This window comes from Brucella thiophenivorans (assembly GCF_002252445.1).
In the GTDB taxonomy this organism is placed as follows: domain Bacteria; phylum Pseudomonadota; class Alphaproteobacteria; order Rhizobiales; family Rhizobiaceae; genus Brucella; species Brucella thiophenivorans.
Window position 1 is genome coordinate 457,286 of record NZ_NNRJ01000019.1, and the last position, 115,343, is coordinate 572,628.

Sequence of the window (115,343 nt, forward strand, 5' to 3'; positions counted from 1 at the left end):
GAGATCCTCGAAGCGGCCTTTGGGTGCAGGACCATTTTCTTTGAGCATTCTGATCATCGCATCGCGCACGGCTCGGAGTTCTGTGGACGTACAACCCACGATATTGCGCGCCATAACCGACGACGACGCCTGCCCCAAAGCACAAGCCTTTACCTCATGCGCAAAGTCTGCAACCACACCATCTGTCATCTTAAGATAAACAGTGACTGTCGAACCGCACAATTTTGAGTGAACAGTCGCAACGGCGTCCGGATCTGCAATTCGCCCCAGGCGGTCAATATTCCCTGCAAATTCAAGGATTCGTTTGTTATAGACGTCATCGATCATAGCCAAACCTTCCGCCTTGCCGGATAAATACGTAAAATTGTCGTCCGTTAACGGTTTGAAGTTGCATTTTCCTGTCTATATAATAGGCAAGTCGCGACTACGCCATGGACAGATTATCACATGGTTTTGAGTAGCCGACGAATAACCGTCCGGCAGCTTGGTGTTGCCGGATCAATACATCGCACGTTCGCAAGACGCATCGTTGTGTTGTCCGTTTAACTCGTCTCCTCCTTGAAGGGGACTACGGGAGAATACTGATGGACGCTCGCATCCTCAAAATCGATGACGAATCCACCTCTTCTGCATATTTGCCAAAGCCAACACAGGCAGAAGCAGAAGCCGCTGTGCGCACACTTCTTCGCTGGGCAGGTGATAATCCTGACCGTGAAGGGCTTCTCGATACACCCATGCGTGTTACAAAATCATATAGTGAACTGTTTGGCGGCTATGCTGAAAGCCCGGAAGATGTGCTCGGCACAACTTTTGAGGAAGTCTCTGGCTATGACGATATGGTGCTGGTGAAGGATATTTCCTTCTTCTCGCATTGCGAACACCATATGGTGCCAATTATCGGCAAGGCGCATGTTGCTTATCTGCCTGATGGCAAGGTCCTTGGCCTGTCGAAAATTGCGCGTGTTGTTGATATTTTTGCACGTCGCCTGCAAACGCAGGAAAGCATCACCGCACAGATTGCCGGCAGCATCCAGCGTATTCTTAAGCCACGCGGCGTTGCTGTGATGATCGATGCTGAACATATGTGCATGGCCATGCGCGGTATCCGCAAGCAAGGTGCGAGCACTATCACCACGACCTTTACCGGTGAGTATAAGAGCGAAGTGCACGAACAGGTTCGCTTTATGAGCCTTATCCGCCAGTAAAAATTGAGAATCAGGCGCAACAATGAGCATTTTTCCTGCCCAGTCTTCCGACAAGAAGGCGATTGAAGAAGGCGCGGTTTTCATGCCGCGCTTTGACGCTTCCGGCCTCATCACGGCTGTCGTTACCGATGCGCATGATGGCGAATTGCTGATGGTTGCGCATATGAACGAGGAAGCGTTGCGCCTGACGCTTGAAACTGGCATTGCTCATTACTGGTCGCGATCCCGCAAAACCCTTTGGAAAAAGGGCGAAACCTCAGGCAATCTTCAAAGCGTTATTGAGTTGCGCACGGATTGCGATCAGGATGCGCTCTGGCTCAAGGTTCGCGTCGCGGGTGATGGCCCAACCTGCCACACGGGTCGTCGTTCCTGCTTCTATCGTCAGGTGCAATCAGAGAATGGTAATGTGAGCCTTTCGCTTGAAGGCACTTGCGGCCATAACCACTGACTTTTCATTCGCGCCTTCAAATTGCAACATTTATTGTTTCGATACGGTGTTTTGATAGTATCATCGAAACAAGAGGTGTTTAGTCGAAATGCTCGCATGGGGTCAAAGGCGCAAGGCTGGCAATTCGCAACCCTTGACGCCCGAAGAAGAAATCATCGATTTGCCACAAGTTCGGCATGAACCGCGCCGAATTGCCCTTGCGCTTGGCGGCGGTGCTGCGCGCGGCTGGGCGCATATTGGTGTGCTCCGTGCGCTTGATGAAGCTGGCATCGAAATTGAAATGATCGCGGGCACGTCTATCGGTGCGCTTGTCGGTGGATGCTATCTCGCAGGCAAGCTTGACCAGCTTGAAGAATTTGCCCGAAGTCTGACACGGCGGCGCATGTTCAATCTTCTCGACATTACATTTCGCGGCAGTGGGCTGTTCGGTGGCATGAAGCTTGACGGACGTATGCGAGAACATCTCGATGGCTTGCGCCTTGAAGAGCTGGATCGTCCCTTTGTCGCAGTGTGCACGGAACTGCGCACGGGCCACGAAATCTGGCTTTCCTCCGGCCCGCTGGTCGAGGCCATGCGCGCATCCTATGCCCTGCCCGGCGTATTCGAGCCGGTGCGCTGGCAGGAGCGCGTGTTGGTCGATGGTGCGCTTGTCAATCCTGTACCCGTTTCCGTCTGCCGCGCCTATGAACAGCGCTTGGTGCTGGCTGTGAACCTTCACTATGATCAGTTCGGGCGCGCGGCCGTCATCAAACATGCGCAATCGCAGCATGAAAATCTGGCCGAAGTGATCGGCACTGGAAAAGAAAGCCGCTTAGGAATCACCGGCGTAATGATGGAAGCCTTCAACATCATTCAGGATCGTATTTCACGGGCGCGCATGGCTGGCGATCCGCCGGATGTATCACTGATGCCAACTGTCGGACAAATCGGCCTTGCAGAGTTCCATCGCGCTTCTGAAGCCATCGACATCGGCTATGCCGAAACGGTTAAACGACTTGAAGACATCAAGCGTCTTCAGGGGATCAGCGGCTGATAAATCATTATTTTTCAAAAAGATTGAGCAAAGCTCAAGAATAGGCTTGTGCCTGTCGGATCGATTTGCTAGATGCCTCCTCGCTGACAAGTTCAGCTTCTACCACGTGCGGTCGTGGCGGAATTGGTAGACGCGCAGCGTTGAGGTCGCTGTGGGGCAACCCGTGGAAGTTCGAGTCTTCTCGACCGCACCATTCTTTCCCAACAATTATGTTGTCTTGCAAAGCATCTCTGCAATCTGGTTACGACTAGATGAAGTGGAGTTTTTTGCGTTTTAAAATCAAACATTTAAAGGTTTTATAAAATAATTTCATACAATTGTGATGAACTTAAAGAATAGCCTTGTGTAGTCGATTTTGATTTGCTAAATGCCCTCTCGCTGACATTGTTCAGCTTCTACCACGTGCGGTCGTGGCGGAATTGGTAGACGCGCAGCGTTGAGGTCGCTGTGGGGCAACCCGTGGAAGTTCGAGTCTTCTCGACCGCACCATTCTCTTCCAAAGAAAATTTTTTGCGCCTTTTTGGCTGCACCTAGTTATCTTGAAAGCCTAAAGAAAACCCCGCTCAACGCGGGGTTTTTGTTAAATATCACTGCTATGCTCACCAAGATTAGGCGAGCGCTTATTCAGTTTCAACTCTGAATCCGAGAATCGGATTGGAGTCCGCAGTCCCGGCACTCCATCGGGATCAATTCTCATCTGGCGCGCGATAAATTGCGGGTCAGAGAAAACATCTTCAACCGTATTGATCGGCCCAGCGGGTACACCAGATTTAGCAAGTACTGCCAGAAGATCGTCGCGCATCCATTGTTTCGTGCGCTCTTCCAGCAGGGCTGTGAGCGCATCGCGGTTGGAGACGCGCGCGGAGTTCGTAAGGAAGCGAGAATCGCTCGCAAGCTCACCAATTCCCAGCAAAGCCGTCAGTTTTGCAAACTGCCCGTCATTGCCACAGGCGATGATGAAATAACCATCTGATACAGGCAGCGTCTGATAAGGCGCGATATTGGGATGCGCATTGCCCATACGCTTTGGCGATACGCCTGACGCCAGATAATTCATCGCCTGATTGGCAAGAACCGCCGACATACAATCAAACAGCGCCATATCAATGTGCTGACCTTTGCCTGTGCGCTCACGCATGATGAGAGCCGACTGAATAGCAATGACGCTGTAAAGCCCGGTAAAGATGTCTGCGAAAGCCACACCTATCTTCTGAGGCTCACGATCTGGTTCGCCAGTCAGATCCATGATGCCGCCCATGCCCTGGATCATGAAATCATAACCCGCACGTTCCGCATAAGGCCCGGTGTGGCCGAAACCCGTGATTGAGCAATAGATGAGGCGTGGATTGATCGCTTTCAGGCTTTCATAGTCGAGGCCGTATTTATCAAGACCGCCGAGCTTGAAATTCTCAATCACCACGTCCGCATCGGCAACCAGCTTGCGTACAAGCTCCCTGCCCTCATCAGAGCGAAAATCAGCTATGATCGATTGCTTGCCACGATTACAAGCGTGGAAATAGGCTGCCGACTTTTCGCCTTCAACCTCGATAAATGGCGGTCCCCATGTGCGGGTGTCGTCACCTTCAGGGCTTTCGACCTTGATGACGTCGGCACCAAGGTCGGACAGCGTCTGTCCGACCCATGGACCAGCCAGAATGCGGGCCAGCTCAATGACTTTAAGACCCGCAAGCGGTGTATTCTGCATTTCTCAAAACCTTTCCGACGATCAGAAGAACGCCTGAATGCCGGTCTGCGCACGTCCGAGAATCAGCGCATGAACATCGTGCGTACCCTCATAGGTGTTGACGGTTTCAAGATTCTGCGCGTGGCGCATAACGTGATATTCGATTTGAATGCCGTTGCCACCATGCATGTCACGCGCCTGACGCGCAATATCGAGCGCCTTTCCGCAATTGTTGCGCTTGACGATGGAAATCATTTCGGGCGCCATTTTACCTTCGTCAAACAGACGACCAACGCGTAAGCTTGCCTGCAAGCCCAGAGCTATTTCAGTCTGCATGTCGGCGAGCTTCTTCTGATAAAGCTGCGTGCCAGCCAGCGGCTTGTCGAACTGCTTGCGATCGAGACCATACTGACGCGCACGGAACCAGCAATCCTCTGCCGCACCCAGCACACCCCATGAAATGCCGTAACGGGCGCGGTTCAAGCAGCCGAACGGACCCTTGAGGCCTGAAACATTCGGCAGGAGCGCATCTTCGGAAACTTCGACGCCGTCCATGACGATTTCGCCGGTAATCGAAGCACGCAGCGAAAGTTTACCACCAATCTTTGGTGCAGAAAGACCTTTCATGCCCTTTTCGAGTACGAAACCACGGATCGCACCATCATGGGCCGTCGATTTTGCCCAGACGACGAACACATCGGCAATCGGTGAATTGGAAATCCACATTTTGGAACCGCTGATGCGATAGCCGCCATCGATCTTGTCGGCGCGGGTTTTCATGCCAGCAGGATCGGAACCTGCATCAGGTTCGGTCAGGCCGAAACAGCCAATCAACTCGCCGGAAACCAGACCCGGCAGATATTTCTTGCGCTGCTCCTCCGAGCCATAAGCATAGATCGGATACATGACGAGCGACGACTGAACACTCATCATTGAGCGATAGCCCGAATCGATACGCTCGACTTCGCGTGCCACCAGACCATAGGAGACATAGCCTGCATTGGCCGCGCCATATTCTTCAGGCAGCGTCACACCGAGCAAACCAGCCTGCCCCATCAGACGAAACAGATCAGGATCGGTCGTTTCATCCAGATAGGCTTTTTCAATGCGCGGCAGCAAAACGTCGCTTGAGAAGGCCTGTGCCGAATCACGGATCATCCGCTCGTCTTCGGTCAGCTGTTCATCAAGCAGAAATGGATCTTCCCAGTTAAATGCGGCACGCGACATGAATAATCTCCTCAAATTCAGTTGGTGAGACTATGGCGCAGCATAATTCGACATGCAATTTACGTTTACTCATCGATCTATTCCATTTAGTAATAGATAATGATTTCACTATCGAGACGCCTGCTTCCTTCGACAAGTGCACTTGCTGCCTTTGATGCAGTCGCGCGTTATCAGAGCTTTTCGAGCGCAGCCGAAGAGCTTTCTTTGACGCAAGGTGCTGTCAGCCGTCAGATTGCTTTGCTGGAGGAACAGCTTGGTGCCGTTTTGTTTGATCGCACCAGCCGCCATGTCATACTGACAGACGCCGGAAGCGCCTATCTTCATGCAATAAGCCCTGCCCTTGCTTCCATTCGTGCGGCATCATTGCAGGTCATGTCACAAATGCGTGGGACGACGCTTAATCTGGCATTTCTGCCGACCTTCGGTACCCGTTGGCTAATCCCGAGAATCCCGCGTTTTGTGGCGCAATATCCTGATATTATTCTGAATTTTGCCACCCGCATTGGCCAGTTCGACTTTGAACGCGAAGGTCTTGATGCGGCAATCCATATTGGTCAGCCAGACTGGCCCAATGCCGATTGCACATTTCTGATGGAGGAAACGGTTGCGCCTGTTTGCAGCTCGGCTTTTCTAAAACAGCATCCGATCAACGGCCCTACAGACCTTTTGCGGCTGCCGCTTTTCAACATGGCATCACGCCCCGGCGCATGGAGCCACTGGTTCAAAAGCCTCGACATTGCGGCACCTGTTGCGGGCGGGATGCGGTTTGAACAGTTTTCCAACGTCTCGCAGGCCTGTATCGCAGGTCTTGGGATTGCACTGATGCCGCTGTTTCTGATCAGTGCCGAAATTGAGAGCGGCCAGCTTGTCGTGGCGTATGAGCACACGGTCAAAAGCCCAAGCAACTATTACTTTGTTACACCGCGGGCGCGTGCGAACACCCCTGCGGTCAAAGCATTCCGCGACTGGCTTCTTATTGAAGTCAGTCGCGAGTTTGATCCTCACGCCATCGAATTGCTGACGATCTCGTAAGAGCGTAAACGCTTCTGATGATCATGGATCATGCCCGTCACCATCAATTCATCAGCGCCTGTCCGCTCGGCAAACTCACGAATGCCTTTATCGACGGTCTCGGGACCACCCACAACTCGACATGACAGCATCTGGCGCACCAGTGCCTGTGCGGATGGATCAAGCTGCTCCTGATAACCGGCAACAGGCGCAGGCAACTTGCCCGGACGACCACTGCGCAAGTTCACAAATGCCTGTAATTGCGATGTGAAAAGATGATGTGCTTCTTCATCTGTATCTGCCGCAATCACATTGAGGCCCAGCATCACATAGGGCTTTTGCAAATATTCTGACGGCTCAAAACGCTCACGATAAAGGTCTACGGCGCGTTCCATGTCAGCCGGTGCAAAATGCGAAGCGAATCCATAAGGCAGACCAAGCATAGCAGCCAGTTGCGCACCAAACAGGCTGGAGCCGAGAATCCACACCGGAACATTCAGTCCCGCCCCCGGCACGGCTTGCACGCGTTGTGCTGGATCAGCAGGCTTGAAATAATTGAGCAGCTCCACGACATCGCGAGGAAAATCATTGGCACTGCTTTCCAGATTACGACGAAGCGCATGCGCGGTGATCTGATCGGTTCCCGGCGCTCGACCGAGACCCAGATCGATACGGCCCGGAAACAGCGAAGCCAGCGTGCCGAACTGCTCGGCGATGACCAGTGGCGCATGGTTCGGCAACATGATGCCGCCGGCACCAACACGGATAGTCGATGTGCCAGCCGCTACATGACCAATGACCACGGAAGTCGCGGCACTGGCAATGCCCGGCATGTTGTGATGCTCTGCGAGCCAATAGCGCGTGAAACCAAGCCTTTCGGCTTGCTGAGCCAGCTCCAGCGTATTGCGCAAAGATTGTCCGGCATCGCTGCCTTCGGCAACGGGTGAAAGGTCGAGAACGGATAAAGGTATCATGCTTGCTCATATGGTGTGGAACAGTTGAAATACAATTTCGTGCCAATAAAAAAGGGCGGCCCGTATGAGGCCGCCCTTAATCTGATTATTCAATACAAGTTTCAGTGATGAGAGGCCGGAGCAGGCTGACTGCCATCCTCCTTCTCTGGAACATACTCACCTTCCACGTCCTTCTCGGCAATGAACGTATAGAACATCGGCACGACGAACAGCGTGAAGATCGTACCGATGGTGATGCCGGTGAAGATAACCAGACCCATCGAATACCGTGCCGCAGCACCCGCGCCGCTCGCAAGAATCAGCGGTACAACACCAAGCGCCATAGCAGCCGTTGTCATCAGGATCGGGCGAAGGCGAGTTTCGGCAGCAAGGATAATCGCTTCACGACGCGAATGCCCATGCAGGCGACGCTGCTGATTGGCGAACTCGACCATCAGAATGCCGTGCTTCGTTATAAGCCCCACAAGCGTGATCATACCCACCTGTGTATAGATATTGAGCGTACCCAGACCCAGATTAAGCGGAACAATAGCGCCGAAGATCGAAAGCGGAACCGACATCATGATAATAAAAGGATCACGGAAGCTTTCAAACTGTGCAGCCAGCACAAGATAGATCACTATAACGGCAAGGCCGAAGGCGATCAGGATCGTGTTGCCCTGCTCCACTTCAAGACGCGACTGTCCCGAATAATCGAGGAAGAAGCCTTCCGGCATCTTGGATTTCGTCAGATCAACAAGCGTTTGCAGGCCCTGTCCGGTTGTAACACCTGGCAATGGAAGCGCCGAGATCGTAGCTGAATTAAGCTGGTTAAACTGCTCAATCGCCGCAGGAGCACCACTCTGATTGATGGTTATGAGAGCCGAAAGTGGGACCATTTCTCCAGAAAGACTGCGAACATAGAACTCACCAAGCTTTTCCGGGTTCGAACGATAGACATCCGGCACCTGCGTGATGATGTCGTAGCTGTTTGAATCGCGGTCAAATTTTGCAACCGATGCACCACCGGTGAGCAGACCCAGGGTAGAACCAATGTCGCTGACCTGAACACCAAGCGTCGCAGCCCGATCACGATCAATAGAGATCGTCGTTTGCGGCGAATTGAACGACAGAGAGTTCTGAACGATGATGTACTGGCCAGTTGCCTGCGCTTCGTTCTTGATTTCTTCAGCAAGCGCAAAAACCTGATCCGCAGGGCCAGTTGATTGCAGAGCAATGGAAATTGGCAATCCACCGCCGGTACCCGGAAGCGAAGGCGGAGCAAAGATGAACGACTGGACGCCTGCCACTTTCGACATTCGTTCAGTTAGATCCTGTTGGACTTGTTTCTGCGAGCGATTGCGATCACTCCAGTCATTCAGTACCCAGAGCGCAATCCCGGAATTGGTGCCACCATCCATACCGACGATTTGAAAGCGTGTTTTAATATCCGGCGTATCTTTGGTCAGTTCATCAATTTCACGCGCATAAAGATCGGTGTAAGCCGAAGTTGCATATTGCGGCGCATTGATAAGCGCAAACAGCGCGCCTGAATCTTCTTCGGGTGCCAGTTCACTTGAGGTTTTCGTAAAGAGGAAGCCAGTAAGAGCAACCAGGCAAATAACGATCAGTAAGGTTACGGGCCGATAATTCAGCGATCCTGAAACCATACGGTGATAGAATTTTTCAAGCTTTCCAAATGTCTTATCGATGAACTTCTGGAATCGCGTTGCTTCACCATGCTTGAGCAAGCGTGCGCACATCATTGGCGAGACTGTCAAAGCAGCAATACCGGAAATGATAACCGCACCTGCGAGCGTGAAGGCAAATTCGCGGAACAGCGAACCGGTCAAACCGCCGGTAAATCCGAGAGGTGCAAACACCGCAGCCAGCGTAATCGTCATCGCGATAATAGAGCCGGTAATTTCCTTCATGCCCTTGAAGGCCGCATCCATAGGACGCAATCCCTCCTCGATATGACGGTGAATATTTTCAAGCACCACGATGGCGTCATCGACCACCAGACCAATCGCCAAAACCATCGCAAGAAGCGACAAAAGATTGATCGAGAAACCAAGAATATACAGGAAGAAACACACGCCAATCAGCGAGATCGGAATGGTCACGATCGGAATGAGAACCGAACGGAACGATCCGAGGAAGACGATAATCACCAGAATAACGATGGCGACCGCTTCGGCAATTGTTGTGAACACTTCATCGATGGACGAACTGATCTGCTCCGTCGCATCGTAAACCAGAACAATCGTCATGCCTTCAGGCAATGAATTCTGAATTGATGGCAGCTCCTTGCGCACAGCATTGGCCATGTCGATAGGATTAGCAGCAGGTGTTGGAAATACACCCAGAAACGTACCGGCAGAACCATTGAACGCAACGATCGTATCGGTGCTCGCAGCCGCAAGCTCGACCTTCGCAACATCGCGCAATCTTACAATATCATCGCCGGAAGACTTGATTGGCATAGCACCAAAAGCTTCAGGGGTCTGCAATGTGGATTCAAGCGTAATGGAGGAAGAAACATATTCGTTCTTCGTTTTGCCTGGCGCCGAAAGAAAGTTCGAAGCCTTGATCGCAGCCAGAACTTCCGGCGCGGTTATCTGTCTTGCGGCAAGCTGGATAGGGTCCAGCCAAATACGCATCGAATAGACCTGACCACCAAGAATTTCCGCGTTTGCCACACCCTGAATGGTGGACATACGTGGCTGGATAACGCGTTCAAGATATTCGGTTATCTGCTCGCCCGTCATATTCGGGTTTTGCGCTGCGAGATACATCGTCGCAAAGTTCTGACCCGTCCCTTTCGAAATCACTGGATCATCAGATTCATCGGGCAGTTTTCCACGAACCTGATTGACCTTGGCGATGACTTCTGTGAGTGCGGCATCCGGATTTGCACCAAGCTTCATCTGCACAGTCACCGTGCTCGATGATTGGCGGCTGGATGAGGTCACATAATCGATGTTTTCAGTGGTAGCGACGGCTTCAGCAATCGGAGCGGTGATGAAGCCCTGAATAAGCTCGGCACTTGCACCCGCATAAGTGGTTGAAACGGTGATAACTGTTTCATCCACCTTTGGATATTCACGGACGGATAGCTGCGCAATCCCCTGAAAACCGAGGAGAATGATCATGAGTGCGACGACAGTCGCAAGGACAGGTCGCCGGATGAAAATATCGGAAAAGCTCATCTCTGGCGCCTATTTCTTATCCGCTTGAGGAATCGGGTTCACAGCATTGTCGATCTTCACCGAAATACCGGCAGTAAGCTTGTTCTGGCCAGCCGTGATAACGACATCGCCTTCCTTGATACCACTGGTGATTTCAGCAACTTCGCCAAAACGGCGTCCAATTTTCACGAAGACCTGCTGTGCAACAAGGTTTTCACCTTCTTTGCTCTCTTCGCCTTCCTTCTGTTCGGCAGGTCGAACGGCAAAGACGTAATCGCCATAAAGGCTTGATACGATTGTCGTCTGTGGCAGAGTGATAATGTTGTCTTCCTTCGGAAGTTCAACACGAACCTGCACGAATTGACCCGGCGTCAACTTGTGATCGGGATTTTCAACCTCGGCACGAACAGAAACAAGGCGCGTCGATGGATCGATCTTCGGATCGATACCGGTAATTACACCTGTAAAATCGAGCGCATCCATTCCTTGACCAAGCTTTATCGTTTGACCAAGCTTGATCATCGGCAACGACAGTTCTGGAATTGTGAAGTCGACGCGCATAGTATCGACCTGCTGCAAGGTCGCAATTACTGTTCCTGGTGTGAGATACTGACCAAGATCGACCTTCGAGATACCGATGATGCCGTTAAAAGGTGCGACAACAATTTTCTGGTCCAGAACGGCCTGAGATTTCACAACAGCGGCTTTCTTTGCACTGGCCGTAGCTTCGGTTGTATCGGCATCAGAAACAGTACCAAACCCGCTGGTCCGCAAACTTTGAGCACGCTTCAGGTTCTGGTCGGCAAGAACCGATTCAGCTTTTGCCGCAGCCACGTCAGCTTTCTCGATGCTGCTTTCCATTTCAAGAAGCACATCGCCCTGCTTAACGTCCTGATTGGCTTTGAAATTTATTGTCTGGACGATGCCATTGAGCTGAACTGTCAGATCAACACCATTTTTTGCGTTCGCAGTACCAATGGCCTCAATACCCGGAGTCCATGAAGAGGGCGCTACCGTGATCGTTGAAACGGTCTGAGCAGGCTGTTTCATATTGGCAAAAAAGTCTTTAATGGCCTTTTCCCTGAACAGGTTGAAGCCAACGAGCCCTCCCACGACGATCACGAGAAAGATTATTGCCAGAATAAGGCGTTTGATCATTGCCGATGCACTCCAGGGCGTCGTTAATGTGCGTGCCTTTTGTTCCTCACAATTTGGTCGCACGTATTTTACTTGAATATCTATCGAAAATAACTGTACCGTCTGGACGGTATTGTCAACTATTGAACTGTCAGGAGACCTTGAGGAATTGTCGACAAAGAATAAGATCTCTTCGCGAGAGCGCATTTTACGCGCGGCAGTCGAACTCGCGCAAGAAGTCGGGCCGGCACATATCTCGCTTGATGCTGTGGCCGCACGTGCTGGCCTCTCCAAGGGCGGTTTGCTTTATTCGTTTCCAACCAAAGCAAAGTTGCTTGAGGCTGTTGTCGAAGAATACATGAAAGAACACGAACGCGCCATGGAGGTGCAGGAAAGTCTGCAACACGGCGACAAAAACCTTATCGCTCGCGCGTTTTTCGATGTGTTCCGTATTCAAGCTGATGACGAACCGCCAGCCAGTGGAATCTTGGCGGCTATGGTCGAAAATCCAGATTTTATGATTCCAGTACGCCATTATCATCGATCGGTGCTTGATCGGATGCTCAATGATGCGACCGACCGCGATCTTGTGCTGGTGACCTATCTTGCGATTGCAGGGCTGGAATGCAGTCGGCTGCTCGATTGTGACATCGTAAGCGATGACGAGCGGCACTCAGTGATCTGCCGGCTTGGGAAACTACTCGAAGCCGGCTGAAATCGTTAGGTTCTAACTATTTACCTTATCGCATTGTTCTATGCAAAATTGCTAGGCACTCTTGCTGGAAAATGCTCTGGCGACCACCGGAACATAGTTCTCAAGCTCTGGTGCGGGAAAATGCACTGTTTTTTCTGTTTCAGCCGAAAGGTAGAGCCCCATCATCATTTCTACCACGGCAAGACCATCTGCAAATGTTTCAATAGGTATTATGCCTTTTCTAAAACACTCGGTCATATGGCGATTTTCATCGGTGTATCCATAAACACCCGGTTCATCTTCCAACACCGGCATCAACCCCTGTTCGGCATTTTGCTTTTCAACAAGATCTTCACCCTCACCGCCCTTGACCTCGCGCGACATAAAAATGCGCAGACCCGTATTCAGCGAATTGTATTCAAGCGCATATTCAGGCCCTAAAAGTTCAAGCTGGATACGCAATCCGGCACCCACATAAGCCCATGAGGTTGTAGCTTCGATCATCAGCTCGTTGCCGTCCTCATCCTCAAGCGCCACGACACCGCGCGCAAAATCTTCGGATGGCCTGTTGCGATAATCGACGCCCGAACCATAACGCGCACGCAGCTGATCGGCATAATGCGGACGCGTCCATTTGAGATTGGCAACCGTTCCATTGACTGACTTAACCCGCAGCGTGTTGCGCTTTGCATCAGGTGGCGTCAGAAGATGCCGCGCAACTTCAAGGCTATGGCACATCATATCCGATAAAACACCGCCGCCCTGTTTGTCGCCCTGCCAGAACCATGCCTCATGCGGACCAGAATGCTCTTCGGCCGCTCGCGCCAGATATGGCCTGCCGGTTGTTGCAGCCGCTCTGCGCCAGATAATTTCCTTGCCTCGCGCCACCGGCGTACAGAAAACCTGATTTTCGAGATAGCCGTGGTTAAGGTCAGCATCTTCGGCGAGATGCAGCATCTCGCGCGCCTCGCCAACCGTTCGCGCAAGAGGCTTTTCACAGGCAACCGCAAAAACTTTCGACCGCCCTGCTTTCACTTCTGCATGAATAACGCGCATAATATCGAGACGCGTATGGTTGGGTGATGTCACCCAGATTGCATCGACATTTTCATCGGCAAGCATGCTCTCAAGCGTTGCATGCGAGCGGCAATCACCCAGTTCAAGCTCGGAAACAAGTCTGGCAAAGCGCGACCGCTTTTGTTCATCGCGACTATAGACTGCGACAACATCAATATTGCGCACACCGATCATCGAGCGGAGATGAAACTGTGCGATGAAGCCGGAACCGATAAAGCCGATCCGCAGTCGCTCTTTAGGCAATGTCGTCATGTATTCCTCCCGAATATGATCAGTCTGCTGGGGCTGGGCCTGTGGTGCCGCGAATGCTCAGCGTGGTTTCAAGCTGGCGCGACGGCAGCGTATTGGCTTCCCCGGATATGAGTTTCAAAAGCATCCGCATGGCCTCACGCCCAATCTCGTCACGCGGCTGGCTGACCGTTGTAAGCGGCGGATAAAATGTTTCGCTTAGAAAAATGTCGTCAAAGCCAATGATCGAAACATCCGATGGCACCGAAAATCCCAGCCTGCGCAATTCATTGATTGCGCCAATTGCCATTTCATCATTGGCCAGAAAAATCGCAGTCGGTCGATCTTTACGCGAAAACAATTCGCGACAAGCGGATTGCCCCCGTTCCAAGGTATAATCGCCGGGCAGATCATAGCCATCGGCAACCAAAAGTCCGGCATCGGCCATTGCTGCCTGATAGCCTTCGCGGCGCATAATGCTCATATATTCAGGCATCGGCCCCTGCACATGCGCAATGCGTCTGTGACCAAGACCAATCAAATGCTGCACAGCCTCGTAGGCCGCTTTGCGATTATCGATATGGACATTCGGCACGTCGAGATCTTCGATCAGTTCAAGCGCGACCACGAGCGGCTTGCGAACGGGTCCCTTTAGACTGCGCACGGCTTCGTCACCAAGTGCGCCCGTCATCAGGATCATGCCATCTGCATGACCATCTTGAAGCATCTCAAAATATTCAGCAGCACGCAGCGGATCATTATTGGCGTTTCCCATCAAGACCGAAAAACCCGCAGCACGCGCTTCTGCTTCCACACCCTTAAATATTTCAAGGTAAAACGGATTTGACACGTCGCGTACGACCAGCAAAATTGCCATGGAACGCTGCATACGCAAATTGCGCGCAGCAATATTCGGGCGATAATCAAGCTCTAATGCTGCGGCGCGAATACGCTTTTCAGTCGCCTCTGCCACAAGGCCGGAACCGCTCAACGCACGCGAAACTGTCGCCGTCGACACACCGGCCCGGTCTGCAATGTCCTTGATCCTCGACCGTTCATACATAGTCATATACCTACAATCAGCCTCTCATCGACCGGCTTCGGCCGTAAAACAGCATCAGAACCAACAGCGTTGCGCCGAAAATCATCTGCCGCCCGGATTCGTCGATATTCACTGTCACAAGAATGCTTTGAAGAACAGTGAGTAGAACCGCTCCCGCCATGGTGCCGGTATACCCGCCCTTTCCGCCCGAAAGCGGTGTGCCGCCGAATACGACCGCTATGATGGACGGAAGCATATATTGCTCACCCACATTGGAAAATGAGGAGCCGGAATAGCCGAGGAGACACACACCCGCAAGAGCTGCAAACATTCCCGATAAGGTAAACAGGCTGATGCGAATAAGCCGTACCGGGACACCTGCCATATAGGCTGCATGTTCATTGGAACCGATGGCAAAAATCCGCGTGCCGAAAACCGTGCGATAAAGCATGAAAGCCATGAAAAGGCCGATCACGATCCACAGCCACAAAATACCAGGCAGACCAAGCAGAAACGGCTGCGTAACGAAGGACGTGAGTCCCGGTGCGGCGCGCCCCGATGGAACACCGTTGCGGATAACCACAAGCAGACCCTGCAAAACCCCGAGCATACCAAGCGTCATGACCAGAGGTGGAATGCGCAGAATGGTAACACCGATGCCGTTGACCGTACCAAACAATCCGCCCACAAGAAGTGCTAAAAACAAGGCTGGGATGATGCCGCCATTAGCGCCATCCATCATGTTACCCGCAACAATGGCAGCAAGCGAAACCACGCCTCCGACCGAAAGGTCAATGCCTTCGCGCCCACCCAAAATCACCAGATTCTGACCCGCAGCCACAATGCCAAGCAAAGCCGCAACAATGAGCAAGCGCAAAATTTGTTGCTCGCTCGCAAAACCCGGAGAAAGCATCTCGCCCAAGGTCAGCAGTGCCACAATCAGAAGTATTGCGATCAGAAGCGGCTGGCGAAGCAGTGACATGATCGAAAGGCTGGCAGTATCTTTCTGCGTTGTCATGCATTTGCCTTTCTGGAAACGATAATCCCGACCATCAGCGCAACAAGGATCGCTAAGCCCTGAACAAGGTTTTGCCATTCCGATGGGGTACCGACGAAAAACACCAGAGAACTGATCAGTCCGATAATAAAGGCACCAATTACCGAGCCGACGACACTGCCGACACCGCCTGCAAGCGCTGTTCCGCCCAGCACCACGGCAGCAACGCTGAATAGCGTCATCTTTCCGCCGACAAGCGGATCACCGCTGGCCGTATCACCAGAAATGCAAAGTGCGGCCAATGCCGAAAAGAAACCGCAGATCACATAGCCTTTAATGCGAATGAGCGTGACCGGAAGACCCGACTGGAACGCAGCATTGGCATTATCGCCGACTGAAAGCATCTGCGTGACAAGGGCAGTGCGCGCCAGAAAACCAACAGCAAGAAGAGCCACAACCAACACGTAAAGCACAAAGGGAATACCGAAATATTCTGACGTATAGATGGTCCAATAGATTTCCGGCACCGGCGTGCCCGCAACCGGCAATATCCAGAGCGCAATTCCGGTAAAGAAAATACTGGTCGCAAAAGTTGCAACGATGGCCTGAAGCCGCAATGCAGCAATGGCGATACCGTTGAAGATGCCACAAAGAACACCGGCCCCAATCCCCACCAGACAGGCAAGAATAACCTGAAATCCCCCACCGCCCCAGCGTTCCATAAGGACCACAATCACGACATTAACCAGAGAAACAATGCTGCCAGCCGACAGATCAATATCGCCGGAAAACACCACATAAGTCTGCGCAACCGCGAGCAGCACCAAGGCCATATAGGTGCTTATAAGACCGGTCAGTGAACCAAAGCTAAGACTGTTTGGTTCAAAGAATCCATTCAGGGCCAGTAGTGCTACAAGAATAATCAAGGACGGGAAAAATGGAAAATGCGTCATCAGACGTTTAAGCGCACCGGATTGCGTGGAACTTGTCATATCAATTGACATCATGCAGCCTCATATGCAGCGCGGTAGAGGTTGAAACGCGTGCGCTCGCCTCCAGTCAGTTCGCGCGTGACAGCCCCACCATTAAACACCAGAATACGGTCCGCATTATCCAGCAATTCACTATCCTCTGATGAATAGAGAATAATACTCATGCCATCGGATGCAAGCTTGCGGATCAGCGCAAACAGATCGGCTTTCGCGGACAGATCGATGCCTTTTGTGGGGTCATCCAGCAGAAGCACCTGTTGTCGGTCGATAAGCCAGCGGCCAATGACGATCTTTTGCTGATTGCCGCCGGAAAGTGAACTGATCGGATGCGACAGGCTGGCAAAGCGGGTTTGCATTGCCTGCAATGCAGGCAAAATTTTTTCTTTGAGATTAGCAGGTCTCACCAAATGCATACGCTCGCGCAGAAAATGCACCGGCGACAGGTTTTCGATAATCGGGCGTCCAGTTATCACACCGTCGCGCACGCGGTCGCCCGACACATAGGCAAAGCCTTGGCGAATGGCCTGTCGCGGAGAACTCACCGTGATGGTCCTGCCGTTCAACGTCACCGTGCCAGCATTGATTTGCGAAGCGCCAAAAAGCGCGCGCAGAACCGCTGATTGTCCCTGACCGTGCAAGCCGCCCAGACCAAGAATTTCACCTGCCGAAACCTCGAAAGAAATATTATGAAAATGCTTGCCAGATATTTGCGACGCAGTAAGCGTCGTTTTCCCGCGGATGGCTGCTAACGCATCAACCGGCGCTTTCCCCGCCTGCATTCCTGGCGCTTCGCCCACCATCTGGCTAACGATACCAGCCTGATCGATGCTAGAGATATGCGTCGTGGCAATCGTCTCACCATCACGAATGACGGTCACACGATCCCCAATCGCAAAAATTTCATCCATGCGATGTGATATGAAAACGATAGCGCGCCCTTGCGCTTTCAGTTCACGCAGCACTTCGAAAAAACGTTCCGCCTGCGAACGATCAAGCGACGATGTCGGCTCATCAAAAATCAGGATCGCCGCTTCGCTCGCCAATGTTTTCATGATTTCGACAAGCTGCCGCTGGTCTTCACGCAAACTATTAACCGGCGCATCAGCGGAAAAATCATCGCCTGTCACGCCTTTAAATAAGGAAATATATTTTTCCGCACGTTCTTCGACAGAACGCCGATCAACCAGAATCCCGGCTTTGCGTGGCAAGTCGGCCAAAGAAATATTCTCCGCAACACTTCGATGCGCTGACAGACTAAGTTCCTGATAGAAAATGCCAATACCCAACGCGCGCGCGGCACGCGGGCCTGAAACTGTTACCGGCTGGCCATTGAGCACAACCTCACCCTCATCCGGCCGCACACTTCCTGCAACGATTTTACAGAGCGTACTTTTGCCAGAGCCATTTGAACCGATCAGCACATGGACTTCGCCCGACTTCAAATCGAGATCGCCACGCTTGAGCGCAAGTGTGGCTCCATAGGCTTTACGGACACCACGAATGATGAGTTCAGTCATATCTTTTTTCCGGTATGGCGAAGCAGGGCGCGAACAATCGAACGCCTCCAGCGTTTTTATCGCTGAGCACCCCACAATGCAGTCGCTTAAGCGATGAGGCCGGACGCAAAATGCACCCGGGCCTCACGGAATCCTATTTGAAGAGCTTTTCCGCGTCTTCGATCGACAATGTCGAGGTGTAGGAATAGTAGCCCGGCTTGCCGTCCATCGCCTTGTAGACCTCCTCGAAGTTCGTGGAATCGATGAACGGAATTTCAAGATAATGCGCGTTCTTGTACTGGCCGTCAGACGGCTCTTCCTTGAACTCTTTGCCCTGAAGCTTCAGCACGGCGACATTCAGCGCACTTGCCATCACGCCGGGAGGATTAACGGCTGCACCAGAGTTCAGCTTGTCATTCTTCCACAGATCAAGGAAGTCTTTGCGGATTTCACCGGTCGCCGCAATAGAATCCGTCTTCTTGGCATCAATGATCGACCGCCACGCGCCGGCTGCCATACCATCCTGAACATAAACGCCGTTGATGTCCGGATAGGTTGCAAGCAGGTTCTGCATGGCCTGCTGGCCCTGTGCCTGATCCCAATTGGCATTCACTTCATTGATGATCTTAATATCGGGATAGTTTTTGAACGCATCCTTATAGCCATCGACGCGCATCTGGTTTGCCGGATGCCCTGCAACGCCATTGATTGCAACAACATTGCCCTTGCCATCAAGCGTCTTGGCAAGCCATTCGCCACCCTTGCGCCCATAATCTGTCTGATCGATACCGATATAAATCGCATCTTTTGAAGACACTTCAGCATCGGTCGCAATGACCAGAATGTCTTTCTGCGCTGCCTGCTTGAAAATCGGATCAAAAGCAGTCGGGCTATTCGGGTTGATGATGATTGCATCAACGCCCTGACTGATGAAGTTACGAACCTGAGCAATCTGCCCCGGCACATCGACATTGGCGCTCTGAACCACAACCTCGACATCAACGCCGCGTTCTTTCCACTTGGCAGCGGCTTCCTTGGCTTCGTCGATCATCTGGGTGCGCCATTCGCTGCCAACCCAGCCGTTGCTCAAACCGATCTTATAAGATTCAGCGTGAGCGGAAAATGCGGTCAGTCCCAAAACAGCGACAGCCGACAGAAGTCCTTTTGTCAGTTTAACCATGCTCTCCTCCCATAGAACTTGATGAAATCGATTGTAGTCACAAATGTAATCGATTGCATAGCGTTATTTTGTAGAAATTATATTTCGTGCAGACAATAAACCGCGCCCTGATTCGAGCATGATCCGACCAGAGTGAAATGAGGATCGATAAGATTATGCTTAAGATAAAAAGCCTTAGAGCGCCGATCTGATGAAATCAGATCGGCGCTCTAAGGCGCGTTTTTTTAAACTTAAATATTATTGAAAAATCAAAGGGCTGCTATGTCGCCCCTCTCCCATCCGGCTGTCGTTTCAGCCGCGAAATCCTCAAAACGGCCTTCCGCAATGGCTGCACGAATGCCCTGCATAAGATATTGGTAATAAGCCAGATTATTCCAAGTCAGCAGCATTCCGCCGAGTGCCTCACCTGATTTGACCAGATGATGCAGATAGGCGCGGCTATAATCACGCGTCGCCGGGCAGTTTGATTCTGGATCGAGCGGACGATGATCATCGGCATGACGCGCATTGCGCAGATTTACCTTGCCAAAGCGCGTGAACGCCAGACCATGACGACCAGCACGCGTTGGCATCACGCAATCGAACATGTCGATACCGCGGGCCACCGATTTCAGCATGTCATCCGGTGTGCCGACGCCCATCAGATAGCGTGGCTTTTCTGTAGGCAGAATGGGACAAACCACTTCGAGCATCTCGAGCATGACGTTCTGGGGTTCACCAACCGCCAAGCCACCAACGGAGTAGCCTTTGAGGTCCATCGCCTTCAATGCTTCAGCCGAACGCTCACGCAGGCGCGCATTGTCACCACCCTGCACGATACCAAACATCGCCTTTCCAGCCTGTGTGCCAAACGCCACCTTGCAGCGTTCTGCCCAGCGCAGCGACATTTCCATCGCGCGTTCGGTGTTTTTTTCAGGTGATGGCAGGGCCACACATTCATCAAGCTGCATCTGAATATCGCTATCGAGCAGGCCTTGAATTTCGATAGAGCGCTCCGGCGTCATTTCATAGGCTTTGCCGTCAATATGCGAACGAAAAGTCACGCCCGTTTCATCAATCTTGCGCAACTGCGCGAGCGACATCACCTGAAAGCCACCAGAATCCGTAAGGATCGGACCTTTCCAACCGCCAAATTCATGCAGACCACCAAGGCGAGCCACGCGTTCCGCACCCGGACGCAGCATCAGATGATAGGTATTGCCAAGGATAATATCGGCACCAAGATCTTTTACCTGATCCATATACATGGCTTTGACGGTTCCGGCTGTACCAACCGGCATGAAGGCAGGCGTACGCACCACGCCGCGCGGCATGGAGATTTCGCCCTGACGCGCCGCGCCATCACGCGCAAGCACTTTGAATTCAAAATTTTCGCTGGTCATGCCGTGTCTCTAATGAATTATGGCTGAAAAGGAAACAGGTTCATGCACGTTCTAAAAGAGAAGAGTCTCCATAAGAATAGAAGCGATAACCTGTTTCGATTGCACGCTGATAAGCTTCATGCATCACGTCGAAACCGCTGAAAGCTGAAACCAGCATGAAAAGCGTCGAACGCGGTAGATGGAAGTTGGTCATCAGCAGATCAACGGCACGGAACTTATAGCCCGGCGTGATGAAGATATCGGTCGGGCCCGCCCATGTGCGGATGATACCATCTTCACCGGCAGCACTCTCAATCAGCCGCAGCGAAGTCGTGCCAACGCAAATCACGCGCCCACCGCGTGCATGAACGGCATTCAGCGCATCAGCCGTTTCTTTTGAAACATAACCAATCTCGGAATGCATTTTGTGATCGGTTGTGTCGTCGGCTTTGACCGGCAAAAAGGTGCCAGCGCCTACATGCAGGGTTACAAAATGCTCTTCGATGCCCCGTGCGCGAATTTTTTCGAGCAATTCAGGCGTAAAATGCAGACCGGCAGTCGGTGCAGCAACCGCGCCCTCTTCCCGCGCATAAACTGTCTGATAATCGCTGCGGTCGCGCTCATCCTCGGGACGTTTCGATGCGATATAAGGCGGCAAAGGAATATGGCCGACTGCGGCAATCGCCTCATCCAGCATTGCGCCCGAAAGGTCGAATACCAGCAGCACTTCACCAGCATCGCCTTTTTCAGCGACGGTTGCGTCAAGCGTGCCAAGAAAGCAGCTTGAACCGGAATGGCCAAAGCGGATGCGGTCGCCTTCCTTCACGCGCTTGGCAGGACGTAAGAATGCCTTCCAGCGATCAGGACCAGTGCGCATATGCAGCGTTGCACTGACCTGCGAAATATTGCCATCACGCTCGCGCATGCCCTCAAGCTGAGCCGGAATAACCTTGGTGTCGTTGAAGACAAGCGCATCGCCCGACTGCAAAAGATCAGGCAATTCAAATACCTGTCGATCCTCGAATGGCTGACCGGGACGAACGCGCAACAGCTTGGCGTGATCGCGCGGCTCTACGGGGCGCAGTGCAATACGCTCATCCGGTAAATCGAAATCGAAAAGATCAACGCGCATCACAAACCTCGTCAAAGCAATAGCGGCCCCGGCAATACCGGAGCCGCAATATTTTAATTTAAGCTATAGATTAGATGTCCGAAGCGATACGCGCTGTTACGATCGTGTCAGGATCGGTAACTGGTTCGCCACGCTTGATCTGGTCGACATTTTCCATGCCTTCGATAACCTGACCCCAAACGGAGTACTGGCGGTCAAGGAACGACGCATCGCCGAAGCAGATGAAAAACTGGGAGTTAGCCGAATTTGGGTTCTGCGAACGCGCCATCGAAGCCGTTCCGCGCTTATGCGATACGTTCGAGAACTCAGCCTTCAAATCAGGCTTGCTCGAACCGCCCATGCCAGCGCGCGAACCGTTGAAATCTGCACTGCCGGTTTTACCAAACTTCACGTCGCCGGTCTGCGCCATGAAGCCATCAATAACGCGGTGGAACACAACGCCGTCATAAGCGCCTTCGCGTGCAAGTTCCTTGATGCGTTCAACGTGGCCAGGTGCCAGATCGTGAAAGAGTTCGATAACAACATTGCCCTTGGTGGTTTCAAGAACGAGCGTATTTTCCGGGTCTTTATAAGCCATCGGGCCTCTCCTATTAAGCGTATCCCAAAAGTTTGAATTATTTTCGGACAAAGATACGCGTTGAATTTAAAACTTATTTCTTTTCGATCGTGGCTTTGATGATCTTGTCTGGGCTTTCAACAGAACCATTGTCGGATTCGCTACCCTTTTTGATCTTATCAACCACGTCCATACCACTGACAACCTTGCCAACAACTGTATATTGACCGTTCAGGAATGCGCCATCATTAAACATGATAAAGAACTGCGAGTTCGCTGAATCAGGCGACTGGCTGCGCGCCATACCGACCGTACCGCGCACGAAAGGTTCTTTCGAAAATTCGGCCGGGATATTTGGTAATTCAGAACCACCTGTTCCAACGCGCGAACCATTATAGCCCTTGTCCACATTCCCGAACTTCACATCACCAGTCTGCGCCATAAAACCGGGAATTACACGATGGAACGCAACGCCGTCATAAGCGCCTTCCTTCACCAGCTTTTCGATCTGCGCGACGTGCTTCGGCGCAATAGTTGGGTTCAGCTCAATTGCAACATTGCCATCTTTAAGCTGCAAATTGAGGGTGTCAGCAGCAAAGGCAGCGCCTTGAGAAAGCGCAACGATAGTAGCGGCAGCAAATGCCGAGCGAATGAATGACATGATAGAGAAACTCCCTGAATCAGGATTTGAATTTTGCTTCTAATGCTACAGCAACAGCAATTGGCACGAAGGGCTTTATATCGCCACCCATTGAGGCAATCTGACGAACCAATGTGGCGGTAATTGTGCGCACAGCCGGATCGGCAGGAAGAAAAACGCTCTGAATCTCAGGTGCCATCGTCCCATTCATGCCTGCCATCTGCATCTCATAATCAAGGTCAGTACCGTCACGCAAACCTCGAACCATCAGTTTCGCATCATGCTTTCGCGCTGCATCAATAACGAGCGCATCAAAAGAAATAACTGAAACGCGTTTTGCATCAGAACCAAGCAAAGCGACAGCACTCGCATCAATCAGCGCGACGCGCTCTTCAAAACTGAAAAGCGGCTTTTTGCCCGGATGAACGCCGATAGCAACAATAACTCTATCTGCAAGGCGCAAGGCACCTTTCAGCACATCTATATGGCCATTGGTTATCGGGTCGAAAGAACCCGCGTAAATCGCGATCGTCATTTCTTCCAGCTAGCCTTTTCTCAACATATTTTCAACAACAACCACAATTGGAAAGAAATCAGAAACCAAGAAAACAAATATGAACCACCATTTCACGACAAGTTCACAACCGATTTACCAACACAGGCGCAAGTTTGGTGCAACCTTTTTGCTTCTCAAGCGTATTTATAATGAAAGGATACCGCGATGATGATATTTCTCCTGGCATTATCCATGATGATAGCGATGGCTATATCAGCAATTATATTGCTTCTTGAAGAAAATGAAGCAAAGCGCCAACGCGTTCGTCCCGCCGCTTTCAGTTTGAGTGCCATGCGTAACTTGAGTTCGCATTAGTTAGTTTTTGAGTTCCGAGATCGCCAGTTCCCTCCAGTCCTGGCATCTGAAAAAGGCCGATGGTAAACCATCGGCCTTTTTGTTTAGCATATATAATCGCCCGATACTCCGTGCATCAGGCGAATTCTTACTCTTCGCCATTGGCTTCTGGTGCATCACCTTCAACAGCTGGCGCATCAGCCTCAACAACGCCATTCTCTTCATCGCTTTCCGTTTCGGAAATGCGTTCGACCGAAACGACCTTTTCGCCATCAGCCGTATTGAAGATTGTGACGCCCTTGGTTGAGCGCCCGGCAATACGAATACCACCGACCGGCACGCGAATGAGCTGGCCTTTGTCGGAAACCAACAAAATCTGATCGCTTGCTTCGACCGGGAACAGAGCAACCAGCTTGCCGATTTCGTCAGTCTTCGACGTATCCGTCGCGCGGATACCCTTGCCGCCACGACCCGAAACGCGGAACTCATAGGACGAAGAGCGCTTGCCATAACCATATTCGCTGACGGTCAGAACAGTCTGCTCGCGATCCTTCAGCTCCTGATAAAGCTCTTCATTCAGTTCAGCTTCGACTGCAATCTCTTCACCAACGACAACAATATCATCGGCATCATCCGCACCCTGCGCACGACGCTCGGCAATCGAGCGCTTGAGATAGGCTGCACGCAGAGAAGCATCGGCATCAACGTGATGCAGGATAGCCATCGAGATGACCTTGTCGCCATCTGCTAGATTGATACCGCGAACACCAATTGAGTTACGACCTGCAAAAACGCGAACATCCGTCACTGGGAAGCGAATGCACTGGCCACCGGCACACGTCAGAAGAACGTCATCGAATTCGGTACAGGTATCGACCGAAAGGATTTCATCGCCCTCTTCTTCCAGCTTCATTGCGATCTTACCATTGCGGTTGACCTGAACGAAGTCAGAAAGCTTATTACGGCGAACCGTGCCGCGCGTGGTCGAGAACATGACGTCGAGGTTTGCCCAGGATTCTTCATCCTCCGGCAAAGGCATAATCGTCGTAATCCGCTCACCCTGCTGCAACGGCAGCATATTGATGAGTGCCTTGCCGCGCGATTGCGGATTACCGACCGGCAGACGCCAGACCTTTTCCTTATAGACAATGCCGCGTGACGAGAAGAACAGCACCGGCGTATGCGTATTGGCGACAAACAGACGCGTTACAAAATCCTCGTCCTTCGTGGCCATGCCGGAGCGGCCCTTGCCGCCACGACGCTGCGCACGATAAGTCGCCAGCGGCACACGCTTGATGTATCCAGCATGGCTGACGGTAACGACCATATCTTCGCGGGCGATAAGGTCTTCATCGTCCATCTCAGCGCCACCGAGACCAAACTCGGTGCGGCGTGGAGTAGCAAACTCATCGCGAACGGCAATCATCTCGTCTTTGACGATGGTCATAACGCGAATGCGTGAACCTAGAATATCCAGATAATCGCGGATTTCTTCGCCAATTTTATTAAGTTCGTCCGCAACTTCATCGCGCCCGAGGGCTGTCAGTCGCTGCAAGCGCAGATCGAGAATGGCACGTGCCTGCTCTTCGGACAGATTATAAGTGCTGTCTTCATTGATCCTGTGACGCGGATCATCGATCAGGCGAATCAGTGGCGCCACGTCAGCAGCAGGCCAGCGACGTTCCATCAACTGCTCGCGGGCCGTTGCCGGATCCGGTGCACGACGAATGAGAGCAATGATCTCATCAATATTGGCAACCGCAATCGCCAGACCAACCAAGACATGCGCACGATCACGCGCCTTATTGAGCAGGAATTTTGTACGACGTGTAACCACTTCCTCACGGAAGGCAACGAATGCACGCAGCATATCGAGCAGAACCATCTGCTCTGGTTTGCCACCATTCAACGCCACCATGTTACAGCCAAAAGAAGTCTGCAACGGCGTATAACGGTAAAGCTGGTTCAGCACGACGTCTGCAACAGCATCGCGCTTCAGTTCGATCACAACACGATAACCATCGCGATCCGATTCATCACGCAGATCGGAAATGCCCTCAATACGCTTGTCACGTACCAGTTCGGCCATTTTCTCGATCATCGAGGCTTTGTTCACCTGATAGGGAATCTCAGTGATGATAATCGCTTCACGGTCGCCGCGCATTGGCTCAATTGCCACAACACCACGCATGATGACGGAACCACGGCCCGTACTATAGGCCGAGTTAATGCCAGCGCGTCCAAGGATGATGCCGCCGGTAGGGAAATCCGGACCAGGGATAATCTCCATGATTTCTTCCAGCTCAATGGCCGGGTTATCGATAAGCGCTATGCAACCATCAATGATTTCGCCAAGATTATGCGGCGGAATATTGGTGGCCATACCGACCGCGATACCGCCCGAACCATTGACGAGAAGATTTGGAAAGCGCGCAGGCAGAACCATTGGTTCGCGCTCGCGGCCATCATAGTTGTCCTGAAAATCAACGGTGTCCTTGTCGATGTCCGACAGGAGGGATTCGGTGACCTTTTCCAGACGGCATTCAGTATAACGCATCGCTGCTGGCGGATCGCCATCGATGGAACCGAAATTGCCCTGTCCGTCGACCAGTGGATCACGCAGGGAGAAGTCCTGCGCCATACGCACCAAGGCGTCATAAATCGAGGCGTCGCCATGTGGATGGTACTTACCCATCACTTCACCGATCACACCTGCCGACTTTCGGTAGGGGCGATTGTAAGCGAGGTTCATCTCGTTCATGGCATGGAGAATACGCCGATGCACGGGCTTAAGGCCGTCGCGCACGTCAGGCAGAGCTCTACTCACGATAACGCTCATTGCGTAATCGAGATAGGAGCGCTGCATCTCCTCAATAATGGAAATCGGTTCGATACCTGTAGGGCCGCTCGGGCCGCCATTCATATCTTCGGAACCGGGTGGAGGCGTTAGATCTGACACTATTCAGATATCTTTCTCAACAGAATCGATAAAGTCACTTTATAGAGCAAATTGTCGCAAAACGCCAATTTCAAGCCCAATATGAGCGGCTAATTTCATACGTCTTATCAAACACTTGAAAGATATTCACATAAACATCGCGCAATGATGTTGCCTGAACGCACGCTTTGCGTCGACCACACGCCTTTCATCGGCTACACTTAATTTTACAAATCAGGCAAAGAATAACGGCAAAAGGGATGAATTTAGCATGGGGTTCTACGATACGGTTTTCAGCGCCTTCGTCACCCTGCTCGTTACAATCGACCCACCCGGCCTTGCGCCGCTGTTCCTAGCACTCACCCCCGGCATGGATCGCCACCACCGCGGTCAGGTTGCGCTGCGCGCTTCAATCATTGGCTTTGTTGTGATGGCACTATTTGCTATCGCTGGTGCCCAAATTCTTGGAATGTTTGGCATTACAATCGGCGCATTTCGTGTCGCGGGTGGCTTGCTACTGTTCTGGATCGCTTTCGAAATGATTTTCGAAAAACGCACCGAAAGAAAAGAGAAAAGTGCCGAAGTTGCGATAACCAAGGATCATATCCGCAACATTGCAGCTTTCCCGTTAGCGATACCATTGATTGCAGGTCCGGGTGCAATTTCAGCTATCGTACTGACGTCCGACTCTTTTCAGGGACCAACCGAACATGCGCTTCTGCTGTTGGTTATATTTGCTTGTTTGCTGATCACCTATATCGTTCTGCTGCTAGCAGATCGCGTAGACCGGTTTTTGGGTGAGACAGGCCGCTCAATTTTGACGCGCTTGCTGGGCGTTATACTCGCAGCACTGGCTGTTCAATTCGTTGCAGATGGCATCAAAACTCTCATCAACGGATAGGCGCAAACACTCTCATAAATTTATATTTTACTTGAAGAAAATAAATTAGAGCGCATCCCGAAAAGTGTGAAACGGTTTTGGGTAAAGATGCGCGTTAAAACAAATAATTAGAGCGCCGATCTGATCCAATCAGATCGAAATGCGCTCTAAATTTCTGGTTTAGAAGAGACTATCATCAAGTGCTGGATGAAGGTTTCAACGGATTTCGCGACAACTCCGGAATTATCGATCATTACAACGTCATCAGCATGATTATCGAAGCGAACCTCTCGTGCCAGTCGCTTTTCGATCTCTTCGCGTGTCTCCCGCCCGCGCGAGGCCAGCCGCTCAGCCAGCACTGATGGTTGTGCTGTTATCAGAATGATCGAACGCGATTGATACTGCCTGCGAATACCTGTCAGTACCCGACGCGACACATTGGCAATAACAACGCTCCCTTCTGCGAGCCTTGCATCCATCGAACGCGGCAAACCATAGCTCAAACCATGCGCCTGCCAATGAAGCGCATAAGCGCCCTCGTCTACAGCTTTGTTGAAAGCCTCCTCATTGAGACTATCGTGATCTTCAGTGCCCGGCATCTGCGGTCGGGTAATGACACGACGAACAAAATGAAAACGCGTATCGCCTCTAAGTATCTCACGCGCCGCGTCCATAATCGTATCCTTGCCAGCCCCGCTGGGACCAACAACAGCGACAAAACATCCTTTTGAATCATGATTTGCCTGCATCACTGCACACGCTTGCGGCAAAATATCAAAGTGAAAACAGCAATGCGTGAACAGTCACGAACCAGATCGGCAAATCTGCCAAAAGCTATTTCACTTCGTTCATCCATTCTCATTGCATCGGTCATGTGCTTACTGAGCAGTCTAAATCAAAAATCAGCCAAATTACATTAAATATAATAAGTTAAAACAGAAACTTATTATATTTTCCTCATCAATCAATCCAACTAAAAAAGCGGGCGCTTATGGCGCCCGCTTTTTCATCAGAATGGAATTTCATCATCAAGATCGCGCGAGAAACCGCCGCCACTGCCACCGCCCTGATTGGATGGGCCGGACGAACCAAAGTCACCGCCACCGCCACCGCCGGAATAATCCGAAACCTGATTGCGATTACCACCACCGCCGCCGCCAAAGGAACGCCCCTCACCGCCGCCTTCGCCGCGGCTATCGAGCATCTGAAGTTCACCACGGAACTTCTGCAAGACAACTTCAGTGCTGTAGCGATCGTTGCCGTTCTGATCCTGCCACTTGCGTGTCTGCAATGCGCCTTCGATGTAAACCTTGGAACCCTTCTTAAGGTACTGCTCGGCAACCTTGGCAAGGTTTTCATTAAAAATCACAACGCTGTGCCATTCCGTGCGATCCTTGCGCTCACCGCTCTGACGGTCACGCCAGCTTTCCGAGGTCGCAATACGCAGATTGGCGATCTGATCGCCCGAGTTAAGGCGACGGATTTCTGGATCAGCACCAAGATTGCCGACCAGAATGACTTTGTTGACGCTACCAGCCATTGAAAACTTACTCCGGATCTCTCGCAAACACACAAGGAGCGAATTTTTATCCAGCTCAATGGTACCTGCTTTTAAAGAAGGGTCAAAGCCATACGCTTTGACCTGAAATTCAATTGTTACCTTACAGCAGCCACCTCGGTAGCGCTCATGCTGGGAGGGTTAATTCACGCAATGTCCACAGAACTTTGAAGGGAATTGCGCAGAAATTATGTTCTTGTTTTGTTCAAAAAACAAGTACCATTTGTAATTCTATTCAAATTCCATCCGAAAAACTAAGGAAATCGCAGAGAAAAGCCCTGCCGCTCACTGGTTCTTAGGCGCGCAGGGCTTGGGGTTGAGCTAAGCTCTTATATCGACAATGCTTCGCCGATAACTCTAATCGGAAATCTGATTTTTGCGACCAGATCGCCGCGCATTTTCTAAATTTTCTGCAATTACTCACATAAATCAAAAAAGCATCATTCCTTGCAAATGAAGCAGCTTTGACTGCAAGCAATTGTGCTTTCACCACGATGAAAGCTATGCAACGTGGTCAGGTGGACTCATGCTCCTATCTCCCTGTTACGTTTAACTCTGCCGGTCAGACCTCTTTTCGACCTCGTTTTATCCCTTACGATGCCACTCTTTCCGGTGAGCATGAATAGTCTGCACCTGTCAGCAGTAACAGTCAACGCTCTTGCGTTCACATTTCGTATCGCCTATCAGAAGGCTAGTTGTTCGATCTTTGTTCCGGTGCTAAAACGCACAAAACAATTGAACACCCCTTTCCTTCAAAAGGGTTCATCCCCATATTGTGGAACGGCGCAACGTGAATTATTCGGCGCGACACACTCCACGACATGACGAAACAGGCAGGACGCGGAATGAGCGATCAGAAATTCATTTCCATACGCGGGGCGCGTGAACACAATCTAAAAAATGTCGATCTTGATCTGCCGCGCGACAAGCTGATCGTGATGACGGGCCTTTCCGGCTCCGGAAAATCTTCTCTGGCCTTCGATACAATCTATGCGGAAGGTCAACGGCGCTATGTCGAAAGTCTTTCCGCCTATGCACGCCAGTTTCTGGAAATGATGCAAAAGCCGGATGTCGACCAGATCGACGGCCTGTCTCCTGCCATTTCAATTGAGCAGAAGACCACGAGCCGTAATCCGCGCTCGACGGTCGGCACCGTCACCGAAATCTATGACTATATGCGTCTGCTGTTTGCGCGTGTGGGCATTCCCTATTCGCCCGCAACAGGCTTACCTATCGAAAGCCAGACCGTCAGCCAGATGGTTGATCGAATTTTGATGCTTGAGGAAGGCACACGTCTCTATATTCTGGCCCCCATCGTGCGTGGGCGTAAGGGAGAATATAAAAAGGAACTGGCGGAACTTCAAAAGAAGGGTTTTCAGCGCGTCAAAGTCGATGGCACCTTCTACGAAATCGCTGATGTTCCGGCGCTAGACAAAAAATATAAGCACGACATTGATGTCGTTGTGGATCGAGTTGTCGTGCGTGCCGATCTTTCAAGCCGCCTCGCAGATAGTCTTGAAACATGCCTGAAACTCGCCGAAGGCTTGGCGATTGCGGAATTTGCCGACAAGCCATTGCTGGCCGAAGATACGTCCGCTGGCGGCGGTGCCAACAAATCCGCAAATGAAACGCATGAACGCGTTATGTTTTCGGAAAAATTTGCCTGTCCGGTTTCAGGTTTCACCATTCCCGAAATCGAGCCGCGTCTTTTCTCATTCAACAATCCTTTTGGTGCCTGCCCGACCTGTGATGGGCTTGGCACGCAACAGGCGATTGACCCGAACCTGATCATTCCCGATCATTCCGCCTCTCTGAAAGACGGCGCGGTTGCACCTTGGGCGCGTTCGTCGTCGCCTTATTACAACCAGACGCTTGAAGCACTTGGCAAAGCCTATGGTTTTAAAGTCAGCGCTAAATGGTCTGATCTGCCAGCAGAAGCACAGCAAGCCATCCTCCATGGCACCAAGGGCCGCGAAATCACCTTCAATTATGATGATGGCTTGCGCTCATATCAGACCACTAAGGCATTTGAAGGCGTCATTCCCAATCTGGAACGTCGTTGGAAGGAAACTGATTCGGCATGGTCGCGCGAGGAAATCGAACGCTTCATGTCCTCAACGCCCTGCCCGGCTTGTAATGGCTATCGTCTCAAGCCAGAAGCTTTGGCTGTGAAAATCGGCATGAAACATATTGGTGAGATCACCAGCATGTCGATCCGTAATGCCGATGCTTGGTTTCGCGATGTCGACAGCACTTTCAACGATAAACAGCGGGAAATCGCTGCCCGTATCTTTAAGGAAATACGTGAACGACTGGAATTCCTGAACGATGTCGGCCTTGATTATCTCACACTGGCGCGTAATTCCGGCACGCTCTCGGGTGGCGAAAGCCAGCGTATCCGCTTAGCCTCGCAGATCGGTTCAGGTCTCACGGGCGTGCTTTACGTACTTGATGAACCGTCAATCGGATTGCATCAGCGCGACAATGCTCGTCTTCTTGATACGTTGCGCCACCTGCGCGATCTCGGCAATACGGTCATCGTGGTTGAGCACGACGAAGATGCGATCCTAACAGCTGACTATGTGGTCGATATTGGACCTGCAGCGGGTATCCACGGCGGCAAGATCATCGCACAAGGCTCGCCAGACGACATCATGTCCAACGCAGAATCGCTTACTGGCCAATATCTGTCAGGCGCGTTGGAAGTTGCTGTGCCCGCAAAACGCCGCGAAATATCTAAAGCCAAGCGCATCAAGGTCGTCGGTGCACGCGGAAACAATCTGAAAAATGTCTCGGCAGATATTCCGCTGGGAACATTTACGGCAGTCACCGGTGTTTCAGGCGGTGGCAAATCAACCTTCCTGATCGAAACCCTTTTCAAGGCCGCGTCGCGACGCATTATGGGCTCGCGTGAGCATCCGGCAGAGCATGACCGCATCGAAGGGCTGGAGTTCCTCGACAAGGTGATCGACATCGATCAGTCGCCAATTGGCCGCACGCCGCGTTCCAATCCTGCCACCTATACCGGCGCTTTCACACCTATCCGCGACTGGTTTGCTGGTTTACCGGAAGCCAAGGCACGCGGCTACCAGCCGGGACGTTTCTCGTTCAATGTCAAAGGCGGACGTTGTGAAGCCTGTCAGGGTGATGGCGTCATCAAAATCGAAATGCACTTCCTGCCCGATGTTTATGTGACGTGTGATGTCTGTCACGGCAAACGCTATAATCGCGAAACGCTTGAGGTGCACTTCAAGGGCAAATCGATTGCGGACGTGCTTGATATGACGGTCGAAGAAGGTGCCGAATTCTTCACAGCTGTTCCCGCTGTGCGTGATAAACTCGAAACACTTGTCAAAGTAGGTCTGGGCTATGTGAAGGTCGGCCAGCAAGCCACAACGCTTTCTGGCGGTGAAGCGCAGCGTGTGAAGCTTGCGAAAGAACTTTCACGCAAAGCTACAGGCCGTACGCTTTATATTCTTGATGAGCCGACCACTGGCCTACATTTCCACGATGTGGCAAAACTTCTGGAAGTGCTGCACGAGCTGGTCGAACAAGGCAACACGGTCGTTGTGATCGAGCACAATCTTGAAGTTATCAAGACTGCTGACTGGGTTATTGACCTTGGCCCCGAAGGTGGTGACGGTGGTGGTGAGATTGTTGCAGTCGGTCGCCCGGAAGACATCACGAAGGAAAAGCGCTCCTATACCGGGCAATTCCTGAAAGACTTGCTTGAACGTCGTCCCCGGCGCAAAGCAGAAGCCGCTGAGTAGATATAAATCCGGGCATTTGAGCGCATCCGGAAAAGTGTGAAACGGTTTTCGGCAAAGATGCGCGTTGAGGAGAATATTAAAAGCCTTGATCTGATTAAATCAGATCAAGGCTTTTAAGTCCGGCTTTTTTCATGAGCGTCTATTCGACTAATCCCACAATCGGGCCAAAGCCGCCGTGCCAGGAAATGTCGTTGCGTTTCAAAGCCGCGTTGTAGATACCGACACCGTTTCCACCATCGAGAAACAATGCGTTGGGACATTTCAGCGTGTCGCGAAACAGCGTTGCAAAATCATAGAAGTTTACGGCATCTTCGCTGATCGCAAAACGCACAGAATTATCTGCACAAACGCCTACCCCACTTCTGCGGGTGCGGTCGGTTGATCCTTTTATCAAAATAGAATTGAGCTTGTTATGAATGACCAGGGTGGGTCCAGATTGCGTTGCAAAACGCATAGCAGGACGGTTTCTCAAAAACTGTTCTGTTGAAACAATACCGGCGCCGTTTTCATTGAAATAGAAAACGCCATTTGGCCTTTTGTAAAAATTCGGAACGGGGCCAGGAGAACGCACGAGCTTTTTGGTATCCACAGGAACCAATTCATGACCATTTTCCACATATAGACCTATGGGTGCGAAGTCGGTCTGATACATCCCGGCATTCATGGCAAATGTGAGCGTCTTGCCACCACGCTCCACGGCTTGTGCGACATTGGCAAAGTTGCGGTAAGGCTCACCATCCGCATTCTTCCAGAATAAGCGTAAATTTTCTGTCTTCTTCACGGTACAGATAACGTAGTTGGCATCCTGAAAGACCTGGGGTTCGCATGTCTGTGCCTCGGCCTTATCGAGGCTAAACACACCTGCTACCATGGTACTCACTGCCAGCAGCTGGTAGATTATCCGAAAGCGCACACACCACCTCCCAAAGCTACAATAAAAAAAGCCCGGTCAAACCGGGCCTTCTCGCAAAACATTCGCGATGACATCGCGTCAGTTTATAGGATTAACCGTTGACGGCATCCTTGAGGCCCTTACCAGCCGAGAACTTCGGCACGTTACGGGCAGGAATGGCAACTTCCTTGCCAGTCGATGGATTACGGCCAGTCGACGCTGCGCGGTGCGAAACAGAGAAAACGCCGAAGCCTGGAAGGCGTACTTCTTCACCAGCCTTAAGTGCACCGGTGACTGCTGCGAGTACCGCGTCAACTGCAGTTCCTGCGTCGACCTTAGTCAAACCGCCCTTTTCCGCTACTGCGGCGACCAATTCGTTCTTGTTCATAGGCATTTCCTTTCTTTATCTGCCGGCGCGAATAACGCGACCGGATTGCGTGCAGTTTATTCAAATCGGTTGACAAACCAAGCCTGTCAATACGAAAAAACCCCGGTTTTCCGGGGTTAAACACAGAAATGCCGGGCTTTTGGCCCGGCATTGTTAGTATATTAGTAACACTCTGTGATCAATGAGCCGTCGAGACACCTGCATCGTCATCAGTCGAAGCCGGTGCAACTGGCGTTTTAGGCTCTGTCCATTCGATCGGCTGCGGCTCGCGAACCAGTGCATGTTTGAGCACTTCACCGACGCGAGACACCGGAACGATCTCAAGATTGTTCTTCACATTGTCAGGAATATCCGCCAGATCCTTGGCATTTTCTTCCGGGATCAGAACCTTCTTGATGCCGCCACGCAATGCAGCAAGCAGCTTTTCCTTCAACCCACCGATTGGCAGAACACGACCACGAAGTGTCACTTCACCCGTCATCGCAATGTCCTTGCGGACCGGAATTCCGGTCAGAACAGAGACGATTGCCGTAACCATAGCGATACCTGCGGACGGACCGTCCTTGGGTGTCGCACCTTCCGGCACGTGAACGTGAATGTCGCGCTTGTCAAACAATGGTGGCTCGATGCCAAAATCAACCGCGCGGGAACGGACATAGGATGCCGCCGCCGAAATCGATTCTTTCATCACGTCACGAAGATTACCCGTAACAGTCATGCGGCCTTTACCGGGCATCATGACGCCTTCAATGGTCAACAATTCGCCACCAACTTCAGTCCATGCGAGACCTGTGACAACACCAACCTGATCTTCACCATCGATTTGACCAAAGCGAAAACGCTCTACACCGAGATAATCAGAGAGATTCTTGTCCGTGATCTTCACCGACTTCTTCTTCGACTTCAAAATCTCGGTCACGGCCTTACGTGCCAAAGTCATCATTTCACGTTCAAGACTACGCACGCCGGCTTCACGTGTGTAAAGGCGGATAACATTACGCAGCGCATCGTCTGTGACCGAAAACTCTTTCGGCTGCAAAGCATGATCCTTGATCGCCTTCGGCAGCAGGTGCCGCTTGGCAATCTCGAGCTTCTCATCTTCAGTGTAACCGGCAATACGGATGACTTCCATGCGGTCCAGAAGCGGACCAGGAATATTAAGCGTATTGGCAGTCGTCACGAACATGACGTTCGACAGGTCGTATTCAACCTCAAGGTAATGATCCATGAAGGTCGAATTCTGTTCAGGATCAAGGACTTCAAGCATTGCAGATGACGGATCGCCACGGAAATCCTGCCCCATCTTGTCGATTTCATCGAGCAGGAAGAGCGGATTGGACTTCTTCGCCTTCTTCATCGACTGGATGACCTTGCCGGGCATCGAGCCAATATAAGTACGGCGGTGACCACGAATTTCGGCCTCGTCACGCACGCCGCCGAGCGACATACGAACATATTCACGACCAGTAGCCTTGGCGATTGAACGCGCAAGCGAGGTTTTACCAACGCCGGGAGGTCCAACGAGGCAGAGGATCGGGCCTTTTATCTTGGTCGAGCGAGCCTGCACTGCGAGATATTCGACAATGCGCTCCTTGACCTTTTCAAGGCCAAAATGGTCATCGCCAAGCACGCCTTCGGCAAAGTTAAGATCCTGCTTGATCTTCGACTTCTTGCCCCATGGAATGGACAGCAGCCAGTCGAGATAATTGCGGACAACAGTTGCTTCAGCCGACATCGGGCTCATGCTACGAAGCTTTTTCAGCTCAGCCTGTGCCTTTTCGCGCGCTTCCTTGGAAAGCTTGGTCTTGTTGATGCGTTCTTCTAGCTCAGCCGCTTCATCGCGACCGTCCTCACCGTCACCAAGCTCCTTTTGGATAGCCTTCATTTGCTCGTTGAGATAATATTCGCGCTGTGTCTTTTCCATCTGGCGCTTGACGCGGCCACGGATGCGCTTTTCTACCTGCAGAACGGAAATCTCGGATTCCATGAAGGCAAGTGCCTTCTCAAGACGCTCACGCACCGAGAGAATCGACAACATTTCCTGCTTTTCAGGAATCTTGATCGCTAGATGCGATGCAACCGTATCAGCAAGCTTTGAATAGTCTTCAATCTGCGTGGCTGCACCAACCACTTCAGGCGAAATCTTCTTATTCAGCTTGACGTAGTTTTCAAAGTCAGAAACCACCGAACGCGATAGCGCTTCAACCTCAACAGCATCTTCTTCGGGTTCCGGAAGAACGGCAGCAAATGCTTCGTGATAATCTTCGCGATCAGTAAATTTGGAAACCTTGACGCGCGCAGTGCCTTCGACGAGAACCTTTACGGTGCCATCTGGTAGCTTGAGAAGCTGCAACACATTTGCAATCGTGCCGATTTCATAAATAGCATCAGGTGCCGGATCATCGTCGGCTGCGTTCTTCTGCGTTGCGAGAAGAATCTGCTTATCCACGCCCATGACTTCTTCAAGCGCACGGATCGACTTTTCGCGTCCAACAAAAAGCGGAACGATCATATGGGGGAAGACTACGATGTCGCGCAACGGCAGAACGGCATACAGCCCGTCTTCGCCATTCGCTGGGGTCTTCTGTTCAATACCCGTCATTGTTCAGTCCTTTCTCAGGTCATTCGACCCGATTGCCAAAGGTTGCGTCCCCTTTCATGATGAGGCAGCCCGCAACCAGTGCTTCGGTCCATAATTGGAGTGTCGAACTCCTAAATTCAAGCTGCATTCAAAGAATCGTCATCAATTCTGCGTATCCTGCGCCGTCCTAAGAGTTTGTACAATAACAAGCTCCAGATGTATCCAGGTTGGGCCAATAGATAGACAAGAAAAAGGCCGCTTGCGCGGCCTTTTATCAAAAGTAGGGCAAATTGTCAGGCCGACGCATTGCCTTTTTCATCCTGACGCTCTGCGTAAATATAGAGCGGGCGTGCACTACCATCCACAACATCACCGGAAATGACCACTTCCTGAACGCCTTCGAGCGTTGGAAGCTCGAACATCGTGTCGAGCAAGATCTTTTCCATGATTGAACGAAGGCCGCGCGCACCTGTCTTGCGTTCAACAGCCTTGTTGGCAATCGCACGCAACGCATCTTCATGGAAGCTCAGTTCAACACTTTCCATGTCAAACAGGCGTTGATACTGCTTAACAAGTGCATTCTTTGGCTCGGTCAGGATCTGAACGAGTGCATCCGAATCAAGATCTTCAAGTGTCGCGATAACTGGCAGACGACCAACGAATTCCGGAATGAGACCGAATTTCAGGAGATCTTCTGGCTCCAGTTCCTTAAACACTTCACCGATGCGGCGATCTTCAGCAGACTTCACATTGGCACCAAAGCCGATCGATGTCTTTTCACCACGCGCCGAGATGATCTTATCGAGACCCGCAAAAGCACCGCCACAGATGAACAGAATGTTCGTTGTGTCGACCTGCAGGAATTCCTGCTGAGGATGCTTGCGCCCACCCTGAGGCGGCACGGAAGCAACCGTACCTTCCATAATCTTCAGAAGCGCCTGCTGAACGCCTTCGCCCGATACATCGCGGGTGATCGAAGGATTATCCGACTTGCGGCTGATTTTATCGACTTCGTCGATATAGACGATGCCGCGCTGTGCGCGTTCGACATTGTAATCAGCAGACTGGAGCAGCTTCAGAATGATGTTTTCAACGTCTTCACCGACGTAGCCTGCTTCTGTGAGCGTCGTTGCATCTGCCATGGTGAACGGCACATCAATGATGCGTGCGAGTGTCTGGGCAAGATAAGTTTTGCCGCAACCCGTTGGTCCAACCAGCAGAATGTTGGATTTCGCCAGTTCGATGTCGTTGCTCTTGCTCTGATGCGCGAGACGCTTGTAGTGGTTGTGCACGGCAACAGAGAGCACGCGCTTGGCGTCCTTCTGGCCGATGACGTAATCGTCAAGAACGTCCTTGATTTCCTGCGGCGTAGGCACACCTTCGCGCGACTTCACCATTGAGGTTTTATTTTCCTCACGGATGATGTCCATGCAAAGTTCGACGCACTCGTCGCAGATAAACACGGTCGGGCCTGCAATCAGCTTACGCACTTCATGCTGGCTTTTGCCACAGAACGAGCAATAAAGCGTATTCTTTGAATCGCCGCCGCTGTTGCTGACTTTGCTCATTGCAGTTTCCTTTCAATAAACCGAAATGAACAACACCCTCATCGCGCGTTCATTTCGATCGTTTTTTCCGGTTCGGATCCATGAGGGTTAGCAAAACACCGCTCCCTTCAGGCTCCATCAGCAGCTTTTACGCACTGCTAAAGTCTTCTGGATTCCAGAGCGCCATGCATCCAATTGGACGCATAAAGGACGCTCTGCAAACCATTGAATCTACGCTTCGTACTTTCCAAAAATCAGAATCGATTTTTGGGTCGATGCGTCGTCACCGCAGGCTTTCCGACCGAATAAGCCTTAAAGGCGACTTTTGCAGAACCTCACTCGGGGAACAATTGAAAAATCATGTTCCCCATCGAGATTCGGTAGAATCTGAACGATTTTAGCGCTCCGAACCCCAACAGATGCTTAACGCGATGCGTTAACCTTTACGTACGGCCAAGAAATAAGCCGCTTTTGTGGCAAAGAGCGCTAAAATATGGAGAGGCAGAGACTGCCTCATCCAAAATCACTTGGCTTCTTCAGCGCCTACTTCACGCGATTCGATCACCTTATCGATCAAACCGAACTCCAGAGCTTCCTGCGCGGTCATGAAGTGATCGCGATCAAGCGTACGCTCAATCGTCTCATAATCGCGACCGGTGTGCTTGACGTAAATCTCGTTCAGGCGGCGCTTCATCTTGATGATGTCCTGCGCATGACGCTCAATGTCAGACGCCTGCCCCTGGAAACCGCCGGATGGCTGGTGAACCATGATACGGGCATTTGGCAACGCATAACGCTGTCCGCTAGCACCGGCTGTTAGCAAAAGCGACCCCATGGATGCAGCCTGCCCCATACAAAGCGTGGATACCGGCGGCTTGATGAACTGCATGGTGTCATAAATCGCCATGCCGGACGTAACAACGCCGCCAGGCGAATTGATATACATGTTGATTTCTTTTTTCGGGTTTTCCGATTCAAGAAAGAGCAACTGCGCGCAAATCAGCATCGACATGCCGTCTTCAACAGGACCGTTGACGAAGATGATGCGTTCTTTGAGCAAGCGCGAGAAAATATCGTAGGCCCGTTCGCCACGGTTGGTCTGCTCAACCACCATCGGCACGAGGTTCATGACGGTTTCAATAGGATCTCTCATTATGGGCCTCTGAGTATGTATGGCGTGTATGATGAATCGTATGGTTTCCCCATACATAGGGCTTACCTGCCCTGTTCCGCAAGATGCCGATCAATCCCAGTCGGAATCCTGATGAACAGGCTTAATACCGCGTTTCTCGTCGAGCATTTTGCGAGCAGTCTCCGTCAGCCGCGCACGAAGCCGAACCGAACCATCTTCAAGGTCCTCGCGTTTCACATCACTACCGTGCTGGTAAATCCAATCGAGAATACGAAGTTCTGACGGTGGCAAGACGATGTCAATCGACCCGAGCGCCCCTGCAATGCGGGTCTCGATCAGTGAAAGCAACCTGTCAACACCCTCACCCGTCCAGGCGGAAAGTGGGATAGGTCGACCTTCATCGCTACCGGCTGCCGCCAGACGAAACGCTGCTTCGCGACCGGATTCGTCAAGATTATCGATCTTGTTCCATATCTGGATCACGCGCTTGTGGTCCCGTGGCTCAACGTCAAGACCAGCCAGAATCGTTTCAACATCTTCTGCCTGTGCAGCATTGTCAGGATCCGAAATATCACGCACGTGCAGGATTAGATCGGCCTCGACGACTTCTTCAAGCGTTGCACGGAACGCGGCAACAAGATGGTGTGGAAGGTTGGAGATGAAACCCACAGTATCCGAGAGAATTACCGTTTCGCCATGCGGAAGCCGGATGCGGCGCAAGGTGGGATCGAGCGTCGCAAACAGCATATCTTCCGCCAGAACGTCGGCGCCCGTCATGCGATTGAATAAGGTCGATTTGCCAGCATTGGTATAGCCTACGAGCGCCACTACCGGATGCGGCACCTTACGGCGTTTTTGACGATGCAAGTTGCGTGTGCGAACGACCGTCTCAAGCTCGCGCTTGATCTTCAAAATCTTGTCCTGAAGCATACGTCTGTCGGCTTCGATCTGCGTTTCACCCGGACCACCAAGGAAGCCACCACCACCGCGCTGACGCTCCAGGTGGGTCCAGCTTCGAACCAGACGGCCCTTCTGATAATTGAGATGCGCAAGCTCGACCTGCAACGCGCCTTCCTTGGTGCGCGCTCTTTCACCAAAAATTTCCAGAATAAGGCCGGTACGATCAATGACCTTGACGTTCCATTCTTTTTCAAGATTGCGCTGCTGCACAGGCGTCAAAGCATGATCGACAATAACAAGACCAATAGACTTATCTTCAAGAATCTCGGCAATAGCTTCAACCTTGCCAGAACCGAGCAACGTCGCGGGGCGAGGCTGATTTACAATGATGCTTTCGGCATGGGCAATTTCGAGATTGATGGCACGCGCCAGACCAACGGCTTCTTCCAGTCGGGCTTCATTAGAGCGCTGGAACTGGCTTTTTTCGCCATCTTCGCTGGCTGTGCTCGCACTGTAGCGTTCAGGTAATACAGGAACGATAACCGCTGCACGAGTGGGTTCTGGCTCAGACAAGCCAAATCCATTGTTTTCATCGGCAGGTGATACGTTCTTATCCTTAGATTTCGACAAATATACTTACTCCGGGGTACAGAAACATCTATCCTTTCAGATAGGTGTCCGTACTAGCGGTTTCAAACAGAAGACGCCCCGGCAAAATTGGTCAGTTATAAAACTGACCAACATTAAACTGATAAGCGTCAGACTTCTTCGCCTTCGAACATCTGCACAGGCTGGCTTGGCATGATGGTCGAAATTGCATGCTTATAGACAAGCTGCGAGTGACCATCGCGACGCAACAATACGCAGAAATTGTCAAACGACGTCACGATACCCGTGAGTTTCACGCCATTGATAAGGAAAATGGTCAGTGAAATTTTCTGCTTGCGTACAGAATTCAGAAAAAGGTCTTGAAGATTTTGCGATCGTTCAGCCATTGTTTTTATTCCTTTAATCGATCAGCAGTCAGTTCGCTAAATGCCAGACGAACATGTGCGCACACATAAATCAAGCTCCCGGATCGCGCTAAACCAGGCGCTGGCCGCAATTGCTGTGGAAAGACAACTGCTTCGCTCTTAAGCTTCGGTTAACAGGCTGGGAATCTTTGCGCAACCGACAATTTCAAAAGCAGCCGCTCATTTTTTTAAATCTCTCAAAGCGATCTCTATTCGGCATAGGCTGAAAGCTGTTCATCAAGGAGCGGATTCACGCGATCTATCGCCCACATATAAAAACTCCCTTGCTGTAGAGAAACGACTTCCTTGTGCTTTTTATGAATATGAAATCCAATAAAATCAGCATGTTCTACAGGCTCCAGCCCATAGGCAGGATCATAAATGCGGATCGCTTCCTTGCCGACCCAGTAGTAAAAATTCTCCTGCGGCGCCGCATTTCTGAAAATGTCGTACTTGCGCGCAAGACGAGATATACCGTCATTTCCAAAGATCGTAATGCCAACGGCCGCAGGCGTCACTTCCTTGCCGATCAGACGATAGTATAATGGGCGTAATCGGCCGCGCCGCAATCCAAGCCATCGCGGCAATGGGTATTTGGCTGCCACATAGGCTTCAAATTCACCAATGATCGGATGGTCGTGTGGCAGATAAAGCGCCGACACACCGACGCGGAAACGATTCTCGCGAGCGAGATAGGGTTTTGATGGATCTGGATGGAATTGCTTGAGCAGGTAAACATCAGTATCGAGCCACACACCCTGCTTGTGCTTCATCAACATGATGCGAAAAATATCGCTAAACTGGACGATGGTCGTTCGATTACGAAAATCGGGATAGTGCGGATCGAGCCGCTTGAAAACCAGCTCCGGCAGAATCGTGCTTGCATCATGCAACTCGACACCGTTAGGCACATTCTCAATTGGTGCGTAAGAGAAGAGTTTAACGCGTTGCCCCGTCAAGACCATGGAGGCCAGACAGATGCGATCTACATCACGCAATCGTGGTCCGTACCAGAAAGTGCAGATATCCATTGATAACACCGGGGAGATGAAACTTCGGTGCCGTATACTACGAATATCTGAAATTTGCACAATAAATTGACAGCCTAGAAAAACTCAAGGCTGACGCGGAACATCTGTTCCACATGTTTGATGGCATCAGCAGTCGCAAAAATCACAACGCGATCTTTGGGCTTGATGCGGACATCACCATTCGGCTGAATAACCTGCCCGGCGCGATAAATCGCACCTATCCGTAAGCCTTCCGGAAAATCAAGATCACGCAAGGGGCTACCTACCAGCGACGACGTTTCAAGGGCTTCTGCTTCAATGATTTCGGCCATATCGCGATAAACGCTGTAGACGGCACGAATACGCCCGCGGCGCACATGCTGCAATATTTTGGAAACGGTGACAGCCTTGGGATCGATATAAGCATCAATCCCCACCATGTTGGTAAAATCTTGATAGGCAACCGTATTGATCAGCGCCATATTCGCCTTGCAGCCGAGACGCTTCGCCATGATGCTGGAGAGAATATTCACCTGATCCTGATTGGTCAGCGCCACAAACAGATCAGCATCCTCAATGTCAGCTTCCTGCAAAAGAGACTGGTCCAATGCACTGCCATGCAAAACCATTGTGCGAGTTAACTGATCGGCAATCGCAAAAGCACGCTCATGCTCGCTTTCGATCATTTTGATGCGCGTCTGCCATTTGCGCTCTTCAATGGCTTTGGCTACGTAAAGACCTATATTGCCGCCGCCTGCAATGACAATGCGATGCGCTTCCGGCTTCTCATGGCCGAACAAAGACAATGTGCGGCGCACCTGTTCACGCGCTGTCACCACATAGGCAAGATCACCGGCATGAAGCTGATCGGTTGAACGCGGAATGAACAGACTGCCATTGCGTACCACCCCCACCACTGTAGCAGCAAGATCGGGAAACAGGTCCGATAATTGTTTGAGTGGTGTATTGATAACTGGACATTCTTCCAGACACTCGATGGCCAGACCGATAATCTTATCATCGGCAAATCGCAGCACATCGGTCGCGCCCTGCAAGGCGATGCGCCGCAGAACAACTTCACCGACTTCGAGTTCCGGCGAGATAATCACATCGATGGGTAAATTTTCACGCAGAAACAGGTCCTGATATTCCGCTTTGAGATAAGACTGGGCGCGAATACGGGCGATCTTCGTTGGAACATTAAAAACCGAATGCGCCACCTGACAGGCCACCATATTGACCTCATCAGACAGCGTCACCGCGATAATCATATCGGCTTCATTGGCACCGGCTGCTGCCAGCACATCAGGCTGCGAGCCATGACCGACAAAACCGCGCACATCCAGCGTATCGCGCACAATCTCAATGTGACGTGCAGAAGTATCGATAACCGAGACGTCATTTTGTTCGGCTGCAAGCCGCTCAGCGATGCCATAGCCGACTTGCCCTGCTCCGCATACGATTACCCGCATTATCGTCCCGCCTGCCCTAAACCTGCATAACCGTTATACGCCGAGCGATTTCAATTTACGATGCAAGGCCGAACGTTCCATGCCGACGAACTCGGCAGTACGCGAGATATTGCCGCCAAAACGATTGATTTGTGCGATTAGATATTCCTTTTCGAAACGCTCACGCGCTTCACGCAACGGCAGAGCCATGATGTGCTGATCAGATTCGGTCGGCGCACGCGGAAGCGTATCGCCAATTTCTGCTGGCAGCAAATCGGCTGTTACCGGTGCTTCCGGGTCATCGCCCCGTGCTAGAATCATTACGCGCTCAACATTGTTTCGCAACTGACGGATATTGCCCGGCCAGCTATGCGATTGCAAAACAGCCATAGCATCAGAACCGATCTTGCGCGGCTTGATACCTGCCTGTTCAGCAATCTGCGTCATGAAATACTCGACCAGCGAGGGAATATCCTCACGTCGTGCTGCCAAGGGCGGCACATAGACAGGCACAACCGAAAGACGGTGGAAAAGGTCCTCGCGGAATGTGCCTTCGGCGATCATACCTTCAAGGTTTTGCGCGGTTGAAGAAATGATGCGAACATCAACCTTCACACGCTTGGTTCCGCCCACGCGCTCAAATTGCTGATCCACCAGCACACGCAAAATCTTGTTTTGAGTCTCACGCGGCATATCGGCAACTTCATCGAGATAAAGAATACCGCCATGCGCTTCTTCGAGTGCTCCGACCTTACGCTCGCCGCCATCCATTTCGGTTCCGAAAAGCTCAATCTCCATGCGCTCCGGCGTAATGGTTGCAGCATTGACCGTCACAAACGGACCATTGGCGCGACTTGAGTGCGCGTGAATTGCGCGCGCTGCAAGTTCCTTGCCCGCACCGGAAGGCCCGGTAATCATGATGCGGCTATTGGTTGGCGCAACGCGCTCAATCGTCTGCCGCAATTGATTGATCGCAAGAGATGCACCAATCAGCTCCATCGTTTCGCCGCTGCGCTTGCGCAGGTTGGACACCTCACGCTTGAGCTTAGAGGTTTCGAGCGCACGCTCTGCAACCAGAATAAGACGGTCTGCCTTGAACGGCTTTTCAATGAAATCGTAAGCGCCTCGACGAATTGCTGAAACCGCGGTTTCAACATTGCCGTGACCCGAAATCATGACGACTGGCAATTCAGGATGCTGCTTCTTGATTTCATCAAGCAGCGCCAGCCCATCAAGCCTGCTGCCCTGCAACCATATGTCGAGGAACACCAGACGCGGCACCCGGTCATCAATCGCTGCAAGCGCGCTATCGGCATCAAAAGCGGTCCGGGCTTCATAGCCTTCGTCGCTGAGAATACCTGCGACGAGTTCCCGAATATCCGTTTCGTCATCAACTACTAGAATATCGGCTGCCATATTAATTCACCTGTCCAATTATAGTGTTTCCGTGATTTTCCTCGTCCTTAGCGGCGGTGCCGGCAGACACTTCAGGAAAGATCATACGTATCATTGCGCCACGTCCTGTATAAAAATCCGCTGGCGCATCATGCAATTCCAGATGTCCGCCATGATCCTCTACGATCTTGCGGACAATAGCGAGACCAAGGCCGGTCCCCTTTTCCCGGGTCGTCATATAAGGCTCAAGAAGCTTCTGACGATCATCGCCCGGAAGTCCTTTGCCATTATCAATTACATCAACCACAAGATGCCCATCACTTTTGCGCGAACGAACAAGGATATGCCCCTCGCCGCGTTCTTCTTTCGGCACCGCATCAATCGCCTCACTGGCATTCTTGATGACATTGCCAAAAGCCTGCCCAAGCAGACGGCTATCGAAAGAACCAATCAGCTTTTCGGAACCATAGTCATTGGTAAACTGAATATCCTGACGGCTCACTTCAATAAGGAATGAGGCTTCACGCAATGCCTCGCGCAAGTCCATCGCCCGCATTTCAGGCTTTGGCATACGCGCAAAGGCGGAGAACTCATCGACCATACGACCAATATCGCCGACCTGTCGGATAATCGTTTCGGTGCATTGATCAAAAACTTCGCGATCTTCCGTAATCACTTTTCCATAACGACGGCGAATACGTTCTGCCGAAAGCTGGATCGGGGTCAGCGGATTCTTGATCTCATGCGCAATACGGCGCGCGACATCTGCCCATGCGGACGAACGCTGCGCTTGAACAAGATCGGTAATATCATCGACGGTCACGACATAGGAATGGTCGTCTGATTCTGCATCTTCAACCGTCACCTGAACATTGAAATTCCGCGCAACACCGCCGCGAGTCATGCTGACCTGTTCGCGATGCATCATACGATCCGTTGTACGGGCAACTTCAAAGGCCTGCCCGATCTCCGGCGCAATACTGCTCAGGCTTTTGCCAATCGCATCCTGCGAACTCACCCCAAACATATACTCGGCGGAACGATTGAGAATCGAGATCGAGCCATCTGTCTCGATACCGATAACGCCAGCCGTAACACCTGAAAGCACGGCTTCCGAGAATCGTCTGCGTTCATCGATTTGATCTTTTGCCGACAGAAGCTCATTGCGCTGGCTATTTAGCTCAGCAACCATGTTGTTAAACGTACCCGACAGTGCGCCCACGTCTCCATCCGATGAACGAACCGGCACAGAAATATCGAGATTGCCAGCAGCCACATCATCAGCCGCACCGATCAAAAGTCTGATCGGGCGTACCAGACGATCCGCAACCGCAATACCTGTCCAGATCGCGGACAAAAGAACAATCAACGTCAAACCAAAATAAAGCAGCGCGAAAGCAATCTGCGTTGGAATGCGGTTGGCATCCATTTCCTGATAACGCTGCGTATTGGCTTCCATCAGGCGCATCGATTCGAGAATCTGCTGATCGACGGAACGCACCGTATAAAGATAAAGATCCGGTATCTCACGCATCTTGATAACCGCGCCGACAAAATTACTATTGCCCGGCGGAATGATAACCGGCTTACCATCCACCGCAGTTTTTAAGGCATCTTCCGTTGGTGCCGGAAGGCGTGTTTCGACACCTGTCTCGCTTTTAACGACAATATCACCATCTTCACGCACCAGAAATGCGCCGAGCAGTCCGCGACCACCGGCCTGAAGCGTCATATAACGAACGAAGCCGCCCCTATCGAGACTGTAAAGTGTGCGTTGTGCGTCCAGCTCTTGTAACATTGAGAAAGACGTACTTTGCAGATTAAGCGCTGTTTCGCGAATATAAGCCGTGGTCAAGCTTTGAGAAGAACTGACAATGTCACGCGTATTGGTATCGAACCAGCGATCTAGCCCCAGATTAAGTGTAACCGATGCAACGATCGCCACCACGATTGCCGGGACCGCAGCAATCAACGAGAACAGCGCAACGATACGCACATGCAGTCGGGAAGCTGCCTTGCCTGACCGCCGCGCCGACATGATGCGATAAATCTCGCGGCAGATCAGCAAAATCAGAAAGATGATCAGCGCGACATTAATAATGACAAGCGCAAGTGTAACTGCACGATCAGGCGTGATCGGCGTGATACCAATGAGGATACAAAAAGACAGCGACGCGGTAATCAGCGCCAGAACAACGGTGATAATGCCCGGCAACGCAAGAAGCCTGCGCCCCTCACCGCCTCGCGATGGTCGCTCTGCCTTATCCATATCAGTCGTCAGATTCGCTGTATTCATGTTAACCATGTTACCCAATAGCGTTGCATCTATGCAACGCATTGTGGCGAAAATGCAACGATTGTTTACAGCTTATTCAGTTCGCCTTAGCGCCCCGATAAATGTTGACTCCAAGCTCTCTGATTTTCTTACGCAAAGTATTCCGGTTAAGACCGAGAATCTCTGCCGCCTTGATCTGGTTGCCGCGTGTTGCCGTGAGGCAAGCAAGGATGAGCGGATATTCGAGTTCCGCAAGCACACGATGATAAAGCCCCGGCGGAGGCAAATCAGAGCCAAAGGACCCGAAATAGCGCTGCATATTCTGCTCCACCACTTGCGAAATGGTGATATTTTCAAGATCACTGGAAACAATGGCCGGACTATCGGGCTTTGAAAGCTCCGATTTCAGCTCTGCCTCTATGATTTCAGGTGAAATCTCTTCCTGCGGATAAAGAGCAGACAGCCTGCGGACCACATTTTCCAGCTCGCGCACATTGCCCGGCCACGGATAGCGACGCATCATATCGAAGCCCATGGTGGTAATGCGCTTTTCAGGCAAGCCTTCTTCTGCGGCCTTCTTGAAGAAATGACGCACCAGATCAGGCACGTCTTCGCTGCGCTCGCGCAAGGGTGGCAGACGCAGCGGCACGACATTCAGGCGATAATAGAGATCTTCGCGGAAAAGCCCCTGCGCGATCAGCTGGCGCAAATCCTTATTGGTCGCAGCAACAATGCGCACATCGGTCTTGATCGGTGTACGACCACCAACCGTCATATATTCGCCCTGCTGCAACACGCGCAGTAAACGCGTCTGCGCCTCCATCGGCATATCACCAATTTCATCAAGGAAAAGCGTGCCGCCATTGGCCTGCTCGAAACGACCACTTGAGCGGTTCTGCGCGCCAGTAAAGGCACCTTTTTCATGGCCAAACAGTTCGGATTCGATCAGATCACGCGGAATAGCCGCCATATTGATTGCAACGAACGGTCCTTTGCGACGGCGACCATATTCATGCAGTGCACGCGCAACAAGTTCCTTGCCTGTACCAGACTCACCTGTAACCATCATGGTCAGATCAGTCTGCATCATGCGGGCCAAAACGCGATAGATTTCCTGCATCGCAGGCGAACGACCAACCAGAGGCATATTTTCCGCCTGCTCGTCGGGAGCAACCAGAACAGGCTTATGCTTTGGTTCAGACAGCGCACGACCAATAATATTAATAAGCTCAGTCAGATCGAAAGGCTTTGGCAGGTATTCATAAGCTCCCGCTTCCGAAGCCCGAATGGCCGTCATGAATGTATTTTGCGCGCTCATCACTACAATCGGCAGATCAGGCCGCATTTTCTTGATGCGCGGCAGCAGATCAAACGCATTTTCATCTGGCATATTAACATCAGTCACCACCAGATCACCATCACCGGCAGCTATCCAGCGCCAAAGTGATGCCCCGTTCGACGTAACGCGCACATCGTAACCGGCGCGCGACAGCGCCTGGTTAAGCACGGTTCGGATTGCCGCGTCATCATCGGCCACGAGTATCGTTCCTGTCGGACGACTAGCATTCATGCTTTATCTCCTGTCTTTGCAGACATGTTATCGGCAGAACTTTTCCATTGCGGCATAAGAATACGAAATGTGGTGCGCGACGGATGGCTATCGCACTCAATCACCCCACCATGATCGCCAATAATCTTGGCAACCAATGCCAGCCCCAGACCGGAACCATTGGTTTTTGTGGTCACAAACGGATCAAACAGATGCGGCAGCATATCTTCGGGCACACCCGGCCCGTTATCATGCACGCAGAATTCAAGCGGCAGGGCAACACGATCGCTCGCACCCGGCACCTGCAAGCGAATGCCCGGGCGATAGGCCGTCGAGAGCGTGATCTCCGCGCCTTCGCGATCTCCCAGCGATTCGGCTGCATTCTTCACCAGATTGAGAAACACCTGCACAAGCTGATCGCGATTGGCGAATACGGGCGGAAGCGACGGATCATAATCTTCGACAAAACGGATGTGCCGGGCAAAGCCATTGCGCGCCAGCGTCTTCACATGATCGAGCACAGAATAAATATTGACCGCTGTGCGTTCTATTGGGCGCTCATCGGAAAACACTTCCATGCGATCAACGAGCTTTACGATGCGGTCGGTTTCATCGGTAATCAGCCGTGCCAATGCGCGATCTTCATCGCCAACCACCTGTTCCAGCAATTGCGCGGCCCCGCGAATACCGGACAGCGGGTTCTTGATCTCATGTGCAAGCATTGAAGCAAGGCCTGTTACCGAACGCGCAGCGCCGCGATGCGTCATCTGACGGTCGATTTTCTCGGCCATGGTCTTTTCTTTGAACAGGATAACCACAGCACCCGGCGTTTCGATCACCGGCGCCACATATAGATCGACAATGCGTTCGGCACCGAGCTTTGGCGATGAAATATCGACGCGATACTCGTTCACCGGAACCTGAGCCGTGCGAACCTGATCGACCAGAGCCAGCAATGGGCTTCCAAAAGGCAAGAATGATTCAAGCCGGTTACGCGCAAGAATGGACGAGCCAGAGCGGAAAAACTGCTCTGCATCCATATTGGCATAGATGATGTGATTATCGGCACTCACCATAACAACCGGCTGGTTGATTGCATCCAGTATGATTGCTGGAATGCCGTTCGTTTCACCTCTAGCGCACATCATGCGACCTTTCTGTCCGTCTCATCACGCAGAAAAACACGAGCCAGCGCCGCGATAACCGCTTCGGGATCGATGAGCGTCATGATTTCAGCCTTATCTGCCTTCGAGAAGGCTTCACCCGCATGGCGATCCAGATACCAGCCAAGATGCTTTCGCGAATGGCGGACACCTGTCTTGCTGCCATAGTGGTCCAGCATATCTTCGTAATGTCTTATAATATAAGAAAGAATGCCGTCAGCGGATCGCGGTGCAAAATCGCTACCCGCAATCAGTCCTGCAAGCCAAGGTTGACCATAAGACGCGCGCCCAACCATCACGGCATCAGCGCCTGAGCGACGCAGCAATTCTTCCGCATCTTCGCGTGACGACACATCGCCATTGGCAACCAACGGAATTTTCACCACATCACGCACCGCATGAATAGCATTCCAGTCGGCTTTGCCTTCATAGAACTGACAGCGCGTGCGGCCATGTACCGTCACCATCGCAATTCCTGCATCTTCGGCACGCTTTGCAAGTTCCGGTGCGTTGATGCTGTTTTCGTCCCAGCCAAGACGCATTTTGAGCGTAACCGGCACCTTGACCGCATTCACAGTTGCCTCAATCAACGTCATGGCGTGATCAAGATCGCGCATGAGAGCTGAACCAGAATAGCCGCCCGTCACCTTCTTGGCAGGGCAGCCCATATTGATGTCGATAATATCAGCACCCTCGCCTTCGGCGATAATAGCCGCTTCGCCCATCCAATGCGCTTCACGTCCTGCAAGCTGCACGACATGCGTACCCAGCCCTTCACCAGAAAGCCGCAACATGCTTTCTTTATGCCGATTGCAAAGTTCGGCACTTGCAACCATCTCCGAAACCACCATGCCAGCGCCAGCCGCTGCCGCGCGTTTGCGAAACGGAAGATCGGAAACACCCGACATAGGCGCAAGAAATACGCGGTTTGGGAGTACCACGTCACATATGTTGAGAGGTTGATTGAGGAGAGCTATCAAGAAATGCCTATTTGATATGCACGATGCAATTAGCACAGAGTTTAATCACACAATGCGTTGAACGCAAGGAAAAGCACATGCTTGCTGTTATAAATCGATTGCCGTCTGGCAATTATTTGCGCAAGGCATTATTCCGCATGAGACAAAACGAATTATTTGGCAAGGGCGACTGACATTTCAAGAACAGCAGCAGTGATCGTTGCCGCGGGGCGTGGCGAACGAGCCGGACAAAGCACGGAAGGGCCGAAACAATATCGGCGGATCGGCGGCGAAGCAGTGCTTTCGCGCACGCTGAGGGTTTTTGCGCGGTGCTCCGCCATTGAAAAGATCATCGTGGTCATTCACGCGGATGATAGCTCTCTTTACGAAAATGCCATCCGCGAGCACTCTTCAAATGTGCGTGTTGTCATTGGCGGTCCAACCCGACAGGAATCGACGCGACTTGGATTGCTGGCACTAAAAGACGATGCTCCGCATTACGTGCTTATTCATGATGGCGTTCGTCCCTTCATCGGGCAGGATTTGCTTACACGCATATTCGACAATCTGACGCCAACAGAAGGCGTATTGCCAGCGCTTGCCGTATCCGACACGCTGAAACAAGCGGCCAGTGATGGAACGGTAAAGACAACGGTTCCACGCGCCGGTCTTTATTCCGCGCAGACCCCGCAGGCCTTTCCATACACGCCGATCTTGAATGCCCATGAACAAGCATTTCTGAGCGGTCGCTCGGACTTTACCGACGATGCATCCATTGCAGAAGCTTACGGACTTGTCGTACGCATCATTGAAGGCTCCGCCGACAATACAAAACTGACATGGGCCAAAGATATTGAATTGGCCGACAAACGCTTGAGGCAAGGCATGACTTCATTTCCAGATATCCGCACCGGCAATGGCTATGATGTTCACAGCTTTGAACCCGGCGATCACGTCACGCTTTGCGGCGTTGCCATTCCGCACAACAAAAAGCTCAACGGCCACTCCGATGCTGATGTGGCGCTTCACGCCCTCACCGACGCTTTGCTTGCCACACGTGGCGCAGGCGACATCGGTACGCATTTCCCGCCTTCTGATCCACAATGGAAAGGTGCGGCATCGCATATCTTCGTGGAGCATGCGGTTAAGATCGTGCGGGAAGCCGGTGGGCGCATCGCCAATGCGGATGTGACGATCATCGCAGAAGAGCCAAAGATCGGCCCGCATCGTCCTGCAATGACACAAGCCATGGCCACAATGCTTGGCATCTCGCATGATCGTGTTTCCGTCAAAGCCACCACCAACGAGAAAATGGGCTTTGTCGGCCGTGGTGAAGGCATCGCTGCCATCGTTACGGCAACGGTGATCTATCCCGGCGAGGTTCCTGAATGACACTGATTGCGGAAGCTTTATCCATCGACGTTCTCAATGCCTGTCGCAAACACGGCATCATGATCGTAACGGCTGAATCCTGCACCGGCGGACTTATTGCGGGGGCGCTTACGGACATTGCCGGCTCGTCTGACGTGGTGGATCGAGGTTTCGTCACCTATTCCAATGAAGCCAAGCACGAAATGATCGGCGTTCCGCTTACGCTGATCAAAACCTTTGGTGCTGCTTCAAAGGAAGTGGCGATTGCCATGGCCGAAGGTGCGCTCACACATTCGCGAGCAGGCATCAGCATTGCGGTTACAGGCATTGCCGGCCCAGGCGGTGGCTCAAGCGAAAAGCCGGTTGGACTGGTGCATATCGCAAGTGCGCACAAAGGCCATACAACGCTGCATAAAGAATGTCGTTTTGGTGAAAAATCACGCGAAGATATTCGTCATGAAACTGTGCTAACCGCACTTGCATTGGTGCTGGTGTCTTTGGAAAATCAGACCAAACCGTAAATCTTGTCGGCGCGCTTTTCAAAAGCTTCCGAAAACTTGCGGAACGCCAGATCAAACATCGATCCCATCACCATGCCGAGCATTTTGCTCTTAAACTCATAATCGATGAAGAACTCGACATCACATTCCGAACCATCATCGACGGGTTTGAAAGTCCAGCGATTATCGAGATAGCGGAACGGACCATCGACATATTTGACATCAATGACATTCTCTTCCGGTTTCAATAGCACCTGACTGGTAAATGTCTCGCGGATCAGCTTGTAACCCACGCTCATATCGGCGATCAGAAGCGTCTTACCGTCCTTCTCTTTGCGAGAACGGACGGACAAAGCCTCACACATCGGCAGGAATTGGGGATATTTTTCAACATCCGCAACCAGAGCAAACATATGCTCTGCACGATGGTGAACCCGTCTGACACTGGTAAACTGCGGCATGCGAACTTAAGCCTGTGCTGCGACCTGCGCTTCGCGCGCAGCCTTGAGCTTCGCAAAATCGTCACCGGCATGGTGCGACGAGCGCGTCAATGGGCTGGACGCAACAAGCGCGAATCCCTTGGTACGACCAATCGTCTCAAACGACTTGAATTCATCCGGCGTCACAAAACGGATGACCGGATGATGCTTGCGGGTTGGCTGAAGATATTGACCGATGGTCATGAAATCCACCTCAGCCGAACGAAGATCGTCCATAAGCTGCAGGATTTCGTTCCGCTCTTCACCAAAACCGACCATGATGCCAGATTTGGTGAAAATCGTCGGATCGAGTTCCTTCACGCGCTGCAACAAGCGAATCGAATGGAAATAACGCGCGCCTGGGCGAACCTTAAGGTACTTCGACGGCACCGTTTCCAGATTGTGATTGAACACATCAGGGCGTGCCTTGACCACGATTTCAAGCGCTCCGGGCTTGCGCAGGAAGTCAGGTGTCAGAATTTCAATCGTCGTCTTTGGAGCGGCTTCACGGATTGCACGGATGACGTCAGCGAAATGCTGCGCGCCGCCATCGGTAAGATCATCGCGATCGACAGAGGTGATAACCACATGGGTCAGGCCCATCTGCTTGACAGCCCTGGCGACATTTTCCGGCTCGTTGGAATCGAGCGCCTTCGGAATACCGGTGGAAATATTACAGAAAGCGCAGGCACGGGTGCAGATTTCACCCATAATCATGAAGGTCGCGTGCTTCTTTTCCCAGCACTCGCCGATATTCGGGCAACCAGCTTCTTCACAGACGGTAACAAGCTTGTTGGAACGAACAATGTCACGCGTTTCATTATAGCCACGCGAAACCGGCGCCTTGACGCGAATCCAGTCAGGCTTTTTCAGGACTTCATTGTCTGGCCGGTGGGCCTTCTCCGGATGACGAAGACGTTTCTGGTTCACCGTATCGAGAACTGTAACCATGCTGTTTCCTGCCTATCTGGAACAAAATGCATGCAAACATCATGATCCAATAATGGGTAGACCCTAGAATTTAGCTTGCCCTAACAATTTGAAGCATTGCTGCGCAATGCCTATTACTGCGGCTTACCGTCTCGCTGCAAATTCGATTGCTCTAAAAACCAGCGCCCATACGAGGCCAAATAAAAATCCGCTTGTTCCGAGTGCCAGCGTCAATGTCCAAACACCATACCAGCCGGCAATCGCTATTCCATTGAACGATATGGTGTTTCCGCCAAGCAAGCTCAAGATGCCGGCCATAAAACCAAGACATAAGCCTCCAGTGGTACACCATTTGATCATGGGCCAGGCGGCGCTCCGCCACGGCCCTCCATTTTCGATCAGCGGAATAAGCTTACTCCTAGCTTTAGTTTTCACGCATGTCTTTAATCCCATCGTAGCGGGATAAGAAATCAGTCCAGTGAACTGATTTCCCCGCGAAGGCGGTTCCCCACTTTTGGGAGACGTGCTTTAAGCGTTCAGTACGCGTCCATAGGCATCCAGAACGCTTTCCTTCATCATTTCAGAAAGGGTCGGATGCGGGAAGACTGAGTGCATCAGTTCTTCTTCCGTGGTTTCAAGGTTCATCGCGACAACAAAGCCCTGAATAAGCTCAGTCACTTCCGCACCAACCATATGAGCGCCAAGCAGCTGTCCGGTCTTCTTGTCAAAGATCGTCTTGACCAGACCCTGATCTTCACCAAGCGCAATGGCCTTGCCGTTTGCCGAGAAGGAATAGCGACCAACACGAATGTCAAAACCCTGTTCCTTGGCCTTGGCTTCGGTCAGACCAACAGATGCGACCTGTGGATTGCAATAGGTGCAGCCCGGGATCATCAGCTTATCGAGCGAATGAACATTCGGCAAACCAGCGATCTTTTCAACGCAGATCGTGCCTTCATGCTCGGCCTTATGAGCAAGCATCGGAGGACCGGCAACATCGCCAATGGCATAAATGCCTTCGACATTGGTCTTGCCATAGCCGTCAATAACAACGCAGCCACGATCGGTCTTCACGCCAAGTGCTTCAAGACCGAGGTTTTCGATATTGCCCTGAACGCCAACAGCCGAGATCAGACGATCAACGGTCAGCTTCTCAACCTTGCCGTCCTTAGTTTCAATGTGAGCGGTGACAGAGTCCGTGCCCTTCTCAACCTTGGTAACCTTGGCTTCGGTAATAATCTTGAGGCCGAGCTTTTCCAGACGCTTGCGTGCGAAGGTGGAAATTTCCACATCTTCAACCGGCATAATGTTCGGCATCAGTTCAACAACCGTCACATCAACGCCCATGGCATTGTAGAAGGATGCAAATTCAATACCGATAGCACCAGAGCCCATGACTACCATCGACTTTGGCAGCGCTGATGGAACCATGGCTTCGAAATAGGTCCAGATCAGCTTGCCATCTGGCTCAATACCCGGCAGCGAACGCGGACGTGCGCCAGTCGCTACGATTACATGCTTGGCCTTGTAGCTGCCCTCGCCCAGAACGCCCTTCGGCACTGGGTTCTGCGGGAGCATTGGTTGCTTCGATGATTTACCGACCGAAATCTCGGCTGGCGTGTTGCCGGAAGCACCCTTAACGAGCTTGGCTTCGCCCCAGATCACGTCGATCTTGTTCTTCTTCATGAGGTAGGCAACGCCGCCATTCAGCCGCGCCGACACACCACGCGAACGAGCAACAACGGCCTCAACATCAGCCGAGATCGAACCTTCAAGTTTGAGACCATAATCCTTGGCATGTTCACCAAGATGCAGCACTTCCGCAGAACGCAGCAGCGCCTTCGTCGGAATACAACCCCAGTTGAGACAGATACCACCCAGATGCTCACGCTCGACAATCGCAGTCTTGAGACCAAGCTGGGCTGCGCGGATAGCGGTGACATAACCACCCGGTCCCGATCCAATGATAATAACGTCGTAGATGTCGGCCATTTTATCCTGCCTTTTATCTATCAGAAAACGGGAAACGGCATCATACGCTTAATTTTATGCGGTGCGCATTCCCGGATCGCCGACTTCCTGTCGGCTTACAAAATACGAAACGCCGCGTGTCAACGACACGCGGCGCTCAACCATATCAGACGAGCATACCCATCGGGTTTTCGATGTGACGCTTGAAGGCCTGTGCAAGCTCAGCAGCCAAAGCGCCATCAACGGCACGGTGATCGGTGGAAAGGGTTACGGACATAACTGTCGCGACCTTGATTTCACCGTTCTTGACCACTGGACGCTGTTCACCTGCACCGATTGCGAAAATCGTCGCATGCGGTGGGTTGATGATGGCTGCAAAGTCCTTCACGCCGAACATGCCAAGGTTGGACACAGAGGTCGAACCACCCTGATATTCATCAGGCTTAAGCTTGCGATCACGCGCACGCTTGGCAAGGTCCTTCATCTCATTGGAGATAGCGGACAGTGTTTTGGATTCCGACTGACGCACGATTGGCGTGATCAGACCGCCCGGAATGGAGACAGCAACGCCCACATCCGCACGCTTGTGCTTGATCATGCCGCCTTCAGTCCACGAGACATTGGCTTCAGGAATGTCACGCAGTGCAAGAGCAACAGCCTTGATCACCAGATCGTTGACAGAAAGCTTGTAGGCCGGAACCTCGCCCTTCTCCGTCTTGGTGAGCGGTGCAGCAGAATTGATCTGCGAACGCAGAGCCAGAAGCGCATCGAGTTCGCAATCAATCGTCAGATAGAAATGCGGAACAGTCTGCTTCGATTCAACCAGACGGCGGGCAATGGTCTTGCGCATACCGTCGTGAGGAACGATCTCGTATGTGCCTTCTTCAAAGAGCTTGAGGATGACATCATCTGACTGAGGCTTCGGAGCCGATGCCGCTGCCTGTGGTGCTGCAGATGCAGCTTTCGTGCCGCCGGACTTGATTGCAGCTTCAACGTCACGTTGAACGACACGGCCATGAGGACCAGTGCCTTTGACAGCGGCGACATCAACGCCAGCATCCTTGGCGATGCGACGAGCAAGCGGCGATGCGAAAACGCGGTCGCCGGTTTTGGCAGCCGGAGCAGGCGCTGGGGCTTCAGCCTTTGCAGGAGCCGGAGTTGCTGCGGGTGCAGCTTCCTTCTTCTGCTCTTCCTTCGGTGCTTCTGCCTTAGGTGCCAGAGCGGCATCGCCGCCTTTTGCTGCTTCCGCAACATCCTCGCCGTCTTCGGCGAGGATTGCGATCAGCGCATTGACCTTAACGCCTTCGGTTCCCGCAGGAACGACAAGCTTGGCAACAACACCTTCATCAACAGCTTCGACTTCCATCGTCGCTTTGTCAGTTTCGATCTCGGCGATCACGTCGCCGGACGTTACCTTGTCGCCTTCTTTAACCAGCCACTTTGAGAGATTACCCTCTTCCATGGTTGGCGAAAGCGCTGGCATGGTGATTTTAATCGGCATGTCCAGTACCTCCTCAGGCGGTGTAGGTTACGGCTTTCACCGCTTCCACCACTTCAGCAACGGTTGGCAGAGCCAGCTTTTCCAGATTTGCCGCATATGGCATCGGCACGTCCTTGCCAGCAATCGTCAGGATCGGCGCATCGAGATAATCGAAAGCCTGCTGCATGACGCGGGTGGCAATTTCAGTGCCAACCGACGACTGCGGATAACCTTCTTCCACGGTGACGAGGCGACCGGTCTTCTTAACCGATTCAACAACCGTTGGAATATCCATCGGGCGGATGGTGCGCAGATCGATGATTTCGACATCGATGCCCTGTGCAGCCAGCTCTTCAGCTGCCTTGACCGCATAAGTCATGCCGATACCGAACGAAACGATGGTCGCGTCCTTGCCCTGCTTGTGAATGCGGGCCTTACCGATTGGGAGAACGAAATCATCAAGCTTCGGCACATCGAAATGCTGACCGTAAAGGATTTCGTTTTCAAGGAAGATGACCGGGTTCGGATCACGGATTGCAGCCTTGAGAAGACCCTTCGCATCAGCAGCCGTGTAAGGCATAACGACTTTGAGGCCTGGAATCTGGCTGTACCATGCCGCATAGCACTGGGAGTGCTGGGCGGCAACGCGGGCAGCTGCACCCGAAGGACCACGGAACACCATTGGCGCACCCATCTGACCACCGGACATATAAAGCGTCTTCGCAGCCGAATTGATGATCTGGTCAATCGCCTGCATGGCGAAGTTAAACGTCATGAATTCGACAATTGGCTTCAAGCCAGCCATAGCGGCACCAACGCCGACACCTGCAAAACCATGCTCAGTGATCGGGGTATCGACAACGCGGCGTGCGCCAAATTCGTCGAGAAGACCCTGCGTGATCTTGTAAGCACCCTGATACTCAGCAACTTCTTCACCCATGATGAAGACATTGTCGTCGCGGCGCATTTCTTCGGCCATGGCATCGCGCAGTGCTTCACGCACAGTCGTCGAAACCATTTCTGTACCGGCTGGAATGTCCGGGTCAGAAGCAACTTCAACCTTAGGAGCAGCTGGAACGCTATCGGCCTTCTTTTCTTCAGCCTTTGGCGCTTCTTTTGCTTCTTCTTTCGGTGCTTCTGCTTTTGCAGCAGGCGCAGAACCGATATCGGATGCGCTTTCGCCATCGCCGAGCAGAACAGCAATCGGCGTATTGACCTTCACGCCTTCAGTGCCTTCTTCGATTAGAATCTTACCGACGGTACCTTCGTCAACAGCTTCAACTTCCATCGTTGCTTTGTCGGTTTCGATTTCAGCGATCACGTCACCAGATGTGACCTTATCGCCTTCTTTTTTCAGCCACTTGGACAGTTTGCCTTCTTCCATCGTTGGGGAAAGGGCAGGCATGAGAATTTCTACGGGCATGACAATACCTTTCCTGAATTAGAGCAGAATATCCGTGTAAAGCTCGGAAACATCCGGCTCTGGATCGTTTTGAGCGAAATCAGCCGAATCAGCGACGATGTCGCGGACCTGCTTGTCGATTTCCTTCAGCTCTTCTTCAGTGGCCCAGTTATTTTCAATCAGGCGCTGTTTGACCTGTTCAATCGGATCGTGCTCGGAACGCATCTTCTGCACTTCATCCTTCGAGCGATACTTCGCAGGATCAGACATCGAGTGGCCACGATAACGATAGGTTTCCATTTCAAGAATCAATGGACCTTTGCCAGCACGCGCCCATTCGGCAGCGGCTTCAGCAGCAGCAGCAACGGCGCGAACATCCATACCGTCAACCTTGATGCCGGGAACGTTGAACGAAACACCGCGCTTGGAGAAATCTGTTTCAGCGGATGAACGCGAAACCGACGTACCCATTGCATAACGATTATTTTCGATCACGTAGATCACCGGCAGCTTCCACAGCGAGGCCATGTTGAAGCTTTCATAGACCTGGCCCTGATTGGCAGCGCCGTCGCCGAAATAGGTAACAGAGATATTGTCATTGCCGCGATACTTGTTCGCAAAGGCAAGACCAGTGCCGAGAGGAACCTGAGCGCCGACGATGCCGTGACCGCCGTAAAAGCCCTTTTCCTTCGAGAACATGTGCATGGAGCCGCCCTTGCCCTTGGAGTAACCTCCACGGCGGCCGGTCAGTTCAGCCATAACGCCACGTGCATCCATACCAGTTGCCAGCATGTGGCCGTGGTCGCGATAGGAAGTGATGATCTGATCACCTTCCTTAAGCGCGCTCTGCATGCCGACGACAACAGCTTCCTGCCCGATATAGAGGTGACAGAAGCCACCGATGAAGCCCATACCATAAAGCTGACCGGCCTTTTCTTCAAAACGGCGGATCAACAGCATTTCACGGTAGGCGTTCAGTTCCTGCTCTTTAGTGAAATCAGCTGGCGCTGGAGTCTTGGGAACATTCCCAAAAGACGCCTGCGATTTTCCAGCCGACGCCTTATTAGCCTTCGGTGCCATATTTCGCTCCCTACCGCATGCACCCAAAATCGGCATCGATTTTGAAAGCGACATGCGTCGATTCAAATTATCAGAGCACCATTCACGCACACGAAGGACGCGCGGCGATCTGCGTTTGTCGTTCCATTGTGACGTTATACGGGCAATTTACAAGATACAATATGCACGCAGCGCATAGCTGCTATGCCGCCAAGCCCTTAAAAACATATCACAAAAAGACAATTAACTGGATTTGAGTTAATTTGACTGATCTTCTTTTGAAATGATTATCGTCATTTCGTCCGCATGGGAAAGATTAAGCGCTCTGCGCGCCTGCTCGTCAAGCATATCCTTTTCGATCGATCCATCACGCAAAAGCGTGACGCGCTTTTCAAGCGCTGCCCGGTCGGCAGTCACCCTCTCAAGCTGCTCTGTCAGCAAGGTTTTTTGCTGCTCCAGCTGGAGACGGGAATAGAGACCAAATTCGCCGTGATAAGCGTGAAAGCCAAAATAACTCAGAAACGCAGCCGTCAAAATCGGCAGCACAAAGCGGCCGCGAATAGATTTACGTTTCTGTTTGGTCCACATTTCGGCTTCCTTCCCGGACGCTCGCGACGGCTTTGATTCTACGTTAAAGCCGTCAATCCGATTTCCACCATAAAACATTATTCTGCTTAACAGAGCTTTACCGCTGAACGATGACAGAACACTCTGATGCATTTTTTGCATGAACATTATCTGCGTAAAACTAGCGGATGTCTCCCAAAAGTGAGAACCGGTTTTGGGAGACATGCTTAAACACAAATGGCTGGAGCGAGCGTGTGGATACGATTAAGCGCGACACGCTCTAGAAATGGCGACCGAAGCCGCCATCTGATCAACATATCGGGTAAAAGTCACATATCAACGATTGTTGAAAAGCCACCCATGATCATCCGTTTGCCGTCAAAAGGCATCGTATCGCCCATTTCCTTCATGCGCGGGTCACTCATCATTTTTTCATTGGCAGCATCACGTGTGGCTTTATCTGGATATTCGAACCACGAGAAAACTACCTCCTCGTCATCCTTTGCCTGCACGGCGCGGCGGAAGTCAGTAACTTTGCCATCGGGCACATCATCGCCCCAGGCTTCAACCATACGCGTGACGCCAAATTCCTTAAACAATGCGGCAGCCTTCGCCGCATGTTGTTGATAAGTTTCCTTATTGGCCTTAGGAACAGCCACAACAAATCCTTCGATATATGCCATTTTTCTCTCCCTTTGCTTGCCCCCACCACATAAAAACCTGCTGAACTCCCACAGTCAGCAGAGAAGATACATAAAAAAACGTCCATCGTTTATTCAACGCAAATCTTGCAGTACTTTTAAGCGATATTCAGAATAACAGCTTACGCCTCGATTTTCCGAACACTTTTAATAACAAAGTGCTGGCGAGACCTGAAAATGCAAGAAGCACAGCGAACCAAGATATATAGGGAGTAATCGTAAGAACCCGATAAATTACCATTTTTATCTAAATCAAAAATGTAGAAATATTTCTAAATATAGAATATCAAAGACCGGCAATCACAATAATAATGAAATTATATTAGTATAATATGATATAGGGATATAATATAGTGTGTGAAAAATTAATCAAACGCCTCGCTTGTATAGTTATGGCATTATTTCCCGCATTATGGGGTTTGTTCAGCTTTCTAAATAATACAGCGGACTTTTCGGGAACAGCACAGAATGCAGTGGCACCACTTTTGTCTATGGCAGATACTTATGGTAATCCCGCACTGACATGGCGCGCCATAACATTTAGTTGGGCGCCCTATGTCGGGCTTGGTGCAATCACCACGATGGAAACGCTCGCGGGTATCCTTGCAACAATCGGTGTTCTAAAAATGGTTACGAGCATTGGCAAAGATTACTCAACATTCGCTCGTGGAAAATCCTGGGCAATGCTGGGTGCTTTATGTGCAATCGCCGTTTGGGGTATCGGCTTTATGGTTGTTGCGGGCGACTGGTTTATGGCATGGCAAGCAAAAGAAAATCCGCTCAATACTCAGTTGGGTGCCTTGCTTTATAGTCTACCAAGCATGATGGCAGTCGTTATCTTGATGGTGCACAAGGAAGAAGCCAAATAAGAATAAAGCAAAAGCGGCGGCATTTAAGCCGCCGTTTTCTATGTTTAAACCGAATGAATTTTAGAGGAACTTCAGCGCGCTGCGGCCAGCATAACGGGCCTGCTTGCCAAGTTCTTCTTCAATACGGATAAGCTGATTGTACTTTGCAGTACGATCCGAACGCGCGAGTGAACCCGTCTTGATCTGTCCGCAATTGGTAGCAACTGCGAGATCAGCAATAGTCGAATCCTCTGTTTCGCCCGAACGGTGAGACATGACAGAGGTATAGCCAGCCTTGTGCGCGGTTTCGACAGCATCCAGCGTTTCGCTAAGCGAACCGATCTGGTTGACCTTGACGAGGATCGAGTTGGCAACACCCATCTTGATACCATCGCGCAGACGTGCCGAGTTGGTGACGAACAAATCGTCTCCCACGAGCTGGCACTTATCGCCAATCAGGTCAGTCAGGTATTTCCAACCTTCCCAATCGTCTTCGGCCATACCGTCTTCGATCGACACGATTGGGTAATCAGCAGCGAGCTTTGCGAGATACTCAGCCTGCGCCTTTGGATCTCGGGTCTTGTTTTCGCCTTCATAGACGTAGTTGCCGCCCTTGAAGAATTCGGTTGCTGCGCAATCAAGGCCAATTGCAATGTCTACGCCCGGCTTGAAGCCGGCTTTTTCAATTGATTCGACAACGAAATCGAGCGCTGCTTCTGCACTCAGTAGATTTGGTGCGAAGCCACCTTCATCACCAACATTGGTGTTGTGGCCAGCATCTTTCAAACGCTTCTTGAGCGTGTGGAAAACTTCCGCACCATAACGCACAGCTTCACGGAACGACGAAGCGCCTACCGGAATAATCATGAATTCTTGAAAATCGATAGGATTATCCGCATGTGCACCGCCATTGATGATGTTCATCATTGGAACTGGCAAAACATGAGCATTAGCACCGCCAACATAGCGATAGAGCGGCAGGCCGGAAGCCTGCGCCGCAGCCTTGGCAACGGCAAGCGAAACGCCAAGAATCGCGTTTGCACCGAGATTGCCCTTGTTTGGCGTGCCATCAAGTTCGATCAGCGTCTGATCGATAAGCAGCTGGTTTTCCGCATCCAGACCGGCGACTGCATCAAAAATCTTGCCATTGACGGCTTCAACAGCCTTTTCAACGCCCTTACCAAGATAACGGCTACCGCCGTCACGAAGCTCAACGGCTTCATGCGCGCCAGTCGATGCGCCTGACGGCACAGCAGCGCGGCCAAAAGAGCCGTCTTCGAGGTAAACGTCGACTTCGACGGTTGGGTTACCGCGGCTGTCGAGAATTTCGCGACCAACGATGTCGATGATTGCAGTCATAGGGGCAAGTCCTTCCCTGTAGGTAGCCCCGCTTTGTTGCAAGGCACATTGAAGAAATTCAATTTCAGGTCTTCATTACAGACATTCAAGGCGAAGGAAAATCCCCCGCCTGTGAATTCCTGATGAAATTTTAAATCGATTTAGCAATCCTGTCGAAAGCGATCAGCTTTTCAAGCAGTACTTGCATTTTATCGATAGGCACCATGTTCGGGCCATCAGACGGTGCATTGTCTGGATCTTCATGGGTTTCGATGAAAATACCAGCGACACCAACAGCCACCGCAGCACTTGCAAGCGTCTCAACAAATTCTCGCTGACCGCCGGAAGAACCACCCTGCCCGCCGGGCTGCTGCACAGAATGGGTGGCATCGAAAATAACCGGCGAACCAAACCCTGCCATGATTGGCAACGAACGCATGTCAGAAACGAGTGTATTGTAACCGAACGATGCACCGCGTTCTGTCGCCATCACATTCGGATTGCCATTTTCGGTAATCTTGGCAAGCACGTTTTTCATGTCCCATGGTGCCAGAAACTGGCCTTTTTTGACGTTGATCACACGGCCTGTCTTTGCAGCCGCAACAAGCAAATCAGTCTGGCGGCACAGAAATGCAGGAATTTGCAGGACATCAACGACTTCGGCCACTTCTGCGCACTGATGCTCATTGTGAATGTCGGTGAGCACGGGAAAACCGAACTCTTTCTTGAGATCGGCGAAGACTTCCAGAGCCTTTTCCAGACCAATGCCGCGCTGCGCGCTGAGCGACGTCCGATTGGCCTTGTCGAAGCTCGACTTATAGACAAGACCAATACCAAGCTTATTCGTAATCTCTACCAGACGACCAGCCATCTCAAACGCATGATCACGGGTTTCCATCTGGCACGGACCGGCGATCAGAGACAGCGGCGCACTGTTGGAAAAGGTAACATTGCCGATTTTTACAACAGGATTGGCGGTCGTCATGATTGGGAACCTTCAAATATTACAAGTACCTCAGAGGCACTTTATCTGGCGTGCGAATTGATCGAAAACAAGGCGCGGATAATTGGCGCACAAATGAAACGCGCCCCAGCAGGGGCGCGTAAGAGGCTTAAACCAGTCTGCCCTGCTCCATCGCAGCTGCGATGAAAGAAGAAAACAGAGGGTGCGGTTCAAATGGCCGCGATTTCAGTTCCGGGTGGTACTGAACGCCGATGAACCAAGGATGATCGGCATATTCGACTGTTTCCGGCAGAACGCCATCCGGCGACATGCCAGAGAAAACCAGACCACTTGCTTCCAGACGATCCTTATAGTCAACATTCACCTCGTAGCGGTGACGATGACGTTCAGAAATATCGGTCGAACCATAAATCTCAGCAATACGTGTTCCAGCCTTAAGCGTAGATTCGTAAGCTCCAAGACGCATCGTTCCACCAAGATCGCCCGACTTCGTGCGCTTTTCGAGCATATTGCCCTTGAGCCACTCAGTCATCAAACCAACAACCGGTTCCTTGGTCGGACCAAACTCTGTCGAAGATGCATTTTCGATACCAGCGAGATTACGCGCGGCTTCGAGACATGCCATCTGCATACCAAAGCAAATGCCGAAATAAGGCACCTTGTGTTCGCGAGCGAACTTGGCCGCAAGAATCTTGCCTTCTGCACCGCGTTCACCAAAGCCACCCGGCACCAGAATGCCATGGACTTTTTCGAGATAAGGCGATGGGTCTTCGCTTTCAAAGACTTCCGCTTCGATCCAGTCGAGATTGACCTTGACCTTGTTGGCAATACCGCCGTGCTGCAACGCTTCAATCAACGACTTATAAGCGTCTTTGAGCTCGGTATATTTGCCGACAACCGCAATGGTCACTTCGCCTTCAGGATTGTGGAGAAGGTTGGAAATACCTTCCCAGCGCTCCATTCTGGGCTTAGGAGCCGGTTCGATACCAAATGCTGCAAGCACTTCGTTGTCGAGACCTTCCTTATGATAGGCGATTGGCACATCATAAATGGTCGAGACGTCGAGCGCCTGAATAACTGCGCTTTCACGCACGTTACAGAACAGCGACAGCTTGCGGCGTTCAGAAGCAGGAATTTCACGATCCGCACGCACCAGAAGAATATCCGGAGCAATACCGATTGAGCGCAGTTCCTTGACCGAATGCTGCGTCGGCTTGGTCTTAAGTTCACCTGCCGCAGGAATATACGGCATCAATGTCAGATGGATATAAACCGCGCTATTGCGTGGCAATTCATTGCCGAGCTGACGAATCGCTTCAAGGAACGGCATGGCTTCGATATCGCCAACTGTGCCCCCGATTTCGCACAAGACGAAATCATATTCGTCATTGCCTTCAAGGATGAAGTTTTTAATTTCATCCGTGACGTGCGGAATGACCTGAACCGTCGCACCGAGATAATCGCCGCGGCGTTCTTTTTCGATGATGTTGCGGTAAATGCGACCCGTCGTAATATTATCCCGCTGATTGGCAGGACGACCGGTGAACCGTTCATAATGACCCAGATCAAGGTCTGTTTCGGCACCATCGTCAGTGACGAACACCTCACCGTGCTGGTAAGGCGACATCGTGCCGGGGTCGACATTCAGATAAGGGTCGAGTTTACGGATACGCACGCGGTAACCACGTGCCTGAAGGAGTGCAGCCAATGCTGCTGCGGCAATGCCTTTTCCAAGGGAAGAAACCACGCCGCCTGTGATGAATACATATCGCGCCATGGGCTTATGTCGTTAGACCCTTCTTGCTGATTCCGCCACTAAAAAAATGGGAATCAATGTTTTTTCCATCAAAATCGCGCCCGTACTGCATTCCTTGTGGGAATATCGGACGCTTCCACCAAACTAGTTCTGTTCGTAGCATGTAACTCGGATTGTGACATACGCACGAAAAAGATCGGGCGCACGAAAAAAGGCCGGGAAATTCCCGGCCTTTCGGGTATTTTAAGTCCGCATCAGAGAACGACGACTTTTGCGCCCATGTTTACACGATCATAAAGATCCATGACATCTTCGTTAGTCATGCGGAAACAACCGTTTGAAGCGGGGCTACCAATTGTCCATGGCTGAGTCGTTCCATGAATGCGGATATACGTGTCCTTGTTACCCTGAAACAGATACATGGCGCGCGACCCCAGCGGGTTGCCCGGACCGCCATCCATACCATTCTTATAACGACCGTACTGCGAAGGATTACGTTCGATCATTTCCTTCGTCGGAATCCAGCGTGGCCATTCGCGCTTGGCGTTGATGTTCGCAGTTCCCTTAAACTCAAGGCCGACTTTTCCGACGGCAATACCATAGCGGCGTGCAGAGCCCGAGCTTTCAACAAGATAGAGGAAATATTTCGCAGGATCGATTACGATTGTTCCTGGTTCATAACCAGAGAATGCAACCGTCTGCGCCTGATAACGCGGATCAATATTGTGACGGTTCAGAACAACCTTCTTAGCACTTCCCGAATTTGAAGCACTTTTCTTTTTGGTCTTGGCAGGCTTTGCCTTGGCGTCACTGGCCATTGCGACCTGCTGAACGCTGTTTGCTGCGGCATCAAGCTCGGCTTCAGCGCCGGCCGCACCAGCGGCAAAACTCGGAGCTGAGAATCCAATGCAAAGGCTCGCAATACCAGCCATTAAAATGAAACGTGAAGACATGATCTGTTCCCGAAAACCCAAGCAGTGCGGAAAACACCTGTCGCAGTATCGCGTTCAGGCTTTAGCTCTCCATACTGTAAAGTCTCTCACTACTCAATTAACAGCATTGTGTGTTTGTAACGATTCAAACCAACCTATTGCCTGCTTGCAACACTCTAGAAAACCGCATTCTACAATAAGCCCACTTTTTTTGCAAAAACCGCCACAAATTTTTAGTAAGCGTTTGCCAATAAAAAACCGACCCTATAGGGCCGGCTTTTAAACTTCTGTGCGCTCAATCCAAACTTACTGCGAGCTAGGAACCTGCGGAGCCTGAGGCTGTGCGGGGGCGCTTTCTGGAGCAGGTGTTTGCGTATCGTTGTTCTGCGAAGATTCGCCACCCAACTGATTAAGAATGCCGCCACCCGTACCAGTTCCACCCGCAGGCTGAGTCTGTGTGCCGGAAGCTGCTGGAATACGATTAAGAATGTCTGTTGGCTGCTCGCCGTAACGCGCCATAATGCCAAGCGCGAGCGATGTGACGAAGAAGCCAATCGCAAGAATAGCTGTTGTACGGGTCAGTGCGTTAGCCGCGCCGCGCGCCGTCATAAAGCCCGAACCACCGCCGATACCAAGGCCACCGCCTTCGGAACGCTGGATGAGCACAACGCCAACAAGCGCCAGAACGATCAACAAATGAATGACAATGACTATGGTCTGCATAGGTTACGGTCTTTATATCTCTGGACTAAATGCGGAAGGGGAGAAACCATAAGATTTTAGCCCCAAACAGCGATGATACAAATAGATAGAGCGGCTCTTTACACGCTATTGCGTGATAATCCAAGCCCTGCGTCCCAGATAGATTAAGGGACGCAAACTATCTCACAGATTACGATAAGTTTCGCATATGGCGAGGAAGTCGGTTGCTTTCAAGCTGGCACCGCCAACCAATGCACCATCCACATCCGGCACACTCAACAACTCAATGGCATTGGACGGTTTCACCGAGCCACCATAAAGAAGTCGAAGATGCGCACCATGTGTACCAAAAAGCTCGGTCAGCGTTTCACGCATGAAAGCGTGCGCGGCACGAACATCCTGAACCGTCGGCGTCAGACCGCTACCAATAGCCCATACGGGCTCATAGGCTATGATCGTATTTTCAGCATTCACGCCATCGGGAAGCGATGCTGCAAGCTGATCACCAATTACATCAAGTGTGCGATCTGCTTTACGCTCATCAGCCGTTTCACCAACGCAGACAATAGCAACAAGACCTGCGGTCCACGCGGCTTCAGTTTTGCTGCGAACCAAATCATTGGATTCGCGGTGATCCGTGCGGCGCTCGGAATGACCAAGAATGACATGGCTTGCGCCCGCTTCTTTAAGCATTTGCGCGGAGACATCGCCTGTATGCGCGCCCGAAACTTTCGGATGGCAATCCTGACCGCCCAGCGCAACCGTTTCGCCTTCAAGTGTCTCGGCAGCGCGTGACAGCAATGTGGAAGGAACACAGATGATAGCATCGAGCTTGCGTCCGAGATCAGAACTCAGGCCCGCAGCAATAGCTCGCAATTCGGTGAGGGATTCTCCCGTACCATTCATTTTCCAATTGCCAGCAACCAGCGGACGGATTCCCGGAGTCATGTTGTTCTCCTCGCCTAGAACGACTGCAAGCCGCCTAATAAGCACTAATTTTTGCCACTGACTAAGCGTATTCGTCGCGCAATGCAATGTTCTTGGTGGTAGATCATCAATGAGAACTTGCATCGGGGGCCAGCTTAAGGTTATCCCCTGACACGGCATATCTTTATTGATGGCCGGGCTTTGTTTTGTTCTTTAAAGGGTTTCCAATGCTGGACAGTATGCGTGATGCCGCTAGATCTTGGGTTGCTAAGCTTCTTCTCGGCTTGCTTGTTCTGAGCTTTGCAGTCTGGGGCATCGCCGATGCGTTCCAGGGCGAAGTCGAAGTTGATGATGCAATCAGTGCAGGCGGTTCAAAAGTCAGCTCATCTGACTACCGTTTTGCTTATGAGCAGCAGCTCATGCGTTTGTCGCAACAGTTTCGTCAACGTTTGACCCGCGAACAGGCCCAGCAACTCGGTGTTGATCAGCAGGCTCTTGCGCAGCTTGCCGCAGGTGTCGTTCTTGATGAACAGGCCCGCAATATGCAGCTTGGCCTTTCGAAAGATGGTATTGCGCGTCTTACAGGTGAGGATCCGTCGTTTCAGGATGCCAGTGGCAATTTCAGCCGCGCACAGTTTGACGCCGTTCTGCGCCAGTCCAATATCCGCGCGCAGGATTATCTTGACAATCGCGCAAAGGTGGCACGTCGCCAGCAGGTTGTCGAAGCCACAACCGATGGCATGAAAATGCCAGCGACCATGCTTAAAGCGCTCGCTCTGTATCAGGGTGAAAGCCGAAGCGCGGATTACATCACCATACCGGCTGAAAAAGCCGATGCTGTTCCTGCACCATCAGACGAAGCGCTCAATAGCTATTTTGTAGAGCACAAGGATGAGTATAAGGCACCAGAATATCGCAAGCTCACCTATGTGAAGCTTGAGCCTTCGGATATTGCCGATGCTTCCGCTGTCACGCAGGATGAAATCAACGAATACTACGAAACAAACAAAAACCGCTTCAGCACCACCGAAACGCGCACCATTGAGCAGCTCAGCTTTGCCGATAAGGCCGCAGCAGAAGCAGCACAGCAGAAAATCGCAGCCGGTACGAGCTTTGTCGATATTGGCAAGGAACAGGGCAAAAGCGAAGCAGATCTGGTTCTCGGAACCTTTGAAAAGTCGGCCCTCCCGGATGCCGTTATTGCGGAAGCTGCATTTGCACTCAATGAGAACGGCGTTAGCAACGTTGTTGAAGGTGCATTCGGCCCGGTTATTCTTCGTGTAACGAAAGTTAATCCAGCGCATGTGAAGTCACTTGCAGAGGTCGAAGCTGAAATTCGCGACACCGTTGCAACAAATATTGCAATCAGCAGCATCAATGGCATCCACGATTCCTATGAACAGCAGCGTTCAGAAGGTGGAAGCATGGCAGATGTTGCCAAGACCCTTAGTCTCAAGGCTGTTACAATCGATGCGGTTGATGCAGAAGGCAACGATCCTGCTGGAAAGCATGTTGACCTTCCAAATGAACAGGCACTGGTTGCAGCGCTCTTTCAGGCAGAACAGGGCTTTGACAATGATGCTCTGACTTTGGGCAATAATGGCTATGTGTGGTATCAGGTTGATGGCACCACCCCTGCCCGCGACCGCACACTTGATGAAGTCAAGGACGAAGTTGTTGCCGCATGGAAGGGTGAAGAGGCTGTGAAGCGTCTTAACCAGCGCATGGAAGAGCTTAAAAAGCGCCTTGATGGTGGTGAAACCCTTGATGCAATCGCTGCCGAAATTGGCGTGGAAAAGCAGACCAAGCGCGGCATTACCCGTAATACCAATGACGCAGAATTTGGTTCTGCTGCAACCGCTCAGGTATTCCGTGGTCCAAACAACCACACGGGAACGGCTGCTGCCGCATCCAATGATGCGCAGATTCTGTTCAAGGTTGTGGAAGTCACAGAACCGACTGCATCCGGTCCGGAAGCCATTCCTGATGATCAGCAGAAGTACCTGTCCACCACCCTCACCGACGACGTTCTTGAGCAGTTGGTTGGCGAATTGCAAAAGCAGTATCCGGTCAAGGTAAACCAGAATGCGATCAAAAATGCATTGGCCTTCTGATCGGCGACAGATAAATCACAGGTAAAACAATGGCTGACTTAAAACCCTATATCGCAAAGGCTGCCTCTGGCACTCCGTTGTCGTTTGAGGATTCAAAAGCAGCCTTTGACATCATGATGACCGGTCAGGCGACGCCGTCGCAGATCGGCGGCTTTCTGATGGCGCTGCGTGTTCGTGGTGAAACCGTACCGGAGATTTCTGGCGCGGTCGCCTCCATGCGTTCGCGCATGCTGCCGGTTACAGCACCACAAGACGCGATTGATATTGTTGGCACCGGCGGCGATCAGTCTGGCTCCTACAATGTGTCGAGTTGCTCTGCCTTTGTCGTGGCTGGCGCAGGCGTTCCCGTTGCCAAGCATGGCAATCGTGCACTCTCTTCCAAGTCAGGTGCTGCCGACGCACTCGCAGCGCTTGGCGTGAACATCGAGGTGGGCGCAGACACGATTGGCCGCAGCATCAGCGAGGCTGGTCTTGGTTTCATGTTCGCGCCGACCCACCATTCGGCGATGCGCCATGTCGGCCCGTCACGGGTGGAACTTGGCACCCGCACAATTTTCAATCTGCTCGGCCCACTTTCAAACCCGGCAGGCGTCAAGCGTCAGCTTGTTGGCGTATTCTCAGCTGAATGGGTTGAGCCTCTTGCAGAGGTTCTCAAGGAACTCGGCTCTGAAACCGCATGGGTTGTCTATGGCGACGGTCTCGATGAGATGACCACAGCAGGCACCACGAAGATTGCAGCCCTTGAAAATGGCACCATCCGCACTTTTGAGATTGTACCAGAAGATGTCGGTCTGCGTCGCGTCGATATGTCGGAACTCAAGGGCGGTGAGGCCGAAGTCAATGCCAAGGCACTTCTCGGCGTTCTCAGTGGCGAACAAAACGCCTATCGCGACATTGTTCTTTTGAATTCGGCTGCCGCGCTGATGATTGCCGGTAAGGCGAAAGACTTGCAAGACGGTATTACGCTTGCAGCACAATCAATCGACAGTGGTTCCGCGCTTGCAGTTCTGCAAAAGGTCATCGCCGTATCCAATGACAAGCCGCTCTGACAGAGAGGATCAAACCATGTCCACCGACATTCTGCGGAAAATTGAAGCTTACAAGCGCGATGAAATCGCTGCCGCAAAAGCGCATCTGCCCCTCAATGAAGTGAAAGCACAGGCCAAAGACCAGCCAGCTACGCGCGGCTTTCTGAAAGCGCTCGAAGCAAAGCGCGCAGCAAACAAGTTCGCGCTCATTGCAGAAATCAAGAAAGCCAGCCCATCCAAGGGCCTGATCCGCCCAGATTTCGATCCACCGGCATTGGCCAAGGCCTACGAAGACGGTGGCGCTGCCTGCCTTTCCGTACTCACAGACACACCATCTTTTCAGGGCGCGCCGGAGTTCCTGATCGCAGCGCGCAATGCCTGCACGCTGCCTGCACTGCGCAAGGATTTTCTGTTCGATACCTATCAGGTCTATGAAGCAAGGAGCTGGGGAGCGGATTGCATTCTTATCATTCTTGCGAGCGTCGATGACGACCTTGCAAAGGCGCTGGAAGAAACAGCGTTTGAACTTGGTATGGATGTGCTGATCGAAGTCCATGACGAAGAAGAAATGGAACGGGCGCTAACACTCTCCTCGCGTCTTGTCGGCGTCAACAATCGCAATCTGCGTACATTTGAAGTCGATCTAGCCGTTTCCGAGCGCCTCGCAAAAATGGTCTCATCCGATCGTCTGCTGGTTGGAGAAAGCGGTATTTTTACCCATGACGATTGCCTGCGTCTAGAGAAATCCTCAATCGGCACTTTCCTGATTGGTGAAAGCCTGATGCGCAAGGATGACGTGGCAAGCGCTACCCGCGAACTTCTGACCGGCAAGGTGTGATCCATGACTGCCAAGCTCACCCATATCGACCAAACAGGTGCGGCCCACATGGTCGATGTCGGCGATAAGGGCGAAACAGAGCGTCAGGCGACCGCCGAAGGCGCGGTCAGAATGAAACCTGAAACGCTGGCTCTTATTCTTGAGGGTAATGCTGCCAAAGGCGATGTCGTTGGCGCAGCTCGTCTTGCAGGTATTATGGCTGCCAAGAAAACCTCGGATCTTATTCCGCTTTGTCACCCACTAATGCTGACCAAAGTATCCGTCAACATTGAACCAGACTACAATCTTCCCGGACTGCGCGTATCTGCTACCGCAAAACTCAAAGGCCGAACCGGCGTTGAAATGGAGGCATTGACTGCCGTTTCCGTCACCTGCCTAACCATCTATGATATGGCCAAGGCCGTAGACCGGCATATGGAAATCACCGATATACGCGTTTCGGCAAAAAGCGGCGGCAAATCAGGTGACTGGAAAGCCTGATTCTTTTCCGGAGTTGCGGCAGATCAATTCATAAACGCATCTAAGAGACTAGAAGCGAGTAAATTGAAATTTCCCTACCAGAGGAAGCACAATGTCCCTTCTCCCGGTCGATGAAGCACTAAACCGCATATTGCGCTCCGCCCAACCAGACGGTTTTGAACAGGTCTCACTTAGCTCTGCCGGTGGGCGCGTTGTCGCCGAAGCCGTAAAAGCAAGCCTTATGCAACCGCCATTCGACTGTTCTGCCATGGATGGTTATGCACTAATTGCGCCCGAAAATATCGACTATCCGATTGAACTGACAATCATTGGCGAATCTGCTGCGGGTGAGCGCTTTGATGGCAAGCTTGCCAACGGCCAAGCCGTGCGCATCTTCACAGGTGCACCACTGCCAGAGGGTGCTGATTGTATCGTCATTCAGGAAGATACAGAGCGATCCGCGGGCAAACTGACGATCCGACAGGGCCTAGATGTAACCCGTCATATTCGCCGCGCAGGTCTTGACTTCGCACCGGGCGACACGGTTTTGCCTGTCGGGCGGGAACTCGACCCACCGGCCCTTTCACTCGCCGCTGCAAGCGGCAACGCAGTAATTAACGTCTTCAAACAACCGAGAATTGCAATTCTTGCCACAGGCGATGAACTTGTTCCTCCCGGCATAATCCCCGGCCCTGACCAGATCGTCGCTTCCAACAGCATTGGCATCGCGGAAATCGTCCGCCGCGCTGGCGGTAAGCCGGAAGATATGGGCATCATCATTGATGATCCGAAAAAAATCGAATCGGCAATTAGTCAGGTTCTCAATGATGGCATCGACATTCTGGTGACCATCGGCGGCGCATCGGTTGGCGATCGTGATTATGTGCATGGTGCCTTGAAAAATTGCGGCGTCGACCTTGATTTCTGGAAAATCGCCATGCGCCCCGGCAAACCGCTTATGTATGGCCGCAAGACCGTCTCAGGCAAAACCATTCACGTCATCGGCCTTCCCGGCAATCCGGTTTCAAGTCTCGTTTGCAGCCTCTTGTTCCTGCGTCCGCTTGTGGCAAAACTATCCGGCAATGATTTAAACGCCGACATCCGCCCCGCACGTCTTGGTGCGGCAATGAAAGCAAACGACCATCGCCGCGATTATATTCGCGCAACCGTCGAACATGCGGCTGACGGCACACTTACTGCAACGCCATTTCCACTTCAGGATTCCTCGATGCTGTCGGCTTTGGTGGGGTCCGACGCGCTTCTGATCAGAGCAGAAAATGCCCCCGCAGCCTTAGAAGGTGACGCCTGCACAATATTGATGCTTTAACAAACATCAAATTGAACGAACCATATTAATCATTTTAAAACCATTGCAGAACAAGACTGGAACATATAGTGTTTGTTCTGGTTATGTTTTTATTTGATTCTGGTCTGGAGGGTATGCGCATGTTGACCCGTAAACAGCACGAGCTTTTGCTGTTCATTCATGAACGTATGAAAGAAACAGGCATCCCTCCATCTTTCGACGAGATGAAAGAGGCGCTCGATCTGGCATCCAAATCGGGGATCCACCGGCTGATCACAGCACTTGAAGAACGCGGCTTTATTCGCAGACTTCCAAACCGTGCCCGTGCATTGGAAGTCTTGCGCCTGCCCGATTCAATCGCCCCCGGGCTGAACGGGCAAAAGAAATTTGCACCGAGCGTCATTGAAGGCAGCTTGGGTAAAGCACCCCCTCCTTCTCAACTACGGCCGGCTCCGGTTTCAGCCAATAATGATATGTCTGCTATGGTGTCCGTCCCCATGATGGGCCGCATCGCAGCTGGTGTACCAATTTCCGCCATTCAGAATCAGACACATTCGATCAGCCTTCCACCCGAAATGCTTGGCGCGGGTGAGCATTACGCGCTTGAGGTCAAAGGCGACTCGATGATCGAAGCAGGTATTTTTGATGGCGACACGGTCATCATCAAACGTGGTGATACGGCCAGCCCCGGCGAAATCGTGGTCGCTCTCGTCGATGATGAGGAAGCAACGCTAAAACGTTTCCGCCGCAAGGGTGCATCAATTGCACTGGAAGCAGCCAATCCGGCTTATGAAACGCGTATTTTCGGACCCGATCGCGTTCAGGTACAGGGTAAGCTGATCGGCTTGATCCGACGCTACTAAAACTTTTGTGGATAATTAGAGCCGGAGGAATTCCGAGTTTCGGCTCTCTTCTGATATTCACGCTCAGGCAGGCCGCGGGCCGCGCGTGAATAAAGGCGATGAAGATGCCAAGGGCGCGTTGGCGCATCGACCGAGAAGCTTAGTTTATCGGCGTAACCCATATCATTGCGGTGCTCTGTTGAGGCAAAGCGATAGACCTTATCATCTTTGCTGAGTTCCGGATTAGACAAGCGCTTGTGATCACGCTCAATCCTCTGCCCTAGCCTTATTTCAAGCGTACCTTTCAATGCCAGTTCCTGTCGGTCGATTACCAGTGAAGATTGACGCTCACAGCTTAAATTTTTACCTGCGATTGCAAGAACAACGACATCGCCGATATTACAGGCAGTTTCCTGCATATCTTCTTCTGCGGTATAGGCCAAAGTCCGCCCGCCACGCAGTGAGATGGTACAAAGCCCCTCTTCACAGATAAAACTATCATTGCGCGAAATCGCAATCCGTTTGCTTATTATCTGCGGCGGAACAAATTCATTGATCAGATAGGCAGTCTGCCAGTTCTGCGCAGTGAATTGTGGAGGCCTGTTGCGATTGACCGCAAAACTCCCATCAGGCAAGCGAACAGCGACAAATTTGGCGTCTTCGCTAATCAGAATATCAGGCATCGGCGTGCGCATGAACACTACCAAACCTGCAACAATCAATGGCAACGAAAGCCATCGCAGTTTTGTGGTGAATGTAACGGCCATCACAAGGGCGATGGTCCATAGAATGAGCGTCATCACTGGCATCACACCAGGATTGCCATCGGGTGAGAAGCTCGCAACAAAGCTCGCTATGTACCTCACGAGCAGCACACCAAATCCCATGATTTGCAAAGGCAGCCAATCAAGCTGCAATGGCATTAGCAGCAAGCTCAGCACAGCAAATGGCATGACCAATATTGAAATGACCGGCAGTGCCAGCACATTTCCGATCATCCCCAAGGGTGCAGTATTGTTGAAATGATAGGCCGCGAATATGCCGCTTGCTACACCTGCAACAAGCGATGTCGCACCCGTGGCAACCGCGGGTATAAGCATTTTTGCAATCATTCCACGCGGCTGCGCACGACGATCTTCGGTGGCTGATTGCCTGCTTGTCCTCCTGTCGCTCCACCAGGCAAAGGCGGCAATCAGCCCAGCAGTTGCCGAGAACGACATCTGAAAGCTTGGTCCGAGTATTTCATGCGGAGAGATAGCGATCATCGCCGCCGCCGCAATTGCAAGATTGCGCATACTGATTGCCGCACGATCTGCCAGCAACGCGCAAAGCATGACGACAATCATCACATAACTGCGCTGCGCCGCTACATCAGCACCCGACATGGCGAGATAAAAAGTACAGCTTAAAAGCGAAAGAAACGCCGCATATTTCTTGACAGAATATCGCGCACTGAATGCCGGAAACAACGCGAATAACGATCTCAGCGACATCATCACAACACCGGCTGCAAGCACCATATGCAGACCGGAAATGGAAAGAATATGCGCAAGTCCCGCCTTGCGCAGATCTTCATTCGTTTCATCGCTAATACCTGCCCGCTCGCCGGCGATCAATGCGGCTGCAACACTGCCATCCTCCCCTGAAAGCACCTCTGCAATTCGCTCAGAAACATGCACACGCAGCTGAGCAATCGCAGCAGCCGTTTGTGCCGGAAAACCGTCCGGTTCCGGCACTTCTGCAATTTTCGGCGTTCCAAGGAAAAAGCCATTCGCGCCGATACCACCAAAATAGGCATGAAATGCAAAATCATAATTGCCGGGTCGCACTGGTCCAGATGGCACACGTAGTCGCGCAAAACCATTTAGTCCGCTACCAATTGTCGTGCGCGCTGGAATATCGCGTGCAGTAATCCGAATGCGTTGCGGGGCATAGCGAAGCTTTGGTCTTTGGGTTTCAAGCAGATCAAGCGTCACACGCCAACTGCCATTGTCGCGATATTCAAGTGCTGCGACCCGGCCCGTAATGCGCGTTGAAACTTCCGAGCCCAACAATTGCGTGGCGCGGCGCTCCGTTTCGAATTTTCCGGCAATCGTTCCAAGTAAAAGTGCTACAGCCAGCGTCAATAGCTGTGCTTGCAAAAAATGCCTGCGAGATAAAAAGCGAACAACGCTGAGAATAATCAATATCGAAAAGACGGGCAGCCATTCAGGCTCAAATGAGAGCGTGAAATAAACGACAGCGCCCAAACCCATGAAAATAGGAAAGAGGAGAAAAAACAGACCCCTGCTGATTTCCCGACTCATTGCATCTGTCAAATTGCACTGCATAGCCAGTCGAAGCGCAGACAGTCGTTCTCTGCGGTTCAGATAGCTTTGCCGCAAGGCTGGCGATAAATCTTCACTTACTTTTTTAGGCAGCCATGGTTCGGGCAATAAGGCGCGTTCGAGCCCGGCAGACATGTCTTTGACAAACGCCCGCTCGCTTATTTCCTGCGTTTCCCTTATGCTCGTCATGCCCCCGCCTGACTGCAAAAGTGCTCCCCGATTGCGCGAAACCCTTGCGCACTGTGCTGCCTATGCTACATGAAACCCAGTCAAAATCGAGAGGGTTCCCGCTTTAAGAATCCTCATCGCCCGTAGACGACAAACAAACGGGCACTAGATATTCAAAATTCTGCCTCACGCGCGGCGTCCTGCCGTTGTCACACGAGGCTCTGATACAGTGGAGCTGTCATGTCGAAACCGGTCGTAACCCGTTTTGCCCCTTCGCCCACCGGTTTTCTGCATATTGGCGGAGCCCGGACCGCCCTGTTCAACTGGCTCTATGCCAAACACACCGGCGGCAAGATGCTGCTGCGCATTGAGGACACGGATCGCGAGCGCTCATCAGACGCTGCAACGGCAGCAATCCTCGATGGCCTGACTTGGCTTGGTCTTGACTGGAATGGCGAAGTGATTTCGCAGTTTGAACGCGCTCCGCGTCACCGTGAAGTGGCTGAAGAACTGGTTACCAAGGGCAAAGCCTACTATTGCTATGCAACGCCGCAAGAACTTGAAGACATGCGCGAAAAGGCTCGCGCCGAAGGCCGTCCGCCGCGTTATGATGGCCGCTGGCGTGATCGCGATCCGTCCGAAGCTCCCGAAGGTGTTAAGCCGGTTATCCGAATCAAGGCGCCGCGCGAAGGCGAAACCCTTGTGCGCGATGCTGTACAAGGCGATGTGCGTTTTCCGAATAAGGACCTCGATGATTTCATCATTCTGCGTTCCGATGGCAATCCAACCTATATGCATGCTGTTGTCGTTGACGATCACGATATGGGCGTCACCCACATCATCCGTGGCGATGACCATCTGACAAATGCTGCACGTCAGACCGTCATTTACGACGCAATGGGCTGGAATGTTCCGCAGATGTCGCATATTCCGCTCATTCACGGCGCGGATGGTGCAAAGCTTTCCAAGCGCCATGGCGCTCTTGGCGTCGATGCCTATCGCGCCATGGGCTATCTGCCAGAAGCACTACGCAATTATCTCGTGCGCCTTGGATGGAGCCATGGCGATGATGAAATCATGTCCACCGAACAAATGATTGAATGGTTTGACGTCACAGATATAAACAAAGGCGCTGCACGTTTTGACTTCCAGAAACTGGAAGCCATCAACGGCGTCTATATGCGTAACAGCGATGATAAAGCGCTTTTCGATGCATTGATTGCTGTATTACCGGAAATCGAAGGTGGCAAGGAACTCGAAGCATCCCTTGATGAAAAGGGCCGTGCGCAGCTTCTTACTGCTATGCCGGGCCTCAAAGACCGCGCCAAAACGCTTGTTGAACTGGCCGATGGTGCGAAATTCATCTTCGCGAAGCGTCCACTGAAATTCGACGAAAAAGCTGCCTCTTTGCTTAATGATGAAGGACGCGCTGTTCTCAAAGCTGTGATTCCACATCTCGAAGCAACTTCGGAGTGGAGCGTTGAATCACTTGATGCAGCGGTTCGCGCCCATGCAGAGGAAGTCGGCCTGAAACTTGGTAAGGTTGCGCAACCGCTACGCGCAGCACTGACCGGTCGCGCCACCTCGCCAGGTGTATTCGACGTTCTCTTCGTTCTTGGCCGCGAAGAGTCGATTGCACGTGTAAAAGATCAAATCGTTTAAAATGTTAGCATTCACGCTGACGTGACAAAACGGGTCTAATTAGTACAAATTACGCATTGCATCACAAAATCATTGGGATAGTTTGGCGAGCGAAATCGTCGACTAATGCGTTGAAAAGCCGGTCTTCCGCAAAAGCGGAAGACATATAAATGTTGCGAGAGACAAGTTATAACGACGATTAAAATTCAGCCGCCGCACGGGCGGCAAAGTGGACACGAAAGGAAACACGATGTCAGATAAGACAGCTAGCTTTACCCTCGACGGCAAAACATTCGACCTGCCTGTACGACAAGGCACTGTCGGGCCGGAGGTCGTCGACATCGGTCCACTTTACAAGAATGCAAATGCTTTCACCTACGATCCGGGCTTCACATCGACTGCTTCGTGCGAATCCAAGATCACCTATATTGATGGTGACGAAGGTGTTCTTCTTTATCGCGGTTATCCGATTGATCAGCTCGCTGAGCATGGCGACTTTCTCGAAACCTGCTATCTTTTGCTTTACGGCGAACTTCCTACAGCAACCCAGAAGTCAGATTTTGATTATCGCGTGACCCGTCACACGATGGTCCACGAGCAGATGACACGCTTCTTCACCGGCTTCCGTCGTGACGCACATCCGATGGCAGTGATCGTTGGCTGCGTTGGCGCAATGTCGGCCTTCTATCACGACTCGACCGACATCACCGACCCGCATCAGCGTATGGTTGCATCCATCCGCCTGCTGGCAAAGGTGCCCACTCTTGCTGCAATGGCCTATAAATACCATATCGGCCAGCCGTTCATGTATCCGAAAAACGACCTCGATTTCGCAGCAAACTTCCTGCATATGTGCTTTGCTGTTCCTTGCGAAGATTACAAGGTCAATCCGGTTCTAGCCCGCGCTATGGACCGCATCTTCATCCTGCATGCTGATCACGAGCAGAACGCCTCGACCTCGACTGTTCGCCTTGCAGGCTCGTCGGGTGCAAATCCGTTTGCTTGTATCGCTGCGGGCGTTGCCTGCCTCTGGGGCCCGGCACATGGCGGTGCAAATGAAGCAGCGCTCAATATGCTCGCTGAAATCGGCACTGTTGACCGCATTCCAGAGTTCATCGCTCGCGCTAAGGACAAGAACGATCCATTTCGCCTGATGGGCTTTGGTCATCGCGTTTACAAGAACTACGATCCGCGTGCAAAGATCATGCAGAAGACCTGCCACGAGGTTCTCGGCGAACTCGGCATCAAGGACGATCCGCTGCTCGACGTAGCCCTGGAACTCGAAAAGATCGCTCTGACCGACGAATATTTCATCGAAAAGAAGCTCTATCCAAATATCGACTTCTATTCGGGAATTACGTTGAAGGCTCTCGGCTTCCCAACCGAAATGTTTACGGTTCTGTTCGCACTCGCCCGCACCGTCGGCTGGGTCGCTCAGTGGAAGGAAATGATCGAAGATCCACAGCAGAAGATCGGTCGTCCGCGCCAGCTTTACACAGGCGCTCCAGAACGCGATTACGTACCGGTCGCAAAGCGCAAGTAAGCAAAACAAAAACCCCGGCAAATTGCCGGGGTTTTTGTTTGTATAAATTCTCAGATTTTCAGCGCTTTCTGCCGTTCTCTGCAAGATCAAGCAGTACCTGCGCGCCGATCTCACCCGATGGGCGTTCTGTCGCCATAATGGATGTGACCTTATCAAACCCATCAATCTGGGCCTGGCGTGAAGCACTTTTCAGCATCAATTGCTCAACATAACGCGCAAGATTTCCAGGCCTGACAGATTCATTGAAAAATTCCGGTACGACAGGCTGGTCTGCAATGATGTTAGGCAGAGCAGCACTCCAGACTGTAATCTTGGAAATCAGAAACTGACGTGCGAACCAGTCGGCCTTATAGGAAAGCACCGTCGGAATATGCGACAGAGCCAGTTCCAGAGAAACCGTACCCGATGCAGCCAATGCGGCGTCAGCGCGTGCAAAAGCCTGCCATTTCGCTTCATCACCCGTCACGATCAAAGGTTTGACCGCCCAGTCTTTGGACATCTCGCGCACGATTTCCTCAATGCGCGGGAGGGTCGGCAGAATGACTTCAAGCTTTTCCACGCGTGTTGAAAGTTCGGCAACCGCCTTGCCAAATGGCTCCATCAGCATCTGGAGTTCACCACGACGGGAACCGGGAAGCAGCAGAAGGCAACGTGAATCGTCCGCCCAACGCGTCTTCTCCGCTTCTCTTTGCGCCGCCTGCACCGCAACAATTGGCGCATAGCTGCTCAAACGATGGCCGACATAGGTCGATTGCGGACCGTTGAGGCGCTTCATCACTTCGACCTCGAACGGCAGAACCGTCAAAACATGATCGACATAGGCGCGCATGGCCTTTGCCCGCTGCGGACGCCACGCCCAAACGCTTGGTGCAATATATTTTACAATTGGAATAGATGGATCGGCGGCACGTATTTTCTTTGCAACGCGATGGGTAAATTCCGGGCTATCGATCAACAAAATGCAATCGGGCTTTTCTGCCACAATGCGCTTCGCTGTTTGGCGGATACGCACGATAAGACCGGGCAGATTTTTGAGAATCGCTCCGAGGCCCATCAAAGCAATCTCATGCGGGTCGAAGAAGCTTTTAAGCCCGCGCGCCGTCAGATGTTCGCCACCAACGCCAATGATGTCGACCAGCCTGTCGGTCTGGCCTCGCAACGCATCAATCAGATCGGCACCAAGAAGATCGCCGGATTCTTCTCCAGCCACGATCGCTATTTTCAATGGCCGGCTGGTTTTACTCACCCTTTTATGTCCTTTGTGCTTCGACTAATCGTCTCAATGAAAAGGCCTTTTTCATTGGCCGCAGCAATCGTTTCGCCGAGGCCGAGAATAAACGTACGCCCCGCTTCAATCACAATCCCAGACAATCCAGCCCGCGCTGCATTTTCCACCGTGGATACGCCAATAGCCGGCAGATCGGCTCGCTCATCCTGACGTGGCTTAGCCATTTTGACAAGGACACCTCCGCGTTTGGAAATTCTACCAGCCTCACGAAGTGCATAGACGCGCTCGATCATCTGATCGGTGCCTTCAGCGCCTTCAAGCGCGACAACACGACCGCCAGCAGCAATTGCGCCCTGCCCAACATCAAGTTCACCAAGATAGAGAGCAGCTTCCATCGCTAGCGCAATATTACGCCGCTCTTTTGAATCGGGTGTTAGACGTGTGATGCAACGTGCCGGTTCAGGGGACAGCAGGTCCGGTACAACTTCATGTGCCCCAACCATCTTAAAGCCATAGCGTTCAAGCAGACGCATAAACGCACGCAGCAAAGCATCGTCGCCCTGCCCAAGAGCAACCAAAACATATCGCATGGCTCGCAGCGTCGGCAGATTGATCTTCAGATCACTTAAATGCGGACGATTGCGAAGGCCACCCGCCAACACCACCTGACGAACACCAGCAGAGCGCATGGCGCGAATAAGCATGCCAAAATCGATAACTGCGATTTCCTGATGCTCATATTCGTAGAGCGAAGCATCAGCTTCGCCACGCAAGGGAAGCACAAAAGGCGGATTTCCATCCGCCTTCAAAGCTTCAGCCACTTTAATCGGCAACAGTCCGTTGCCAGCAATAATGGCCGTGCGGGGGCGCTTTATCGCGCTCGTCCCACTATCAATCGTCACCGTCATCCATCGCTCCGCCTACGGATGAGCCAAGCGGCGGTGTGCAATAGGCACGCTTATTTTCTACCAGAATGAAGGAAATAAGATCAGTCACACCGTCTGATTCAGGAAATGTTTTTAGAACATCCTGCGCACGTTCGCGAACCGGCTTGGAGCGATCAAACAGCATATGCACGGCATGGCGCAGATTATGAATATCCTTGCGTTGCATACCCGAGCGTTTCATGCCGATAATGTTGAGGCCACCAAGATAGGCGTGGTTCCCAATTGCACTCCCATAAGGAATGAGATCATGCGCAAGTGCTGCCATGCCACCAACGAAGGCATGATGACCGACGCGCGTGAACTGGTGAACCGCCGAACCGCCACCGAGAATTGCATGGTGGCCGATCTCAACGTGACCACCGATCATCACGTTATTAGCGAAAGTAACATGATCACCAACGTCGCAGTCATGCGCAACGTGAGCATAAGCCAGGAACTGGCAATTATCGCCCACACTTGTGTAACCGCGGCTGCTATCAGAACCGCGATGCATCGTAACGCCTTCGCGGATCAGGCAGTTTGTGCCAACGATCAGCTTGGTTGGACCGCCCTTATGTTTTCCGTTTTGCGGATCACAACCAAGAACGGCATGCGGATAGACTTTTGCGCCAGCGCCAAGCGTTACGGCGTCGCTGATCACAACGTGGCTCATCAGCTCCGAGCCATCGCCAATGACTGCACCAGACTGAACGTGACAAAAAGGGCCCACAGAGACGCCTTGTCCGAGTTCCACACCCTGCTCTACAAGAGCTGTAGGATGGATGAAAGTTTCCTTCATTGAGGTACTTACGCCTTTTCTTCGGCTACGCCAACCATTGCGGCGACTTCAGCTTCGGCAACCTTTACGCCATCAACTTGAGCTACGCACTCAAATTTAGAGATATTTCCGCGCTGTTTGATCTTTTTCACGTGAAGGTGAAGCTGATCGCCAGGAACTACAGGACGGCGGAACTTCGCTTTGTCAATCGTCATGAAATAAACAAGGCTAGGCTTATCAGAACCGTTCTTCAGAACCGTAATAGCACCAGCTGTCTGCGCCATAGCTTCAATAATCAGAACACCCGGCATAATTGGCTTATCTGGAAAATGACCAGTAAAATGCGGTTCATTCATCGTGACATTCTTGATGCCGGTCGCAGACTGATCACCATCAATATCAATGATACGGTCGATCAGCAAAAACGGATAACGATGCGGAAGCGCACGCAAAATAGTCTGAATGTCTGCGGTTTCAAGCTTCAGATTAGCATCACTCATCTGAGGATTGCTCCTTTCTTGGTTTCCCGATGCTTCGGATATTCGCAATATCTCTGAACCATTGCTTGATTGGTCGAGCCGGGACGCCCCCCCAGCGCTCGCCATCGGGTATGTCATTCATAACGCCGCTACCTGCAGCAATCTGTACACGCGAACCGATAACCACATGATCGGCAAGGCCTACGCTGCCGCCGATCATGGTTTGATCACCGATAACGACACTCCCCGAAATACCGCAGAGTGCAGCCACAACACAAAAACGGCCAAAACGCACACCATGCGCAATCTGCACCAGATTATCGATCTTTGTACCTTCGCCGATGACAGTGTCGCTCAACGCGCCGCGATCAATCGTCGTATTTGCACCGATCTCGACATCATCCTGCAGAATAACACGGCCGAGCTGTGGCACCTTTTCAAGGCCTCTAGGACCGGGCACATAGCCAAACCCGTCTTGTCCGATACGAACACCCGGATGCAAAGAGACGCGATTGCCGATCATGGCAAACTGAACAGCCACGCCCGGCGCGATGTAACAATCGCGACCGATCTGGCAGCCCTCGCCGATAACAGCAGTCGCTGCAATCAAAGTACCTGAACCGATGCTGGCATTCTTGCCAATCGCAGCACCCGGTTCAATGGTAACGCCGTCTTCAATCTTTGCAGTTGGGTGTATAAAAGCAGCCGCTGAAATGCCCGTTTCACCGAGCCAGCTTTCAGGCCGTACAGAAACAGGGAACAGCATGCGTCCAACGGAGGAAAAATCACGCTGGGGATTTCTGGTAACTAGGGTGGCAATACCGGAAGGTACGCTATCCGCAACATCTTCCGAACAAAGAACACCTGCGGCCTTCATGCCTGCAAGCGCCAATGCATTTTTCTTGCCATCAACAAAAACGAGCGCGTTTTCACTCGCATCATTCAAAGAGGCCAAACGCGCAACAGAACGCGGTGCAAGCTTCGTGTTGCGAAGGCTTGCACCGGTAAAATCTGCAATATCACCAATCGTGAGTTCACGAGAAGGCTTAAAGAAAATGGGATCTGCCATTAAAGCACTTTCTTGCCCGGGGCATGTCTGCCCCGGGAAAAGGCAAATCTATTAGAACTTGGTCGAAACGCCGAAGTTGAAATTCTGAACCTTATCGGTGTCAGCTTTTGCAACCGGGAACGCGTAGTCGAAGCGCAGCGGACCAAATGGTGACGCCCACATCAAGCTAAGACCAACAGAAGCGCGAAGCTTCTTGTCGTCACCCAAGGCACCCGATGTATTGTTTCCATAGAGCGTTGCCGCGTCGGCAAAGAACGCACCACGAATTCCGAGGCTATCTGGAACGAGAGGCATCGGGAACTGAACTTCCGCTGTAGCATTCGCGTAAGTCGTTCCGCCTAACCAGTAACGGTTACCATTACCAGAATCCTGATATGGACCAATCCCGTTGAACTTAAAGCCGCGGATCATATCCGAATTATTCTTGAACAAATCGAAGATACGAACGCCGTCATTGCCAAATTCGTGGATATAACCACCACCTACACCCAGCATACCGACGATGTCGGCTTCCTGTGCAAGTGTCTGATAGTAATTACCCTTGAATGTCGTCTTGATGTACTTTGCATCACCGCCAAGACCTGCAAACTCCTGATTGAAGCGCGCATAAATACCGTCATGCGGATTCTTCATATCATCAATGGAGTTATAGGTCAGTGAGTAGCTGATCGAAGAACGCAACCATGGGCTGTATTCGCCAGCCTCGATAAGAGCAGGCGCGTAATAATTTGGATCAGGATTACCGGACGCGTCCTGAATATACAGGTCATACTTCTCCTGAACGAGATTGTAAGCCAGACCAGCCGAGAAGTTATCCGTGATCGGAAGACCGAAACGAATCGTGCCGCCTGTCTGTTCAACATCATAGCGACCGCCACTGTCGACGCGGTACGAACGACGGAACACGTCGAAGCCAGCCGACATACGATAGCCAAGGAAATACGGCTCGGTGAACGACAGTGCGTAATTACGCATCTTGTCCTGACCGGCACCCGCACTGATACGGATGAACTGACCACGTCCGAGGAAGTTACGTTCGGTGATCGCAGCTTCAACCTGCGCGCCCGGCGATTCACCGCCGGTCGTATAACCACCACCGATCGAGAACTCACCTGTCGACTTTTCAACAACGTCAACAACCAGAATAACCTGATCAGGCTCTGCGCCAGGAGCAGTCGATACATTGACAGTCTGGAAGAAATCGAGAGCTTCGAGACGACGCTTCGCGCGCTGAACCATAACCTGATTGAAAGCATCGCCTTCATTCATATCGAATTCACGACGGATTACGTAATCGCGAGTCTTGTCGTTGCCACGGATTTCAATGCGCTCAACGTAAGCGCGCGGACCTTGATCAACACTGTAAACGAGCGAAATCGTGTTGTTTTCAAAGTCACGGTCACCGCGAGGCTCGACCTTGGCAAATGCATAACCGCTACCCGCAACGTTTTCCGTGATAGCAGTAACCGAATCTTCGACTTCCTTGGCACTGTAAGGCTTGCCAGCACGGGTCTTGACGAGACGATCAAGAGCCTGCGTATCCACACCGTCCACGGTGCTTTCAACAGTCACATTGCCGAAGTTATAACGCTGACCTTCATCAACAGTGATGGTGATCGTGTATTCGTTCGTTGAAGGATCGAGCGTAGCATTCGAAGACAGAACGCGGAAATCTGCGTAACCGCGATTATAGTAGAAACGACGCAGCGCTTCTTCATCAGCCTGCAAACGGCCTTCATCATAGACATCGTTACGGGTCAACCACGACAGCGGGTTCGAACGCTTGGTGGAGATGACATCGCGAAGACGACGCGAACCGTAGGTATTGTTACCGACAAAATTAATATCGGCGATTTTCGTGCGACCGCCCTCGGTGATCTCATAGACCACGTTCACGCGACCCTGACCAAGATCAACAGTGCGTGCATTCACGATCGCATCGCTACGACCGATATGTGCATAAGCACCCTTGATGGCTTCCTTGTCAGCTTCCATCACTGCAGCATCATAAGGCGAACGGGCCTTGAGCTGGACAGCGCGAGCAAGGTCGGGATCCTTGATCTTCTTGTTGCCCTGGAACAGGACATTGTTGACGACTGAACGCTCATCAACATGAACAACGAGCGTGCTGCCTGACTGATTGATGCGAACATCAGAAAACAGGCCCATGGCATAGAGACGCTTTACGGCATCATCAATGTCGGTGCTGTTAAAAGCCTTACCTGGGCGAATGTCGATGTTGTCACGGATCGTCTGTGCATCAACGCGGGAATTTCCGCGCACTTCAATGCGATTGACAACAGCAGCCTGAGCAGCATTGACCGACACCAGAGAGAGCGCAGCCGAACCCGAAGCTACAAGAGCAACTGACATGGCGAGCGCTGAAGCGGCACCAAAGAATTTAGAACTTGCCGTCATGGGCTTTCCGAACCTTCGTTTCTTTCTGTCCCCGGGGCGATTTTCCCAGAAATGCACGTATAGATACAACCGTAATAGCCGGTTTTTCTATACAAGCAAGCGTCACGGTTAAAATCTGTTTACTTAAGCAATCAGCGTGGCATCCATGCCACGCGATTTAACAGTTATGGTAAACAGATCACTACGCTTTTCCGATCCTCGCACCCAATGTTCATTTCTGATTAACACCTCTGCACAGTTTTTTAATGTGAGTGGTGCTTCGTAAAAATGGTGGGCCCCGCCAGATTGGCAGCGCGACCCGGTTCCTCGTCAACCAATTGCCCAGTCATCTAGCAGGCAAACAGGTCGTTGAAAAGTACGAACCCCATGAATCCCATCACAACGAGAAATCCAACGCGGTAGAAAAGCTCCTGGGCACGGACAGATAGAGGGCTGCCTTTAATCGCTTCCACAGCATAGAAAACCAGATGCCCGCCGTCCAAAGGTGGGAGGGGAAACAGGTTCAAAAGCCCTATACCGATGGAAAGCATGGCTGTGAGCTGGATCAACCAGTCGAAACCCTGACTTGCTGCCTTACCTGCCATATTGGCAATTTTCACAGGCCCACCCAGCTGACATTTGTCTTCACGTCCAACTGCAAAGCGTTGAAAAAATTCTCCAGTGCGGCTGATAATATACCCGGTTTCCACAATGGCCTGCCCGACTGATTCGAGAGGACCATATTCAATCCGGCGAAAATTCCCGACGGCCTGAGTGGTTTCAACGCCGATTGCACCCATTTTGACTTGATTGCCAAGAGGGTCAGTTCGCTCGACCAAAGCCGGCGTCGCTTTCAGGTCGACCATCTTGCCGTCGCGCTCAACCGTGAAATCCAACTCATCGCCCGAACGCCCAGACACAATACGCTGCACATCGGAAAAAGTAGTGATCTTCTGGCCTTCGACGCTGATAAAACGGTCACCCGGTTCAAATCCTGCTGCTGCAGCCGGGCTGTCGGGTTGAACACCCGCAACGAGCGGATCAGCAATCTGTTTGCCGTAAAGCGCGAAAAACACGCTGAAAATAACGACCGTAAGAATGATATTGAATAGAGGACCGGCAAAAACTGTAGCCGCACGCTTCCAGACCGGTTGCGTATGAAAAGCCCTGCTCTGATCTTCCGCACTCAGATTGGAATTATCCACACCCACCGGCGAGCTCGTGGCACTTTCATCACCGAGAAACTTCACATAGCCGCCGAGCGGAATGGCCGAAAGCTTCCAGCGCGTGCCATGCTTATCGGTAAAGCCGATCAATTCAGGTCCAAATCCTACAGAAAAGGCGCTAGCGCCAATGCCGCACCATCTGCCGACCAGATAGTGTCCCATTTCATGCACAAAAACGACAACCGTGAGCACAAACAGAAATGGAATTATCGTCCCTACGAGCAGACTTTCGCTGCCGATGAAAAAGGCGAGAGCCTCTTGCAAATTACCACTCCTACAAATTCATACGCGGTCAAAAACTAAAAAAGATTGCAGATGGCACATCTGGCTCGGCGATTATCGCACCAAACAGGTATAGAAGTGCCGCCGCCGCGACAAGCCCATCGACACGATCAAGCACTCCTCCATGACCCGGCAGGAGACGACCTGAGTCTTTTGCACCAAACTGACGCTTTACCCATGATTCTGCGAGATCACCGATCTGCGAAACAATAGACAGAAGAAGAGCCAGCAAAGGCACGATCCAGCTACCGGGCGCAGCAACAAGTGAGGCAACAAGAATGCCGCCAGCAACGGCTGCCGCCGCTCCACCCAACGCTCCAGACCATGTCTTATTAGGCGAAAAGCGTGGTGCGAGCTTGGGGCCACCAAGAGCACGTCCGTTGAAATAAGCCGCAATGTCGGTCGACCATACGACTGCAAAAAGAAAACAGATAGCCGTGAAGCCGAACGGCTCGTCACCACGCAACAGCGAAAGCGAAATCGCTGAAAAACCGGTATAGAAAAGACCAGAAGCTGGCCAGCCACGTCCGGTCTTCCATTGCGTTATCAGCAAAACAAGCGTTCCCAACAGCAAAACGCCGATTGTCAGCAAAGCGCCGCGATCAAGAACCAGCAGCACAAAGGTGATAATCAACCAGCCCCAGCCAAAAAGTCGGGAAAAGGATGTCTGCTTTGTCGTACTCAGTTCAGTCCACTCGTAAAACATCGCCAGACCAATGGCGATCGAAAACAAAGTGAACCCCAACCCGCCTATCCAGGTCAGCCAAAGAGCTGCAGCCCCTAAAACGATTGCCGTCAGAATACGCGTTTGCAGATTTGACATTGATACCTTTCGACCATTGCGTAATTCCTAAATCGAAATCAAATTAAGAGTTATGCAATAAACTTAAACTGTTAGAGCAACCTTCATGCGCTCTAAACGGACAGGCCACGTCAGACAGCAGCACCTTTTGCCGGAGTGCATTCAGTTGTGGATGAATGTTCTTCAAGCCCGTCGCGCACTTCGACACCGCCAAAACGACGCTCGCGTTGACGGAAAACCTCAAAGGCTGCATCGAGATCGGCAGGTTGGAAGTCGGGCCAATGCTGCGGAACAAAAAGAAATTCGGAATAAGCAGCCTGCCAAAGCAGAAAATTCGAAAGCCGCATCTCGCCACTCGTACGAATAATGAGATCGGGATCGGGAATATTGGCAGTGTCAAGATTAGCGGAAATCAGCTCAGACGAAATGGAATCAGGATCCAGTCGCCCTGCAGCAACATCTCTGGCCAGGCTTTTAACAGCGCGCGCAATCTCGTCACGAGAGCCATAATTAAACGCAATGATCAGATTAAGCCCGGTATTTTTGCGAGTAAGTTGTTCGGCTTCGCCGAGCAATGCACAAATATCAGATGCCAGTCCGTCTCGCTCGCCAATGATCCGCACACAAACATTGTTACGATGAAGCTCAGCCAGGTCGCGTCGGATGAAGAGTTTCAGCAATCCCATGAGATCACCAACTTCGCCACTCGGACGCGACCAGTTTTCAGATGAAAATGCAAAAAGAGTGAGATAGCCAAGCCCGCGATTGCCAGCATGGCGCACGGCTTCGCGCAGCGCCTCGACCCCTGCCCTATGGCCAGCGGTTCGTGGCAGCCCACGCGCCTTTGCCCAACGACCATTACCATCCATGATAATGGCTATGTGGCGCGGATCGGACATATTGCGGCTCTCCCTCACTGAAAAATCATGCGAGGCCTAAACCTGCATGATCTCCCCTTCCTTGACCGAAACAATCTTGTCCATTTCGGCAATGGTTTCGTCGGTCATTTTCTGAACTTTTTCAGAAAGCCCACGACCATCATCCTGACTGATGTCTCCGTCCTTTTCGAGCTTCTTGAGCGTATCCATGCCATCGCGGCGAACATGACGCGCTGCAATGCGGCCCTGCTCCGCATATTGATGCGCAATCTTGACCAACTCCTTACGGCGCTGCTCATTGAGCTCAGGCAAAGGAATACGAAGTGTCATGCCATCGGTGATTGGGTTCAAACCCAGACCGGAATCGCGAATCGCACGTTCAACCGCACCAACCATCGTTTTGTCCCAGACAGAAACCGAAAGCATGCGCGATTCAGGTACAGTAATATTGGCAACCTGATTGATCGGCATTTCAGAGCCATATGCCGTGATAGTAATTGGTTCGAGCAAGCTTGCAGAAGCGCGGCCCGTACGCAAACCACCAAGGTCATGCTTGAGCGCAGTGATTGCGCCGTCCATGCGTCGCTTCAGGTCATTGATGTCAAAAACATCGCTCATAAGTGTTCTCCTTCAGTGCGCAGCAAGACAGTCGATTGGTATTGCGGATCAAATATTGCCGATCAATTGTCGGAAACGATCGTGCAACGTCCTTTGCCTTGCAGAATTTCGGCCAAGCCGCCGTTTTCATGGATCGAATAGACTATTATCGGAATGTTGTTCTCACGCGCAAGGGCAACTGCGGTCGTATCCATGACCGCAAGCCCACGATCCAGAACTTCCTTATGTGTAAGCGTATCTAAGCGTGTGGCAGTCGGGTCTTTTTTAGGATCAGCGGTGTAAATGCCGTCAACCTGCGTACCCTTTAAAAGTGCATCGGCTCCAATTTCCGCCGCACGCAGAGCTGCGGCAGAATCTGTTGTGAAGAATGGATTGCCTGTACCGCCTGCAAAAATCACAACCTTGCCCTCGTCCATATAGGCAGTTGCCTGCCGCTGGGAGAAGCTCTCGCAGATTTCAGGCATTGCTATGGCAGAAAGAACCACCGCATCCACGCCGATCTTGTGCAGTGAGGTGCGCAGTGCCAGCGAATTAATAACCGTTGCGAGCATACCCATATGGTCGCCAGTAACGCGGTCGCCACCCTTAGAAGCGACAGCCACACCACGGAAGATATTGCCGCCGCCAATCACCACGCCCACTTCAACGCCAAGCCCACGCGCCTGCTTGATGTCATTCGCAATACGATCAGCAACTGAGACATCAATGCCAAAACCCTGACTGCCCATCAGTGCCTCGCCGGAGGCTTTCAGAAGAACGCGTTTATAGGCGGACTTAACGGACATGGAGGCTTCTCCGCAGATTTTGATAAATGAATAGTATTGAGGTTGCGATACACGAAGGGCACCGCGTTGTCACGCGATGCCCTTCATAATCAATGGTCTTTTCAAATGAAAAAAGGATTAGCCCTTGGCAGCAGCAGCAACTTCAGCAGCGAAGTCGCTTTCTTCCTTCTCGATGCCTTCACCGAGAGCAATACGCGCAAAGCCAGTGATCTTTGCAGGAGCGCCGATCGACTTTTCAGCTTCCTTGAGGGCAGCTTCAACGGTCAGATCTGGATTGATAACGAAAGCCTGCGAAAGAAGAACAACTTCTTCGTAGAACTTGCGCATACGGCCTTCAATCATCTTTTCGATGATTGCGTCTGGCTTGCCAGATTCACGAGCCTGCTCGATGAAGATTGCCTTTTCGCGCTCGGCAGCAGCCGGGTCGACGTCAGCAGCAGTCAGAGCAAGCGGGTTGATCGCAGCAACGTGCATTGCAACCTGTCGGCCGAATGCGGTTGCAGCTTCCGCATTGCCTTCGGTTTCGATTGCAACGAGAACGCCGAGCTTGCCGAGGCCATCTGCAACGCCGTTGTGAATGTAGGTAGCAACTGCACCCTTGGAAACTTCAAGAGCTGCCGAGCGACGGAAGCTGATGTTTTCACCAATGGTTGCAACTGCGTCCTTAGCAGCCTGCGTGACCGACTTGCCGTCGATATTTGCAGCTGCAACAGCTTCAGACGAACCATCGGTCGAAAGTGCTGCCTGAGCGATATTGCGAACGAGGTCCTGGAAAGCGTCGTTGCGTGCAACGAAGTCGGTTTCGGAGTTGACTTCAACAACAACAGCCTTGTTGCCGGAAGCGGCAACACCAACCAGACCTTCAGCAGCCGTACGGCCAGCTTTCTTGTCAGCCTTAGCCATGCCTTTTGCGCGCAGATAATCAACAGCGGCTTCAATGTCGCCATTGGTTTCGGCAAGCGCTGCCTTGCAGTCCATCATGCCTGCGCCGGTCAGTTCGCGGAGTTCTTTAACCTGTGATGCGGAAATGCTCATTGTGTCGCCTTTCACGAAAGCGAAGGCACACCGAATGGGTGTGCCAACTTTTAACCGGCGCAGAGTGCGTCGGAATGAATGAAGTTATCCACCCGTCATGTGACGGATGGATGAAAATCATAAGCGCTGATTATGCGCTTGCAGCCGGAGCTTCGAGAGCTGGCTCAACAGGAGCTTCAGCCTGTGCGCCAACGTCGATGCCCATAGCGCCCTGCTGACGTGCAATGCCGTCAAGAGCAGCGCGAGCGATCAGATCGCAATAAAGCGAAATAGCGCGTGCGGCATCGTCGTTACCTGGGATCGGGAAGTCGATCTGGTCTGGGTTGCAGTTCGAATCGATGATCGCAACAACTGGAATGCCAAGACGCTTGGCTTCCTGGATAGCAATTGCTTCCTTGTTGGTGTCAACGATGAACATCAGGTCAGGAACTGAACCCATGTCCTTGATACCACCGAGAGCGCGATCAAGCTTTTCGCGTTCGCGTTCGAGCGTCAGGCGTTCCTTCTTCGAATAACCCTGAGCATCGCCAGACAGAATTTCGTCGAGCTTGCGCAGACGCTGGATCGAATTCGAGATCGTCTTCCAGTTGGTCATCATGCCGCCGAGCCAGCGTGCATTGACATAATACTGAGCCGAACGAGCTGCTGCGTCAGCAATAATGTCCGAAGCCTGACGCTTCGTGCCAACGAACAGAACACGACCGCCGCGAGCAACGGTGTCCGAAACAACCTTCAGCGCATTGTGCAGCAGAGGAACGGTCTGGGACAGATCGAGAATGTGGATGTTGTTGCGGTCGCCATAGATGTATGGGGCCATCTTTGGGTTCCAGCGGTGGGTCTGGTGACCAAAGTGAACACCAGCTTCCAGAAGCTGGCGCATGCTGAATTCAGGCAATGCCATCTGTATTTTCCTTTTCCGGTTTAACCTCCACGGGCTGAGGCGATTACTCGCCACCGGAGGCTGAGGCCGGATTTCTCCCGGCAAAAGCCCAATCCCGTGTGTGGAATAGGCGCGCTGTTAAACCAACACGCCGATAAATGCAAGTCTTGCGCTGCTTATAACGCATATAGCTTCGGCAAATGCATCACTTACAGTCAGCTTTTGAAGCCTTGTCATCATACAAATCGAGCTTAACCAGCTTGCCGCGCATCGAGAAATCACCATAGTCCATCGTCAGATCGCGGGTGATGCCGCTTTTATAGAGCTTAAAGTTGATGCGATAGATCGGCAGCCCGTCCTGCTTTTCCTTCTCATCGAAATAGGAAATCGTAACCGGCCAGACATTGTCCTTGGTGAATTTCCCCATGGCCCTGGTTTCGTCACTCTTGGATTCCTGCTGCTTTCCGACCACGACTGTCGTCGCAACAACGCGATCCGCATCTTCCGACGCGTCATATAAAGATGTTTGATAGAATTTTTCGCCCGCTTCCGCTTTGGAAATCAGCTCTTCCATATGCATGGTCGGAAACTGCGTCGCTTTGAGATCAAGCTTGTCTTCTTTTGGCTTCGACAAAGCGACGACGGTTTTACCGTCTTCGACCTTGGCGTCACCGCGCACTTCCTTGACGAGCTCCTTATCGACAAAGGTTTTGTTGACGAAGCGGAAATCCTTGCCGTTGCCGCTTTCAAACGTGGTCGTCTGCTGATCGGTCACCCGCTGCGGCTGCTCGTCCATGTCGATACGCGTTACGAACCGAAAATTCGTCGTATAGCCTTCACACGCAGACCCGTTAAATTCATAGACCATACGGCCTGTCAGTCCGCTGATTCCAGATTTTTCATCGGCACGATCAAGCGTAAGATCATAGACTGCGCGATGCGGAACAAGTGTTACCGTCGAGGCTGCATTGGCAACGCCACTCCAAACACACACTGCCGCTCCACTTGCCACGAATGCCATTCTCAAAAAACGCATACAAGAATCTCCCGAACTGTTGAGCAGCATGATAAAAAAACTCGTGGCGGAAGCGAGGCAAAAAACGCACCCTTCCCGAAAGCTTCACCGATTCTATGTATTACGGCACTAAGTTAGCAAGGATTAATAGAATGACCGACACCATAGACAGCCGCCTTAAAAATCTGGGCATATCTTTGCCGGAAGCAGCAGCGCCTGCTGCAAACTATGTGCCGTTTGCACAAAGCGGCTCGCTTTTGCTCACATCCGGCCAGCTTCCGTTGGAAAATGGCAAGCTCATTCATACCGGCCAGATTGGTGACGTACTCACTACAGCCCACGGTCAGGCAGCGGCGCGCGCCTGCGCCGTCAATGTTCTGGCACAGGCAAAGGCAGCACTTGGCGATCTCAACAAGATCAAGCGGATTGTGAAGATCACCGTCTTCGTATCCTCGACCGCAGATTTCGTTGAGCAGCATCTCGTCGCCAATGGCGCATCCGACCTGCTCGTGGGCGTTCTTGGCGATGCTGGCAAACATGCGCGTTCCGCTGTCGGTGTAGCAAGCTTGCCACTCAATGCCCCCGTTGAAGTCGAAGCGATCATTGAGGTTGCATAATGTCATCTCCTGAATGGCTCAAAAAACAGCCGATTGCGCATCGTGGCCTTCACGATCTCAATAATCAGCGTTGGGAAAACACACTCGCAGCCTTTGATGCAGCCGCAAAAGCTGGCTTTGCGATCGAATGCGATGTGCATCTGACAAAGGATGGCGGCGTTATCGTCTTTCATGACGACGACCTTGAACGCCTAACAGGGCGTAAAGGCCGCATCAGTGATTTAACACTGGCCGAAGCCTCTGAACTTCATATCGGCGGCACCGCCGATCATGCACCGACATTACGCCAGATGCTTGATCTGGTTGACGCTCGCGTCCCAGTTGTGATTGAGCTTAAAGGCATTGAGGGACGCGACGATGGTTTGGTTGCAGCTGTTGCCAAAGAACTCGCCTCTTATAAAGGCGAAGTGGCTATCATGTCTTTTGACCACCACTTGGTCCGGCTGTTTGCAAGTGATGCGCCGGGAATTCCAGGTGGGTTGACTGCCGAAGGTACGCGCACAAAGCATTTCGAAGCACACTTCTCGATGCTCGCGCATCAGATTTCCTTCGTATCCTACAATGTGCATCATTTACCGAACCCGTTTGTCAATTTCGTGCGCGAAAAACTGAGCCTTCCGGTCATAAGCTGGACAGTGCGCGATACTGAAATGAAAAAGCACAGCGACCTCAACGTGGATCAGGTCACCTTCGAAGGTTTTGATCCCCGCACATTAGTGGCCTAACAGGAAAATCAAAATGAGCGACGACGAAAGGCAGACTGAGCAAAGCTTCGCTCTTCGCGTCGTCGAAAGCATCGACGATTTTTCGATTGAGGAATGGAACCGTCTTGCGGGAACGTCACCGCAAGACGGAAACTATAATCCCTTTATCTCACGTCACTTTCTTCATGCTCTTGAGCAATCTGGCTCGGTCTCGCAAAGGGCTGGATGGCTACCGCGCCACCTGCGCCTTGAAGATGATCGGGGCGACCTCATCGGCGCAGTTCCCAATTACTTGAAAGGACATAGCCAAGGCGAATATGTCTTCGACCACGGCTGGGCGGACGCGTTCGAGCGGGCTGGCGGTCGCTACTACCCCAAGTTTCAGGCCTCAATTCCCTTCACGCCTGCAACCGGACCGCGCTTACTGCATCATGCAGACTTTGCGCCGGAAGCGGTACAACTGGCTCTCGCAAGTGGCCTTCGCCAGCTAACCGATCAAACAGGCGCATCCTCGGCACATGTCACATTCGCTCCGAAGGACGAAATCTCATTGCTTGAGAAGGCAGGATTTCTCCATCGCACCGATCAGCAGTTTCATTTCATAAACAATGGCTTTTCAGAATATAATGATTTTCTGAATGAGCTTGTTTCTCGAAAACGAAAAGCGCTTAAAAAAGAACGGCGCGATGCGCTTTCCGAAGGCATCGAAATCAACTGGCTGACCGGCAAAGATTTAACGGAATCCATATGGGACGACTTTTTTGAGTTCTATGTCGATACGGGCAACCGCAAATGGGGCCGTCCTTATCTCAACCGCAAGTTTTTCTCACTGATTAGCGAGAGCATGGCCGACGACATCCTGCTGGTAATGGCAAAGCGCAATGGACGCTATATTGCAGGCGCGATCAATTTCATCGGCAGCGACACGCTTTATGGGCGGCACTGGGGCTGCATTGAGGATCACCCCTATCTGCATTTCGAAGTCTGCTACCATCAGGCAATCGATTTTGCAATTGACCGTAAACTGCGTGTTGTCGAAGCTGGAGCACAAGGAGAGCATAAACTCGCTCGCGGCTATGTTCCGGTCACGACCCACTCCGCGCACTACATTGCGCATGAAGGTTTTCGCCGCGCCGTCAATAATTACCTTGAGCATGAGCGGCGCGAAGTCGAATCCATCCACACAACACTCGAAGAGCATTCGCCTTTCAGGCATACATGAATGCTTTCACACCACACACATATGAACCGGAGAGAACTGCATGTCCGCCACCTATGATGACAACAACATTTTCGCAAAAATCCTGCGCGACGAAATTCCGTCAACCCGCGTTTTTGAGACTGATCATGTGGTGGCTTTCATGGATGTCATGCCGCAGGGAACCGGCCACACGCTCGTCGTTCCAAAGGCACCATCACGCAATCTGCTCGATGCAAAGCCGGAAGTTCTGGCGGAAACTATCAAAGCCGTGCAGACGGTCGCCAATGCAGTCAAAAAGGCTTTTGATGCCGATGGCGTGACCGTTATTCAGTTCAATGAACCAGCCGCTGGCCAGACCGTCTATCATCTGCATTTCCATGTGATCCCGCGTTTTGATGGCGTGGACCTCAAGCCACACACGGGACAGATGGAAGATCAGGCCGTTCTTTCAGCAAATGCTGAGAAAATCCGCACAGCACTTTGATAATAATCCACTTTATAAGCTAAGAAGCCCTGTGACGAGCAGGGCTTCAGTCACCACAATACCGACAAGCAAACGCTTTCCGGCAATGAGATACGCAATAAAACCCGCCGCTGCCGATCCAACGCGCAGCCACATCGGGGAATTTGCAAGCTCCCCGTTGGGATAAAGAATAAGCTGCGCAATAACACCCGCAACAAGGGCGGTCGCCACACAGCGAACAAAGACCAGCGCTTGCGAATCCTCGCGCATGCGACCGCCAACAATCACGCCCATAACGCGGAAAATATAAGTCGGCAGCGCACCTGCAAGCAGGATAAAAAGAAGCGGCCACCACCACTCGGAGTAACTATCCCAATTCATAGATCGGGCTCCTTTGACTTGCGCGCGCGGTGAAAGGCAAATGAAATCACCCCGCCTACAACACCGGTCATCAGCAGATCATAACCGGGTACAAACTGGTGGAAGATCGGAAACAGCACAAGGCCGGAAACCATGGCAATCTGCCCTGCCCGTTCGCGTGCCGAGCGCCAGAGCGAGGTTAGAAAATACATCGGTGTGAGCATGAAAAGTGCTGCAAACACCACCGGCGGAAATGACGCCGACAGAATATAAACCAGAGCGACCACGAGCGCATTTGTGCCGACGAGAACAGTGCCAATGCCTGCAAAATAACTCGTGCGCATATCGCGCGGCACATGGCGTAACTCGTCCATCGCCATAACCCATGCCGTGACAGCCACGAAATGACAAAGCGCGGCCAGCGTAAGCTTACGCGTCTTTGGTCCTTTCAGTTCCGGCAAAAGAGCGACGACCATCGGCATCAGACGCACAGACGACAGCCCAACAGCCAATGCTGCCGCAGGGATCGAGGCCCCGGCGCTGATCGCGCCAATCAGCACCACTTTTGCAGGTAAGGCCCAGATAGTCAGCGTCATAAAGACGGCCTGCCCAACCGTTATGCCACTTTCGATTGCCAGCCCTGAAAAGCCGATGAACGAACTCATCAAAAGGATTGCAGGCACACTGATAATGCGTCGTGTGCCACGAAAGTACCAACGCAAATGGCTGGTTTTCTCTGCGGAATAATGCTCGGAACTGGGGAAACGACTCGAAGACATAGGTAATTAAAACATCTCAACCCAAAAATGCACCCAGTATAAAAAAAAGGCCCTTCTCGCGAAGGGCCTTTTCAGTTGCTATTTTTTGCGCGGTACTTTCGGCACCGATGATTTCACCGTTTGGGACTTGGTGGCAGGCTTTGAATCGACTTCATCGCCCTTACCCGCCAGAACCTTTTCCTTCTCAGCTTTTTTCGGCGCTGCCTTCTTGCGCACAGGCTGTTTCTTTTCAGCCGGAATGTCCTTCTTCGGAATCACCGGCTTGTCAGAAACAGTTTCCAGCACAAGATCGGTAGTGCCATCATCCTTGGTCGTTACATCGACACGAACCGTACCGCCATGCTTGAGCTTGCCAAACAGCACTTCATTGGCCAGCGGCTTCTTAATGTGCTCCTGAATGACCCGGGCCAGCGGACGCGCGCCCATGCGTTCGTCATAACCCTTGTCAGCAAGCCATGCAATTGCAGGCTCAGTCAACTCAAACGTAACGCCACGTTCTGCAAGCTGCGCCTCAAGCTGGAGCACGAACTTCTGAACGACCTGATGGATAACCGGAACTGGCAGTGGGCCGAATGGAACAATTGCATCAAGGCGGTTGCGGAACTCAGGCGTAAACAGCCGGTTGATCGCTTCCAAATCGTCGCCTTCGCGCCGCGTCGATCCGAACCCAATAGCAGCCTTTGCCATATCGGCAGCACCGGCATTGGTTGTCATGATCAGGATCACATTGCGGAAGTCGATTTTCTTACCATTGTGATCGGTGAGCGAGCCGTGATCCATAACCTGCAACAGAATGTTGTAGAGGTCCGGATGTGCCTTTTCGATTTCATCAAGCAGCAGCACGCAATGCGGATGCTGATCGACACCATCGGTCAGCATACCACCCTGATCAAAACCGACATAGCCAGGAGGTGCACCTATCAAACGCGATACGGTATGACGCTCCATATATTCCGACATATCGAAGCGAAGCAGTTCGACGCCCAGCGAAGAAGCAAGCTGCTTGGCAACTTCCGTTTTACCAACACCCGTTGGACCGGAGAACAGATAGGAGCCAATTGGTTTGTCTGATTCGCGTAGGCCTGCACGCGCAAGCTTAATCGCCGAGGAAAGCGCTTCAATCGCCAGATCCTGACCATAGACGACGCGCTTCAATTCAGCATCAAGATGCGCGAGTACCTGCTCGTCATCTTTAGAAACCGACTTTGGCGGAATCCGCGCCATGGTTGCAATCGTTGCTTCGATTTCCTTGACACCAATCGTCTTCTTTCGCTTATTTTGCGGCAGAAGCATCTGGCTTGCACCAGTTTCATCGATCACATCAATGGCTTTATCTGGCAACTTACGATCCGAAATATAGCGTGCGGAAAGCTCCACGGCCGACTTGATAGCATCAACCGTATATTTGACCTTGTGGAAGTCTTCAAAATACGGCTTCAGACCCTTCATAATTTCGATTGCATCTGGAATTGAGGGCTCATTGACGTCAATTTTCTGGAAACGACGCACCAAAGCACGGTCTTTCTCGAAGAACTGACGATATTCCTTATAGGTCGTCGAACCAATGCAACGAATTGCGCCGGAAGATAGCGCTGGCTTCAACAGGTTCGATGCATCCATTGCACCGCCCGATGTGGCACCCGCACCAATAACCGTATGGATTTCGTCAATGAAGAGCACCGCACCCGGATAATCTTCAAGCTCCTTCACAACCTGCTTCAGACGCTCTTCGAAGTCACCACGATAACGCGTGCCGGCAAGCAGAGTGCCCATGTCGAGTGAAAAGATTGTCGCATTCGCCAGCGCTTCAGGTACGTCACCTTCCACGATACGCTTCGCCAGACCTTCGGCAATTGCAGTCTTACCGACGCCTGGATCACCCACATAAAGCGGGTTGTTCTTGGAACGACGGCAAAGGACCTGAATGGTCCGGCTGACTTCGCTATCGCGACCAATCAGCGGATCAATACGGCCGGACTTCGCTTTCTCGTTCAGATTGACGCAATAGGCCGTTAGAGCGTCCTGCTTTTTCTTTGCGCTCTCTTCCGGCTCCACACTTGTGCGCTCCTCGCTGGCACTTTCCGCGCCGCGCGGCGTGCGTGGTTCGCTGCTCTGCGTGCGTTTGGAAATACCGTGGGAGATATAATTGACGGCATCGTAGCGCGTCATCTGCTGCTCCTGGAGGAAATAGGCAGCATGGCTTTCGCGCTCGGCAAAGATGGCAACAAGCACATTTGCGCCAGTCACTTCTTCGCGATTGGAGGACTGGACGTGAATCACCGCACGCTGAATCACGCGCTGGAAAGCGGCGGTGGGCTTGGAATCTTCATCATAGCCTGTGACAAGATTATCCAGTTCACGGTCGATATAATCGGTGACGATCTTTTTGAGGTGCTCCAGATCGACGTTACAGGCGCGCATCACTGCGCCTGCATCCTGATCGTCGATCAGAGCAAGCAAAAGATGTTCGAGCGTCGCATACTCGTGATGCCGCTCGTTCGCAATGGTAAGCGCCTGATGCAGCGCCCGTTCAAGGCTGGAGGAAAACGATGGCATATGACCTCACTTTTTCTCCATTACACATTGTAATGGATGCTGGTTTTGGCGGGCAAAATCCATGACCTGACTAACCTTGGTCTCGGCAACTTCGTATGTAAATACGCCGCATTCGCCGACGCCGTGGTTATGAACATGCAACATGATACGCGTCGCATCGTCCATGTCCTTTTGAAAGAACCGTTGCAGAACATGAATGACAAACTCCATCGGAGTATAGTCATCATTGAGAAGCAGAACGCGATAGAGGCTCGGCTTTTTGGTTTTCGGCTGCGTACGCGTAACCACCACGGTACCGTTATCCGGTTCGTTCCCGCCGTTGGTCTTGCCTTGCATAACTAAATCAGAATGCCGCATGAAAACTTTCACCCATACCCCAGTGTGCGACCCAATTGTTTGGGCCCAACTATCTGGCCTGCTTACCCTTCTTTATGTAGGGCGTCATACGGTGATTTTAAGCCCTTCGGCGACACTTGCAACCGAGACTTATTGCAAGGTGGCGCATTGGCACAATTATCTCAAAAATTTTATCAGTAAATCTAATGGAGTAAGCATCCGGCGCGTGCAATTCGCGCCAAACTCTCGTATTGGTCCGGAAACCAACGCACAATTTTTTTTTAGAATTTATGAATAATGCAGTTACCATAAACGGATTGGTAACGCTGATGACAGTAAGGTTCCTGAATTAGATTGCTGTGTGCCCTTTGTGCCGCAGTTAAAAAAAACCGGAATACAGGCAGGTCATCATCGTGCGTATAGCATTCAGTAAAGTCGCATATGCCTTGAAAAGAGCGGCGCAAGCCACCCTTCTTCTCGCTGTTGTAACGGGCTGCTCTACGGCCTCGACCACAGTCCCAGCTGTGGCCAATGATCGTTATGCTGCGATCGTGGTCGATGCAAACACGGGTAAAACGCTCTTCGCATCCAATGCAGACGCAAAGCGCTATCCTGCATCGCTTACCAAAATGATGACTGCTTATATGCTATTTGAAGCAATGCAGACCGGTCGTATCAATAAGGATACCCGTATCCCGATCTCGTCGTACGCTGCAGCACGTCCACCGACAAAGATTGGCTTCAAAGTCGGCCAGACCATTCGCGTTGAAGACGCAATTCTTGCCATGGTGACAAAGTCCGCTAACGACGTTGCGGCTGCATCTGGCGAGTTCCTTGGTGGTTCGGAAGAACGCTTTGCCCAGATGATGACAGCAAAAGCGCGTCGCCTTGGCATGAGCAACACGACATTCCGCAATGCGTCAGGCCTTCCAAACATGTCGCAGGTTACCACTGCACGCGACATGGCAATCCTCAGCATTGCGCTGCGCCAGCATTTTCCGCGTGAGTTTGCTTATTTTTCGCGCAGCAGCTTCCAGTTTCGCGGCCAGACCATCCGAGGACACAACCGACTGCTTGGCCGTATTGAAGGCGTGGACGGCATCAAGACCGGCTATACAAATGCGTCCGGCTATAATCTAGCTTCATCTGTCAATCTCGATGGACGTCGTATCGTAGCAGTTGTCATGGGTGGCAATACCGGCGCAAGCCGCGACGCTCACATGGCGCAGCTGATCAAGAAATATCTACCAGCAGCAACACGTGGTCGCGTTTCCGAACCGCTTATCGCAATGCGCAGCGAAGTGCCGCAGGTTGTTGCCTCAGCCGCCCTACCAAAAGCACGCAATGCACCGGTGCCAGTTGCTCGTCAGGTTGTTGCAGTCGCAGACGTAATCAACAATGAGGTTGGCGAAGGCGATAATGAACAGCCACAGGTTCTGGCTCTTGCCGCACCAACACAGCGTCCAGCAGCAATGGCCGCACAGGCAGCAGTTCGCCCAACACCAAAAGCTGCAATCCCTGCAGCCCCCGCACAGCACGATATTGATCCTGTCACAACCGCTTCCGCACCAGCATCCGGCGGATGGGCCATTCAGGTAGGCTCGCTGCCCAGTGAAGGCCAGGCCCGCGACATGCTAACCAAGGTTTCGTCATCGGTTGGTGCACCACTTCGTTCAGCATCGCCTTACACCGAAACCTTCGTGAAAGGTAACTCGACATTCTACCGCGCTCGCTTTGTTGGCTTTTCCTCGAAGCAAGCTGCGTGGGACGCATGTGCATCCCTGAAGCAGAAGAACTTTGGCTGCTACGCAGTCGCGAACTAATCCGAGTGGGAGGGGAAACTCTTCCACACCGCTTTAAACCCGAAATTTGTATTGCGTAGAGGGTTTCGAGATGTCGAACATGAACGAAACAATCGGACAACATGCTTTGGCACCCAGAACATGGGGGCATGAAGCACAACGCCCGTCGGCGCTCGGATCACTGTTTTCTGTTCAGGCTCTGAAACAAGCCGCCATTCGCTTAGCCGATATACGGCACGGCAAAGCTTTTCACACGCGCGATCTGGTCGGGCTGCTGATCAGCCATTCTGCTCGCAATCGCCGTATGGTGCAGCCACGCACGATGATGCGCATGACTCTGCCTGTCACGTCGGACAAAGTTTCAGTGCGACTCACTATCGAAAGCTGAGCGTATACAAATAAAGAAAAAGGCCTGTCATTTTGACAGGCCTTTTTTATTTCTGGATTAGAGCAATCCAAGAGCGGCGAGTTCCTGCCGCAGCGCGGAGGGCAAAGTTGCCCTGCCTGATTTGCCAGCAGCTTCATCGAGCGGCACTTCATTTTCATTGAGATAACGCCAGCCCTGAAAGGCACGCCTCGGTTGCCAGTCTGTCGGATGAATCTTGGGCTCCAGTACCAGATGGCAACGATTGATACCCTGATCATCTGTAAACGGACGCACATCCAGTAGACGCTGGCGGCATTGCACATTCCCTTTGATGACCCAATAAAGGGAACCGCCTGCAAGAAGCTCATCCGCACGCTTCGGGACCATGCGCGTTGTGTGGAACTGTTCGGGCACCAGCCCAGCGGCACGCTGTTCAGCAAGCCTGAAATCAATCCAGGATGCGAGATCTTCAATACTGTCGCAACCGACGCAAAGTTTTACGAGATTAAGTGGCATAGGGCTGATTTAGCCAAGCTGGATGCAGGCTTCAAGTGAGAATCTCATTCTCAACAGGCCACCACATTGACTGCAAGGCCACCCTGACTGGTTTCTTTGTAGCGTTCACTCATATCATGACCGGTCTGACGCATGGTTTCGATACAGACATCGAGCGGCACAAAATGCTGGCCATCGCCCTTCACCGCCAAGGATGCCGCAGTGACAGCCTTCACGGCACCAAGCGCATTGCGCTCGATACAAGGCACCTGAACAAGCCCGGCCACGGGATCGCATGTCATGCCAAGATGATGCTCAAGCGCAATTTCCGCTGCATTTTCGATCTGCTCTGGTGTTCCGCCCATAACGGCAGCAAGACCAGCGGCAGCCATGGCAGAGGCCGAACCAACCTCCCCCTGACAACCGACCTCTGCACCGGAAATAGAAGCATTATGCTTGATCACGCCGCCAATGGCCGCTGATGTCAGCAAAAAGTCGCGAATGCCTTTTGCGTCGGCATCGTCATGGAAATGCAGATAATAACGCAAAACCGCGGGCACGACGCCAGCCGCGCCATTGGTTGGGGCCGTCACAACACGTCCACCGGAAGCATTTTCTTCATTGACCGCCATAGCGTAAACGGACAGCCAGTCATTGGCGAGCAGCGGATTAATCTTATTGTTGCGCCAATCATCTTCCAGCCGCTCGAAAAGCTGGCGGGCACGTCGACGCACTTTTAGCCCACCCGGCATAATGCCATCACGGGTCAAGCCACGCTCAATGCAACCGCGCATCGCGCCCCATATGCGATCCAGACCTTCGTCGAGATCAAGGCATGACATATGGCATTCTTCATTGGCGCGCTTCATATCGGCAATAGATAGACCGCTCGCGCTTGCCATTTTAAGCATCTCGGCGGCATTGTTGAATGGATAAGGCACATCGGCCTTTTCCTCACGTTTGCCGCTAGTCTGCACACGGCTTAATTCTTCGGCAGTGACGACAAAACCGCCGCCAATCGAGAAATAAACGCGGCGCAACAAAAGCCGATCACTACGATCATAGGCTTCGAAGGCCATGCCGTTTGCATGCCCCGGCAAAGGTGTTTTACGATCCAGAACCAGATCAGTCTTCGGATCGAACTGGTAGGCGGGATGACCAGCAGGCTGCACGGTTCTTGCGCGCGAAACCTTATCGACTTCGCTGTCCATAATATCAGGATCGATCTTATCGGGTGTGAAGCCGCACAAGCCGAGAATCACTGCCCGGTCGGTTGCATGGCCGATGCCGGTATATGCAAGAGACCCATGCAAACTGGCTTTCAGTCGATAAACTTTTGCATTGGCTGGTTTTGGCCAGTTGCCGCTGATCAATTCCTCAAGGAACATATGCGCCGCAGTCATCGGTCCCATCGTGTGCGAGCTCGAAGGACCAATGCCAATCTTATAAAGATCGAATACCGAAAGAAACATTCTACACCTCACCAGCCTTAATCGAGGCTGTGCAATTCCATATGCCGGACCGCACGAAGCAGCCCGCACAATGATATTACACCATTAACAGATAGTGTAGGAGAGCAGCAACGCCAACAGAATGCCGAAATGCGGCATCAAATTTCCGCTTTACGCACTGCGTTTAGCATCAAACTGAGAAAAGATAAGCTACGAGAATGATAGTGGCGAGGCCAACGACTGCCCAGAGCGTAACGCCCCAGCAGGATTTTTGAACGGTTTCGTCCATGGAGATTTTTTACAACCTTGTTGTGCAACTCTTGTAAGCAGCGTCCTTCACAACGCTGTTACCAAAGATATAAGCCTGACGCAGATGAAACGCAACGATGAAAAGTGGCTGAAATGCGGCGCATTTCTCATCCTCGATTTCAGACATTTCAAAAGCTCTATTTATATCAGCACTTTAACGACAAAGATGCTTAACAAAGCCTTTAAAGACACGGCAAAATTGCGGCATCAGGGTTGAGGCAGGAGCATATCTGTCTTGCCAGTCAGCCAGTAAGCGGTGAGGCCAACCCATTCGCGCATGGCCACACTGAAGCGCGACAATGCCTCATTGGGCGATTCGAAATAAAGCGAAAAGCTCTGTTTTGCAGGCGTTTTATAATCAACCGGCCACGCAACCACATCAAATCCTGCCTTTCGAAAACAACCGATAGAACGCGGCATATGATAGGCCGAGGTCACAAGAAGCCATGTCTCGCCGGGCTTTGGTTGCGCAAGAGCTTTGGAAAACGCGGCGTTTTCAATTGTATTGCGTGATTTATTCTCGAAAATGTAGCGATCACCTTCAAAGCCAAGATCAGCAAGCATGATGCGCGTGCTGTCCGCTTCAGGTGCAGCTTCCTCAAAAAAGGCACCATCCCCACCCGATACAATCACTTTCGCATTCGGATAAAGCCGCGCCAGCCGCATGGTTTCAAATATGCGATCCGCAGCGCTGTTCAGCTCGAATCCCGGTCGCCCGGCATTAATATCACCGTTCATATAACCGCCGAGAACCACAATGCCGTCCACGCGCTGCGGAAGTTCAGCTACCTTTGGAAAACGATCTTCCAGCGGTGAAAGAAGCACGCTCCCAAGCGTCGTGTAAGCGCTGATAAACAAAACAAAAGCGCCTGCAATCAGCGCACTCAGGCCAAGTTTTCTAAAGCCAGTCCCGATCAATATCAGTGCCAAAAGCACAAACACGAAGATGATCGACAGCGGCTGAAAAAACAGCCAGAAAAGCTTTGAAACACTAAAAAACAACGCGATCTCCGAGGAAAAAGTCACATTTTGGGAGGGACTGAACGAATCCTAACCTCCGACATACTATAGCCATCTGATGGCTTGTGATAGAAATCTGCCAGACTCGGACTTTCCAGAGCCAGGAAACACTATGCAGAGCGATACTGAAATGAATCTGACGCCTTCAAGCCGCCCGCGCCTAGAACGCATCGACATCGCACGCGGTCTGGCACTCGTGGCAATGGCAATCTACCATTTTGGCTGGGATCTGGAGTTTTTCGGCTATATGGCGGCTGGCACCACCGGGCATGGCGGCTGGAAGCTCTTTGCGCGCTGCATCGCGTCAAGCTTTCTATTTCTCGTCGGGTTCAGTCTCGTTCTCGCCCATGGCCGCATAATTCGCTGGAATGCCGTAGGAAAACGCTTCTTGCAAATAGGCGCGGCAGCGGCAGCCATTTCAGCGGTGACATATTACATGTCGCCCGACAATTTCATTTTCTTTGGCATCCTGCACCAAATCGCGCTGGCAAGCGTTCTGGGCCTGCTGTTTTTGCATGTGCCGCCAGTTTTAACGTTAGCCATCGCCACTTTCGTGATTAGCGCACCATTTTACGCGCAGGCAGATGTTTTCAACCAGATGTGGTTTGCATGGGTCGGGCTGTCGACCATTCCACCGCGCTCAAATGATTATGTGCCACTGTTTCCATGGTTTGGAGCGGTGTTGATCGGTATTGCAACGGCGCGTATTTTTGAGCGTTTCAACTGGCTGACAATGCTTTCGGGCGGAATTCAACCGCGTATTCTGCAAAAGCCGCTGACTTTCATCGGTCGTCACAGCCTTGCATTTTATCTGATCCATCAGCCAGTGCTGATTGCGCTTGTTTATTGCTTTTCGCAGGTAATGCCACCAGACCCTCGTCCTGCTTTCATACAATCCTGTGTCGCATCCTGCATGCCAAACGGCAGCGAACAACTCTGCACCCAGTTCTGTGGCTGTGTGGTCAGTGAACTTGATAAGGCTAGGTTGTTTGAAGATATGTTCAGCGGGAAAATTAATCAGAACAACAACAGCACGGTTCAGCAAATCGTTCAGATGTGCTCACCCGTGCCGGAAAACCAATAACAATCAGGTCGAAACGCCAAGCTCAGCCAGGCGTTCGATACAGGCTTCTTCAACCTGATCAAGCTCAGTAAGCGTTTCGTCAATATCGCGACGCTTCTGACGAAGATCAGCGCGCTTTTCCTCAACGCGCTTCATCAAAAGCTTGAGCTGGCCGGTTTCACCGGGCGGCTCGCGATACATCTGCACGATCTCATGGATTTCCGCGATTGAAAAACCAAGCCGCTTTCCACGCATAATCTGCTTGAGAAGATGTCGGTCCGAAGGCCTGAACAAGCGTGTGCGACCACGCCGAACAGGCGCGATCAATCCCTCATCCTCATAAAAACGCAAAGTACGGGTGGATATCCCGAATTCTCGCGTCAGTTCTGTAATCGTGTAATATTCGCGCACTGCTATATCCCTGCCTTGCAACATGCAGGCAATTGTTGTGCTACCGCATTTACGTAAAAGTCAATATTAAACCGTCACAATTGGTCATAATGATTATAAGTTGCGCCCCATATTTATCGCTTGACCTTGCCATCATAGTGCCGCTCATACGTTATGAAATGATAACAGGATCAATAAACGACAGCGATTCATGCGACGCTCTGTAAAATATACCCTTGCTGGACTGGTGATCGTTGCGCTTTTGGGCGCTGCGCCTTTTGCGATTGAACCTGTTGTTCAGAAAATCGGCGAAGGCTCCATCACACAGCTCGCACGAGACGGCAACTTCTGCACAACTGATAAGTGTGATGAAGGCATGAACTATGCCATTGGCTTTCTTGAAACCAATTACGGCCTGTCACCCGAAAACGTTAAATGGTGCATGGGCGTCGATGTTATTGCGCATTATGAATTGCCGTTTGGCAACGGACTGAAAAAAACGATCACGGATCAGATGTATCAGCGTTGCGGCGATCCCAATCAGGATGAACCGGTGGGCAACTACACGGCAGAATAGAAGGCTTTTCATTCAATGACGCGACTTTTTCGCATCACCGCCTGGCTGGCACTGGCCCTGATCCTTTTTGTGACCATCAGCCCTATCCAGTTCCGCCCCATCGCCAGCCAATCCGCAGATTTGGAGCGCTTTTCAGCTTTCTTCCTTGTCGGCTTCCTGTTCGCTCTAGCCTATCCCCGTCATTGGATAGCAGTCCTCCTACTGACGATCAGTTGCGCGGGCATGTTTGAACTCATGCAGCGCCTTGCCCCCGGAAGGCATGGTGAATTTGCCGATTTCATCTTCAAGGCCGTGGGTGCGACAGGTGGCGTTTGCATTGGGCGCGGGCTGAGTCTGCTGCAAATATTCAGCCCAAAAGATAAATCTTAACGATCAGCATCGATTTTCACACGCAAACGGAACCAAACGTCTCCTGATGCATTTTATCAACATCAATTGTATGGAGACATGAAATGGCTGACAACAAAACCGCCAACGATATTCAGCAGGCTCTTGAACAGCAGGTTGCAGATCTGCGCGGTGAATTAAAGCGTCTTTCCAAGTCACTGGCTTCGCAATCGGGTGATTTCAGGGATCGTGCAGAAGATGTTCTTGATGATGCATCGGGTCGTTTTCGTCAGGCAGCGCAGGTTGTGCGCGAGCGTGGACACGCTGTCGCTGAGACCGTAAAGGAAAACCCCGGCACCGCCACAACGTTGTTCGGCACCGCAGGCCTTATCGGCATCGCTATTGGCGTTGCAATTGGCTGCGTTCTTTCTGATCGTCGTTAAAAACCCAATCCTCCCAATAAAAAACCGCGCTCATTCAGCGCGGTTTTTTTGCTCTTTACCGGGAACATGAACACTGTTAGTCCGAACCATTGGCAATATGCCACCGGTCGCAGCCTACCCGGTCAAAACAAGGACAAGTGTATGGATATTCCTGCACAGGACTGCACCGTGGCTTTTTAAAAGGCACGTAAATGTCTGAAAAGACGATATATTCTGAACTAAAGCAACTCGGGTCAAACACGATTGCTCCGCAATCCCCCGAAGAGGCTGTGCTTGAAAGAGTAGCAAACCCGCAAGCCGGAACGCCCTATTGCGTGCGTTTTACAGCGCCTGAATTCACCTCACTCTGCCCGATGACCGGACAACCTGACTTCGCACATCTGATGATCGATTACGTTCCGGGCAACTGGCTGGTTGAAAGTAAATCGCTCAAGCTTTTCCTGTTTTCATTCCGCAATCATGGCGCTTTCCATGAGGACTGCACGGTAACTATCGCCAAGCGCCTGGTGGAACTTCTGGAGCCTCAATGGCTGCGTATCGGGGGCTATTGGTATCCGCGCGGCGGCATCCCGATTGATGTGTTTTATCAGACGGGTGAAACACCAAAGAATGTTTGGATTCCTGAACAGTCTGTACCCAATTATCGTGGTCGCGGCTGATTACAGACAGCTGTATCTATTGCCGCAATGCACCATGGCACCTATTATCATTACGACCAATAAAACCGGAAACGCTCCAGATGAAACACATTATCATTTTGATCTCACTGGCTGTGCTTTCCGGCTGTGGTGCTGGAAAAGCTGCAATGGATGCAGGCAAAGGATTCGACCGATTCGCCTGCATGTCTCGCAATATGAAGGGCGAAACGCCCTGCCCGCAGCCCGATACGCCTACCCCTTAGAGAAAAGAGGCACAAATGGCCCTTCAACCCAAAGACGTCCTCGATTTCTGGTTTTCTGCACAGATGCGCGAAAACTGGTTCACCAAAAGCGATGCAATTGATGCAGAAATTCGACAAAAATTTCTGGCAGGCTATGAAGATGCACGCGCCGACACGTTTGAAAACTGGAAGCAGCAGCCGGAAAGCGCACTTGCGCTGACCATTCTTTTTGATCAGTTCCCACGCAATATGTTTCGTGGGTCTGAACGCTCGTTTGAAAGCGATGGCCTTGCGCGGGACGTGGCAGCACAAGCGCTTGACCATGACTTCGACCGCAAATTATCAGCAGAAGAGCGCCAGTTTTTCTATCTGCCCTTCATGCACAGCGAGAATCTCAGCGATCAGAAACGCTGTATCGATCTTTATGAGAAACTTGGCGATGAATTTTCGCTCGGCTTTGCCCGCCAGCATCACGACATTATCGAACGCTTCGGCCGCTTTCCGCATCGCAACATGGTTTTGGGCCGCGAAACAACGCCGGAAGAAGCCGAATTTCTCAAAGAGCACTCCGGCTTCTAAAGCATGTCTCCCAAAAGTGGGAACCGATTTTGGGATAAAGATATGCTTAAAAAGGAAACTTAAAGAAGCTGATAGGGCAGAATACCGCGGCGGTCGTGATCAACCGCCAGCCTGCTTTTGAGTGGTGGCACGGCACGCTGCACGCATTCCGCGCGGTCGCAGATACGGCAGGAAACGCCAATGGGATCGAACGCAGAGCGGGTTGCAATATCGAGACCATCGGCATAGACAAAATCCTGCGCATGGGTGATCTCGCACCCCAAAGCGATAGCATAACGGCGCTGGGGCGCATTAAAACCACCCTCACTTTTGGTAAGCTCGGTTGCCACGCATAAATAGCGCGCACCATCGGGTGTTTCCGCAAGCTGTCGAATAATGCGCCCCGGCGTTTCAAATGCCTGATGCACATTCCAGAGCGGGCAAGCCGCGCCATAGCGCGCAAACTGCAACTTGGCAGCGCTATGCCGCTTGGTGATATTTCCGGCCCGGTCAATACGCGCAAAAAATACCGGCACGCCGCGCTGGCCGGATCTCTGCAAGGTGCTTAAGCGATGCGCAACCTGTTCCAGACTGGCACCAAAGCGCGATGCCAGCAATTCGAGATCGTGGCGCAGTTCTTTCGCAGCCGTCAAAAACGTCTGATATGGCAAGACCAGCGAACCAGCAAAATAATTACGCAATCCGATCTTGCAGATTTCGACCGCTTCAGCCGAGCGAAAATCGGCACGCTTAGCAATTGTGCTAACCAACTCCTCCATTTCCAGTTCAGCAATCTGAAAGGCAATCTGAAAATTGCGGGTCGGCGCTGGCGAATATGGATTGAGATAAAGAACACGTGCAACGGGATCAAACCGGCGAAGAATCGCCTCTTCCGGGTCGGCGCGTGCAACGCGAACGCGATGGTGCTCCTCCATATATTGCGGCAGCGCAACGCCTATATCCCGCACGGGAATCTTTAGCTCATCGGCCAACTTTTCCGCTGCAATATCAAGCTCATGAACATAGTTATCGATGAAATGAAAGAAATCGCGCACTTCTTCATAAGGTGCTGGCTCGGCAATCGATGGCGCGCGTCCAAGTTGGTTATCAAGACTTGCAAGCTGCTCGCTGTTACGCCGATAAGCCTGATGACAGGCGATCAACGCATGTGCCAGTCCCGGCGCGTTCTGCGTAATCAGCTTTAATTCCTGCAAATTCGGCTTGTAATTATCAAACACCGGATCGGCCAAGGCTTCGGAAACAGCAGAAAGCAGACGATCATCATCACCGAGCGAAATCGCACCAATATCGATCTGGAAATTTTCGGCCAAAGCCAATAGCACAGCGGCGGAAACTGGCCGCTGATTATTCTCGATCTGGTTGAGGTAACTTGTTGAAATACCTAAGCGTTCAGCAAAACCAGACTGTGTTGTCCGATGCTGTTCGCGTATGCCGCGGATTTTCCTGCCAACGTAGAGTTTTCTGGGTGCCATATTTGCAACTTCGCATTTTGCTATTTGCAAATTTATAAATTACACAGTCACACCTTTTCAAGCTTTCAGAATGCGGCATACTGGCTCTAGGTTCAAATTCGCAATTTCATAGCTTTCCAAAGGCATAACGAATGCAGGAACTTCTCGAACAGCTTGAATCCCGTCGTGCCGAAGCCCGTCTTGGTGGCGGACAGAAGCGCATCGATGCCCAACACGGTAAGGGCAAGCTCACCGCCCGCGAAAGATTAGAAGTGCTTCTCGACGAAGGATCGTTCGAGGAATTCGATATGTATGTCACCCATCGCTGCACCGACTTTGGAATGGAAAAACAGAAAATTGCAGGCGATGGCGTCGTTACCGGTTGGGGCACGATCAATGGCCGGCAAGTCTATGTGTTCAGTCAGGATTTTACCGTTCTCGGCGGCTCACTGTCCGAAACCCACGCACAGAAAATCTGCAAGATCATGGATATGGCGATGCAGAATGGCGCGCCGGTCATCGGATTAAATGATTCGGGCGGCGCGCGTATTCAGGAAGGCGTGGCGTCTCTTGCAGGATATGCTGATGTTTTCAAACGCAATGCCGATGCATCGGGCGTCATTCCGCAAATCTCAGTCATCATGGGCCCATGTGCGGGCGGCGCCGTCTATTCTCCAGCCATGACCGATTTCATCTTCATGGTTCGCGACAGTTCCTACATGTTCGTGACCGGCCCTGATGTGGTCAAAACTGTCACCAACGAGATTGTCACGGCGGAAGAACTAGGCGGCGCTTCGACCCATACGAAAAAGTCGTCGGTTGCCGATGGCGCTTATGAAAACGACATCGAAACACTGGAACAGGTGCGCATCCTGTTCGATTTTCTGCCGCTCAACAATCGCGAGAAAGCGCCGACCCGCCCGTTCCATGACGACCCGGCACGTCTTGAAATGCGCCTTGATACGCTGATCCCGGACAGCGCCAACAAGCCTTACGACATGAAGGAGCTGATTCTCGCTCTGGCCGATGAAGGCGACTTCTTTGAAA

At 51.9% G+C, this 115,343-nt stretch carries 106 protein-coding genes and 2 tRNA genes (2 of these 108 running past the window's edge); 35 read left to right on the forward strand and 73 right to left on the reverse strand.

Features of this window, described 5'->3' with window-relative positions; all coding sequences use genetic code 11:
- A protein-coding gene (locus tag CEV31_RS11700; protein WP_094507191.1) for an iron-sulfur cluster assembly scaffold protein crosses the window boundary here: on the reverse strand, positions 1-327 show its 5' portion. Its footprint begins 114 nt before the window's first position; 327 of the gene's 441 nt are visible here — the first part of the coding sequence; it begins with the start codon at positions 325-327; the stop codon falls past the left edge of the window.
- Positions 328-584: 257 nt separating this feature from the next.
- On the opposite strand from CEV31_RS11700, the gene folE reads away from it, so the two are divergent.
- The 5 genes from folE to CEV31_RS11725 all read left to right on the forward strand — a co-directional run bounded on the left by folE (position 585) and on the right by CEV31_RS11725 (position 3,175).
- Positions 585-1,205 (forward strand): GTP cyclohydrolase I FolE, encoded by a 621-nt coding sequence (folE, locus tag CEV31_RS11705; protein ID WP_094507192.1) that lies wholly within the window; start codon positions 585-587, stop codon positions 1,203-1,205.
- A 22-nt stretch (positions 1,206-1,227) separates the two neighbouring features.
- A complete protein-coding gene (gene hisI / locus CEV31_RS11710) occupies positions 1,228-1,653 on the forward strand; it encodes a phosphoribosyl-AMP cyclohydrolase (RefSeq protein ID WP_094507193.1) in 426 nt (141 codons plus the stop codon).
- A gap of 88 nt (positions 1,654-1,741) precedes the next feature.
- On the forward strand, positions 1,742-2,686 hold the full coding sequence (locus tag CEV31_RS11715) for a patatin family protein (RefSeq protein WP_094507194.1): 945 nt from the start codon (positions 1,742-1,744) through the stop codon (positions 2,684-2,686).
- A 108-nt stretch (positions 2,687-2,794) separates the two neighbouring features.
- Positions 2,795-2,879: transfer RNA gene (locus CEV31_RS11720), tRNA-Leu, on the forward strand.
- Between the two features lie 211 nt (positions 2,880-3,090).
- Positions 3,091-3,175 (forward strand) — tRNA-Leu (locus CEV31_RS11725).
- A 91-nt stretch (positions 3,176-3,266) separates the two neighbouring features.
- Here CEV31_RS11725 and CEV31_RS11730 read toward each other — a convergent pair.
- Both CEV31_RS11730 and CEV31_RS11735 read right to left on the reverse strand, forming a co-directional pair.
- A complete protein-coding gene (locus tag CEV31_RS11730; protein ID WP_094507195.1) occupies positions 3,267-4,391 on the reverse strand; it encodes a CaiB/BaiF CoA transferase family protein in 1,125 nt (374 codons plus the stop codon).
- Positions 4,392-4,412: 21 nt separating this feature from the next.
- Positions 4,413-5,597: an acyl-CoA dehydrogenase gene (locus CEV31_RS11735; RefSeq protein ID WP_094507196.1), complete on the reverse strand. Its 1,185-nt coding sequence runs from the start codon at positions 5,595-5,597 to the stop codon at positions 4,413-4,415.
- A 99-nt stretch (positions 5,598-5,696) separates the two neighbouring features.
- Here CEV31_RS11735 and CEV31_RS11740 point away from each other — a divergent pair, with 99 nt between their 5' ends.
- Entirely contained in the window at positions 5,697-6,629 is a 933-nt protein-coding gene (locus tag CEV31_RS11740; protein ID WP_094507197.1) for a LysR family transcriptional regulator, read from the forward strand.
- On the opposite strand, the gene CEV31_RS11745 is transcribed toward CEV31_RS11740, so the two are convergent.
- The 3 genes from CEV31_RS11745 to CEV31_RS11755 form a co-directional block, all read right to left on the reverse strand.
- Positions 6,599-7,582 (reverse strand): LLM class flavin-dependent oxidoreductase, encoded by a 984-nt coding sequence (locus CEV31_RS11745; RefSeq protein WP_094507198.1) that lies wholly within the window; start codon positions 7,580-7,582, stop codon positions 6,599-6,601. The genes CEV31_RS11740 and CEV31_RS11745 overlap by 31 nt on opposite strands.
- A gap of 101 nt (positions 7,583-7,683) precedes the next feature.
- Positions 7,684-10,773 (reverse strand): efflux RND transporter permease subunit, encoded by a 3,090-nt coding sequence (locus tag CEV31_RS11750; RefSeq protein WP_094507199.1) that lies wholly within the window; start codon positions 10,771-10,773, stop codon positions 7,684-7,686.
- 9 nt (positions 10,774-10,782) lie between these two features.
- Positions 10,783-11,910, reverse strand: a complete 1,128-nt coding sequence (locus CEV31_RS11755; RefSeq protein ID WP_094507200.1) for an efflux RND transporter periplasmic adaptor subunit — start codon at positions 11,908-11,910, stop codon at positions 10,783-10,785.
- 148 nt (positions 11,911-12,058) lie between these two features.
- On the opposite strand from CEV31_RS11755, the gene CEV31_RS11760 reads away from it, so the two are divergent.
- On the forward strand, positions 12,059-12,604 hold the full coding sequence (locus CEV31_RS11760) for a TetR/AcrR family transcriptional regulator (protein WP_094507360.1): 546 nt from the start codon (positions 12,059-12,061) through the stop codon (positions 12,602-12,604).
- A gap of 51 nt (positions 12,605-12,655) precedes the next feature.
- Here the strand turns inward: CEV31_RS11760 and CEV31_RS11765 are convergent, their stop codons facing one another.
- From CEV31_RS11765 to gyrA, 12 genes are all read right to left on the reverse strand, one after another.
- Positions 12,656-13,912: a Gfo/Idh/MocA family protein gene (locus CEV31_RS11765; protein WP_094507201.1), complete on the reverse strand. Its 1,257-nt coding sequence runs from the start codon at positions 13,910-13,912 to the stop codon at positions 12,656-12,658.
- 19 nt (positions 13,913-13,931) lie between these two features.
- On the reverse strand, positions 13,932-14,951 hold the full coding sequence (locus CEV31_RS11770; protein ID WP_094507202.1) for a LacI family DNA-binding transcriptional regulator: 1,020 nt from the start codon (positions 14,949-14,951) through the stop codon (positions 13,932-13,934).
- Positions 14,952-14,967: 16 nt separating this feature from the next.
- Positions 14,968-15,948 (reverse strand): ABC transporter permease, encoded by a 981-nt coding sequence (locus CEV31_RS11775; protein WP_094507203.1) that lies wholly within the window; start codon positions 15,946-15,948, stop codon positions 14,968-14,970.
- Positions 15,945-16,931 carry an ABC transporter permease gene (locus CEV31_RS11780; RefSeq protein ID WP_094507204.1) on the reverse strand — a complete coding sequence of 329 codons (987 nt, stop codon included), beginning with the start codon at positions 16,929-16,931 and terminating at the stop codon, positions 15,945-15,947. The genes CEV31_RS11775 and CEV31_RS11780 overlap by 4 nt, the downstream gene beginning before the upstream one ends.
- Positions 16,931-18,436 carry a sugar ABC transporter ATP-binding protein gene (locus tag CEV31_RS11785; protein ID WP_094507205.1) on the reverse strand — a complete coding sequence of 502 codons (1,506 nt, stop codon included), beginning with the start codon at positions 18,434-18,436 and terminating at the stop codon, positions 16,931-16,933. The genes CEV31_RS11780 and CEV31_RS11785 overlap by 1 nt, the downstream gene beginning before the upstream one ends.
- 133 nt (positions 18,437-18,569) lie before the next feature.
- Positions 18,570-19,595, reverse strand: a complete 1,026-nt coding sequence (locus CEV31_RS11790; protein WP_094507206.1) for an ABC transporter substrate-binding protein — start codon at positions 19,593-19,595, stop codon at positions 18,570-18,572.
- A 248-nt stretch (positions 19,596-19,843) separates the two neighbouring features.
- Complete coding sequence (gene tgt, locus CEV31_RS11795; RefSeq protein WP_094507207.1) at positions 19,844-20,977, reverse strand: tRNA guanosine(34) transglycosylase Tgt; 1,134 nt, start codon at positions 20,975-20,977, stop codon at positions 19,844-19,846.
- A 40-nt stretch (positions 20,978-21,017) separates the two neighbouring features.
- A complete protein-coding gene (queA, locus tag CEV31_RS11800; RefSeq protein ID WP_094507208.1) occupies positions 21,018-22,088 on the reverse strand; it encodes a tRNA preQ1(34) S-adenosylmethionine ribosyltransferase-isomerase QueA in 1,071 nt (356 codons plus the stop codon).
- A gap of 70 nt (positions 22,089-22,158) precedes the next feature.
- Positions 22,159-22,665 carry a peptidylprolyl isomerase gene (locus CEV31_RS11805; RefSeq protein WP_094507209.1) on the reverse strand — a complete coding sequence of 169 codons (507 nt, stop codon included), beginning with the start codon at positions 22,663-22,665 and terminating at the stop codon, positions 22,159-22,161.
- Positions 22,666-22,738: 73 nt separating this feature from the next.
- Positions 22,739-23,305 (reverse strand): peptidylprolyl isomerase, encoded by a 567-nt coding sequence (locus CEV31_RS11810; protein ID WP_094507210.1) that lies wholly within the window; start codon positions 23,303-23,305, stop codon positions 22,739-22,741.
- Positions 23,306-23,324: 19 nt separating this feature from the next.
- Positions 23,325-23,819: a pantetheine-phosphate adenylyltransferase gene (coaD, locus tag CEV31_RS11815; RefSeq protein ID WP_094507211.1), complete on the reverse strand. Its 495-nt coding sequence runs from the start codon at positions 23,817-23,819 to the stop codon at positions 23,325-23,327.
- A 463-nt stretch (positions 23,820-24,282) separates the two neighbouring features.
- Complete coding sequence (gene gyrA / locus CEV31_RS11820) at positions 24,283-27,057, reverse strand: DNA gyrase subunit A (RefSeq protein WP_094507212.1); 2,775 nt, start codon at positions 27,055-27,057, stop codon at positions 24,283-24,285.
- A 286-nt stretch (positions 27,058-27,343) separates the two neighbouring features.
- On the opposite strand from gyrA, the gene CEV31_RS11825 reads away from it, so the two are divergent.
- A complete protein-coding gene (locus CEV31_RS11825) occupies positions 27,344-27,973 on the forward strand; it encodes a MarC family protein (protein WP_094507213.1) in 630 nt (209 codons plus the stop codon).
- Between the two features lie 146 nt (positions 27,974-28,119).
- Here CEV31_RS11825 and phnN read toward each other — a convergent pair whose 3' ends face one another.
- Together phnN and ssb are read right to left on the reverse strand one after the other, a co-directional pair.
- Entirely contained in the window at positions 28,120-28,701 is a 582-nt protein-coding gene (gene phnN / locus CEV31_RS11830) for a phosphonate metabolism protein/1,5-bisphosphokinase (PRPP-forming) PhnN (RefSeq protein ID WP_094507214.1), read from the reverse strand.
- A 260-nt stretch (positions 28,702-28,961) separates the two neighbouring features.
- Positions 28,962-29,492 carry a single-stranded DNA-binding protein gene (gene ssb / locus CEV31_RS11835; RefSeq protein ID WP_094507215.1) on the reverse strand — a complete coding sequence of 177 codons (531 nt, stop codon included), beginning with the start codon at positions 29,490-29,492 and terminating at the stop codon, positions 28,962-28,964.
- Between the two features lie 863 nt (positions 29,493-30,355).
- On the opposite strand from ssb, the gene uvrA reads away from it, so the two are divergent.
- On the forward strand, positions 30,356-33,280 hold the full coding sequence (uvrA, locus tag CEV31_RS11845; protein ID WP_094507361.1) for an excinuclease ABC subunit UvrA: 2,925 nt from the start codon (positions 30,356-30,358) through the stop codon (positions 33,278-33,280).
- A gap of 139 nt (positions 33,281-33,419) precedes the next feature.
- Here uvrA and CEV31_RS11850 read toward each other — a convergent pair whose 3' ends face one another.
- From CEV31_RS11850 to dusB, 14 genes are all read right to left on the reverse strand, one after another.
- Positions 33,420-34,151, reverse strand: coding sequence for a phosphodiester glycosidase family protein (locus CEV31_RS11850; protein ID WP_094507217.1), 732 nt, complete (start codon positions 34,149-34,151; stop codon positions 33,420-33,422).
- A 133-nt stretch (positions 34,152-34,284) separates the two neighbouring features.
- Positions 34,285-34,560: an HU family DNA-binding protein gene (locus CEV31_RS11855; protein WP_094507218.1), complete on the reverse strand. Its 276-nt coding sequence runs from the start codon at positions 34,558-34,560 to the stop codon at positions 34,285-34,287.
- 178 nt (positions 34,561-34,738) lie between these two features.
- The gene (gene lon / locus CEV31_RS11860; protein ID WP_094507219.1) at positions 34,739-37,162 is read right to left on the reverse strand and encodes an endopeptidase La; all 2,424 of its coding nucleotides are present in this window, start codon (positions 37,160-37,162) and stop codon (positions 34,739-34,741) included.
- A 272-nt stretch (positions 37,163-37,434) separates the two neighbouring features.
- Positions 37,435-38,709, reverse strand: a complete 1,275-nt coding sequence (gene clpX / locus CEV31_RS11865; protein WP_094507220.1) for an ATP-dependent Clp protease ATP-binding subunit ClpX — start codon at positions 38,707-38,709, stop codon at positions 37,435-37,437.
- Between the two features lie 502 nt (positions 38,710-39,211).
- On the reverse strand, positions 39,212-39,841 hold the full coding sequence (gene clpP, locus CEV31_RS11870) for an ATP-dependent Clp endopeptidase proteolytic subunit ClpP (RefSeq protein WP_094507221.1): 630 nt from the start codon (positions 39,839-39,841) through the stop codon (positions 39,212-39,214).
- 90 nt (positions 39,842-39,931) lie between these two features.
- A complete protein-coding gene (gene hflX / locus CEV31_RS11875) occupies positions 39,932-41,350 on the reverse strand; it encodes a GTPase HflX (RefSeq protein WP_094507222.1) in 1,419 nt (472 codons plus the stop codon).
- Between the two features lie 128 nt (positions 41,351-41,478).
- On the reverse strand, positions 41,479-41,715 hold the full coding sequence (gene hfq, locus CEV31_RS11880) for an RNA chaperone Hfq (RefSeq protein WP_007875113.1): 237 nt from the start codon (positions 41,713-41,715) through the stop codon (positions 41,479-41,481).
- Between the two features lie 227 nt (positions 41,716-41,942).
- Entirely contained in the window at positions 41,943-42,764 is an 822-nt protein-coding gene (locus tag CEV31_RS11885; RefSeq protein WP_094507223.1) for a glycosyltransferase family 32 protein, read from the reverse strand.
- 74 nt (positions 42,765-42,838) lie between these two features.
- On the reverse strand, positions 42,839-44,215 hold the full coding sequence (trkA, locus tag CEV31_RS11890; RefSeq protein ID WP_094507224.1) for a Trk system potassium transporter TrkA: 1,377 nt from the start codon (positions 44,213-44,215) through the stop codon (positions 42,839-42,841).
- A gap of 33 nt (positions 44,216-44,248) precedes the next feature.
- On the reverse strand, positions 44,249-45,610 hold the full coding sequence (gene ntrX / locus CEV31_RS11895) for a nitrogen assimilation response regulator NtrX (protein WP_094507225.1): 1,362 nt from the start codon (positions 45,608-45,610) through the stop codon (positions 44,249-44,251).
- A 1-nt stretch (position 45,611) separates the two neighbouring features.
- Positions 45,612-47,927 (reverse strand): sensor histidine kinase NtrY-like, encoded by a 2,316-nt coding sequence (locus CEV31_RS11900; protein ID WP_094507226.1) that lies wholly within the window; start codon positions 47,925-47,927, stop codon positions 45,612-45,614.
- A 34-nt stretch (positions 47,928-47,961) separates the two neighbouring features.
- Positions 47,962-49,434 (reverse strand): nitrogen regulation protein NR(I), encoded by a 1,473-nt coding sequence (gene ntrC, locus CEV31_RS11905; protein ID WP_094507227.1) that lies wholly within the window; start codon positions 49,432-49,434, stop codon positions 47,962-47,964.
- Positions 49,431-50,558, reverse strand: coding sequence for a two-component system sensor histidine kinase NtrB (locus CEV31_RS11910; protein WP_094507228.1), 1,128 nt, complete (start codon positions 50,556-50,558; stop codon positions 49,431-49,433). Before CEV31_RS11910 ends, ntrC begins: the two co-directional genes overlap by 4 nt.
- Positions 50,558-51,553 (reverse strand): tRNA dihydrouridine synthase DusB, encoded by a 996-nt coding sequence (dusB, locus tag CEV31_RS11915; RefSeq protein WP_169717339.1) that lies wholly within the window; start codon positions 51,551-51,553, stop codon positions 50,558-50,560. Before dusB ends, CEV31_RS11910 begins: the two co-directional genes overlap by 1 nt.
- A 159-nt stretch (positions 51,554-51,712) precedes the next feature.
- On the opposite strand from dusB, the gene CEV31_RS11920 reads away from it, so the two are divergent.
- Both CEV31_RS11920 and CEV31_RS11925 read left to right on the forward strand, forming a co-directional pair.
- The gene (locus tag CEV31_RS11920) at positions 51,713-52,927 is read left to right on the forward strand and encodes a bifunctional 2-C-methyl-D-erythritol 4-phosphate cytidylyltransferase/2-C-methyl-D-erythritol 2,4-cyclodiphosphate synthase (protein ID WP_094507230.1); all 1,215 of its coding nucleotides are present in this window, start codon (positions 51,713-51,715) and stop codon (positions 52,925-52,927) included.
- A complete protein-coding gene (locus CEV31_RS11925; RefSeq protein ID WP_094507231.1) occupies positions 52,924-53,427 on the forward strand; it encodes a CinA family protein in 504 nt (167 codons plus the stop codon). The genes CEV31_RS11920 and CEV31_RS11925 overlap by 4 nt, the downstream gene beginning before the upstream one ends.
- On the opposite strand, the gene CEV31_RS11930 is transcribed toward CEV31_RS11925, so the two are convergent.
- The 9 genes from CEV31_RS11930 to CEV31_RS11970 all read right to left on the reverse strand — a co-directional run bounded on the left by CEV31_RS11930 (position 53,412) and on the right by CEV31_RS11970 (position 61,977).
- Positions 53,412-53,867: a type II toxin-antitoxin system RatA family toxin gene (locus CEV31_RS11930; RefSeq protein ID WP_094507232.1), complete on the reverse strand. Its 456-nt coding sequence runs from the start codon at positions 53,865-53,867 to the stop codon at positions 53,412-53,414. The genes CEV31_RS11925 and CEV31_RS11930 overlap by 16 nt on opposite strands.
- Before the next feature lie 6 nt (positions 53,868-53,873).
- Positions 53,874-54,836 carry a lipoyl synthase gene (lipA, locus tag CEV31_RS11935; RefSeq protein ID WP_094507233.1) on the reverse strand — a complete coding sequence of 321 codons (963 nt, stop codon included), beginning with the start codon at positions 54,834-54,836 and terminating at the stop codon, positions 53,874-53,876.
- Between the two features lie 123 nt (positions 54,837-54,959).
- Entirely contained in the window at positions 54,960-55,250 is a 291-nt protein-coding gene (locus CEV31_RS11940) for a hypothetical protein (RefSeq protein WP_235818086.1), read from the reverse strand.
- Between the two features lie 93 nt (positions 55,251-55,343).
- Positions 55,344-56,807: a dihydrolipoyl dehydrogenase gene (lpdA, locus tag CEV31_RS11945; protein ID WP_094507234.1), complete on the reverse strand. Its 1,464-nt coding sequence runs from the start codon at positions 56,805-56,807 to the stop codon at positions 55,344-55,346.
- A 145-nt stretch (positions 56,808-56,952) separates the two neighbouring features.
- Positions 56,953-58,287 carry a pyruvate dehydrogenase complex dihydrolipoamide acetyltransferase gene (locus tag CEV31_RS11950; protein WP_094507235.1) on the reverse strand — a complete coding sequence of 445 codons (1,335 nt, stop codon included), beginning with the start codon at positions 58,285-58,287 and terminating at the stop codon, positions 56,953-56,955.
- Between the two features lie 13 nt (positions 58,288-58,300).
- Positions 58,301-59,689 carry a pyruvate dehydrogenase complex E1 component subunit beta gene (locus tag CEV31_RS11955; RefSeq protein ID WP_094507236.1) on the reverse strand — a complete coding sequence of 463 codons (1,389 nt, stop codon included), beginning with the start codon at positions 59,687-59,689 and terminating at the stop codon, positions 58,301-58,303.
- An 18-nt stretch (positions 59,690-59,707) separates the two neighbouring features.
- Positions 59,708-60,748 (reverse strand): pyruvate dehydrogenase (acetyl-transferring) E1 component subunit alpha, encoded by a 1,041-nt coding sequence (pdhA, locus tag CEV31_RS11960; protein WP_094507237.1) that lies wholly within the window; start codon positions 60,746-60,748, stop codon positions 59,708-59,710.
- 237 nt (positions 60,749-60,985) lie between these two features.
- Entirely contained in the window at positions 60,986-61,315 is a 330-nt protein-coding gene (locus CEV31_RS11965; protein WP_094507363.1) for an FtsB family cell division protein, read from the reverse strand.
- A gap of 308 nt (positions 61,316-61,623) precedes the next feature.
- Positions 61,624-61,977 (reverse strand): DUF1428 domain-containing protein, encoded by a 354-nt coding sequence (locus tag CEV31_RS11970; protein WP_094507238.1) that lies wholly within the window; start codon positions 61,975-61,977, stop codon positions 61,624-61,626.
- A gap of 371 nt (positions 61,978-62,348) precedes the next feature.
- On the opposite strand from CEV31_RS11970, the gene CEV31_RS11975 reads away from it, so the two are divergent.
- Positions 62,349-62,864 (forward strand): DUF2165 family protein, encoded by a 516-nt coding sequence (locus CEV31_RS11975; protein WP_094507239.1) that lies wholly within the window; start codon positions 62,349-62,351, stop codon positions 62,862-62,864.
- 60 nt (positions 62,865-62,924) lie between these two features.
- On the opposite strand, the gene eno is transcribed toward CEV31_RS11975, so the two are convergent.
- The 6 genes from eno to tpiA all read right to left on the reverse strand — a co-directional run bounded on the left by eno (position 62,925) and on the right by tpiA (position 69,483).
- The gene (eno, locus tag CEV31_RS11980) at positions 62,925-64,202 is read right to left on the reverse strand and encodes a phosphopyruvate hydratase (RefSeq protein ID WP_094507240.1); all 1,278 of its coding nucleotides are present in this window, start codon (positions 64,200-64,202) and stop codon (positions 62,925-62,927) included.
- Between the two features lie 130 nt (positions 64,203-64,332).
- Positions 64,333-65,166: a 3-deoxy-8-phosphooctulonate synthase gene (kdsA, locus tag CEV31_RS11985; protein WP_094507241.1), complete on the reverse strand. Its 834-nt coding sequence runs from the start codon at positions 65,164-65,166 to the stop codon at positions 64,333-64,335.
- Between the two features lie 127 nt (positions 65,167-65,293).
- Positions 65,294-66,922, reverse strand: coding sequence for a CTP synthase (locus CEV31_RS11990; RefSeq protein ID WP_094507242.1), 1,629 nt, complete (start codon positions 66,920-66,922; stop codon positions 65,294-65,296).
- A 233-nt stretch (positions 66,923-67,155) separates the two neighbouring features.
- The gene (locus CEV31_RS11995) at positions 67,156-67,854 is read right to left on the reverse strand and encodes a L,D-transpeptidase (RefSeq protein WP_094507243.1); all 699 of its coding nucleotides are present in this window, start codon (positions 67,852-67,854) and stop codon (positions 67,156-67,158) included.
- 285 nt (positions 67,855-68,139) lie between these two features.
- Entirely contained in the window at positions 68,140-68,556 is a 417-nt protein-coding gene (secG, locus tag CEV31_RS12000) for a preprotein translocase subunit SecG (protein ID WP_094507244.1), read from the reverse strand.
- A gap of 162 nt (positions 68,557-68,718) precedes the next feature.
- Positions 68,719-69,483, reverse strand: a complete 765-nt coding sequence (tpiA, locus tag CEV31_RS12005; protein ID WP_094507245.1) for a triose-phosphate isomerase — start codon at positions 69,481-69,483, stop codon at positions 68,719-68,721.
- 206 nt (positions 69,484-69,689) lie between these two features.
- Here tpiA and CEV31_RS12010 point away from each other — a divergent pair, with 206 nt between their 5' ends.
- From CEV31_RS12010 to lexA, 6 genes are all read left to right on the forward strand, one after another.
- Positions 69,690-71,576, forward strand: a complete 1,887-nt coding sequence (locus CEV31_RS12010) for a peptidyl-prolyl cis-trans isomerase (protein ID WP_094507246.1) — start codon at positions 69,690-69,692, stop codon at positions 71,574-71,576.
- Between the two features lie 29 nt (positions 71,577-71,605).
- Positions 71,606-72,625 (forward strand): anthranilate phosphoribosyltransferase, encoded by a 1,020-nt coding sequence (trpD, locus tag CEV31_RS12015; RefSeq protein ID WP_094507247.1) that lies wholly within the window; start codon positions 71,606-71,608, stop codon positions 72,623-72,625.
- 16 nt (positions 72,626-72,641) lie between these two features.
- Positions 72,642-73,442: an indole-3-glycerol phosphate synthase TrpC gene (trpC, locus tag CEV31_RS12020; protein ID WP_094507248.1), complete on the forward strand. Its 801-nt coding sequence runs from the start codon at positions 72,642-72,644 to the stop codon at positions 73,440-73,442.
- A gap of 3 nt (positions 73,443-73,445) precedes the next feature.
- On the forward strand, positions 73,446-73,922 hold the full coding sequence (moaC, locus tag CEV31_RS12025; RefSeq protein ID WP_094507249.1) for a cyclic pyranopterin monophosphate synthase MoaC: 477 nt from the start codon (positions 73,446-73,448) through the stop codon (positions 73,920-73,922).
- A gap of 91 nt (positions 73,923-74,013) precedes the next feature.
- Positions 74,014-75,228, forward strand: a complete 1,215-nt coding sequence (locus tag CEV31_RS12030; protein ID WP_094507250.1) for a molybdopterin molybdotransferase MoeA — start codon at positions 74,014-74,016, stop codon at positions 75,226-75,228.
- 119 nt (positions 75,229-75,347) lie between these two features.
- Positions 75,348-76,070 (forward strand): transcriptional repressor LexA, encoded by a 723-nt coding sequence (gene lexA / locus CEV31_RS12035; protein WP_094507364.1) that lies wholly within the window; start codon positions 75,348-75,350, stop codon positions 76,068-76,070.
- On the opposite strand, the gene CEV31_RS12040 is transcribed toward lexA, so the two are convergent.
- Positions 76,067-78,565 carry a ComEC/Rec2 family competence protein gene (locus tag CEV31_RS12040; RefSeq protein WP_094507251.1) on the reverse strand — a complete coding sequence of 833 codons (2,499 nt, stop codon included), beginning with the start codon at positions 78,563-78,565 and terminating at the stop codon, positions 76,067-76,069. The genes lexA and CEV31_RS12040 overlap by 4 nt on opposite strands.
- A 219-nt stretch (positions 78,566-78,784) precedes the next feature.
- Between CEV31_RS12040 and gltX the strand changes: the two genes are divergently transcribed.
- Together gltX and gltA are read left to right on the forward strand one after the other, a co-directional pair.
- Complete coding sequence (gene gltX / locus CEV31_RS12045) at positions 78,785-80,206, forward strand: glutamate--tRNA ligase (protein WP_094507252.1); 1,422 nt, start codon at positions 78,785-78,787, stop codon at positions 80,204-80,206.
- Between the two features lie 229 nt (positions 80,207-80,435).
- The gene (gene gltA / locus CEV31_RS12050) at positions 80,436-81,728 is read left to right on the forward strand and encodes a citrate synthase (RefSeq protein ID WP_094507365.1); all 1,293 of its coding nucleotides are present in this window, start codon (positions 80,436-80,438) and stop codon (positions 81,726-81,728) included.
- A 58-nt stretch (positions 81,729-81,786) separates the two neighbouring features.
- Here the strand turns inward: gltA and lpxB are convergent, their stop codons facing one another.
- From lpxB to eipB, 14 genes are all read right to left on the reverse strand, one after another.
- On the reverse strand, positions 81,787-82,974 hold the full coding sequence (gene lpxB, locus CEV31_RS12055; RefSeq protein WP_094507253.1) for a lipid-A-disaccharide synthase: 1,188 nt from the start codon (positions 82,972-82,974) through the stop codon (positions 81,787-81,789).
- Entirely contained in the window at positions 82,971-83,864 is an 894-nt protein-coding gene (locus CEV31_RS12060; protein ID WP_094507254.1) for an LpxI family protein, read from the reverse strand. The genes lpxB and CEV31_RS12060 overlap by 4 nt, the downstream gene beginning before the upstream one ends.
- Positions 83,848-84,681 (reverse strand): acyl-ACP--UDP-N-acetylglucosamine O-acyltransferase, encoded by an 834-nt coding sequence (gene lpxA / locus CEV31_RS12065; RefSeq protein WP_094507255.1) that lies wholly within the window; start codon positions 84,679-84,681, stop codon positions 83,848-83,850. Before lpxA ends, CEV31_RS12060 begins: the two co-directional genes overlap by 17 nt.
- 8 nt (positions 84,682-84,689) lie before the next feature.
- Entirely contained in the window at positions 84,690-85,160 is a 471-nt protein-coding gene (gene fabZ / locus CEV31_RS12070) for a 3-hydroxyacyl-ACP dehydratase FabZ (protein WP_094507256.1), read from the reverse strand.
- The gene (lpxD, locus tag CEV31_RS12075) at positions 85,153-86,208 is read right to left on the reverse strand and encodes a UDP-3-O-(3-hydroxymyristoyl)glucosamine N-acyltransferase (RefSeq protein ID WP_094507257.1); all 1,056 of its coding nucleotides are present in this window, start codon (positions 86,206-86,208) and stop codon (positions 85,153-85,155) included. The genes fabZ and lpxD overlap by 8 nt, the downstream gene beginning before the upstream one ends.
- A 51-nt stretch (positions 86,209-86,259) precedes the next feature.
- The gene (bamA, locus tag CEV31_RS12080) at positions 86,260-88,626 is read right to left on the reverse strand and encodes an outer membrane protein assembly factor BamA (RefSeq protein ID WP_094507258.1); all 2,367 of its coding nucleotides are present in this window, start codon (positions 88,624-88,626) and stop codon (positions 86,260-86,262) included.
- A gap of 329 nt (positions 88,627-88,955) precedes the next feature.
- Positions 88,956-90,095, reverse strand: coding sequence for an RIP metalloprotease RseP (rseP, locus tag CEV31_RS12085; RefSeq protein WP_094507259.1), 1,140 nt, complete (start codon positions 90,093-90,095; stop codon positions 88,956-88,958).
- A gap of 28 nt (positions 90,096-90,123) precedes the next feature.
- Positions 90,124-90,936 carry a phosphatidate cytidylyltransferase gene (locus CEV31_RS12090; protein ID WP_094507260.1) on the reverse strand — a complete coding sequence of 271 codons (813 nt, stop codon included), beginning with the start codon at positions 90,934-90,936 and terminating at the stop codon, positions 90,124-90,126.
- Positions 90,937-91,046: 110 nt separating this feature from the next.
- Positions 91,047-91,832 carry an isoprenyl transferase gene (locus CEV31_RS12095; RefSeq protein ID WP_268876334.1) on the reverse strand — a complete coding sequence of 262 codons (786 nt, stop codon included), beginning with the start codon at positions 91,830-91,832 and terminating at the stop codon, positions 91,047-91,049.
- 18 nt (positions 91,833-91,850) lie between these two features.
- Positions 91,851-92,411, reverse strand: coding sequence for a ribosome recycling factor (frr, locus tag CEV31_RS12100; RefSeq protein ID WP_094507262.1), 561 nt, complete (start codon positions 92,409-92,411; stop codon positions 91,851-91,853).
- 62 nt (positions 92,412-92,473) lie between these two features.
- Positions 92,474-93,196 (reverse strand): UMP kinase, encoded by a 723-nt coding sequence (gene pyrH / locus CEV31_RS12105; protein ID WP_094507263.1) that lies wholly within the window; start codon positions 93,194-93,196, stop codon positions 92,474-92,476.
- Positions 93,197-93,313: 117 nt separating this feature from the next.
- The gene (gene tsf / locus CEV31_RS12110; RefSeq protein ID WP_094507264.1) at positions 93,314-94,231 is read right to left on the reverse strand and encodes a translation elongation factor Ts; all 918 of its coding nucleotides are present in this window, start codon (positions 94,229-94,231) and stop codon (positions 93,314-93,316) included.
- A 130-nt stretch (positions 94,232-94,361) separates the two neighbouring features.
- Positions 94,362-95,132 carry a 30S ribosomal protein S2 gene (rpsB, locus tag CEV31_RS12115; RefSeq protein ID WP_094507265.1) on the reverse strand — a complete coding sequence of 257 codons (771 nt, stop codon included), beginning with the start codon at positions 95,130-95,132 and terminating at the stop codon, positions 94,362-94,364.
- A 184-nt stretch (positions 95,133-95,316) separates the two neighbouring features.
- Positions 95,317-96,147, reverse strand: a complete 831-nt coding sequence (gene eipB / locus CEV31_RS12120; RefSeq protein WP_094507266.1) for a cell envelope integrity protein EipB — start codon at positions 96,145-96,147, stop codon at positions 95,317-95,319.
- Between the two features lie 131 nt (positions 96,148-96,278).
- Here eipB and CEV31_RS12125 point away from each other — a divergent pair, with 131 nt between their 5' ends.
- From CEV31_RS12125 to CEV31_RS12140, 4 genes are read left to right on the forward strand one after another with little or no spacing between them, the layout of a single operon-like run.
- A complete protein-coding gene (locus CEV31_RS12125; RefSeq protein WP_094507267.1) occupies positions 96,279-96,743 on the forward strand; it encodes a RidA family protein in 465 nt (154 codons plus the stop codon).
- Positions 96,743-97,468, forward strand: a complete 726-nt coding sequence (locus tag CEV31_RS12130; protein ID WP_094507268.1) for a glycerophosphodiester phosphodiesterase — start codon at positions 96,743-96,745, stop codon at positions 97,466-97,468. The genes CEV31_RS12125 and CEV31_RS12130 overlap by 1 nt, the downstream gene beginning before the upstream one ends.
- Before the next feature lie 13 nt (positions 97,469-97,481).
- Entirely contained in the window at positions 97,482-98,669 is a 1,188-nt protein-coding gene (locus CEV31_RS12135; RefSeq protein WP_094507269.1) for a GNAT family N-acetyltransferase, read from the forward strand.
- Between the two features lie 40 nt (positions 98,670-98,709).
- A complete protein-coding gene (locus CEV31_RS12140; protein WP_094507270.1) occupies positions 98,710-99,132 on the forward strand; it encodes an HIT family protein in 423 nt (140 codons plus the stop codon).
- Positions 99,133-99,144: 12 nt separating this feature from the next.
- Here the strand turns inward: CEV31_RS12140 and CEV31_RS12145 are convergent, their stop codons facing one another.
- From CEV31_RS12145 to clpS, 4 genes are all read right to left on the reverse strand, one after another.
- Entirely contained in the window at positions 99,145-99,492 is a 348-nt protein-coding gene (locus CEV31_RS12145; RefSeq protein ID WP_094507271.1) for an AzlD domain-containing protein, read from the reverse strand.
- A complete protein-coding gene (locus CEV31_RS12150) occupies positions 99,489-100,250 on the reverse strand; it encodes an AzlC family ABC transporter permease (protein WP_094507272.1) in 762 nt (253 codons plus the stop codon). Before CEV31_RS12150 ends, CEV31_RS12145 begins: the two co-directional genes overlap by 4 nt.
- A 78-nt stretch (positions 100,251-100,328) precedes the next feature.
- Positions 100,329-102,806, reverse strand: coding sequence for an ATP-dependent Clp protease ATP-binding subunit ClpA (gene clpA, locus CEV31_RS12155; protein WP_094507273.1), 2,478 nt, complete (start codon positions 102,804-102,806; stop codon positions 100,329-100,331).
- A gap of 6 nt (positions 102,807-102,812) precedes the next feature.
- Positions 102,813-103,142 (reverse strand): ATP-dependent Clp protease adapter ClpS, encoded by a 330-nt coding sequence (gene clpS / locus CEV31_RS12160; protein WP_143850922.1) that lies wholly within the window; start codon positions 103,140-103,142, stop codon positions 102,813-102,815.
- A 19-nt stretch (positions 103,143-103,161) separates the two neighbouring features.
- Between clpS and CEV31_RS20900 the strand changes: the two genes are divergently transcribed.
- The 3 genes from CEV31_RS20900 (at position 103,162) to CEV31_RS12170 (ending at position 105,332) form a co-directional block, all read left to right on the forward strand.
- Entirely contained in the window at positions 103,162-103,440 is a 279-nt protein-coding gene (locus CEV31_RS20900) for a hypothetical protein (protein ID WP_143850920.1), read from the forward strand.
- Positions 103,441-103,555: 115 nt separating this feature from the next.
- Positions 103,556-104,965, forward strand: a complete 1,410-nt coding sequence (locus CEV31_RS12165; RefSeq protein ID WP_094507275.1) for a D-alanyl-D-alanine carboxypeptidase — start codon at positions 103,556-103,558, stop codon at positions 104,963-104,965.
- A gap of 70 nt (positions 104,966-105,035) precedes the next feature.
- The gene (locus tag CEV31_RS12170; RefSeq protein WP_094507276.1) at positions 105,036-105,332 is read left to right on the forward strand and encodes a hypothetical protein; all 297 of its coding nucleotides are present in this window, start codon (positions 105,036-105,038) and stop codon (positions 105,330-105,332) included.
- Positions 105,333-105,389: 57 nt separating this feature from the next.
- On the opposite strand, the gene CEV31_RS12175 is transcribed toward CEV31_RS12170, so the two are convergent.
- The 3 genes from CEV31_RS12175 to CEV31_RS12185 form a co-directional block, all read right to left on the reverse strand.
- Positions 105,390-105,827, reverse strand: a complete 438-nt coding sequence (locus tag CEV31_RS12175; protein ID WP_094507277.1) for a DUF1489 family protein — start codon at positions 105,825-105,827, stop codon at positions 105,390-105,392.
- A 50-nt stretch (positions 105,828-105,877) separates the two neighbouring features.
- Entirely contained in the window at positions 105,878-107,278 is a 1,401-nt protein-coding gene (locus CEV31_RS12180) for an L-serine ammonia-lyase (RefSeq protein ID WP_094507278.1), read from the reverse strand.
- Between the two features lie 495 nt (positions 107,279-107,773).
- On the reverse strand, positions 107,774-108,568 hold the full coding sequence (locus tag CEV31_RS12185; RefSeq protein ID WP_094507366.1) for a YdcF family protein: 795 nt from the start codon (positions 108,566-108,568) through the stop codon (positions 107,774-107,776).
- Between the two features lie 130 nt (positions 108,569-108,698).
- Here CEV31_RS12185 and CEV31_RS12190 point away from each other — a divergent pair, with 130 nt between their 5' ends.
- Entirely contained in the window at positions 108,699-109,670 is a 972-nt protein-coding gene (locus CEV31_RS12190) for a heparan-alpha-glucosaminide N-acetyltransferase (RefSeq protein WP_094507279.1), read from the forward strand.
- Positions 109,671-109,673: 3 nt separating this feature from the next.
- On the opposite strand, the gene CEV31_RS12195 is transcribed toward CEV31_RS12190, so the two are convergent.
- Positions 109,674-110,060 (reverse strand): MerR family transcriptional regulator, encoded by a 387-nt coding sequence (locus CEV31_RS12195; RefSeq protein WP_094507367.1) that lies wholly within the window; start codon positions 110,058-110,060, stop codon positions 109,674-109,676.
- Between the two features lie 190 nt (positions 110,061-110,250).
- On the opposite strand from CEV31_RS12195, the gene CEV31_RS12200 reads away from it, so the two are divergent.
- From CEV31_RS12200 to CEV31_RS12220, 6 genes are all read left to right on the forward strand, one after another.
- Positions 110,251-110,616: a hypothetical protein gene (locus CEV31_RS12200; protein ID WP_094507280.1), complete on the forward strand. Its 366-nt coding sequence runs from the start codon at positions 110,251-110,253 to the stop codon at positions 110,614-110,616.
- A gap of 15 nt (positions 110,617-110,631) precedes the next feature.
- Complete coding sequence (locus CEV31_RS12205; protein WP_094507281.1) at positions 110,632-110,985, forward strand: VanZ family protein; 354 nt, start codon at positions 110,632-110,634, stop codon at positions 110,983-110,985.
- A gap of 83 nt (positions 110,986-111,068) precedes the next feature.
- Positions 111,069-111,386 (forward strand): DUF883 family protein, encoded by a 318-nt coding sequence (locus tag CEV31_RS12210; protein WP_094507282.1) that lies wholly within the window; start codon positions 111,069-111,071, stop codon positions 111,384-111,386.
- Between the two features lie 191 nt (positions 111,387-111,577).
- Positions 111,578-112,045 carry a preQ(1) synthase gene (gene queF / locus CEV31_RS12215; RefSeq protein WP_094507283.1) on the forward strand — a complete coding sequence of 156 codons (468 nt, stop codon included), beginning with the start codon at positions 111,578-111,580 and terminating at the stop codon, positions 112,043-112,045.
- A gap of 80 nt (positions 112,046-112,125) precedes the next feature.
- Positions 112,126-112,287 carry a hypothetical protein gene (locus CEV31_RS21100; RefSeq protein ID WP_169717335.1) on the forward strand — a complete coding sequence of 54 codons (162 nt, stop codon included), beginning with the start codon at positions 112,126-112,128 and terminating at the stop codon, positions 112,285-112,287.
- A gap of 15 nt (positions 112,288-112,302) precedes the next feature.
- Entirely contained in the window at positions 112,303-112,845 is a 543-nt protein-coding gene (locus CEV31_RS12220) for a DUF924 family protein (RefSeq protein WP_094507284.1), read from the forward strand.
- 59 nt (positions 112,846-112,904) lie between these two features.
- Here CEV31_RS12220 and CEV31_RS12225 read toward each other — a convergent pair whose 3' ends face one another.
- Positions 112,905-114,317 (reverse strand): helix-turn-helix domain-containing protein, encoded by a 1,413-nt coding sequence (locus CEV31_RS12225; RefSeq protein WP_094507285.1) that lies wholly within the window; start codon positions 114,315-114,317, stop codon positions 112,905-112,907.
- Between the two features lie 131 nt (positions 114,318-114,448).
- Here CEV31_RS12225 and CEV31_RS12230 point away from each other — a divergent pair, with 131 nt between their 5' ends.
- Positions 114,449-115,343, forward strand: the 5' portion of a protein-coding gene (locus CEV31_RS12230; RefSeq protein WP_094507286.1) for an acyl-CoA carboxylase subunit beta. The gene runs 638 nt beyond the window's last position; 895 of the gene's 1,533 nt are visible here — the first part of the coding sequence; it begins with the start codon at positions 114,449-114,451; its stop codon lies off the right edge, out of view.

Bases quoted from the DNA above. Each gene is read 5' to 3' on its own strand.
- lpdA (WP_094507234.1), bottom strand. From the start codon at position 56,807: ATGGCCGACATCTACGACGTTATTATCATTGGATCGGGACCGGGTGGT.
- CEV31_RS11995 (WP_094507243.1), bottom strand. From the start codon at position 67,854: ATGTCTTCACGTTTCATTTTAATGGCTGGTATTGCGAGCCTTTGCATT.
- ssb (WP_094507215.1), bottom strand. From the start codon at position 29,492: ATGGCTGGTAGCGTCAACAAAGTCATTCTGGTCGGCAATCTTGGTGCT.
- CEV31_RS12030 (WP_094507250.1), top strand. From the start codon at position 74,014: ATGTCCCTTCTCCCGGTCGATGAAGCACTAAACCGCATATTGCGCTCC.
- CEV31_RS12180 (WP_094507278.1), bottom strand. From the start codon at position 107,278: ATGTTTCTTTCGGTATTCGATCTTTATAAGATTGGCATTGGTCCTTCG.
- CEV31_RS12190 (WP_094507279.1), top strand. From the start codon at position 108,699: ATGCAGAGCGATACTGAAATGAATCTGACGCCTTCAAGCCGCCCGCGC.
- eno (WP_094507240.1), bottom strand. From the start codon at position 64,202: ATGACTGCAATCATCGACATCGTTGGTCGCGAAATTCTCGACAGCCGC.
- CEV31_RS11810 (WP_094507210.1), bottom strand. From the start codon at position 23,305: ATGTCATTCATTCGCTCGGCATTTGCTGCCGCTACTATCGTTGCGCTT.
- frr (WP_094507262.1), bottom strand. From the start codon at position 92,411: ATGAGCGATGTTTTTGACATCAATGACCTGAAGCGACGCATGGACGGC.
- hfq (WP_007875113.1), bottom strand. From the start codon at position 41,715: ATGGCTGAACGATCGCAAAATCTTCAAGACCTTTTTCTGAATTCTGTA.
- lexA (WP_094507364.1), top strand. From the start codon at position 75,348: ATGTTGACCCGTAAACAGCACGAGCTTTTGCTGTTCATTCATGAACGT.
- CEV31_RS11745 (WP_094507198.1), bottom strand. From the start codon at position 7,582: ATGATACCTTTATCCGTTCTCGACCTTTCACCCGTTGCCGAAGGCAGC.
- CEV31_RS11750 (WP_094507199.1), bottom strand. From the start codon at position 10,773: ATGAGCTTTTCCGATATTTTCATCCGGCGACCTGTCCTTGCGACTGTC.
- gltA (WP_094507365.1), top strand. From the start codon at position 80,436: ATGTCAGATAAGACAGCTAGCTTTACCCTCGACGGCAAAACATTCGAC.
- CEV31_RS12225 (WP_094507285.1), bottom strand. From the start codon at position 114,317: ATGGCACCCAGAAAACTCTACGTTGGCAGGAAAATCCGCGGCATACGC.
- CEV31_RS11965 (WP_094507363.1), bottom strand. From the start codon at position 61,315: ATGTGGACCAAACAGAAACGTAAATCTATTCGCGGCCGCTTTGTGCTG.
- CEV31_RS20900 (WP_143850920.1), top strand. From the start codon at position 103,162: ATGAAAACTTTCACCCATACCCCAGTGTGCGACCCAATTGTTTGGGCC.
- CEV31_RS12145 (WP_094507271.1), bottom strand. From the start codon at position 99,492: ATGAATTGGGATAGTTACTCCGAGTGGTGGTGGCCGCTTCTTTTTATC.
- lpxA (WP_094507255.1), bottom strand. From the start codon at position 84,681: ATGAAGGAAACTTTCATCCATCCTACAGCTCTTGTAGAGCAGGGTGTG.
- CEV31_RS12175 (WP_094507277.1), bottom strand. From the start codon at position 105,827: ATGCCACTTAATCTCGTAAAACTTTGCGTCGGTTGCGACAGTATTGAA.
- CEV31_RS11805 (WP_094507209.1), bottom strand. From the start codon at position 22,665: ATGGCTTATAAAGACCCGGAAAATACGCTCGTTCTTGAAACCACCAAG.
- CEV31_RS11780 (WP_094507204.1), bottom strand. From the start codon at position 16,931: ATGTCAATTGATATGACAAGTTCCACGCAATCCGGTGCGCTTAAACGT.
- lon (WP_094507219.1), bottom strand. From the start codon at position 37,162: ATGACGGGTATTGAACAGAAGACCCCAGCGAATGGCGAAGACGGGCTG.
- CEV31_RS11770 (WP_094507202.1), bottom strand. From the start codon at position 14,951: ATGTATGAACGGTCGAGGATCAAGGACATTGCAGACCGGGCCGGTGTG.
- pyrH (WP_094507263.1), bottom strand. From the start codon at position 93,196: ATGTCCGTTAAGTCCGCCTATAAACGCGTTCTTCTGAAAGCCTCCGGC.
- CEV31_RS11755 (WP_094507200.1), bottom strand. From the start codon at position 11,910: ATGATCAAACGCCTTATTCTGGCAATAATCTTTCTCGTGATCGTCGTG.
- tgt (WP_094507207.1), bottom strand. From the start codon at position 20,977: ATGACCAGCGAAAATTTTGAATTCAAAGTGCTTGCGCGTGATGGCGCG.
- CEV31_RS11855 (WP_094507218.1), bottom strand. From the start codon at position 34,560: ATGAACAAGAACGAATTGGTCGCCGCAGTAGCGGAAAAGGGCGGTTTG.
- CEV31_RS11930 (WP_094507232.1), bottom strand. From the start codon at position 53,867: ATGCCGCAGTTTACCAGTGTCAGACGGGTTCACCATCGTGCAGAGCAT.
- CEV31_RS12220 (WP_094507284.1), top strand. From the start codon at position 112,303: ATGGCCCTTCAACCCAAAGACGTCCTCGATTTCTGGTTTTCTGCACAG.
- CEV31_RS12140 (WP_094507270.1), top strand. From the start codon at position 98,710: ATGTCCGCCACCTATGATGACAACAACATTTTCGCAAAAATCCTGCGC.
- CEV31_RS12210 (WP_094507282.1), top strand. From the start codon at position 111,069: ATGGCTGACAACAAAACCGCCAACGATATTCAGCAGGCTCTTGAACAG.
- queA (WP_094507208.1), bottom strand. From the start codon at position 22,088: ATGCGCGTTGATCTTTTCGATTTCGATTTACCGGATGAGCGTATTGCA.
- bamA (WP_094507258.1), bottom strand. From the start codon at position 88,626: ATGACGGCAAGTTCTAAATTCTTTGGTGCCGCTTCAGCGCTCGCCATG.
- CEV31_RS11955 (WP_094507236.1), bottom strand. From the start codon at position 59,689: ATGCCCGTAGAAATTCTCATGCCTGCCCTTTCCCCAACGATGGAAGAA.
- clpP (WP_094507221.1), bottom strand. From the start codon at position 39,841: ATGAGAGATCCTATTGAAACCGTCATGAACCTCGTGCCGATGGTGGTT.
- CEV31_RS12170 (WP_094507276.1), top strand. From the start codon at position 105,036: ATGTCGAACATGAACGAAACAATCGGACAACATGCTTTGGCACCCAGA.
- CEV31_RS12090 (WP_094507260.1), bottom strand. From the start codon at position 90,936: ATGTCAAATCTGCAAACGCGTATTCTGACGGCAATCGTTTTAGGGGCT.
- CEV31_RS11735 (WP_094507196.1), bottom strand. From the start codon at position 5,597: ATGTCGCGTGCCGCATTTAACTGGGAAGATCCATTTCTGCTTGATGAA.
- CEV31_RS12125 (WP_094507267.1), top strand. From the start codon at position 96,279: ATGACCGACACCATAGACAGCCGCCTTAAAAATCTGGGCATATCTTTG.
- trpC (WP_094507248.1), top strand. From the start codon at position 72,642: ATGTCCACCGACATTCTGCGGAAAATTGAAGCTTACAAGCGCGATGAA.
- trkA (WP_094507224.1), bottom strand. From the start codon at position 44,215: ATGCGGGTAATCGTATGCGGAGCAGGGCAAGTCGGCTATGGCATCGCT.
- ntrC (WP_094507227.1), bottom strand. From the start codon at position 49,434: ATGAATGCTAGTCGTCCGACAGGAACGATACTCGTGGCCGATGATGAC.
- CEV31_RS12200 (WP_094507280.1), top strand. From the start codon at position 110,251: ATGCGACGCTCTGTAAAATATACCCTTGCTGGACTGGTGATCGTTGCG.
- CEV31_RS12205 (WP_094507281.1), top strand. From the start codon at position 110,632: ATGACGCGACTTTTTCGCATCACCGCCTGGCTGGCACTGGCCCTGATC.
- queF (WP_094507283.1), top strand. From the start codon at position 111,578: ATGTCTGAAAAGACGATATATTCTGAACTAAAGCAACTCGGGTCAAAC.
- clpS (WP_143850922.1), bottom strand. From the start codon at position 103,142: ATGCAAGGCAAGACCAACGGCGGGAACGAACCGGATAACGGTACCGTG.
- CEV31_RS11740 (WP_094507197.1), top strand. From the start codon at position 5,697: ATGATTTCACTATCGAGACGCCTGCTTCCTTCGACAAGTGCACTTGCT.
- CEV31_RS11900 (WP_094507226.1), bottom strand. From the start codon at position 47,927: ATGCGTTGCATAGATGCAACGCTATTGGGTAACATGGTTAACATGAAT.
- clpX (WP_094507220.1), bottom strand. From the start codon at position 38,709: ATGAGCAAAGTCAGCAACAGCGGCGGCGATTCAAAGAATACGCTTTAT.
- folE (WP_094507192.1), top strand. From the start codon at position 585: ATGGACGCTCGCATCCTCAAAATCGATGACGAATCCACCTCTTCTGCA.
- CEV31_RS11910 (WP_094507228.1), bottom strand. From the start codon at position 50,558: ATGTGCGCTAGAGGTGAAACGAACGGCATTCCAGCAATCATACTGGAT.
- CEV31_RS11825 (WP_094507213.1), top strand. From the start codon at position 27,344: ATGGGGTTCTACGATACGGTTTTCAGCGCCTTCGTCACCCTGCTCGTT.
- CEV31_RS12130 (WP_094507268.1), top strand. From the start codon at position 96,743: ATGTCATCTCCTGAATGGCTCAAAAAACAGCCGATTGCGCATCGTGGC.
- gyrA (WP_094507212.1), bottom strand. From the start codon at position 27,057: ATGAATGGCGGCCCGAGCGGCCCTACAGGTATCGAACCGATTTCCATT.
- CEV31_RS11775 (WP_094507203.1), bottom strand. From the start codon at position 15,948: ATGACAACGCAGAAAGATACTGCCAGCCTTTCGATCATGTCACTGCTT.
- CEV31_RS11790 (WP_094507206.1), bottom strand. From the start codon at position 19,595: ATGGTTAAACTGACAAAAGGACTTCTGTCGGCTGTCGCTGTTTTGGGA.
- secG (WP_094507244.1), bottom strand. From the start codon at position 68,556: ATGCAGACCATAGTCATTGTCATTCATTTGTTGATCGTTCTGGCGCTT.
- tpiA (WP_094507245.1), bottom strand. From the start codon at position 69,483: ATGACTCCGGGAATCCGTCCGCTGGTTGCTGGCAATTGGAAAATGAAT.
- CEV31_RS12150 (WP_094507272.1), bottom strand. From the start codon at position 100,250: ATGTCTTCGAGTCGTTTCCCCAGTTCCGAGCATTATTCCGCAGAGAAA.
- gltX (WP_094507252.1), top strand. From the start codon at position 78,785: ATGTCGAAACCGGTCGTAACCCGTTTTGCCCCTTCGCCCACCGGTTTT.
- phnN (WP_094507214.1), bottom strand. From the start codon at position 28,701: ATGCAGGCAAATCATGATTCAAAAGGATGTTTTGTCGCTGTTGTTGGT.
- lpxD (WP_094507257.1), bottom strand. From the start codon at position 86,208: ATGGCAGATCCCATTTTCTTTAAGCCTTCTCGTGAACTCACGATTGGT.
- fabZ (WP_094507256.1), bottom strand. From the start codon at position 85,160: ATGAGTGATGCTAATCTGAAGCTTGAAACCGCAGACATTCAGACTATT.
- rpsB (WP_094507265.1), bottom strand. From the start codon at position 95,132: ATGGCATTGCCTGAATTCAGCATGCGCCAGCTTCTGGAAGCTGGTGTT.
- trpD (WP_094507247.1), top strand. From the start codon at position 71,606: ATGGCTGACTTAAAACCCTATATCGCAAAGGCTGCCTCTGGCACTCCG.
- CEV31_RS11950 (WP_094507235.1), bottom strand. From the start codon at position 58,287: ATGCCGATTAAAATCACCATGCCAGCGCTTTCGCCAACCATGGAAGAG.
- CEV31_RS11730 (WP_094507195.1), bottom strand. From the start codon at position 4,391: ATGCAGAATACACCGCTTGCGGGTCTTAAAGTCATTGAGCTGGCCCGC.
- CEV31_RS11765 (WP_094507201.1), bottom strand. From the start codon at position 13,912: ATGACGACATTGCCTAAAGAGCGACTGCGGATCGGCTTTATCGGTTCC.
- CEV31_RS12010 (WP_094507246.1), top strand. From the start codon at position 69,690: ATGCTGGACAGTATGCGTGATGCCGCTAGATCTTGGGTTGCTAAGCTT.
- coaD (WP_094507211.1), bottom strand. From the start codon at position 23,819: ATGACGATCGCGATTTACGCGGGTTCTTTCGACCCGATAACCAATGGC.
- CEV31_RS12060 (WP_094507254.1), bottom strand. From the start codon at position 83,864: ATGACGGTGACGATTGATAGTGGGACGAGCGCGATAAAGCGCCCCCGC.
- CEV31_RS12040 (WP_094507251.1), bottom strand. From the start codon at position 78,565: ATGACGAGCATAAGGGAAACGCAGGAAATAAGCGAGCGGGCGTTTGTC.
- CEV31_RS12135 (WP_094507269.1), top strand. From the start codon at position 97,482: ATGAGCGACGACGAAAGGCAGACTGAGCAAAGCTTCGCTCTTCGCGTC.
- CEV31_RS11970 (WP_094507238.1), bottom strand. From the start codon at position 61,977: ATGGCATATATCGAAGGATTTGTTGTGGCTGTTCCTAAGGCCAATAAG.
- ntrX (WP_094507225.1), bottom strand. From the start codon at position 45,610: ATGGCAGCCGATATTCTAGTAGTTGATGACGAAACGGATATTCGGGAA.
- pdhA (WP_094507237.1), bottom strand. From the start codon at position 60,748: ATGGCACCGAAGGCTAATAAGGCGTCGGCTGGAAAATCGCAGGCGTCT.
- moaC (WP_094507249.1), top strand. From the start codon at position 73,446: ATGACTGCCAAGCTCACCCATATCGACCAAACAGGTGCGGCCCACATG.
- CEV31_RS11925 (WP_094507231.1), top strand. From the start codon at position 52,924: ATGACACTGATTGCGGAAGCTTTATCCATCGACGTTCTCAATGCCTGT.
- kdsA (WP_094507241.1), bottom strand. From the start codon at position 65,166: ATGACGACCGCCAATCCTGTTGTAAAAATCGGCAATGTTACCTTTTCC.
- CEV31_RS11785 (WP_094507205.1), bottom strand. From the start codon at position 18,436: ATGACTGAACTCATCATTCGTGGTGTCCGTAAAGCCTATGGAGCCACA.
- CEV31_RS11715 (WP_094507194.1), top strand. From the start codon at position 1,742: ATGCTCGCATGGGGTCAAAGGCGCAAGGCTGGCAATTCGCAACCCTTG.
- tsf (WP_094507264.1), bottom strand. From the start codon at position 94,231: ATGAGCATTTCCGCATCACAGGTTAAAGAACTCCGCGAACTGACCGGC.
- CEV31_RS11990 (WP_094507242.1), bottom strand. From the start codon at position 66,922: ATGGCGCGATATGTATTCATCACAGGCGGCGTGGTTTCTTCCCTTGGA.
- clpA (WP_094507273.1), bottom strand. From the start codon at position 102,806: ATGCCATCGTTTTCCTCCAGCCTTGAACGGGCGCTGCATCAGGCGCTT.
- uvrA (WP_094507361.1), top strand. From the start codon at position 30,356: ATGAGCGATCAGAAATTCATTTCCATACGCGGGGCGCGTGAACACAAT.
- CEV31_RS11850 (WP_094507217.1), bottom strand. From the start codon at position 34,151: ATGGTAGCAGGTGTGTTTAGCCTCGATAAGGCCGAGGCACAGACATGC.
- hisI (WP_094507193.1), top strand. From the start codon at position 1,228: ATGAGCATTTTTCCTGCCCAGTCTTCCGACAAGAAGGCGATTGAAGAA.
- CEV31_RS11885 (WP_094507223.1), bottom strand. From the start codon at position 42,764: ATGGATATCTGCACTTTCTGGTACGGACCACGATTGCGTGATGTAGAT.
- CEV31_RS21100 (WP_169717335.1), top strand. From the start codon at position 112,126: ATGAAACACATTATCATTTTGATCTCACTGGCTGTGCTTTCCGGCTGT.
- lipA (WP_094507233.1), bottom strand. From the start codon at position 54,836: ATGGTTACAGTTCTCGATACGGTGAACCAGAAACGTCTTCGTCATCCG.
- eipB (WP_094507266.1), bottom strand. From the start codon at position 96,147: ATGCGTTTTTTGAGAATGGCATTCGTGGCAAGTGGAGCGGCAGTGTGT.